Annotated in this window: 107 protein-coding genes; 62 read left to right on the top strand and 45 right to left on the bottom strand. The window is 66.4% G+C overall.

Translation table 11 applies throughout. The features are described 5' to 3' along the window. On the bottom strand, positions 1-727 hold a 727-nt coding region (locus QZ471_RS08240), incomplete at its 3' end, for a histidine kinase dimerization/phospho-acceptor domain-containing protein (RefSeq protein ID WP_363286884.1). Positions 728-1,329: 602 nt separating this feature from the next. On the opposite strand from QZ471_RS08240, the gene QZ471_RS08235 reads away from it, so the two are divergent. The 3 genes from QZ471_RS08235 (at position 1,330) to QZ471_RS08225 (ending at position 2,852) form a co-directional block, all read left to right on the top strand. Continuing rightward, a complete protein-coding gene (locus QZ471_RS08235) occupies positions 1,330-1,827 on the top strand; it encodes a hypothetical protein (RefSeq protein ID WP_295462559.1) in 498 nt (165 codons plus the stop codon). A 39-nt stretch (positions 1,828-1,866) separates the two neighbouring features. Then, entirely contained in the window at positions 1,867-2,280 is a 414-nt protein-coding gene (locus tag QZ471_RS08230) for a hypothetical protein (RefSeq protein ID WP_295462557.1), read from the top strand. Positions 2,281-2,351: 71 nt separating this feature from the next. Continuing rightward, positions 2,352-2,852, top strand: coding sequence for a hypothetical protein (locus QZ471_RS08225; protein ID WP_295462555.1), 501 nt, complete (start codon positions 2,352-2,354; stop codon positions 2,850-2,852). A 62-nt stretch (positions 2,853-2,914) separates the two neighbouring features. Here the strand turns inward: QZ471_RS08225 and QZ471_RS08220 are convergent, their stop codons facing one another. After that, complete coding sequence (locus QZ471_RS08220; RefSeq protein ID WP_295462553.1) at positions 2,915-3,604, bottom strand: YoaK family protein; 690 nt, start codon at positions 3,602-3,604, stop codon at positions 2,915-2,917. Positions 3,605-3,730: 126 nt separating this feature from the next. Here QZ471_RS08220 and QZ471_RS08215 point away from each other — a divergent pair, with 126 nt between their 5' ends. Beyond that, positions 3,731-4,576, top strand: coding sequence for an EamA family transporter (locus QZ471_RS08215; RefSeq protein ID WP_295462551.1), 846 nt, complete (start codon positions 3,731-3,733; stop codon positions 4,574-4,576). A gap of 54 nt (positions 4,577-4,630) precedes the next feature. After that, positions 4,631-5,695 (top strand): zinc ribbon domain-containing protein, encoded by a 1,065-nt coding sequence (locus QZ471_RS08210; RefSeq protein WP_295462549.1) that lies wholly within the window; start codon positions 4,631-4,633, stop codon positions 5,693-5,695. Positions 5,696-5,704: 9 nt separating this feature from the next. Here QZ471_RS08210 and QZ471_RS08205 read toward each other — a convergent pair whose 3' ends face one another. Continuing rightward, the gene (locus QZ471_RS08205; RefSeq protein ID WP_295462547.1) at positions 5,705-6,499 is read right to left on the bottom strand and encodes an OBAP family protein; all 795 of its coding nucleotides are present in this window, start codon (positions 6,497-6,499) and stop codon (positions 5,705-5,707) included. Between the two features lie 229 nt (positions 6,500-6,728). Between QZ471_RS08205 and QZ471_RS08200 the strand changes: the two genes are divergently transcribed. From QZ471_RS08200 to QZ471_RS08180, 5 genes are all read left to right on the top strand, one after another. Beyond that, positions 6,729-7,487: a ParA family protein gene (locus tag QZ471_RS08200; protein WP_295462563.1), complete on the top strand. Its 759-nt coding sequence runs from the start codon at positions 6,729-6,731 to the stop codon at positions 7,485-7,487. 80 nt (positions 7,488-7,567) lie between these two features. Then, positions 7,568-8,260 (top strand): AzlC family ABC transporter permease, encoded by a 693-nt coding sequence (locus tag QZ471_RS08195; RefSeq protein WP_295462545.1) that lies wholly within the window; start codon positions 7,568-7,570, stop codon positions 8,258-8,260. After that, on the top strand, positions 8,257-8,568 hold the full coding sequence (locus QZ471_RS08190; RefSeq protein WP_295462543.1) for an AzlD domain-containing protein: 312 nt from the start codon (positions 8,257-8,259) through the stop codon (positions 8,566-8,568). The genes QZ471_RS08195 and QZ471_RS08190 overlap by 4 nt, the downstream gene beginning before the upstream one ends. A gap of 36 nt (positions 8,569-8,604) precedes the next feature. Continuing rightward, entirely contained in the window at positions 8,605-9,444 is an 840-nt protein-coding gene (locus QZ471_RS08185) for an AraC family transcriptional regulator (protein WP_295462542.1), read from the top strand. 10 nt (positions 9,445-9,454) lie between these two features. Further along, positions 9,455-9,844: a DUF2934 domain-containing protein gene (locus QZ471_RS08180; protein WP_295462540.1), complete on the top strand. Its 390-nt coding sequence runs from the start codon at positions 9,455-9,457 to the stop codon at positions 9,842-9,844. A 13-nt stretch (positions 9,845-9,857) separates the two neighbouring features. Here QZ471_RS08180 and QZ471_RS08175 read toward each other — a convergent pair whose 3' ends face one another. From QZ471_RS08175 to QZ471_RS08165, 3 genes are all read right to left on the bottom strand, one after another. Continuing rightward, a complete protein-coding gene (locus QZ471_RS08175) occupies positions 9,858-11,171 on the bottom strand; it encodes a PAS domain-containing protein (RefSeq protein WP_295462538.1) in 1,314 nt (437 codons plus the stop codon). Between the two features lie 128 nt (positions 11,172-11,299). Then, positions 11,300-12,238 carry a GNAT family N-acetyltransferase gene (locus tag QZ471_RS08170; RefSeq protein WP_295462536.1) on the bottom strand — a complete coding sequence of 313 codons (939 nt, stop codon included), beginning with the start codon at positions 12,236-12,238 and terminating at the stop codon, positions 11,300-11,302. A gap of 69 nt (positions 12,239-12,307) precedes the next feature. Beyond that, a complete protein-coding gene (locus QZ471_RS08165) occupies positions 12,308-13,627 on the bottom strand; it encodes a Na+/H+ antiporter NhaC family protein (protein ID WP_295462534.1) in 1,320 nt (439 codons plus the stop codon). 316 nt (positions 13,628-13,943) lie between these two features. Between QZ471_RS08165 and QZ471_RS08160 the strand changes: the two genes are divergently transcribed. Then, positions 13,944-14,228: a hypothetical protein gene (locus tag QZ471_RS08160; protein ID WP_295462532.1), complete on the top strand. Its 285-nt coding sequence runs from the start codon at positions 13,944-13,946 to the stop codon at positions 14,226-14,228. 585 nt (positions 14,229-14,813) lie between these two features. Here QZ471_RS08160 and QZ471_RS08155 read toward each other — a convergent pair. From QZ471_RS08155 to xylA, 4 genes are all read right to left on the bottom strand, one after another. Continuing rightward, positions 14,814-15,950, bottom strand: coding sequence for a sugar ABC transporter permease (locus tag QZ471_RS08155; protein WP_295462530.1), 1,137 nt, complete (start codon positions 15,948-15,950; stop codon positions 14,814-14,816). Then, a complete protein-coding gene (xylG, locus tag QZ471_RS08150; RefSeq protein WP_295462528.1) occupies positions 15,950-17,506 on the bottom strand; it encodes a D-xylose ABC transporter ATP-binding protein in 1,557 nt (518 codons plus the stop codon). Before xylG ends, QZ471_RS08155 begins: the two co-directional genes overlap by 1 nt. A gap of 63 nt (positions 17,507-17,569) precedes the next feature. Beyond that, entirely contained in the window at positions 17,570-18,571 is a 1,002-nt protein-coding gene (gene xylF / locus QZ471_RS08145) for a D-xylose ABC transporter substrate-binding protein (protein ID WP_059229005.1), read from the bottom strand. Between the two features lie 116 nt (positions 18,572-18,687). Then, positions 18,688-20,004 (bottom strand): xylose isomerase, encoded by a 1,317-nt coding sequence (gene xylA, locus QZ471_RS08140; protein WP_295462525.1) that lies wholly within the window; start codon positions 20,002-20,004, stop codon positions 18,688-18,690. A 185-nt stretch (positions 20,005-20,189) separates the two neighbouring features. Between xylA and QZ471_RS08135 the strand changes: the two genes are divergently transcribed. Then, positions 20,190-21,443 (top strand): DNA-binding transcriptional regulator, encoded by a 1,254-nt coding sequence (locus tag QZ471_RS08135; RefSeq protein WP_295462523.1) that lies wholly within the window; start codon positions 20,190-20,192, stop codon positions 21,441-21,443. Here the strand turns inward: QZ471_RS08135 and QZ471_RS08130 are convergent. Then, a complete protein-coding gene (locus QZ471_RS08130; RefSeq protein ID WP_295462521.1) occupies positions 21,425-21,955 on the bottom strand; it encodes a DNA starvation/stationary phase protection protein in 531 nt (176 codons plus the stop codon). The two genes, QZ471_RS08135 and QZ471_RS08130, sit on opposite strands and share 19 nt — an antisense overlap. 372 nt (positions 21,956-22,327) lie before the next feature. Here QZ471_RS08130 and QZ471_RS08125 point away from each other — a divergent pair, with 372 nt between their 5' ends. From QZ471_RS08125 to QZ471_RS08115, 3 genes are read left to right on the top strand one after another with little or no spacing between them, the layout of a single operon-like run. Continuing rightward, positions 22,328-23,041 carry a hypothetical protein gene (locus tag QZ471_RS08125; RefSeq protein ID WP_295462519.1) on the top strand — a complete coding sequence of 238 codons (714 nt, stop codon included), beginning with the start codon at positions 22,328-22,330 and terminating at the stop codon, positions 23,039-23,041. After that, positions 23,038-23,451 carry a phage holin family protein gene (locus QZ471_RS08120; protein ID WP_295462517.1) on the top strand — a complete coding sequence of 138 codons (414 nt, stop codon included), beginning with the start codon at positions 23,038-23,040 and terminating at the stop codon, positions 23,449-23,451. The genes QZ471_RS08125 and QZ471_RS08120 overlap by 4 nt, the downstream gene beginning before the upstream one ends. Continuing rightward, entirely contained in the window at positions 23,448-24,335 is an 888-nt protein-coding gene (locus tag QZ471_RS08115) for a DUF3618 domain-containing protein (protein WP_295462515.1), read from the top strand. The genes QZ471_RS08120 and QZ471_RS08115 overlap by 4 nt, the downstream gene beginning before the upstream one ends. 179 nt (positions 24,336-24,514) lie before the next feature. On the opposite strand, the gene QZ471_RS08110 is transcribed toward QZ471_RS08115, so the two are convergent. Both QZ471_RS08110 and QZ471_RS08105 read right to left on the bottom strand, forming a co-directional pair. Further along, positions 24,515-24,667, bottom strand: a complete 153-nt coding sequence (locus QZ471_RS08110) for a hypothetical protein (protein ID WP_295462565.1) — start codon at positions 24,665-24,667, stop codon at positions 24,515-24,517. Positions 24,668-24,735: 68 nt separating this feature from the next. Beyond that, positions 24,736-25,716, bottom strand: a complete 981-nt coding sequence (locus tag QZ471_RS08105; protein WP_295462513.1) for an aldo/keto reductase — start codon at positions 25,714-25,716, stop codon at positions 24,736-24,738. A gap of 113 nt (positions 25,717-25,829) precedes the next feature. Here QZ471_RS08105 and QZ471_RS08100 point away from each other — a divergent pair, with 113 nt between their 5' ends. From QZ471_RS08100 to QZ471_RS08080, 5 genes are all read left to right on the top strand, one after another. After that, positions 25,830-26,744, top strand: coding sequence for a LysR family transcriptional regulator (locus tag QZ471_RS08100; RefSeq protein WP_295462511.1), 915 nt, complete (start codon positions 25,830-25,832; stop codon positions 26,742-26,744). Positions 26,745-26,814: 70 nt separating this feature from the next. Further along, entirely contained in the window at positions 26,815-28,548 is a 1,734-nt protein-coding gene (locus QZ471_RS08095; protein WP_295462509.1) for an OPT family oligopeptide transporter, read from the top strand. Between the two features lie 218 nt (positions 28,549-28,766). Beyond that, positions 28,767-30,047 carry an MFS transporter gene (locus tag QZ471_RS08090; RefSeq protein WP_295462507.1) on the top strand — a complete coding sequence of 427 codons (1,281 nt, stop codon included), beginning with the start codon at positions 28,767-28,769 and terminating at the stop codon, positions 30,045-30,047. 136 nt (positions 30,048-30,183) lie between these two features. Beyond that, entirely contained in the window at positions 30,184-31,242 is a 1,059-nt protein-coding gene (locus QZ471_RS08085; protein WP_295462506.1) for a haloacid dehalogenase-like hydrolase, read from the top strand. Between the two features lie 58 nt (positions 31,243-31,300). Further along, on the top strand, positions 31,301-31,825 hold the full coding sequence (locus QZ471_RS08080) for an ACT domain-containing protein (protein WP_295462504.1): 525 nt from the start codon (positions 31,301-31,303) through the stop codon (positions 31,823-31,825). 67 nt (positions 31,826-31,892) lie between these two features. Here the strand turns inward: QZ471_RS08080 and QZ471_RS08075 are convergent, their stop codons facing one another. The 3 genes from QZ471_RS08075 to QZ471_RS08065 form a co-directional block, all read right to left on the bottom strand. Further along, positions 31,893-32,381 (bottom strand): UPF0158 family protein, encoded by a 489-nt coding sequence (locus QZ471_RS08075; RefSeq protein ID WP_295462502.1) that lies wholly within the window; start codon positions 32,379-32,381, stop codon positions 31,893-31,895. A 78-nt stretch (positions 32,382-32,459) separates the two neighbouring features. After that, complete coding sequence (locus QZ471_RS08070) at positions 32,460-33,860, bottom strand: sugar porter family MFS transporter (protein ID WP_295462500.1); 1,401 nt, start codon at positions 33,858-33,860, stop codon at positions 32,460-32,462. 193 nt (positions 33,861-34,053) lie between these two features. Then, on the bottom strand, positions 34,054-35,037 hold the full coding sequence (locus tag QZ471_RS08065) for a LysR family transcriptional regulator (RefSeq protein WP_295462498.1): 984 nt from the start codon (positions 35,035-35,037) through the stop codon (positions 34,054-34,056). 95 nt (positions 35,038-35,132) lie between these two features. Between QZ471_RS08065 and QZ471_RS08060 the strand changes: the two genes are divergently transcribed. The 5 genes from QZ471_RS08060 to QZ471_RS08040 all read left to right on the top strand — a co-directional run bounded on the left by QZ471_RS08060 (position 35,133) and on the right by QZ471_RS08040 (position 39,620). After that, the gene (locus QZ471_RS08060) at positions 35,133-35,771 is read left to right on the top strand and encodes an alanyl-tRNA editing protein (protein WP_295462496.1); all 639 of its coding nucleotides are present in this window, start codon (positions 35,133-35,135) and stop codon (positions 35,769-35,771) included. A 35-nt stretch (positions 35,772-35,806) separates the two neighbouring features. Next, on the top strand, positions 35,807-36,577 hold the full coding sequence (locus QZ471_RS08055; protein ID WP_295462493.1) for a 2OG-Fe(II) oxygenase: 771 nt from the start codon (positions 35,807-35,809) through the stop codon (positions 36,575-36,577). Between the two features lies 1 nt (position 36,578). Next, a complete protein-coding gene (locus tag QZ471_RS08050) occupies positions 36,579-37,220 on the top strand; it encodes a LysE family transporter (protein WP_295462491.1) in 642 nt (213 codons plus the stop codon). 32 nt (positions 37,221-37,252) lie between these two features. Further along, the gene (locus tag QZ471_RS08045; protein ID WP_295462489.1) at positions 37,253-37,582 is read left to right on the top strand and encodes an Arc family DNA-binding protein; all 330 of its coding nucleotides are present in this window, start codon (positions 37,253-37,255) and stop codon (positions 37,580-37,582) included. A gap of 112 nt (positions 37,583-37,694) precedes the next feature. After that, a complete protein-coding gene (locus QZ471_RS08040) occupies positions 37,695-39,620 on the top strand; it encodes a methyl-accepting chemotaxis protein (protein ID WP_295462487.1) in 1,926 nt (641 codons plus the stop codon). 44 nt (positions 39,621-39,664) lie between these two features. Here QZ471_RS08040 and QZ471_RS08035 read toward each other — a convergent pair whose 3' ends face one another. Then, positions 39,665-40,618 (bottom strand): alpha/beta hydrolase, encoded by a 954-nt coding sequence (locus QZ471_RS08035; RefSeq protein ID WP_295462485.1) that lies wholly within the window; start codon positions 40,616-40,618, stop codon positions 39,665-39,667. 115 nt (positions 40,619-40,733) lie between these two features. Then, a complete protein-coding gene (locus QZ471_RS08030; protein ID WP_295462483.1) occupies positions 40,734-41,318 on the bottom strand; it encodes a flavin reductase family protein in 585 nt (194 codons plus the stop codon). Between the two features lie 175 nt (positions 41,319-41,493). Between QZ471_RS08030 and QZ471_RS08025 the strand changes: the two genes are divergently transcribed. Continuing rightward, the gene (locus QZ471_RS08025) at positions 41,494-42,186 is read left to right on the top strand and encodes a hypothetical protein (RefSeq protein ID WP_295462481.1); all 693 of its coding nucleotides are present in this window, start codon (positions 41,494-41,496) and stop codon (positions 42,184-42,186) included. Between the two features lie 4 nt (positions 42,187-42,190). On the opposite strand, the gene QZ471_RS08020 is transcribed toward QZ471_RS08025, so the two are convergent. Continuing rightward, entirely contained in the window at positions 42,191-42,991 is an 801-nt protein-coding gene (locus QZ471_RS08020; protein WP_295462479.1) for a hypothetical protein, read from the bottom strand. A gap of 221 nt (positions 42,992-43,212) precedes the next feature. Here QZ471_RS08020 and rep point away from each other — a divergent pair, with 221 nt between their 5' ends. Beyond that, positions 43,213-45,225 (top strand): DNA helicase Rep, encoded by a 2,013-nt coding sequence (gene rep / locus QZ471_RS08015; protein ID WP_295462477.1) that lies wholly within the window; start codon positions 43,213-43,215, stop codon positions 45,223-45,225. 671 nt (positions 45,226-45,896) lie between these two features. Here the strand turns inward: rep and QZ471_RS08010 are convergent. Next, positions 45,897-48,482 carry a cellulase family glycosylhydrolase gene (locus tag QZ471_RS08010; protein WP_295462475.1) on the bottom strand — a complete coding sequence of 862 codons (2,586 nt, stop codon included), beginning with the start codon at positions 48,480-48,482 and terminating at the stop codon, positions 45,897-45,899. Positions 48,483-48,764: 282 nt separating this feature from the next. Further along, complete coding sequence (locus QZ471_RS08005) at positions 48,765-49,751, bottom strand: glycosyl hydrolase 53 family protein (protein ID WP_295462473.1); 987 nt, start codon at positions 49,749-49,751, stop codon at positions 48,765-48,767. Positions 49,752-49,893: 142 nt separating this feature from the next. Here QZ471_RS08005 and QZ471_RS08000 point away from each other — a divergent pair, with 142 nt between their 5' ends. Further along, on the top strand, positions 49,894-50,445 hold the full coding sequence (locus QZ471_RS08000) for a DinB family protein (protein WP_295462471.1): 552 nt from the start codon (positions 49,894-49,896) through the stop codon (positions 50,443-50,445). A 166-nt stretch (positions 50,446-50,611) separates the two neighbouring features. Here the strand turns inward: QZ471_RS08000 and QZ471_RS07995 are convergent, their stop codons facing one another. The 4 genes from QZ471_RS07995 to dadA all read right to left on the bottom strand — a co-directional run bounded on the left by QZ471_RS07995 (position 50,612) and on the right by dadA (position 54,104). Then, positions 50,612-51,166, bottom strand: coding sequence for a cupin domain-containing protein (locus QZ471_RS07995; RefSeq protein ID WP_059228949.1), 555 nt, complete (start codon positions 51,164-51,166; stop codon positions 50,612-50,614). Between the two features lie 146 nt (positions 51,167-51,312). Then, positions 51,313-52,383, bottom strand: a complete 1,071-nt coding sequence (alr, locus tag QZ471_RS07990; protein WP_295462469.1) for an alanine racemase — start codon at positions 52,381-52,383, stop codon at positions 51,313-51,315. Positions 52,384-52,474: 91 nt separating this feature from the next. Beyond that, positions 52,475-52,831, bottom strand: coding sequence for a RidA family protein (locus QZ471_RS07985; protein WP_058761624.1), 357 nt, complete (start codon positions 52,829-52,831; stop codon positions 52,475-52,477). Then, positions 52,806-54,104 carry a D-amino acid dehydrogenase gene (dadA, locus tag QZ471_RS07980; protein ID WP_295462468.1) on the bottom strand — a complete coding sequence of 433 codons (1,299 nt, stop codon included), beginning with the start codon at positions 54,102-54,104 and terminating at the stop codon, positions 52,806-52,808. The genes QZ471_RS07985 and dadA overlap by 26 nt, the downstream gene beginning before the upstream one ends. Positions 54,105-54,262: 158 nt before the next feature. Here dadA and QZ471_RS07975 point away from each other — a divergent pair, with 158 nt between their 5' ends. The 11 genes from QZ471_RS07975 (at position 54,263) to QZ471_RS07925 (ending at position 64,954) form a co-directional block, all read left to right on the top strand. Beyond that, positions 54,263-54,751 carry an Lrp/AsnC ligand binding domain-containing protein gene (locus QZ471_RS07975; protein WP_058785672.1) on the top strand — a complete coding sequence of 163 codons (489 nt, stop codon included), beginning with the start codon at positions 54,263-54,265 and terminating at the stop codon, positions 54,749-54,751. Between the two features lie 73 nt (positions 54,752-54,824). Next, positions 54,825-55,634, top strand: coding sequence for a class I SAM-dependent methyltransferase (locus QZ471_RS07970; protein WP_295462467.1), 810 nt, complete (start codon positions 54,825-54,827; stop codon positions 55,632-55,634). 35 nt (positions 55,635-55,669) lie between these two features. Beyond that, entirely contained in the window at positions 55,670-56,950 is a 1,281-nt protein-coding gene (locus QZ471_RS07965; protein ID WP_295462466.1) for an FAD-binding oxidoreductase, read from the top strand. Next, the gene (locus QZ471_RS07960; RefSeq protein ID WP_295462465.1) at positions 56,947-58,497 is read left to right on the top strand and encodes a phospholipase D family protein; all 1,551 of its coding nucleotides are present in this window, start codon (positions 56,947-56,949) and stop codon (positions 58,495-58,497) included. Before QZ471_RS07965 ends, QZ471_RS07960 begins: the two co-directional genes overlap by 4 nt. A gap of 355 nt (positions 58,498-58,852) precedes the next feature. Next, positions 58,853-59,902, top strand: a complete 1,050-nt coding sequence (gene bioB, locus QZ471_RS07955; protein WP_058761630.1) for a biotin synthase BioB — start codon at positions 58,853-58,855, stop codon at positions 59,900-59,902. Positions 59,903-60,051: 149 nt separating this feature from the next. Next, positions 60,052-61,227, top strand: a complete 1,176-nt coding sequence (bioF, locus tag QZ471_RS07950; protein WP_295462464.1) for an 8-amino-7-oxononanoate synthase — start codon at positions 60,052-60,054, stop codon at positions 61,225-61,227. Between the two features lie 7 nt (positions 61,228-61,234). Next, positions 61,235-61,960 carry an alpha/beta fold hydrolase gene (locus QZ471_RS07945; RefSeq protein ID WP_295462463.1) on the top strand — a complete coding sequence of 242 codons (726 nt, stop codon included), beginning with the start codon at positions 61,235-61,237 and terminating at the stop codon, positions 61,958-61,960. Continuing rightward, positions 61,953-62,738, top strand: coding sequence for a malonyl-ACP O-methyltransferase BioC (bioC, locus tag QZ471_RS07940; protein WP_295462461.1), 786 nt, complete (start codon positions 61,953-61,955; stop codon positions 62,736-62,738). The genes QZ471_RS07945 and bioC overlap by 8 nt, the downstream gene beginning before the upstream one ends. Positions 62,739-62,743: 5 nt before the next feature. Beyond that, entirely contained in the window at positions 62,744-63,415 is a 672-nt protein-coding gene (bioD, locus tag QZ471_RS07935; protein ID WP_295462460.1) for a dethiobiotin synthase, read from the top strand. A 76-nt stretch (positions 63,416-63,491) separates the two neighbouring features. Continuing rightward, positions 63,492-64,598 carry a hypothetical protein gene (locus QZ471_RS07930; RefSeq protein ID WP_295462459.1) on the top strand — a complete coding sequence of 369 codons (1,107 nt, stop codon included), beginning with the start codon at positions 63,492-63,494 and terminating at the stop codon, positions 64,596-64,598. A gap of 89 nt (positions 64,599-64,687) precedes the next feature. Further along, on the top strand, positions 64,688-64,954 hold the full coding sequence (locus QZ471_RS07925) for a hypothetical protein (protein ID WP_295462458.1): 267 nt from the start codon (positions 64,688-64,690) through the stop codon (positions 64,952-64,954). Positions 64,955-64,999: 45 nt separating this feature from the next. Here QZ471_RS07925 and QZ471_RS07920 read toward each other — a convergent pair whose 3' ends face one another. After that, positions 65,000-67,057, bottom strand: a complete 2,058-nt coding sequence (locus tag QZ471_RS07920) for a methyl-accepting chemotaxis protein (protein WP_295462456.1) — start codon at positions 67,055-67,057, stop codon at positions 65,000-65,002. Positions 67,058-67,242: 185 nt separating this feature from the next. On the opposite strand from QZ471_RS07920, the gene QZ471_RS07915 reads away from it, so the two are divergent. Both QZ471_RS07915 and QZ471_RS07910 read left to right on the top strand, forming a co-directional pair. After that, entirely contained in the window at positions 67,243-67,815 is a 573-nt protein-coding gene (locus QZ471_RS07915; RefSeq protein WP_295462455.1) for a xanthine phosphoribosyltransferase, read from the top strand. 3 nt (positions 67,816-67,818) lie between these two features. Further along, the gene (locus tag QZ471_RS07910; protein ID WP_295462454.1) at positions 67,819-68,223 is read left to right on the top strand and encodes a YkgJ family cysteine cluster protein; all 405 of its coding nucleotides are present in this window, start codon (positions 67,819-67,821) and stop codon (positions 68,221-68,223) included. Between the two features lie 180 nt (positions 68,224-68,403). On the opposite strand, the gene QZ471_RS07905 is transcribed toward QZ471_RS07910, so the two are convergent. Next, positions 68,404-68,718 carry a YkgJ family cysteine cluster protein gene (locus QZ471_RS07905; RefSeq protein WP_295462561.1) on the bottom strand — a complete coding sequence of 105 codons (315 nt, stop codon included), beginning with the start codon at positions 68,716-68,718 and terminating at the stop codon, positions 68,404-68,406. A 130-nt stretch (positions 68,719-68,848) separates the two neighbouring features. Here QZ471_RS07905 and QZ471_RS07900 point away from each other — a divergent pair, with 130 nt between their 5' ends. Then, a complete protein-coding gene (locus QZ471_RS07900) occupies positions 68,849-70,552 on the top strand; it encodes a penicillin-binding protein 2 (RefSeq protein WP_295462453.1) in 1,704 nt (567 codons plus the stop codon). A 62-nt stretch (positions 70,553-70,614) separates the two neighbouring features. Here QZ471_RS07900 and QZ471_RS07895 read toward each other — a convergent pair whose 3' ends face one another. From QZ471_RS07895 to znuA, 4 genes are all read right to left on the bottom strand, one after another. Continuing rightward, a complete protein-coding gene (locus tag QZ471_RS07895) occupies positions 70,615-71,067 on the bottom strand; it encodes a YiiD C-terminal domain-containing protein (RefSeq protein WP_295462451.1) in 453 nt (150 codons plus the stop codon). Positions 71,068-71,128: 61 nt separating this feature from the next. Beyond that, entirely contained in the window at positions 71,129-72,523 is a 1,395-nt protein-coding gene (locus QZ471_RS07890; protein ID WP_295462450.1) for an ATP-binding protein, read from the bottom strand. Further along, positions 72,520-73,197 (bottom strand): response regulator transcription factor, encoded by a 678-nt coding sequence (locus QZ471_RS07885; protein ID WP_007159882.1) that lies wholly within the window; start codon positions 73,195-73,197, stop codon positions 72,520-72,522. The genes QZ471_RS07890 and QZ471_RS07885 overlap by 4 nt, the downstream gene beginning before the upstream one ends. A gap of 502 nt (positions 73,198-73,699) precedes the next feature. Continuing rightward, positions 73,700-74,674, bottom strand: a complete 975-nt coding sequence (znuA, locus tag QZ471_RS07880; RefSeq protein ID WP_295462449.1) for a zinc ABC transporter substrate-binding protein ZnuA — start codon at positions 74,672-74,674, stop codon at positions 73,700-73,702. Positions 74,675-74,739: 65 nt separating this feature from the next. Between znuA and QZ471_RS07875 the strand changes: the two genes are divergently transcribed. Genes QZ471_RS07875 through znuB form a run of 3 tightly spaced genes read left to right on the top strand, consistent with a single transcriptional unit; the run spans position 74,740 to position 76,770 of the window. Beyond that, a complete protein-coding gene (locus tag QZ471_RS07875) occupies positions 74,740-75,225 on the top strand; it encodes a Fur family transcriptional regulator (protein WP_059228910.1) in 486 nt (161 codons plus the stop codon). Then, the gene (znuC, locus tag QZ471_RS07870) at positions 75,222-75,992 is read left to right on the top strand and encodes a zinc ABC transporter ATP-binding protein ZnuC (RefSeq protein WP_295462447.1); all 771 of its coding nucleotides are present in this window, start codon (positions 75,222-75,224) and stop codon (positions 75,990-75,992) included. Before QZ471_RS07875 ends, znuC begins: the two co-directional genes overlap by 4 nt. Further along, positions 75,985-76,770, top strand: coding sequence for a zinc ABC transporter permease subunit ZnuB (gene znuB, locus QZ471_RS07865; RefSeq protein WP_295462446.1), 786 nt, complete (start codon positions 75,985-75,987; stop codon positions 76,768-76,770). The genes znuC and znuB overlap by 8 nt, the downstream gene beginning before the upstream one ends. 53 nt (positions 76,771-76,823) lie before the next feature. On the opposite strand, the gene QZ471_RS07860 is transcribed toward znuB, so the two are convergent. Beyond that, positions 76,824-77,891, bottom strand: a complete 1,068-nt coding sequence (locus tag QZ471_RS07860) for a glycosyltransferase family 1 protein (RefSeq protein ID WP_295462445.1) — start codon at positions 77,889-77,891, stop codon at positions 76,824-76,826. Between the two features lie 362 nt (positions 77,892-78,253). Beyond that, on the bottom strand, positions 78,254-79,204 hold the full coding sequence (locus tag QZ471_RS07855) for an aliphatic sulfonate ABC transporter substrate-binding protein (protein ID WP_295462443.1): 951 nt from the start codon (positions 79,202-79,204) through the stop codon (positions 78,254-78,256). 198 nt (positions 79,205-79,402) lie between these two features. Between QZ471_RS07855 and QZ471_RS07850 the strand changes: the two genes are divergently transcribed. Together QZ471_RS07850 and QZ471_RS07845 are read left to right on the top strand one after the other, a co-directional pair. Beyond that, on the top strand, positions 79,403-79,699 hold the full coding sequence (locus QZ471_RS07850) for a YciI family protein (RefSeq protein WP_295462441.1): 297 nt from the start codon (positions 79,403-79,405) through the stop codon (positions 79,697-79,699). 301 nt (positions 79,700-80,000) lie between these two features. After that, a complete protein-coding gene (locus QZ471_RS07845; RefSeq protein WP_295462439.1) occupies positions 80,001-81,062 on the top strand; it encodes an acyltransferase in 1,062 nt (353 codons plus the stop codon). A 57-nt stretch (positions 81,063-81,119) separates the two neighbouring features. Here the strand turns inward: QZ471_RS07845 and QZ471_RS07840 are convergent, their stop codons facing one another. Beyond that, positions 81,120-82,136 (bottom strand): zinc-dependent alcohol dehydrogenase family protein, encoded by a 1,017-nt coding sequence (locus QZ471_RS07840; protein WP_295462437.1) that lies wholly within the window; start codon positions 82,134-82,136, stop codon positions 81,120-81,122. Positions 82,137-82,285: 149 nt separating this feature from the next. Here QZ471_RS07840 and QZ471_RS07835 point away from each other — a divergent pair, with 149 nt between their 5' ends. The 10 genes from QZ471_RS07835 (at position 82,286) to QZ471_RS07790 (ending at position 95,686) form a co-directional block, all read left to right on the top strand. Further along, positions 82,286-83,206, top strand: a complete 921-nt coding sequence (locus tag QZ471_RS07835) for a LysR family transcriptional regulator (RefSeq protein WP_295462435.1) — start codon at positions 82,286-82,288, stop codon at positions 83,204-83,206. Positions 83,207-83,404: 198 nt separating this feature from the next. Further along, positions 83,405-84,622 carry an efflux RND transporter periplasmic adaptor subunit gene (locus QZ471_RS07830; protein ID WP_295462433.1) on the top strand — a complete coding sequence of 406 codons (1,218 nt, stop codon included), beginning with the start codon at positions 83,405-83,407 and terminating at the stop codon, positions 84,620-84,622. A gap of 141 nt (positions 84,623-84,763) precedes the next feature. Beyond that, entirely contained in the window at positions 84,764-87,940 is a 3,177-nt protein-coding gene (locus QZ471_RS07825) for an efflux RND transporter permease subunit (RefSeq protein WP_295462431.1), read from the top strand. Continuing rightward, positions 87,937-89,370, top strand: coding sequence for a TolC family protein (locus tag QZ471_RS07820; RefSeq protein ID WP_295462429.1), 1,434 nt, complete (start codon positions 87,937-87,939; stop codon positions 89,368-89,370). Before QZ471_RS07825 ends, QZ471_RS07820 begins: the two co-directional genes overlap by 4 nt. Before the next feature lie 433 nt (positions 89,371-89,803). Beyond that, positions 89,804-92,611, top strand: a complete 2,808-nt coding sequence (locus QZ471_RS07815) for a monovalent cation/H+ antiporter subunit A (protein WP_295462427.1) — start codon at positions 89,804-89,806, stop codon at positions 92,609-92,611. A gap of 1 nt (position 92,612) precedes the next feature. Beyond that, entirely contained in the window at positions 92,613-92,942 is a 330-nt protein-coding gene (locus QZ471_RS07810) for a Na+/H+ antiporter subunit C (RefSeq protein ID WP_295462426.1), read from the top strand. Then, positions 92,939-94,438 (top strand): monovalent cation/H+ antiporter subunit D, encoded by a 1,500-nt coding sequence (locus QZ471_RS07805; protein WP_295462425.1) that lies wholly within the window; start codon positions 92,939-92,941, stop codon positions 94,436-94,438. The genes QZ471_RS07810 and QZ471_RS07805 overlap by 4 nt, the downstream gene beginning before the upstream one ends. Then, positions 94,435-94,932: a Na+/H+ antiporter subunit E gene (locus QZ471_RS07800; RefSeq protein WP_295462423.1), complete on the top strand. Its 498-nt coding sequence runs from the start codon at positions 94,435-94,437 to the stop codon at positions 94,930-94,932. Before QZ471_RS07805 ends, QZ471_RS07800 begins: the two co-directional genes overlap by 4 nt. Then, positions 94,917-95,186: a K+/H+ antiporter subunit F gene (locus tag QZ471_RS07795; protein ID WP_295462422.1), complete on the top strand. Its 270-nt coding sequence runs from the start codon at positions 94,917-94,919 to the stop codon at positions 95,184-95,186. The genes QZ471_RS07800 and QZ471_RS07795 overlap by 16 nt, the downstream gene beginning before the upstream one ends. Before the next feature lie 170 nt (positions 95,187-95,356). Further along, a complete protein-coding gene (locus QZ471_RS07790) occupies positions 95,357-95,686 on the top strand; it encodes a Na+/H+ antiporter subunit G (RefSeq protein ID WP_295462421.1) in 330 nt (109 codons plus the stop codon). Positions 95,687-95,716: 30 nt separating this feature from the next. Here the strand turns inward: QZ471_RS07790 and QZ471_RS07785 are convergent, their stop codons facing one another. Next, a complete protein-coding gene (locus QZ471_RS07785) occupies positions 95,717-97,294 on the bottom strand; it encodes an ABC transporter substrate-binding protein (RefSeq protein ID WP_295462420.1) in 1,578 nt (525 codons plus the stop codon). 323 nt (positions 97,295-97,617) lie between these two features. Between QZ471_RS07785 and rpmB the strand changes: the two genes are divergently transcribed. Further along, positions 97,618-97,854, top strand: a complete 237-nt coding sequence (rpmB, locus tag QZ471_RS07780) for a 50S ribosomal protein L28 (protein WP_059228874.1) — start codon at positions 97,618-97,620, stop codon at positions 97,852-97,854. 11 nt (positions 97,855-97,865) lie between these two features. After that, positions 97,866-98,021, top strand: a complete 156-nt coding sequence (gene rpmG, locus QZ471_RS07775; RefSeq protein ID WP_007159904.1) for a 50S ribosomal protein L33 — start codon at positions 97,866-97,868, stop codon at positions 98,019-98,021. A 106-nt stretch (positions 98,022-98,127) separates the two neighbouring features. Here the strand turns inward: rpmG and QZ471_RS07770 are convergent, their stop codons facing one another. The 3 genes from QZ471_RS07770 to QZ471_RS07760 form a co-directional block, all read right to left on the bottom strand. After that, positions 98,128-99,522 carry an aminoacyl-tRNA deacylase and HDOD domain-containing protein gene (locus QZ471_RS07770; protein WP_295462416.1) on the bottom strand — a complete coding sequence of 465 codons (1,395 nt, stop codon included), beginning with the start codon at positions 99,520-99,522 and terminating at the stop codon, positions 98,128-98,130. Positions 99,523-99,597: 75 nt separating this feature from the next. Continuing rightward, positions 99,598-101,673, bottom strand: a complete 2,076-nt coding sequence (gene recG / locus QZ471_RS07765; RefSeq protein WP_295462415.1) for an ATP-dependent DNA helicase RecG — start codon at positions 101,671-101,673, stop codon at positions 99,598-99,600. Further along, positions 101,670-102,602 (bottom strand): hydrogen peroxide-inducible genes activator, encoded by a 933-nt coding sequence (locus QZ471_RS07760; protein WP_059228868.1) that lies wholly within the window; start codon positions 102,600-102,602, stop codon positions 101,670-101,672. The genes recG and QZ471_RS07760 overlap by 4 nt, the downstream gene beginning before the upstream one ends. Before the next feature lie 154 nt (positions 102,603-102,756). Between QZ471_RS07760 and QZ471_RS07755 the strand changes: the two genes are divergently transcribed. Continuing rightward, a complete protein-coding gene (locus QZ471_RS07755; RefSeq protein WP_295462413.1) occupies positions 102,757-103,602 on the top strand; it encodes an NAD-dependent epimerase/dehydratase family protein in 846 nt (281 codons plus the stop codon). Positions 103,603-103,648: 46 nt separating this feature from the next. Here the strand turns inward: QZ471_RS07755 and gltP are convergent, their stop codons facing one another. The 5 genes from gltP to QZ471_RS07730 form a co-directional block, all read right to left on the bottom strand. Next, the gene (gene gltP, locus QZ471_RS07750; RefSeq protein WP_295462412.1) at positions 103,649-105,016 is read right to left on the bottom strand and encodes a glutamate/aspartate:proton symporter GltP; all 1,368 of its coding nucleotides are present in this window, start codon (positions 105,014-105,016) and stop codon (positions 103,649-103,651) included. A gap of 311 nt (positions 105,017-105,327) precedes the next feature. Then, positions 105,328-106,158 (bottom strand): aldo/keto reductase, encoded by an 831-nt coding sequence (locus tag QZ471_RS07745; protein ID WP_295462411.1) that lies wholly within the window; start codon positions 106,156-106,158, stop codon positions 105,328-105,330. A gap of 66 nt (positions 106,159-106,224) precedes the next feature. Next, positions 106,225-106,587, bottom strand: a complete 363-nt coding sequence (locus QZ471_RS07740) for a hypothetical protein (protein WP_295462410.1) — start codon at positions 106,585-106,587, stop codon at positions 106,225-106,227. A gap of 144 nt (positions 106,588-106,731) precedes the next feature. Then, the gene (gene fdhA, locus QZ471_RS07735) at positions 106,732-107,931 is read right to left on the bottom strand and encodes a formaldehyde dehydrogenase, glutathione-independent (protein WP_059228860.1); all 1,200 of its coding nucleotides are present in this window, start codon (positions 107,929-107,931) and stop codon (positions 106,732-106,734) included. A gap of 153 nt (positions 107,932-108,084) precedes the next feature. Continuing rightward, complete coding sequence (locus tag QZ471_RS07730; RefSeq protein ID WP_295462408.1) at positions 108,085-109,398, bottom strand: MFS transporter; 1,314 nt, start codon at positions 109,396-109,398, stop codon at positions 108,085-108,087. A 484-nt stretch (positions 109,399-109,882) separates the two neighbouring features. On the opposite strand from QZ471_RS07730, the gene QZ471_RS07725 reads away from it, so the two are divergent. Continuing rightward, positions 109,883-110,284: an acyl-CoA thioesterase gene (locus tag QZ471_RS07725; protein WP_058761821.1), complete on the top strand. Its 402-nt coding sequence runs from the start codon at positions 109,883-109,885 to the stop codon at positions 110,282-110,284. A 3-nt stretch (positions 110,285-110,287) separates the two neighbouring features. On the opposite strand, the gene QZ471_RS07720 is transcribed toward QZ471_RS07725, so the two are convergent. Beyond that, positions 110,288-111,523: an aldose 1-epimerase family protein gene (locus QZ471_RS07720; RefSeq protein WP_295462407.1), complete on the bottom strand. Its 1,236-nt coding sequence runs from the start codon at positions 111,521-111,523 to the stop codon at positions 110,288-110,290. Between the two features lie 269 nt (positions 111,524-111,792). Between QZ471_RS07720 and QZ471_RS07715 the strand changes: the two genes are divergently transcribed. Then, positions 111,793-112,236 (top strand): hypothetical protein, encoded by a 444-nt coding sequence (locus tag QZ471_RS07715; RefSeq protein WP_295462406.1) that lies wholly within the window; start codon positions 111,793-111,795, stop codon positions 112,234-112,236. 108 nt (positions 112,237-112,344) lie between these two features. Here QZ471_RS07715 and QZ471_RS07710 read toward each other — a convergent pair. Then, a partial coding sequence (locus QZ471_RS07710; protein WP_295462404.1) for a DUF2931 family protein occupies positions 112,345-112,778 on the bottom strand: 434 nt, incomplete at its 5' end.

Genomic DNA, 112,778 nt, shown 5'->3' with positions numbered 1-112,778 from the left:
GACTCTCCAGGGAGCGGTCGACGTTGTCCACCAGTTGCCGCTCCGCCGCGCCCAGGTTGGCATTGCGCAGGCAGGTGGTGAACAGGCCCAGGGCATGGATCGGCTGGCGCAGGTCATGGCTGGCCTGAGCCAGGAAGCGCGACTTGGCCCGTTGCGCGGCCTCGGTTTCGCGCATTGCCCGCTGCAAGCGATCGAGCAGATAGTAGATGTAGCCGGGCACGATCAGGGTGGTGATCAGCAGCGCCAGGGCTACCGCCGGATACTGGCGCAGGAAGGGCATGCCGGCCACCAGGATACCCAGGCAGAGCAAGGCGAAGGCGGTCGCCAGCAGCAGGTAACTACGGCCGAATCTGAGGCCATTGCCCACGGTAATCCAAACCACCACGCCGTGCAGCAGGAGGTAGTTTTCCCCGATGACCAGCGTGGAGAAGGCGATGGTACCGTAGTCGATGACCATGCCGACCAGACGCCGCCAGAAGACGGCACCTGGATGACGACCGATATGGAGCAGCAACCCGGTGGCGATCAACAGGAAGCAGGTGTGGACGACCAGAATGGTCAGCAGCACCTCGAGGCCCACTTTGCCGTTCAGGTACAGCACGACGACATACAGCGTCGCCAAGGTGGCGATGACCAGGCGAATACGCGCCTGACCGCGTTCGGCATCGGCCCATTGCATCGCCGGCAAATCATTGCGCAGGCTCAGGGCGAAGCGCGAATTCAGCATGGACCCAACTCCTGTAGTGCCGAAGACGCGAACATCCTGCTTCGACCGTCGACTGAAAGGCGCCTGGAACACCAGGAACAGTGCGAGCTCACTCTTCTCACGGCTTATAAAAACGCTATCGAGCCTTGATCGAGTCCACGCGGAAGCCTTCCCCGAGTCTGCCCGAAAAACCGCCAAGTCACACCTGTACATCTGTACTAGCCCCGCCCCCTAACAAAACAAAGAGAGGTCGAAAGCAAAGTACCGCGGGAGAATTGAGCTGGTAAGTCGATGCGAACCGAGCAATACCGGACCTATCAAGAAGTTTTCACGATAACCATTAGCGCCAATCCAAACCAACGCCTTGGCAAGACGTTTCCTTGCCTCGCTGGTAACTAGTGCATCTGTACTATTCCTCGCAAAAACCGCCTTTACCTAGACTTTCCCGACCTTGCCGCTCTTGCTCGGCCACATCGGGTGACGGCATGCCGGCGGCATCGCCCGGATATTTCCCGCCAACCATGCATTCAGGGCAGCGGCTCCCAACTCGCGGCCGCTGTCTCTGGCCAGGCCCATTGCCGCTCTGCGGCGCGAAATCAGGATCAATCCTCAAGGGAGCGTCCATGCGCATCTTTCTGCGAAACAGCCTATTTGCCACCCTGTCGGCGTTCATGTTGGTCACGCTCAGCGGCTGCCAGGGCGGCGGTCTTGGCGATATCACCAATCCTATGAGTGGTGGGGGCAAGAAGTATGAAGCGGCCTACCTGAAACAGAATCTGATACCGGGCAAGACGACCAAGGATCAGGTATTGCAAATGTTCGGTACACCACACGATGAGAGCGCATCCTCTTCCAATGGTAGCAACGAGGTGAACTGGATTTACGAAAAGAGCCAGGAACCCAGCTTGGATAAATACCTGAACGTAGCCCAAAAATATGTTTCCACGGATACCTTCTGGAAGATCAATAACGCCAAGGTCGAAGCGAACAAAGGCCAGGACGTCATGAATGACGTCAATACTGTCACCGGGAACAAAAAGACAATGTCGAGTGGCGCGGTGGGCTCTCGCCTGTCGATCTACTTCCAAAACAATGTGGTCGACCACTATTACCTAAACTAAGCAACTTTTCTTGACCCAATAACGGAACCAGAAACAGCAATGACCGCTCAAGGGTTTGCCATGTACAGCCAGTACCTCCTGCTCCTGGTGACTTGTGTCACCGGCTTGACCGCCCTTTCCGCCCAGGCGGAAGACCGGGCCTGCACCCTCGAAGGGAAGGTCAACGCCCAGGGCACCCAGGTGGACACCAAGGACTGCATGGTGGTGAGCGCTGAACTACCCGCTGCCAGGCTCAAGGAGAGCTGCACGGCGCTCGCCCAACTGGCCGCCATGGGCGGTGGCGGACCGGCCAAGATCACCTATAGCGAGAAGTGCCCCGCCACCCCCCAGGCGGTCTGCAAGCACTTCATGGGGCAACCGGTGGATTACTACTACTACCGCCGCGATGCCGAACTGCTGGAGAAGACCCGCAAGGGTTGCGGACAAACGGGTGGCACCTGGTGGACGCCTTAGCGGGCAGAGCTCATCGGCTATCTCCACCGAACAGAAGTCCTCGCGCCCCTCGTCTCGAAAAGGAATCCCTCATGAAAAGATACCTGCCCTTGGCGTTCATCGCCCTGCTGTCGGGCTGCGAAAGCCTGGATAGCGCCATGTCCGCCACCAACAATGCCCTCGGCACCACTGGCGACCTCTTGAACGGCGACCTGAGATCGCTCTCCGCGACCCAGCAGGCCACGCTGTCGGACATCTGGAAGGATTGGCAGCAGAACGAGGTCGCGGCCAAGGACAAATGGAGCCTGAAAAACCTGGCCATTCCAGGCGTCGTGACCCGGGTGACAACCACCGGAGTGATCACCAGCCAGAACAAGATCGTCGTGGTCTTCAACGACCCGACCAACTCCAAGTGCTCTGGTCAGGCCATCACGCGGGATGATCTGCTGGTCAACAAGAAGGCCACCAACAAGCTCAAGAAGGGTGATCGCGTGACCGTCACCGGGGTGCTCAATAGCGATCCTGCCATGTTCACCGACGACCCCGACAAGTGCTGGTTCACCATCGGCAATGCGCAGATCACCGCGAGCTAGCGATCCTGGGCAGGTGCGTCCGCCGCGGATGACGCGCAGCGGCGCGCCTTGCCGCTACCGGCTCAATTCGCCAGATAACGTAACTGCCAACCTCGTGGCACCAGGCGAAACGCCACCGCCAGCACGGCCGCCAGGCCGCTGCTGACGAACAGCGCGGCAAGACCCAGGTGACGCTCCAGCAAGGCCCCCAACACCCCGCCGAGCAGCATGCCGCCCCAGGGCACCAGCTGGCTGCGCCAGCCCGGCCGGCGCTCGCCCAGCAGCCAGCGCCCGAGGCCGCGACCGAAGCGCGACAGGGCGCCGGTCACGTAGGTGAGGCCGATGGGCAGGCCATTCACCTGTTCCACCGCCGCATTCACCATGCCCATGGCGAAGATGGCCAGCAACAACGCAGCCTCCGCGTTCGGCAGCCAGGCGGCCAGGGCCAGCAGCAGTGCCAGGAACGCCAGCAGCAGGCAGGCACGGCGACCACTGAGGCGCTGGAACAGCACCCCACCGGCATTGCCCAGGACGAACACCAGGATGGCCAAGGCCAGCTGAACGGCCGGCCACCACTGGCCATGGCCGAGATCGGCCGCCAGGCGCGTGGTATTGCCGCTCATGAAGGAGACGAAGTTGCCGGTGGCGAGAAAGCCGATGGCGTCGGTCATGCCAGCCAGGATCGACAGCCCGGCGACCAGGGCCAGCCCGACCCTGCCCTGGCGCGCCTCGACCTCGGCGGGTAGCGACGTAGACAGCTGCTGCGACCCCATGAACCCTCCTGGTCTGGGTGACGACAACTGGCATTCTGCGCCGTGCCGCGCCCCGCCGCCAAGCCGATCAACCACCGGGCCGGGAGCTTCTTGCTAGACTCGGGAGCTGACCCCGTCGGAGGCCTCGTGACCACGCCCCTGTTCGCCCTGGTACTGCTCGCCGCCCTGCTGCACGCCGGCTGGAACGCCCTGCTCAAGATCGGCCTCGACCGTTTCCTCACCGCCAGCCTGATCCAGATCGGCGCCGGCAGCGCCGCGCTGCTCGCCCTGCCCTTCGTCGCCGTCCCGCCCGCTGCCGCCTGGCCCTGGATCGCCCTCTCCGCCCTGCTGCACATCGGCTACAACGCCTTTCTCGCCCGCGCCTATCGCTACGGCGACCTCGGCCAGGTCTATCCGCTTTCCCGCGGCAGCGCGCCGTTGTTGGTCAGCGCCGTGGCCTTCTTCGCCCTGGGCGAAGCCCTTTCGCCACCTGCCCTGCTCGGGCTGGGCCTGCTGGTGACGGGGCTGGCGCTGATGGCGCTGCTCGGTGCCCGACGGGGGACGCCACCGAGCCTGGCGCTGCTGGCCTGCGCCTTCACCACCGGGACCTTCATCGCCGGCTATACCCTGGCCGATGCCCTCGGTGCCCGCGCCAGCGGCGATGCCGTGGCCTATGCCCTCTGGCTGTTCGCCGTGAACGGCGCGGTGGCCGCCTTGGTGCTGCGGCTGACTCGTGGCGCCCAGGCCTTCGTCGGCCTCGGTCCGCACTGGCGCGCGGGCCTGGCCGGCGGGGTGATGTCGATGCTGGCATACAGCCTGGTGATCGTCGCCACCACCCAGGCGCCCATCGGCCTGGTCTCGGCGTTGCGCGAGACCAGTGTGCTGTTCGCCCTGCTGATCGGCGTGTTCTGGCTGCGCGAGTCGCTGCCGCTGGGGCGTGTCTGTGCCGGCCTGGCCATCGTCGCCGGGGTGGTGGCGATCAAGTTGGCCTGAGCGGCGCCGGCGCCGACCGGCTAAGCTGAGACCTCTCTCGACCAGGACGGACCCATGGGCAAATCGCTGCGACTCTCGGAAAAGTGGTTCAACCGCGGCCTCTGGCTGCTGGCACTGGTATTCGCCGGCTTCCTTATCGGCCTGGGCGGCACCCTGGTCGGCGACCTGCCCCAGGTGGAGCGCCAGCAGAGCCTGGACGACTTCATGGACCCGGCGGCCACCGCCGCGGCGCGAGATGACCAGCGCCAAGCGAACCGGGCCCGACGCGATGCCCAGGACGCCCTCGACCAGGCCCAGTTGCAGCAGGCCGCAGCGGCGCGCAGCTACCAGGCCAACCGCGAGACCTTCGACAACTGGCTGGCGACCCGCCAGACCACCCAGCGCCCCGAGCAGGACGCCGAGCTGATCGCCCGCAGCCGCGCCCTGGATGAACTCAAGGCCAGCGAGCGCACCGCCGAGCAGCAGGTCGAGCGGCAGCAGCAGTTGCTGCTGAATTCCGAGCAAGGGGCCGAGAGGGCCCAGCGACGCCTGGCGGAGCTGTCGGCGGCAGCCCAGGATGCCTGGCTCGACGCCCGTCGCCAGGCCGAACTGCGCGTCTTCCTCTATCGGCTGGCGCTCACCCTGCCGTTGCTGGCCGTCGCCGCCTGGCTGTTCGTCCGCCAGCGCCAGAGCCCCTGGTGGCCCTTCGTCTGGGGCTTCATCTTCTTCGCGCTGTTCGCCTTCTTCGTCGAGCTGGTGCCCTATCTACCCAGCTACGGTGGCTACGTGCGCTATCTGGTAGGCATCCTGCTGACGGTATTGGGTGGGCGCTACGCCATCCGCGCCCTGCAGGACTATCGCGCCCGCCTGGCGCTAAAGGAAGCCCAGCCGGATACCGTGCGCCGCGAAGAACTGCATTACGACACCGCCCTGGCGCGCCTGGCCAAGGGCGTCTGCCCCGGCTGCGAGCGCCCGGTGGATCTCAAGGACCCGGGGATCGATTTCTGCCCGCATTGCGGCATCGGCCTGCACGACCACTGCGGCACCTGCCAGACGCGCAAGAGCGCCTTCGCCCACTTCTGCCATGCCTGCGGGGCAGCGGCGCGTGGGTCCGAGCGAAGTCCGGCGGGCGCGTCCTGATGGCACCTCTCAGGGCTTGTTCGAACTAGTGTTGACGCCCTTTTCGGTGTGCTCGCCGGCGTGCTTGTGCAACTGGCCGGTGGGGTCCTGCAGCTGGATGACCTGGCCCTGCTGCCAGGCATCGGCGCCGGGGGCCACCGCGGGGGTCGGCAGGTCGGCGCGGGCGGCCTTGGTCTCGGCGCTGGAGATGCCCAGGCGGCGGTCACGCTCGGCGAGCAGCTTGGGATCGAGCTGGCCATCGGCGGTGAAGCCCATCATCAGTTGGGGGACGCCCAGGGGCAGCTCCAGGTCCTGATCGGTATGCCAGGTGTGCCAGGTCTTGCCGTAGGTGTGCACCAGCTTGTCCATCAGCCGGTGCTCGGCCACCTGGGGCACGCCGGGGGCGACCAGCTGGCCGGACTTCACCTCGTGCACATGGCTGTGCCAGAGCGCCTTCTCGGCAGCGGGCAGGGTCTTGAACAGCCGTTCGCTGATGATGTACTCGACGCCCATCAGCTTGGCCTCGGCAACGTTGCCGTCGTAGATCACGCACTGGTACATCTCTTCGCCCAGCACGCTGCAATAGTGGTGGGCTTCCATCTGGCTCTTGGGGTGGCCGTTGTAGAAGTGGAAGCCGTCCAGGTAGGTGTTGAGGGCGGCGATGGGTGGCTTGCGCTGCAGCACATCGGCGCCGGCTTCGAGAACGCGGGTGTCGGTCTGGGCGGGCGCGCCCGGCACCGGTACCGGCGACCGGGTGTCGCTTGCGGCCTCGGCCAGGGGGGCGCAGGCGAGCAGTAGCAGAACGGGGAGCCGGGAGGCGGTCATAGCGGATTCTCGCAAGGGACTTGCCGAGTTCGAAGGCCGGCCGAGCGCCAAGGTTCCACCGCTGCGCTAGGCTCGTCATACAGCTGTCATGCAAAGGCCATAAATTCGTCATCATCCGGCCGCGGTGTTTCGGTATAAGCAAAGCGGTCGCTCGGGCCTCGCGCCTCTGGCTTTCCATTTCTGTCGGGACGACTCCATGAACGCACACAGCTCCCCTTCCGGTCAGGCCCTGCGCCGGGTGGTCTTCAACAAGAAGGGCGGCGTCGGCAAGTCCAGCATCGCCTGCAACCTGGCGGCAATCAGCGCCCACGAGGGCTATCGCACCCTGCTGGTGGACCTCGATCCCCAGGCCAACTCCAGCCAGTACCTCACCGGCCAGGTGGGTGACGACCTGCCGCACGGCATCGCCGACTTCTTCAAGCAGACCCTGAGCGGCGGCAAGAAGGCCCAGGCCAACATCCATGCCACCGCCTGGCCGAACCTGGACCTGATCGCCGCCTCCGGCGAGCTGACCGAGCTGCAGTTCAAGCTCGAGTCCAAGTACAAGATCCAGAAGCTGGCCAAGTACCTCGACAAGCTCGGCGAGGACTATGACCGCATCTACCTGGACACCCCGCCGGCGCTGAATTTCTACAGCATCTCGGCGCTGATCGCCGCCGACCGCTGCCTGATCCCCTTCGACTGCGATGTCTTCGCCCAGCAGGCGCTGTACGACCTGATCGAGGAGCTGGAAGAGATCCGCGAGGATTACAACGAAAACCTCGCGGTCGAGGGCATCGTCATCAACCAGTACCACGCCCAAGCCAGCACCCCACGCCAGCTGATCGAGGAACTCCAGGCCCGCGACCTGCCAGTGCTGGCGGCGCCGCTGATGGCCTCGGTGAAGATGCGCGAATCCCACCAGCAGCATCGCCCGCTGATCCATCTGGACCCGAGCCACAAGCTGACCAAGCAGTACCTGGAACTCTTCGCCCTGCTGGAAGGCTGAAGCGCCAGCGCAAGAACGTTCAAGACGACCGCGACGCGACTCGGCATCCTGGGCCTCCCCCGTCACCCGGAGCCCTGCCGATGCCCCCTTCCCGTCGCCGCGCCTTCGCCCAGGGCGCCTGGCAGATCATGCCGTTGTCGCTGGCCTGCGCACCCTGGGGCATCCTGGTCGGTGCCCTGGCCATCGAGACCGGACTCAGCGTGCTGGAAGGCCAGGCCTTTTCCCTGCTGGTGTTCGCCGGCGCGGCGCAACTGGTGGCCCTGGGCATGCTCAAGGCCGGTGCGGGCCTCGCCGCCATCCTGCTGACCACTCTGCTGCTCACCTCCCAGCACCTGCTCTATGGCCTGCACATGAGACGCGTGCTGGCACCGCAGCCGCTGCCCTGGCGGCTGGGCTTCGGCTTTCTGCTCACCGACGAATTCTTCGCCCTGACCCACGCCGAACAACCGGCGGGCTTCGACCGCTGGCGCGCCCTGGGCATGGGCCTGAGTTTCTATCTGCTGTGGAATCTCTTCACCCTGGCCGGCCTGCTGCTGGGGCGGGTACTGCCGAACCTGGGCGCCCTGGGTCTGGACTTCTCCATCGCCGCCACCTTCATCGCCCTGGTGGTGCCCCTGGTGCGCGACCTAGCCACCGTCGCCTGCGTGGTCACGGCGCTGCTGGTCTCGGTCTGGCTGCATCAGCTGCAGTGGCAGGGTGCCCTGGTGCTGGGGGGGCTGGCGGGGATGAGCGTGGGCTTCGTCATACGGCGGCTGCGGGAGTCCTACGCATGATCCTCGCCACCCTGCTCGGCATGGCCGCTCTGGTCTTCTTCAACCGCTATCTGTTCCTCGAACCACGGCTGCCGCTGCGCCTGGGCCGCCACCTGCGCACCTTCCTGGAATTTGCCGTGCCGGGGATGCTCACCGCCATCTGCGGGCCCATCTTGATCTCGGGCGAGGCTTCGCTGGCTGCAACCTTGCTCAGTCCCTATCTGCTGGCCGGCCTGGCGGCGGTCGGGCTGATGCTCTGGACCCGGCGGGTGCTGACCACGGTGATCCTCAGCATGGGGGTGTTCTACCTGCTACGCTGGCTCCTCTAGCCCGACAGCAGAATCCGCCGGGGCCACGAGAGAGCCATGAACGGACTACAAGAAAACGCCCGCCTCTGGTCCGCCCGCGGGCTGGGTGGCGTCGAGTTGCTGCACGCCCAGTACCGGCGGCAGCGCTTCGCGCCCCACGTGCACGAGGGCTTTGTGTTCACCGTGATCGAGCGCGGCGCCCAGCGTTTTCGTCATCGTGGCGCCGAGCACCTGGCCGCGGCGGGCAGCATGGTACTGATCAACCCGGACGAGTTGCATACCGGCGCTACGGCGGTGGAAGAAGGCTGGCAGTACCGCGGTTTCTATCCGACGCTGGCGCAACTGGCACCGGTCTTCGCCGAGTTGGGGCGACCATTGCTGGGTACCCCGGCCTTCGCCACCAGCGTGCTGCAGGATCCCCAGGTGAGCGCCGCCTTTGGCCAGCTGCATCGGCTGGCCGACCAGGGCGCCGAAGCCTTGGAACAACAGACCGCCTGGCGTGAAGCACTACTGCTGCTGTTCGGCCGTCACGCCCGCCTGGGTGCCATCCCGGAGCCAGGTCGCGAACCCCTGGCCGTGCAGCGCGCCCGGGAATTGCTCGGTCAGCAGTTGCAGCAACCACCCAGTCTCGAAGCGCTGGCCCAGGCGGTAGGGCTGTCGCCCTTTCATTTCCTGCGGGTGTTCCGCCGTGCGACCGGCCTGCCGCCCCATGCCTGGCTCAAGCAGCAACGCCTGACCCGCGCCCAGGGCCTGTTGCGCGCCGGCTGGGCGCCGCTGGAGGTGGCCCTGCAGCTGGGCTTCGCCGACCAGAGCCATCTCACTCGTCAGTTCAAACAGGCCTATGGCGTGGCACCCGGTGCCTATAGGCGGGCCTGGCACGGTGAGGTCGCCAGGTAGAGGGTGACGAATGGTCAGCGCCGCTATAGCGGCAGGCCAGAGCGGAACAAGCGGCAAGACCGGTCCAGCCCCCAGCGACGGGCTCGAAACTTTTCGGCGCTGCCATGGGCCTAGTCAGGATGAGCGCCGGCACTCGCGGCCGCGCTCCCCTGCCCTTCTGCCAGAGGTCACCGCCACGAGTCTCGAAGAACGCATCCGCCAACGCGCCTATGAAATCTGGGAACGCGAGGGGCGGCCGCACGGCCAGGATTTCGAACACTGGTTTCGCGCCAATCGCGAGCTGGAAGACCAGTCCGACGACAACCTGACCCAGGTCGGCGGTATCCAGAGCAGTGTCGCCCCGCCGGCACCCAAGCCGCGCAGCCGCTCGCGCAAGAAAGCGACTGCCGACAACGCCTGAGGCTGGCGCGTCGCTATTTGCGGATCATGTTGGCCGCGCGCTGGGTGGCCTCGGAGGTATGGGTCGCCAGCTTGCGCACCTCGTCCGCCACCACGGCGAAGCCCCGTCCCGCCTCGCCGGCCCGGGCGGCCTCGATGGCGGCGTTGAGGGCCAGCAGGTTGGTCTGGGCGGCGATGCCCTGGATGGAACTGACGATCTCGGTAACCTTGTGCAGGTTCTCCTCCATGGCGCGGTGCTGGCTTTCCTGAGCCTCGCGCAGGGACTCCTGCTCATGCAGGGCATGGACATCGGCCAGGGCGCCCACGACCCGTAGCGGGGTGCCGTCGGCGGTGCGGCGGGTCTGGCCGCGGGCGCGGAACCAGCGGACCTCGTTGTTCTTCAGCACCAGGCGATAGGTGATGTCGAAGCCGGTGCGGCCGCTGCGATCGTTGATGTGCGAACCGAAGGCCTCCAGCACGCGCTCGCGATCTTCCGGATAGAGCCGTGAGGCCCAGCTGTCCAGCACGTCGGGAAATTCCTGGATGGTCTCGTAGCCGAGCAGGCGGCGGAATTGCGGCGACCACCAGAAGGGGTTCTTGGGATTGAGCGGATCGCCGGCGATCACTTCCATGTCCCACAGGCCATCGTTGAGCATCTCCCGCGCCAGTTCGAAACGGGTCAGGGTGACGTCCAGCTCCTGGTCGCGCAGGCGCTGGTCATGGATGTCGCGCAGCGAGCCGGCGACCCGTACCGGTACGCCGCGCTCATCGCGCAGCGTCGCACCGGTAGCCCGCACCCAACGATACTCACCGGACTTCAGGGCGATCCGGTATTGCACGTCGAAGGGCGTCTGGCCGGTGCGATCCTTCATATGGGCGGCGAAGGCATCCAGCACCCAGGCGCTGTCCTCGGGATGCAGGCGCTTGGCCCAGCTGCCGAGTTCACTGGGGAAGTCGCTTTCGTCGCGGAAGCCGAGCATGGCGCGGAATTGATCCGACCACCAGAAGGCGTTGCGCGGATTGACCGGATCGCCGGCCACCACTTCCATGTCCCAGAGGCCTTCACTGGAGCCCTGGCTGACCAGCTCGAAACGCGTCCCGAGCCGCTTGGCCAGGGACTCGCTCTCGGCCATACGCGACGTCAGGGCGGCATTGTCCTGACTCAGGTTCTGGATCTGCTGCTGCAATTCGCGCTGCTGCAACAGCAGTGCCTGGAGACCGGTGGCCAGGCGCGCCAGCGTGCGATCGCCCTGGAAGCTACCGACCTCGACAAGGGGGGTGGCGGTCTCGGTCGCGGCAGCCAGGGTGTCCAATGCACGCATGATCGAGTAGTGCTTGAGCAGGGCCATGATGGGCTCCTCAGGAGGGATTAGCCGCGGCAGCGCTGCGCGCGGTCCGGCTCTCCATATCGGCGGCGCCGCTTCGCTCTTTAGCCCGCCCTAGAGCCTTTTTTCACAGTCGCGACGAGCTGCTGCGATCAGCGCCAGTCATCCAGCAGCCAGACGTCGGGACGGTCGTAGTGCCCCTCGCCCCGGTGCAGGGTGATACCGAGGATCTCGCTGCGAAAACCCTGGGCCAGCAGCCACTGGTAGGCACCCAGGCGGGCGGTGTTGACCCCGGCCAGCAGTCGCTGCTGGCCGCACGCCCGGGCCAGGCCATCACAGGCGGCGATGAGCCGGGCGAAGCGGGTCTCGGCGTCCGGGCCCGGACGCACGGCGGCGCACTTGACGTAACAGACGCCCGCGCCCGCCTCGCTGCGCGGACCGAAGTGGCAGACGGCGAAGCCAGCGAGGCGACCGTCGTCGCCGTGGAGGAACAGGCTGTCGCCCAGATCCTGGTCGCGCACCGCGCTCACCTCGGCGGAGACGTCCAGTCCCGGCGCATTGGCGGCGCCCAACTCGGCACAGGCCGCCAGCAGGCCCGCTGGATCGGTGGCCTGGGAAAAGCGCAGCGCCGTGGTTGCGACCGGCTCACCCAGTGCGCGCCCCATCACTGCCGTCAGGGTCCGGGGCCAGAAGTCGAAGCCCTGGTAGAGCCCGAGGTGGCGTGGGCTGTCGGGAAAGGTGAAGAGCCCAGCGTGCTCCAGCTGCCAGGCATCCAGCTGCTCGACCGCGGCGCCCATCAGCGCCTTGGCGACCTTGGCATCCCAGTAATCGGGATGCACCGCCAGCGGCCCGAGGATGCCGTGGCGGCCCCAGCGGGTGACGCACACCGCGCCGACCAGGCGCGTCCCGTCCAGTGCCTTGAACCAGGCGGTGTGGGGCGCGACGAAGCGACTGCGCACATAGTCGCGGTCGTTCCAGAACTCCCCCGGTTCGGCGGCGCCCATCCAGGTGGCAAAGGCCAGGCGGACCACCTCGGTGGCAGCGGGCAGGTCGGCGGCGGTGAGGGGTTCGATACGGATGGATACGGGCATGGGCGACTCCTGGGCGATAGGCCTTGGACCCGCCTGGCCGCCGCTTTGCACTCGGGCAGCAACCGCTGGTTACAGCAGCAGCACCGCCGCCCAACCGAACAACAGCATCGGCAGGCTGAAGTGCAGGAAGGACGGCACCACGGTGTCCCAGATATGGCTGTGCTGGCCGTCCACGTTGAGGCCGGAGGTAGGCCCCAAGGTGGAATCCGAGGCCGGCGAACCGGAGTCGCCCAAGGCACCGGCGGTGCCGATCAGGCAGACGATGGCCAGCGGCGAGAAGCCCAGGTGCAGGCACAGCGGGCCGAGGATGGCGGCGAGGATGGGCACGCTGGAAAAGGACGAGCCGATGCCCAGGGTCACCATCATGCCCAGCAGCAGGAGCAGCAACGCGCCCAGTGCGCGGTTGTCGCCGATCAGGCCGGCGGCGGTGGCGGCCAGGTCCTTGATCTGGCCGGTGGCGGTCAGCACCTCGGCGAAGCCACCGGCGGTGAGCATGATGAAGCCGATCACCGCCATCATCTTCGCGCCCTCGCTGAACAGGTCGTCCGCTTCGCGCCAGCGCACCACCCCGGTAGCGGTGAAGACCACGAAGCCGACCAGGGCGCCGAGGATCATGGAATCCAGCCAGAGCTGCACGCCGAAGGCGGCGACCACGGCGATCAGCGCCACCGCCAGGGTCCGGCGGTTGTAGGGCCGGTCGGCCCGCTCGGTGCGTGCCACCAGGCTGAGGTCGTAGCGGCGCGGCCGGCGATAGCTGACGAACACCGCCAGCAGCAGGCCGACCACCATGCCGAGCGCCGGCAGCAGCATGGCGCGACTGGGATCGACGCCGCTGACGTCCACCCCGGCGCGGGACACGCTGGCCAGGAGGATGTCGTGCAGATAGAGGCTGCCGAAGCCCACTGGCAGGAACATGTAGGGGGCGATCAGGCCGAAGGTCATGACGCAGGACAGCCGCCGGCGATCCAGCTCCAGGCGCGTCAGCACATAGAGCAGCGGCGGCACCAGCAGCGGGATGAAGGCGATGTGGATGGGCAGGATGTTCTGCGAGGCGATGGACACCGCCAGCAGCAGGCCGAGCAACGCCCAGCGCAGCGAGCGTCCGCCCTGGGCCGCCTGCCGCTCCATCAGCGCCAGGGCGCGATCGGCCAGCATATGGGCCAGGCCCGACTGACTGATGGCCACGGCGAAAGCCCCCAACAGCGCGTAGGACAGCGCCACCTTGGCACCATTGCCCAGGCCGGCGTTGAAGGCCAGCAGGGTGCCTTCCAATCCCAGTCCGCCGACCAGCCCACCGGCCACCGCGCCGGCGATCATCGCCACCACCACGTGTACCCGGGCGAGACTCAGCACCAGCATGAGTCCTACCGCCACCACCACCGCATTCATCGCCGACTCCGTACCGCCAAAAGGGCGCGCACTCTGCCGCAGCCTGGCGTGGACGTCAAAGGCGGGGGATGGATGGCTGCGGGCGCGGCTTATCCACAGTCGGGACGCCACGATCCGGGTGGAAAACCCGGCCGACACCGGCGCTCGACCAGGGCTGGGATCGCCGGGGTGCGCCGTCATTCGCGCCAGCATCGGCAGCCAATCATGCTTTCATATGATGAAACCCCGCGCACAAATCCCTCTGGAATGAACCTTTGCGCCAAGGGAGAGGTCTGACCCGGACGCTTTCCACGGTCACGACAAGGACGATCTGCCCATGCAAAACGCTATTGATGCGCTGATTGACGCCTTCAGCCCCCACTCCTGCCTGGCCGTTCCGCGCCGCGCCGACCGCACCTTGCTGTTCACCATCAACGATACCGTCCGAGCGGCTACGGTGACCAAGGCCATTCCCTTCTGCAATCTGGAATGCACCACCTCCCTGGCCACCGTGATCCAGGACCTGCAGCGCGATCTCGACCGCGCCGTCGGCACCCTCAGCCCCGAAAGCCTGGCCGACCTACGCCAGCGCGGACCGCGGGTGCAAAGGTTCGAGACCTGAGGTGATGGTAGGGAGGTAGAAAAGCGGCGCGGTTTTCCACACGGCGGGACGTGCTAATCGCGGCCATTGCGGTCCGCAGAGGCGGCCGCTTCCAAGGCTGCCTTTTGATCGCGGCCATGGGCCGCTCCTACAGGGGGCGAGACTTTTGTAGGAGCGGCCCGTGGTCGCGATTGACCGGGCCCCCTCACCCCAACCCTCTCCCCGAGGGAGAGGGGGTGTCAGGAGCAGTGGATAGGTTCGTGACTGGGATGCCGTCCCCTCAGCGCCGGCTGGTGCGGGTACTGACGTCGACCCAGCCGCCGTAGCCTGGATGACGGCGCAGCCTCATCCGGGATGGGCGCGGCGAACAGATGGACAACACGTCGCAGGTTTCCACGCGACGGGACGCGCCATGGCGGTCCGCCGCTGCGGCCGCTTCCAAGGCTACCTTTTGATCGCGGCCATGGGCCGCTCCTACGGTTACCTCTGAGTCTGTAGGAGCGGCCCATGGCCGCGATTGACCGGGCCCCCTCACCCCAGCCCTCTCCCCGAGGGAGAGGGGGTGTCAGGAGCAGTGGATAGGTCCGTGGCTGGGATGCCGTCCCCTCAGCGCCGGCTGGTGCGGGTACTGACGTCGACCCAGACGGCCAGGACCAGAATCCCGCCCTTGACGATCATCTGCCAGTAGCTGTCCACGTCGAGCATGGACATGCCGTTGTCCAGACTGGCGATCACCAAGGCGCCGAGCAGGGCGCCGTAGACGGTACCCGAGCCGCCGCGCATGGAGGTGCCGCCGATGAAGCAGGCGGCGATGGCGTCCAGTTCGCCCATGGTGCCGGCCGAGGGCGAACCGGCGGCCAGGCGGGCTGTGTTGACCAGGCCGGCCAGGGCGCACATCACGCCCATGAGGCCGAAGATGCCGAGCTTGATCGCCTGGACGTTGATGCCCGACAGCCGCGTGGCTTCCAGGTTGCTGCCCACCGCATAGATGCGCCGACCGAACACCGTCTGGCTGGTGATGTAGCTGAACACCCCGAGCAGCACCAGCAGGATCAGCACGGGCACCGGGATGCCGTCGTAGCGGTTGAGGGTCTGGATGAAGGCCACCAGCACCACGCCGATCACCACCACCCGCAGCACATCGCGCCACAGCGGCGCGAGGGTGAGGCCCAGGGTCTTGCGCTTGCTGCGCTGGCGCCAGGTGAGCACCACGGCCACGGCGAACAGCAGCACGCCCAGGGCGCTGCCCACGGCCGGCGGCAGGTAGCCCTGGCCGAGGTAGACCAGTTCCGGCGATACCGGGGCGACGGTGACGCCGCCGGTAAGGCCGAGCAGCACGCCGCGAAAGGCCAGCATGCCGCCGAGGCCGACGATAAAGGACGGTATCCCGCGATAGGCACTCAGGTAGCCGTTGATCAGACCGATCAGCAGGCCACCGGCGGCCACCGCCAGCAGGGTGATCGGCAGGGGCACGTGGTAGGTGACGTCGAGTATCGCCGCCACCCCGCCGAGCAGGCCGAGTTGCGAGCCCACCGAGAGGTCGATCTCGCCGGCGATGATCACCAGCACCATGCCGCAGGCGAGGATGCCGGTGATGGACATCTGCCGCAGCAGATTGGAGAGGTTGCGCGGGGTGACGAAGCCGCCCTCGGTCTGCCAACTGAAGAACAGCCAGATCAGGGCCACGGCGATCAGCAGGGCGAGCATCTTGTAACGGGTGAACAGCTGTTTCACGGCGTGCATCAGAAGTGCTCCCGGGCTTGGGCGACCGCCCGTTCGGTGGTGCCCAGGGCCGCGGCCAGTACCCGCTCCTGGGTGAGGTTCTCATTGGGGAAATCGCCGCGCAGCCGGCCTTCGCCGAGCACCAGCACCCGGTCGGAGACACCGAGCACCTCGGCCAGCTCCGAGGAGACCATGACGATGGCCACGCCCTCCGCCGCGAGCAGGCCGATCAGCCGGTAGATCTCGAACTTGGCGCCGACGTCGACGCCGCGGGTGGGCTCGTCGAGGATCAGCACCTTGGGCCGCGCCAGCAGCATCTTGGAGAGCACCGCCTTCTGCTGATTGCCGCCGGAGAGGCCGGTGATGGGCAGGAAGGGGCTGCTGGTCTTGAGTTGCAGCCGGGCGATCTCGGTGTCGATGCAGGACAGCTCCGCCTCGCTGTCGATACGACTCAGGTGGGCGAATCGGTCCAGCACCGTGAGGGTGATGTTCGAACCTACGCCGAGGTCGGGAATGATGCCCTGGCGCTTGCGATCCTCCGGCACCAGGCAGAGGCCGGCGCGAATGGATTTCAGCGGGGTGCGGGTGTCGATGCGTTGGCCGTTGAGCCAAACCTCGCCTTCGTAGCGGCCGTCGTAGGCACCGAAGATGGCCGAGACCAGTTCGGTGCGCCCGGCGCCCACCAGCCCGGCGATGCCGAGGATCTCGCCGGCGCGCACGGCGAAGGAGACGTCGTCGACCCTCTTGCGCTGGGGATTGTCGACGTCCAGGCAGGTGAAGTGGCGCGCCTCGAAGATCACCTCGCCGATCTCGTGGGGGATCTGCGGGTAGAGGTTGGTCATGGCGCGACCGACCATCTGGGTGATGATGCGGTCGATGTCCATCTCGGCCATGGGCGTGGTGGCGATGTGCTTGCCGTCGCGGATCACCGTGATGGTGTCGCAGATGGCCGCCACCTCGTCGAGCTTGTGCGAGATGTAGACGCAGGCGACGCCCTGCGCCTTGAGGTCGCGGATGATGTCCAGCAGCACGGCGATCTCGGAGGTGGTGAGCGCCGAGGTCGGTTCGTCGAGGATCAGCAGCCGGGCGTTCTTGTTCAGCGCCTTGGCGATCTCCACCAGTTGCTGCAGACCGCCGCCATACTGGGACACCGGCAGGGCCACGTTCATGTCCGGCACCTTGAGCCGGCGCATCAGTTCGGCAGAGCGCTGCAGCATGGTGGGATAGTCCAGCCGCCCGCCGAAGCGGCGCGGCTCGTGGCCCATGAAGATGTTCTCGGCCACGGACAGATCGGGCACCAGGGTCAGCTCCTGGTGGATGATGACGATGCCGGCCGCCTCGGACTCGGCGATGGAATGGGCTTCCAGGGGGCGCCCGTCCCAGCGGATCTCGCCTTCCCAGGTGCCATGGGGATAGACCGCCGAGAGCACCTTCATCAGGGTGGACTTGCCGGCACCGTTCTCGCCGCACAGTCCTACGCATTCGCCGGGACGCACCTTGAGATCGATGCCGTCCAGCGCCCGCACCCCGCCGAAGCTCTTGGCGATGCCGTGCATTTCCAGCAGATAGTCGGCCATGGCCGCTCCTCGCCCAGGGGCCGCCCGACGCCAGGCGTCAGGCGACCAGCCGGTGGCCAGTGGTTATTTGCCGTCGATCTGGGCCTGGGTGTAGAAGCCGTCCTTGACCAGCAGGTCGACGTTGGCCTTGGTCAGCTCGGTGGGCGTGAGCAGCAGGGTGTCGACCTTCTTGGTGCCGTTGTCGTAGCTGGAGTTGAAAGCCGGCTTCTCGTTGCGCACCAGTTGCACCGACAGCTTGGCCGCCTCGGAGGCGATCAGCTTGAGCGGCTTGTAGACAGTCATGGTCTGGGTGCCGGCGATCACCCGCTTGATGGCGGCGAGGTCGGCGTCCTGGCCGGACACGGCCACCTTGCCGGCCAGCTTCTGCGCGGCCAGGGCCTGGATGGCGCCGCCGGCGGTGGCGTCGTTGGAGGCGACGATGCCGTCGATCTTGTTGTCGTTGGCGGTCAGGGCGTTCTCGACGATGGCCAGGGCCTCGGTCGGGTTCCACTCCTTGACCCACTGCTGGCCGACGATCTTGACGTCGCCCTTGTCGATGGCCGGCTGCAGGACCTTCATCTGGCCCTGACGGAGGATCTTGGCGTTGTTGTCGGTGGGCGCGCCGCCGAGCAGGAAGAAGTTGCCCTTGGGCTGGGCCTTGAGCACGCCACCGGCCTGCATCTCGCCGACCTTCTCGTTATCGAAGGAGATGTAGGCGTCGATATCGGCATTGAGGATCAGGCGGTCATAGGAGATCACCTTGACCCCGGCCTTCTTGGCCTCGGCCACCACGTTGTTCAGCACCGTGGCGTTGAAGGGCACGATGACGATGGCATCCACGCCGCGGGAGATCAGGTTCTCGATCTGCGACAGCTGGCGCTGCTCGTTGGCGTCGGCGGATTGCACATAGACCTTGGCGCCGAGTTGCTCGGCGGCGGCGACGAAGTAGTCGCGGTCGCGGGCCCAGCGCTCCAGGCGCAGGTCATCGATGGAGAAACCGATCTTGGGGTGCTGGGCGTCGGCCTGGGCGAAACCGGTGGTGCAGAGGGCGAGCAGCCCCGCGAGCAGGGTGGTCTTGAAGTTCATGGTGGCGTCCTTGGTTATTGTTGTTGTGGAGCGGTCGAACGGCTCTGAGTGTAACGATTCAGCTAGGTTGCACAAGCGGGTCGGCGCGGCTTTTTCTGCCGACCCGCTCGCGCTCTTCAGCGATACAGGTAACGGTTGACGATACCCTCCAGCAATTCCTGGCGGCCGCTCACCGGCTGGGGTGCCAGACCCTGAGTGAAGGTGTGTTCGGCGAGTTGCGCAAGGTTCAGTTCACCCCCGAGGATGCGCTGGCCGAGGGATTGGTCCCAGCCGGCGTAGCGCTCGGCCTTGAACTTGCCCAGCGGATCGTCCTGCAACAGCGCCGCGGCGCGCTCCAGGGACAGCGCCAGGGTGTCCATGGCCGCCACGTGGCCGTGGAACAGGTCGACATCGTCCAGGCTCTGGCGCCGCACCTTGGCGTCGAAGTTGAAACCGCCGCGGGTGAAGCCACCGCCCTTGAGGATCTCGTAGATCGCCAGGGTCATTTCCTCGACGCTGTTGGGGAACTGGTCGGTGTCCCAGCCGTTCTGCGGATCGCCGCGGTTGGCGTCGATGCTGCCGAACACGCCCAGGGCCACGGCGCTGGCGATCTCGTGCTGGAAGCTGTGGCCGGCCAGGGTGGCGTGGTTGGCCTCGATGTTGACCTTGATCTCCTTCTCCAGCCCGAATTGCTGCAGGAAGCCGAAGACGGTGGCCACGTCGTAGTCGTACTGGTGCTTGGTGGGCTCCTGGGGCTTGGGCTCGATCAGCAGATCGCCCTGGAAGCCGAGGCGGTGCTTGTGTTCCACCACCATCTGCATGAAGCGGCCGAGTTGCTCGCGCTCGCGCTTGAGATCGGTGTTGAGCAGGGTCTCGTAGCCTTCGCGACCGCCCCAGAGCACGTAGTTCTCACCGCCCAGGCGATGGGTGGCGTTCATCGCCGTACAGACCTGGGTGGCGGCGCAGGCGAAGATCTCGGGATTGGGATTGGTGGCGGCGCCCGCGGCGTAGCGCGGGTGGCTGAAGCAGTTGGCGGTGCCCCACAGCAGCTTGAGGCCGGTCTCGCTCTGGTGGCGCTCCAGCTCGTCGATCAGGCGGGCGAAGTTCTCGCGGTACTCGGTGAAGCTGGCGCCCTCGGGGGCGACATCGGTGTCGTGGAAGCAGTAGTAGTCCACGCCCAGCTTGCTGAAGAATTCGAAGGCGGCGGCCGCCTTGGCGCGGGCCTGCTCCAGCGGGGCGCCAGCGGCGTGCCAGGGGCGCTGGAAGGTGCCCTGGCCAAAGACATCGCTGCCCGGCCAGACGAAGGTGTGCCAGTAGCAGACCGCCATGCGCAGGTGCTCGCGCATGGGCTTGCCCATGACCAGGCGGTCGGCCTCGTAGTGGCGGAAGGCAAGCGGGGAATCGCTGTCGGGACCGGCGTAGCGGACCTTCTCGACATTGGGGAAATAAGCCATGACGTTGTCCTTGTTCTTATCTGTCGCACCCGGCACGGCGTACCGGCTTGTCTCGATGGTAGCGCTGCCACCTGGGCTGCCTATTGTGAAAATCACCAGAGCCGAGTGCGATTTTGCCGCTTGAGGGCCGCTCGCCCGGGTCGTAGTCTGATGACCCACCCCGCGTCTCCCGCCGGAAGCCCGCCATGCCCAGCCAGCCGCCCGTCCACCGCGTCGCTCTGCTGTTCAACGGCAGCAAGATCTACGACCGCGGCATCCTCGCCGGCATCGGCAACTACCTGAGCGGTACCCGGGCGCGCTGGGATCTGTTCCTCGAAGAAGACTTTCTCTGCCGGCTCAAGGGCATCGAGCGCTGGCAGGGCGACGGCATCATCGCCGACTTCGACGACCCCGCCGTGAGCGCCGCCCTGGCCGACAGCAGGCTGCCGGTGGTGGCGGTAGGCGGTTCCTATGCCGAGGCGCGCGACTATCCGCCCGGCATTCCTTACGTGGCCACGGACAACGCCGCCCTGGTACGCCTGGCCTACGACCACCTGATCGAATCCGGGCTGACCCGCTTCGCCTGCTTCAGCCTGCCCGCCGCCGACACCAATCGCTGGGCCGGCGAGCGCGAGGCAGCCTTCGCCGCCCTGCTCCACCGCGATGGCCTGCCGGTGGAGATCTATCGCGGCCTGGAGACCAGCGCGCCGCTGTGGGATACCGCCGTGGAACAGCTGATCGCCTGGCTGCAGGAGCTGCCCAAGCCGATAGGCATCCTCGCCGTCACCGACGCCCGGGCGCGGCAGTTGCTGCAGGCCTGCCTCACGGCGAACATCCCGGTGCCGGAACAGGTGGCGCTGGTGGGCATCGACAACGATCCCCTGGCGCGCACCCTGACCCGGGTGCCCCTGACCTCGGTGATCCAGGGCACCGAAGCCATCGGCCGCGAGGCGGCGCGCCTGCTGCACCAGCGGCTGCACGGCGTCGAGCTGGGGGCGCCGCGGGTGCTGATCCCGCCGGAGGGCATCAACGTCCAGGCCTCCAGTCGCCACCAGGCAGTGCGCCACCCGCAGGTGATGCGTGCCCTGCACTTCATCCGCCAGTACGCCTGCCAGGGCATCAAGACCGACCAGGTGGCCAGTTACGTCGGCATCTCCCGCTCGGCCCTGGAGACGTCCTTTCGCCGCGAACTCGGGCGTAGCGTTCACGACGAGATCCTCGGCTTCAAGCTGGCCGCCGCGGCCGTCGCCCTACAGGAAGAAGCACCGAGCCTGACGGAGATCGCTCGGCGTTGCGGCTTCACCTCGGCGCAGTACCTGCACGCGGTATTCCGCCGCGAATTCGGCTGCACCCCGCGCCAGTACCAACAGCGACCACGCGCCCTGGCAAGCGCCCATGAAAAAGCCCGTCCGGAGACGGGCTTTCCAGGAGCTCCGGCGGCTTATTTGCCGACGGTCTGACCCAGGAACCAGGCGCGTTCTTCGGCCTGGTCGATCCACTCTTCCAGCAGGCTGGTGGTGGAGACGTCGTTGGCGTCGTCGGTCAGGGTGTGGGTGGTACGCATGTAGGCGGCCAGCGACTGGTTGTCGTCATGCAGCTCGGTGAGCATCTGGTCGGCCGACAGGTCGGTGGCATCGCTGCTGGCCAGGCGCTTGAGCTGCACCATCTGCTCCAGGGAGCGTACGGTGGGCTCGCCGATCTTGCGAGCGCGCTCGGCGATCAGGTCGGTGATGCCGTACAGCTGGGTAGCCTGCTCTTCCAGCAGCAGATGGTAGTCGCGGAAATGCGAGCCTTTCATGTGCCAGTGGTAGTTCTTGGTCTTGATGTACAGCGCGAAGACATCGGACAGCAGCACAGCAAGGGCTTCGCCTACCGCCTTCTGATTCTGCAGGGTGGCGTCTTCGCCCTGGTGGGCCTTCTGCTTGACGCTGGAAACGGTCTTCAGTTCTTGCTTGGCATTGGCAACGGCCATGAGAAATCTCCTGTCATCGGACGTGAGTTGAAGAGGTAGGTCCGCACTCGGCGAACGTCAACGTCTGCATGAATCGACCGCATCGGGCGAAAAAACGTTCATCGAATTTCCATATCGCCACCATGGGCAAGACGAATGGTTGCCGGCATTGCGACTGCGTTTCATTGCCTGCGCCAGAGGCCTCGGCACTGGTTCGCCGCTGCGCTCGTCAGCAGCCCTGTAGGTAAAGCCGTTTGTCAGCTCCGCCGTCAAAGCGACGCTCTGGCCGAACTGCCGTTCGCTTGCCCCGGTCACCTTAGAGGCAAGGCACGTGAACGGTCGCCGCGAGCTCTCCGCCGGCCATTACCAGGTTCTGCACACAGGTACACGAGTATGACGACTCCCCTCGAGACAGCTCAGGGACACCCTTCGCAGGCCAAGGACGGTTCCACGGCAGAGGCTCATCTGCATGACCTGAAAGAGGTCGCCCAGGACGCGGTGCAAGACGCCAAGCAAGGAGGGGCCGCGCATTTCGAACACTACCGGGACACCGCGGCCGATCAGCTTGGCGCCATCGCCCAGAGTGCCCAGGCGGCTGCCAACGAACTGGAAGACAAGGACACCCTGGGCCTGGCGCACTATGTCAACGACATGGCCCAGAGCCTGACCGGACTGGCCGAAGACCTGCGGGGCAAGAGCGCCGAGCAGTTGCTGCACCAGGCCGGCACCCTGGCACGGGAGAATCCGGCGCTGTTCCTGACCGGCAGCATCGCCATCGGCTTTGGCCTGTCGCGCTTTCTCAAGGCCTCCAGCCAACCGCGCACCGACAGCACCGACCGTGGCCACGGCGCGGAGGAGATGCCCACCCTGACCACACCCTCGGTAGCGGCGGAAAACGAGCTGGTGGAGCCGGCGGCCGGCGCCGACGTCATCCACACCGGCAACATCCCCAAGGGCCCCGACCTCCACACGCCGACCACCACCCGTGGCGGTGACCCCATCGGCAGTGCAGCGATCAATCCCGCCCGCAGTGACAGCAACCTGACCACCGGCAGCGCGGCCAGCCACCTGGACCGCCCCAGCCTGAGCGGAGGTACCCGGCCATGATCAATAAGAATCCCACCCCGCGCTCCACCGAGGGCGACACCTCGGTCGTCGGCCTGGTCAAGCAGCTGGTCCATGAAGTCCCAGCGCTGTTCACCAAGGAACTGGCACTGGCCAAGGCCGAACTGGGCGAGTCCCTGCGCACCACCAAGGCCGGCGTCGCCGGGGTCGCCGCAGGCGCCATCGTGCTGCTGGCCGGTTTCATCGTGCTGCTCATGGGCGTCGTCTATTTTCTCTCGCAGTACCTCACGCCCTGGGCCGCCGCCCTGCTGGTGGGCGCCGTGGTCATGGTGATCGGTTTAATCATGCTGCAGTCGGGCAAGAAGCAATTCGAACCGGCCCATTTCAGTCCTGATCGCACCGTCAACAGTCTGCAGAAGGACAAGGACGCCGTACGGAGGGCCGCACAATGAGCATCACCGACCAGATCGACCTGGAATCCCGCAAGAATCCCGACGAGCTCGAACGCGAGATCGACCAGAAGCGCGAGCGTATCGAAGACCTGGTAGGGGCCCTGGAAAGCCGGCTGTCACCGGGCCAGCTGTTCGATCAGGCGCTGGCCTACACCAAGGGGCACGGTGGGGAATTCGCCCACAACCTGGGCAATACCCTCAAGGCCAATCCGGTACCGGCGGTGCTGACCTCGGTGGGTCTGCTCTGGTTGGCTCTGGGCCAGAATCGCACGCCGGCTCCGGCCACCGCGGGCAGCCCGCTCAAGGACAAGCTATCTGGCGCGCTGGACTCGGTCGCCAATGGCGCAGGCCATACCCGCGATTCCCTGAATCGTGGCAGTCATGACGTACGTGACAAGGTGACCGGCCTGGGTGAGAGCGTGTCGGCCAAGGCCTCCGAGACCGGGGAGCGGCTGAGCGATACCGCTGCCCAGGCCAAGGACAACTTGGCGGACCAGGCGCACCAGCTCAAGGGCAGCTTCGACACCCTGCTGCGCGAACAGCCGCTGGTGGTAGGTGCCCTGGGCATCGCTCTGGGTGCCTTGCTGGGTGCTGCGCTGCCGCGAACGGAGACCGAGGACCGTACCCTGGGTAAACACAGCGACAAGCTGACCACCAAGGCGAAAGAGCTGGCCAACAGTGGTTACGAGCAGGTCAAGGCGGCGGGCCGCGACGTGGCGGATGGCACCCGCCAGGCCAGTCACGCGGGTGGCGGCCAGGCCAAGGCCGGCACCGCGCCCAACACGCTCGGCAACGATCCCGATGCCGGAGTCGAATCCATGGCCGGCTCGCCGAGACGGGCACCGGCAGAACCCTGGGGGCAACCCAGGCCACCACCGGCATGAATGTCGGACGAACCGCAGCCAACGGCAACACCCCTGGCGCGGTAGGCGACGAGAGTGGCGTAGCGGCCCCGCGCAGCTTCTAGAAGGGCAAGACTGCGGGGGGCAGCAGCTGCCCCCCGCAGAAACGCCAAAGGCGCAGCAGTCCGGACCGCTGCGCCTTTTTAGTGACTACCTATGCCTCAGTAACCCGGATCGGGATTTTCCTTGGGCTGCTCGGGTCGCTTGGGATTGTCCGGACGCGGTGCTTCGCCGCCCTGGTTGAGTTCCTTGTGGGTCTCACCGACCTTGCCGGCGTTTTCCGGCTGGTGGTCGAGATCGTCGCGCTTGGCCATGATCCTCACCTCTTGTGGCTGAGTACGTTAGGCAACAAGGCGGGGCCAGGGTGCCCCGCCTGGCGGGATCAACGCAGGGGTGGCGCCATGAACTCCGGCCCCACCGGCTCCTTGACGTGTTCGGTCAGAATGGCGTCGATGGCCGCCAGGTCGTCGCTGGACAGCCGCCAGCCGAAGGCCTCGTCCAGCCCCTGCAATTGCTCGGGCTTGCGCGCACCCCAGAGGGCGATGGTCGGCCCCTGGTCGAGGATCCAGCGGATCGCCAGGGCCAGCACCGACTTGTCGTGACGCTCGCGGGCAAAGGCGGTCAAGGCCTCCACCGCTGCCAGGTACTGGGCGAAACGCGGCGCCTGAAACTTGGGGTCACCCTGGCGCAGGTCGTCGCCGTCGAAGCGGGTATCCGCATTCATGCGCCCGGACAGCAGGCCGCGGCACAGCGCGCCATAGGCCAGTACCACCAGGCCGTGGCGCTTGGCATAGGGCAGCACGTCGGCCTCGATGGCACGCTCGAACAGGTTGTAGGGCGGCTGCACGGTGGACGGGTTGGCGAACTGGCGGAAGGCCTCCAATTGCTCGGGCGAGTAGTTGCTCACCCCGATGGCGAGGATCTTGCCCTCCTGCCGCAGGCGCTCCAGTTCACGGGCGGTTTCTTCGTGAGGTACCTGGGGATCGGGCCAGTGCACCTGGTAGAGGTCAATGCGGTCAGTGCGCAGGCGGCGCAGGGAATCCTCCACCTCCTGGCGAATACGGGCCGCGCTGGCGTTGCGGCGTACCTCTTCGTTGGGCCATTCCAGGGCGACCTTGGTGGCGATCACCGCCTGGTCGCGGACGCCTTCCAGGGCCTTGCCGACGATTTCCTCGGAGCGGCCGAAGCCATACACCGGGGCGGTGTCTATGAGGTTGATGCCACCCTGTACGGCGCCGCGGATGGTGTCGATGGAACGGGCTTCGTCGGTGCCGCCCCACATCCAGCCGCCGATGGCCCAGGTGCCGAGGGCGATGCGGGAAACGGGGGTATCGATACCGGGGATACGGAGGGTTTCAGTCATGCAATTCTCCAGGCGAGGACGCCGGTCGGAAGGGATCAACCTTGTGAGGCTAATTCAAAAGGCGTTGAATAGGGCTCAACGAACTCTTGACCCTTATCGCGCGAGGCTTGTGCATGCCGACCCTCAATCGCGGCGAATTGGCCGACCTCAATGTCTTCGTCGCGCTGGTCCGCCGCCGCAGCTTCCGCCAGGCCGCCATCGAGCTGGGCGTTACCACCTCGGCGCTGAGCCATGCCCTGCGCCAGCTGGAGACGCGCCTGGGGGTCAAGCTGCTCAATCGCACCAGTCGTTCGGTGGTGCCCACCCTGGCCGGCGCGGCCTTGGCGGAGAAACTCGAAAAAGGCTTCGCCCTCATCGGCGAGGCCCTGGGCGAGCTGGACCAGCACCGCGACGCCCCGGTCGGCCGGCTGCGCCTGAGCGTGCCACGCGATGCGGCGCGGCTGCTGCTGACCCCGACCCTGCCGCGGCTGTTGGCGGCCTATCCGCAGTTGCAGCTGGACATCAGCGTCGAGGATCGACCGGTGGACATCGTCGCCGACGGCCTGGACGCCGGCATCCGCTATGGCGATACCGTGCCCCAGGACATGGTCGCCCTGCCGCTGACCGACGAGTTGCGCTGGGTGGTGGTGGGCGCCCCCGCCTACCTGGCCCGTCACGGCCGACCGCAGCAACCCGAGGATCTCGCCGGGCATCGCTGCGTGCGCCTGCGGCTGGGCAACGGCGCCCTCTATCGCTGGGAGCTGGGCAGCGGTGCCGCGACGCGGGTGATCGACGTGCCCGGCCCACTCACCCTCAATGAGACCGAGACGTCGATCCAGGCCGCCCTCGATGGCCTGGCCCTGGCCTATTGCCTGGAATGGCGGGTGGCCGAGGAGCTGCGTGACGGCCGCCTGGAGCTGGTGCTGCCGGACTGGGCCTCCCCCGGTGCGCCGCTGTGCATCTACTACCCGAGTCGACGCCAACCGCCGCCAGGGCTGCGGCAACTGATCGAGGCACTGCGCCAGACCTGGACCGAGCGGCACTCCTGAGCCGCCGAACCAACCGGCGCCTGGAGGGGTCCCCTGACGACGCCATGATCGCCCGACCCAGGAGGCCCGCTTGCCCGCAGCCAACGCCGTCGCATCCGACCTGCCGCTGCCCGTGGAGCGCGAACTCAGCCCGCGGGCGCTGTTCACCGGCGCGCTGCTGGGCACCCTGCTGACTCCGGCCAACGTCTATGCCGGCCTCAAGATCGGCTGGTCGTTCAACATGTCGATCATCGCCCTGCTGGTGAGCTACGGCCTTTGGCACCGCCTCGGGCGACGGCTGCGCCAACCGGGCTGGACGCTGCACGAGAGCAACATCAACCAGACCGTGGCCTCGGCGGCGGCCAGCATCGTCTCCGGTGGCCTGGTGGCACCCATCCCGGCCTACAGTCTGCTGACCGGGCAGGCATTGCCCACGCTGCCGCTGATGGGTTGGGTGTTCGCGGTGAGCTTTCTCGGCATCTGGGTGGCCTGGTACCTGCGCCCGCTGTTGCTGGCCGATGCCAGCCTGAAATTCCCCGAGGGCCTGGCCACCCTGGAAGCCCTGCGCCAGGTCTATGCCAGCGGCGCCGAGGCCCTGGTACGGCTGCGGGTGCTGCTGGGCGCCCTGGTGCTGTCGGCAACGGTCAAGCTGGTGGATACCTTCGCCTGGGCCCTGCCACGGACGGCGCCCTCGCCCGCCCTGGAGCGGCTGACGTTCAGTTTCGATCCCTCCCTGCTGCTGCTCGGCTTCGGCGGCATCATCGGCCTGCGGGTCGGCCTCTCGTTGCTGCTCGGTACCCTGCTGGCCTGGGCGGGCCTGGCGCCCTGGTTGCTGGCCAGTGGCGTGGCCGAGCTGCCGGCGGAGGCCAGCGGTCCGCAATATGCCTTCCTGGTGCAATGGCTGCTCTGGCCAGGGGTGAGCCTGATGGTCAGCGCCACCCTGGCCTCCCTGGCGGTACGTCTGGCCACCCTGCCGCGCGGTGAGCGGCAGCGTTCGGGCTGGCGGCGGCCACGTGGCTGGCCCCTGGCGCTGCTGCTGCTCGCGAGTCTGCTGGTGGTGGCACTGCAGGTCCGGTTGTTCGGCATCGATCCCTGGCTGGCGCTGCTTGCCCTGCCCCTGGCGCTGTTTCTCGCCGCCATGGCCGCCCGGGTGGTGGGCGCCACCGGCATTCCGCCGATCGGCGCCATCGGCCAGCTCTCGCAACTGACCTTCGGCCTGGCCGCGCCGGGGCAGGTCAACATCAATCTGATGGGCGCCAACACCGCCGGCGGCGCGGCCGGCCAGAGCACCGACCTGATGAACGACTTCAAGGTTGGCAAGGCCATCGGCGCCACCCCGGCCAAGCAGGTGGTGGCCCAGTGTCTGGGCATCGCCCTGGGCGCGGTCACCGGGGTGCTCACCTACCGCCTGCTGATCCCCGATCCCCAGGCGCTGCTGCTCAGCGCCGCCTGGCCGGCACCGGCGGTGGCCCAATGGAAGGCGGTGGCGGAAACCCTGACCCAGGGCCTGGGCGCACTGGACGCGGCGATGCGCCTGGGCATCCTCCTCGGCGCCCTGGCCGGTCTGCTGCTGGGCCTGGCCGAAGCCCTGCTACCCGCCCGCCACGCACACTGGCTGCCCAGTTCGGCAGCCCTGGGCCTGGCCTTCATTCTGCCGGCCTCGGTATCGCTGATGATGACTCTGGGCGCCCTGCTCACCGCTCTGGTGCGTTGGCGGGCAGCGGGCCTGGCCGAGCGCTTCGCCCTGGCCGCCGCAGCCGGCCTCATCGCTGGCGAAAGCCTGGCGGGTGTCGGCGCGGCGTTCTGGCAGATGCTCGCAACCTGAACTGCGACATCGTGTCAACTGGACAATAATTTCCAGACGTAATGTCGCGAACCTTTCACCAACCTTTCAAATAGAGGAAATTAGCGGGTTCCGGTCGGATTCAGCTTGCCAGCGCGCTTTTGCAACACATAAGGTTACAAACAGTGCGACCCACCCCCAGAGGTTCGGGCGCCTCGCGCGAGCTGTCTCCATAACAAACCCAATCCGAGCTAGCAGTCATGGCCACCACGTCGAAAGCCAAATCCGTATTCCGCGTCGTCAGCGGAAACTTCCTCGAAATGTACGACTTCATGGTGTATGGCTTCTACGCTACCGCCATCGCCAAGACGTTCTTCCCCGGCGACAACGAAATCGCCTCCCTGATGCTGTCGCTGGCCACCTTCGGCGCCGGCTTCCTGATGCGTCCGCTGGGTGCCATCTTCCTCGGTGCCTACATCGACAAGCATGGCCGTCGTCATGGCCTGATCGTGACCCTGGCGCTGATGGCCCTGGGTACCCTGCTGATCGCCGTGGTGCCTGGCTATGCCACCCTGGGCGTCGCTGCGCCACTGCTGGTGCTGCTCGGCCGCCTGCTGCAAGGCTTCTCCGCCGGTGTCGAGCTGGGCGGCGTGTCCGTCTACCTGTCGGAGATCGCCACGCCCGGTCGCAAGGGCTTCTTCGTTTCCTGGCAGTCCGCCAGCCAACAGGTGGCGGTGGTCTTCGCCGGCGTGCTGGGCGCCCTGCTCAACCACTGGCTGTCGCCCGCCGAGATGGGTGAATGGGGCTGGCGCATCCCCTTCCTGATCGGCTGCCTGATCGTGCCCTTCCTGTTCATCATCCGTCGTTCCCTGGAAGAGAGCCCGGAGTTCGAGGCACGCAAGCATCGTCCGACCTTCGGCGAAACCATGACCTCCATCGGCCAGAACTTCGGCGTGGTGCTGGCGGGTGTGGCCATGGTCTCCATGACCACCGCTTCCTTCTACCTGATCACCGCCTACACTCCGACCTTCGGCAGGCACGAGCTGCACCTGACCGATCTGGACAGCCTGATCGTCACCGCCTGTGTGGGCATCTCCAACTTCATCTGGCTGCCGGTGATGGGCGCCCTGAGCGATCGTGTCGGCCGTCGCCCGCTGCTGATCTTCGCCACCGTGCTGGCCATCGTCACCGCCTACCCGGCGATGATCTGGCTGACCAACGCCCCGGGCTTCTCCCGTCTGCTGATGGTCGAGCTGTGGCTGTCCTTCCTCTATGGCACCTACAACGGCGGCATGGTGGTGGCCCTGACCGAGGTGATGCCGGCCCATGTGCGTACCACCGGTTTCTCCCTGGCCTACAGCCTGGCCACCGCGACCTTCGGCGGCTTCACCCCGATGGTCTGCACCTGGCTGATCCAGGAGACCGGCAACAAGGCCGCTCCCGGCATGTGGTTGACCGTGGCCGCCGTGCTCGGCCTGGTCGCGACCCTGACCCTGTTCAAGGGCAACACCGAGCCGCGCTTCAAGACCGCCACCGCCTGATAGGCTTGTCGCAGAGCGGCAGGTGATGCCGCTCTTGCGCCTACCCAGGTCGCTCCGTGCATCGAACTGTCATGACCTTTTGTTATGGTCTAGACCAGATGACCGCATACCGCGGTCGCCGTGCCGGAGTCCGCCGATGCTCACCCTTCCCCGCCTTCTCGCCGGCTTGGCCGGTGGTCTGCTCAGCCTCACCGCTGCCGCCACCGAGCTGACCCACTGGCCCGCCGAGGCCGCCCGCCAGCTCGACGCCCTGATCGCCGCCAACGCCAACAAAGGCAACTACGCGGTGTTCGACATGGACAACACCAGCTATCGCTACGACCTGGAAGAGTCCCTGCTGCCCTTCCTGGAAATGAAGGGCGTGCTGACCCGCGACACCCTCGACCCCTCGCTCAAGCTGATCCCCTTCAAGGACGTCGGCGGCCACAAGGAAAGCCTCAACAGCTACTACTACCGGCTGTGCGAGATCGACGACCTGGTCTGCTATCCCTGGGTCGCCCAGGTGTTCTCCGGCTTCACCCTGCAGCAGCTCAAGGGCTACGTCGACGAGCTGATGGCCTACGACAAGCCGATCCCCGCCACCTACTACGGCAAGGACGACAAGGTCGAGACGGTGCAGATCAATCCGCCCAAGCCCTTCACCGGCCAGCAGGAGCTCTATCACAAGCTGATGGAGAACGGCATCGAGGTCTATGTGATCAGCGCCGCCCACGAGGAACTGGTACGCATGGTGGCGTCCGATCCCCGCTATGGCTACGGCGTGAAGCCGGAGAACGTCATCGGCGTCACCACTCTGCTCAAGGACCCCGCCACCGGCGCCCTGACCACCGCCCGCAAGCAGATCGCCGAAGGCAAGTACGATCCCCAGGCAAACCTGAAACTGCAGGTCACCCCCTACCTGTGGACCCCGGCCACCTGGTTCGCCGGCAAGTACGCGGCCATCCTCACCTACATAGATCCCTGGAAGAAACCCATCCTGGTGGCCGGTGACACCCCGGTCAGCGACGGCCCCATGCTGTTCCAGGGCGTGGACGGCAGCAAGGGCGGTGTCCACCTGTGGGTCGACCGCAAGCCCAAGTACCGCACCCAGATCGAGGCGATGATGAAGAGCAACGCCGAGGGCCAGGCCAAGAACGGTGTGGCAGTGAACGCGGACAAGAACTGGGTGATCGTCAAACCCGAGGACATCCAGTAGGCCAGCACTCCAGGGCGGGCTAGACTCGGGGTTCTCTCTGACTGCCCTGGAGCCCGCCATGGAACACCTGGTCCTGACCGTCATCGCCCCCGATCGCCCTGGTCTGGTGGAAGCCCTGGCCGACTGCGTGGCCGCCCAGGGCGGCAACTGGCTGGAAAGTCGCATGGCCCACCTGGCCGGCCAGTTCGCCGGCATCCTCTCGGTGGAAGTGGAGCCGGAGTTGCGCAATGGCCTGGTGGAAGCACTGCAACAGCTGGCCATCCCAGGGCTGCGCATCCTGGTGGGCGAACCGGGCCAACCGGCTCCGGTGGGCGCGCCGCTGGTCCAGCTCGAACTGCTGGGCAACGACCGCGTCGGCATCGTCCGCGACATCACCCGGGCGCTGCACCAGGTCGGCGTCAACGTCGAACGGCTATCCACCGAAACGCGTCCGGCGCCCATGAGCAGCGAGCTGCTATTCCATGCCACCGCCCTGCTCGCGCTACCGGCCGACCTCGAACTGGAAGCCCTCCAGGCCCACCTGGAAACCCTCACCGACGACCTGATGGTGGAGCTGAAGCTCTATCGGCACGGGCACGACTAGGGCTGCACGGGCCTCTGGGCGACGATCTATAAAGGCGCGCCTCGGTGATCTCACACCGGGGTGCGGCTCAGCGCCCCTGCCCCTTCTCCAACCGTCGCCTGATCCCCTCCGGTACATCATCCGGCAGCGGCATACGCCCGTCCGCCGGCAGGGCTTCCAGGCCGGCCTCGTCCAGCAGCGCGAGCAACTCTTCCTTGAGCCGATTCAGCGCGAAGGCCTCCCAGGCCTCGCGTACCGAGGGGAAAAGGTCCAGTTCGTAGTCGAAGGTACGGAGCGGTCGCCGGCTTTCCAGAGCGGCACGCAGCAGCGGCTGGGCGTGGGGATGGCGCAGCTGGTGCAGGAAGGCCTCGCGCAGTTCCAGGCGATCCTCCTGGGTCAGGCGCGGTAGCGGCAGGTAGCGTTCGGGATCTTCCAATTCCTCGCGTTCTTCCAGACTGAGGTCGTCCGGATCGAGCAGGCGCAGGGCGCCGCTGTCGAGATCGAGGAAGTGGGTACCTCGCTCCCGGCTGTCGAGGGCGGCAGCCAGCAGATCGAGGTCGAGGGTCAGGGGGCGCATGGCAGGACTCCGGCACAGGCGAACAGGAGCGAAGATCTATCTCCGCTCCTGTTGCGACCCTAGCACCGGAGCTGGCGTTCAGCCCTTCCGCTGATAGGGAAAGAAGCGCCGCTCGCGCAGGTCGTGCTCGATCTGCTCCAGGCTCTTGCCCTTGGTTTCCGGCACCAGGCGCCAGATGAACAGCAGCGCCACCAGGGAAATCCCGGCATAGAGCCAGAAGGTGTGGGCGGCGCCCAGCTGGGTCACCAGGCTCAGGGTGGTGAGGGTCACTAGTAGGTCGAAGCCCCAGTGGCTGAAGGCGCCGACGCTGGCACCCTTGCCGCGCACGAACAGCGGATAGACCTCGGCGTTGATCAGCCAGATGCAGACGCCGAAACCGCCGCAGTTGAGCATCAGGTAGGCGGCCAGACAGGCCACCACCGTCCAGCGCTCGACCTCGGTCTGGGGACCGGCGCCCTGGAACAGATAGCCCATGATCGCCAGGGCGATGATGGAGCCGGGAATCAGCGTCAGCAGGTAGCGACGGCGACCTATGCGATCCACCAGGAAGCTGCCGACCACGGTCATGATCACCACCAGGATGGTGCTGCAACCGGTGGCCAGCACCGCGGTCTGGTCGGAGAAGCCGGCCTGGGTGAGGATGGTCGGGGCGTAGTAGATCAGGGCGTTGTTGCCGGTGATCTGCGAGAACATGGCGATCCCCGCGCCCACCAGCAGGGCTGGCCGTACCCAGGGCGAGAACAGGTCGCTCCAGCTGCCTTCCGGCGCGTTGCTCACGGTCTTGATCTCGGTCAGCTCGGCCTGGGCCGCGGCAGCGCCGCCGCGTACCCGCTCCAGCACCGCCAGGGCGTCTTTTTCGCGGCCCTTGACCAGTAGCCAGCGCGGGCTTTCCGGCAGCACCGCCATGCCGGCCAGCAGGATCAGCGCCGGCACCAGGCCGAGGCCGAACATCCAGCGCCAGTGCTCGTCCAGGGCGAAGCCGGTGAAATAGGCCACGGTGATGCCGAACACCACCATGAACTGGAACAGCACCACCAGCTTGCCGCGATGCTCCGGCGGCGCCACCTCGGCGATGTACACCGGGATGATCTGGGTGGAGCTACCAGCCGACAGGCCGAGCAGGAAGCGCGACAGGATCAGCAGGGTGACGTTGGGCGACAGCGCCGAGAGCACCGAGCCCAGGGCGAACACCAGGGCTACGCCGATGATGGTCTTGCGCCGGCCGAGACGGTCGGAGATCGGGCCGGTGCCGAGGCAACCGAACAGGGCGCCGAAGATGATGGCACCGGTCACCAGTTGCTTGACGGTGTCGTCCATGGCGAATTCCCGGCCGAGACCGAGCAGGGCGACGCCGATGATGCCGGTGTCGTAGCCGAACAGCAGACCGCCCAGGGCGGCGATCACAGCGATGAGCACGACCAGCCCCTTGCGCGGGGTGGCCGCCACGGGTACGGCGAGCGAGGGTGAGGAAGCGAGCATGGGGAAATCCTTTCTTGTTCTGCCAGGGCCAGGATCGCGGTGGCGACCTGCACGACCCGCGCTGGCGGGCGTGGTGAGCATGGCGCAAGAAAAACCGCCGCAAGCGGGTGAAAGAAACGTTAGGTGAATCGTTTCACCTAATAGGCTGCGTCGTCACAGAAGTTGTGAAAAGTCTCACGAAAAGCCGGAATGACTAGCTGCCTATGGTGAGCTCCTGAAAGCGCTGCTCGGGCAAGGCGGCCGCACCGCGCCCCTGGCGTAACGCCTGGTCGCTCAGCCGTTCGACGAGAAAGTCGATGAACACCTTGAGCTTGGGCGGCAGATGGCGGGTCGCCGGATAGAGCAGCCAGGCGCCACCATAGTAGTGCGGCAGGAAGGTCCAGTCCGGCAGCACCTGGACGATCTCGCCCCGGGCCAACGCGGCCTGGGCGGTGAAGAATGGCAGGCTGCCGATGCCGATATGGCTCAGCACCGCATCCAGCCGCACCCCGGTGTGGTTGGCGGCGTAGCGCCCGCGGACGTTGACGTGGACCACCTTGGCGCCCTGGCGGAATTTCCAGCGTGAATCGGCCGGCTCCTCGCCCAGGTAGATGCAGCTGTGCTGGGCCAGGTCGCGCGGGTGCGCCGGGCTGCCGTGCTCGGCCAGGTACTGCGGCGTGGCGCAAAGTTGATGCTCGATGGTGAGCAACTGGCGTCCGACCAGCCCGGGCGGCGGGCGGTCGGTGATGCGGATGGCCAGGTCGACATTGTCGTCGATCAGGTCGACATAGCGATCCTCCAGCATCAGTTGCACGTCCACCGCCGGATAGCGGCGCAGGAAGTCGGCCATGTGCGGATGGATCACCGTGCTGCCCACCGCCTTGGGCACCGACAGCCGCACGATGCCGGCCGGCGCCTGGTTGAACTGGCCACTGACCTCCAGCACCGCCCGGGCGGCGCCGACCATGTCACTGCAGCGCCGATAGACCTCCTCCCCCGCCTCCGACAGCCGCAGCTTGCGCGTGCTGCGATTGAGCAAGCGGGTGCCCAGGGCCTTCTCCAAGCGCGCCACGCTGCGGCTGGTGGACGAAGGCGTCAGCCCCAGCTGTCGGGCCGCGGCGGAGAAGCTGCCGCTTTCCACCACCCGCACGAAGATGGCCATTTCGCTGAGCAGCGGCAGGGGAAGACTTATGCTCACAGCGCAAAATTCCTTTGGAGGGAGGGTGGATTATCACCTTATCGAGCGCTCTTTAGAATGAGGTCGTTTCTCGTTTTCCAAGAGTAGTAAGACGAATGACCGAGCGCCTGTATTTCCTGAGCGACAGCCTGATCGCCGAGGTCGAGGTCCTTGCCTGTACCGCCACGGCGGAGGGGTATGCCGTCGAGTTGCGTGCCACGCCCTTCCATCCCCAGGGCGGTGGCCAACCCAGCGATACCGGCTGGATCGGCACGGCCGAGGTCCAGCGCGTGGTGCAGGACGGCGAACGCATCCTCCACCAGGTCAACCGCCCGTTGCAGCCGGGCCGGGTATTGGCCCGGGTCGATGAGCAGCGGCGCCGCCTGCACGCGCGGCTGCACTCGGCCGGCCATCTGATCGGCCACATCGGCGAGACCCATGGCTGGCAGCCGGTCAAGGCCCATCACTGGCCGGGCGAAGGCAAGATCGAATTCGTGCCGGGTCTGGAGCCCCGCCCGCTGGACGGAGCGGCCCTGCAGGCGCACTTCGATGCCCTGGTGGAGGCGGACCTGCCGCTGCACAGCGAGGTCGACGCCGCTGGCCAGCGCCAGGTGCGCTTCGGCGAAGACGTCGCGCGCTACGCCTGCGGCGGTACCCATGTGCGTTCCACGCGCACCGTCGGTCAGTTGAGCGTGCTCGGACTCAAGGAAAAGAAGGGGCGCCTGCTGGTGAGCTACGACATGGCGGGCGCCTGATCACCCGCCTCCCTCACCCGCAGAAAGGAAGCGCCATGCTGCTCGAACTCGACGCTCTCGACACCGAGAGTCTGAACCGTCTCGCCGATGAACGCCTGCTGGCCGTGCGTATCCGGCGTTTCGTCCCCCGCCCCCTGGCCGACGACCTGGGCAAACAGATCCTCGGCAACGGCTTCGCCACCTACGCCAACGCGCCCAGCATCGGGCGCATCGGTATGGCGTTCTACGAGGCGGAAAACCAGCGGGCGCAGATGGACGACTACTTCGCCAGCGTTGCCCATAACCTGGAGGAGCTGCGCCGCCGCTGCCGCCCCTATCTCAATCCCATCGACCTGGTGCGCTGCGTCCTCGACGAGGTCTGGCCGGCCGGTGCCCGCCTGCAAACGCTCTGGGGCCGCAAGATGTACGTGGGGCTCTCGCGGGTGGTGAAGCCGGGTGTGCGCTTTCTCGCCCACCACGACATCTTCGCCAAGGACGCCCCCGGTAGCGCCGAGGCCGAAAGCGTGGTGACCCAGCTGGCCTGCAACGTCTACCTGACCATGCCCAGCCAGGGCGGTGAATTGCAGCTCTGGGCCAAGGAGCTGGCGCCGGACGACTTCGACGCCCTGCGCGGCGACAGCTACGGCATCGAGCCCGACCTGCTCGGTCCGCCGAGCCTGACCATCCGCCCGGAACCGGGCGATCTGATCCTGTTCAATTCCCGGCGCATGCACGCCGTGACGCCCGGCAACGACCAGCCGCGCCTGTCACTGTCGTGCTTCGTCGGCTATCGCGGGGCGGCCGAGCCCCTGACGTACTGGAGCTGACATGTCCCCTTACCTGAGCGAATTCCTCGCCCTGGCGACCATCCATTTCCTCGCCGTCCTGGCCCCCGGGCCGGACTTCGCCGTCACCGTGCGCCAGAGCGTGAGGTTCGGCCGGCTGGTCGGCCTCTGCACCGCCCTGGGCATCGGTGCCGGCATCTCGGTGCACGTGCTCTATACCCTGCTCGGCATCGGCGCCCTGATGCACGCCACGCCCTGGCTGCTGGACGCCGCCAAGGTGCTCGGCGGTGCCTACATCCTCTGGCTGGGTTTCAACCTCATCCGCAGCAAACCCACCGCCGCGCCGCTGGACGACAGCCAGTGGCAGGCCGCCGATCTGGAGCACCAGTCCCCGGCCAAGGCCTTCCTCACCGGCTTCCTGACCAATGCCACCAATCCCAAGGCCACGCTGTTCTTCCTGGCCATCTTCACCACCGTGGTCAGTGGCAGTACGCCGCTGGCCGTGCAGGGCCTGTACGGCCTGTGGATGTGCGCGGTCAACGCCGGCTGGTTCGCCCTGGTCAGCCTGCTGTTCTCCAGCGCTCGCGTGCGCCAAACCTTCCTGCGCCTGGGCCACTGGTTCGAAAGAACCATGGGCCTGGTGCTGGTTTTCTTCGCCGGTCGACTGCTGTTGTCGGCGCTTTGACGTCAGCCACCCCTTGTCTTTGGAGGTTCGCCATGCCTTACGTCCACCGCGCTCCCGCTGGAATCCCCACGGAAAAGTTCGTCGTCCGCCTGCCCGATGGCATGCGCGAACGCATCGCCGCCGTGGCCCGCACCCATCGCCACAGCATGAACACCGAGATCGTCGCCTGGCTGGAACGCAGTCTGGTGCAGGACGGGGTCCTGGAGCAGAGCGAGTCCCACCAGGACGACGATCTGCTCAGCGGCAACGAGCAGTTGCTGCTGCACCGCTTCCGCCAGCTCAACGAGCGCCAGCAGAATGCGCTGATCTCGGTGCTGGAGCTGGAACTGCCGGTGCCTCTGGCCAGCCAGGAAACCGCCTGATCGACCGTCGGCCCCTGCAGGGGCCGAACGTCCGCTCCGGCCGCGTACCCCTATCAAGAACGCGGCCGAGCGTCCGATACAGTGACATTCCCGAATCCCTTCAGGTGTCACGATGTCCGCCCACAACGCCTCCTGGCTGAACAACCTCGGTATTTCCAAGAAGCTGGCGCTGGGCTTCGGCGCCCTGCTGGTCATGGTGCTGGTGGTGGCCCTGTTCGGCTATCTCACCGCCAATACGCTGCTCGAGCGCATCAACAAGACGCGCTACAGCGGCGAACTCAAGGCGGACATTCTCAACATCAGGGTCGACGAAAAGGCCTATCTGCTCGATCCCAGCGCGGTCAACGTCAAGCAGCAGCAGGATGACATGGCCGAGGTGGCGGAAGACCTCGCCCACGGCCTCACCCTGCTGTCGAACCCGACCAACCGCGCCATCCTCGCCAGCGTCCAACAGGAGCTCAAGGTCTACCAAGAGCGTTTCGCCGCCCTGCAAAGGGCCAAGCAGACCAGCAGCGAGGCCCAGACCGAACTGGCCCGGGTCTCTGACAATGTCACCAAGACCTTCGACGAGTTGTTCGAGCTCGTCTTCACCCCTGGCGGCGACTACAGCGTCGCCGACCTAAAGGCCGTGGCCCAGATGAAGACGCAGATGGTCGGCATCCGCCTGGCGATCCGGCGTTTCCTCGGCGCTCCCGACGACGGCAAGTCCCAGGCGGCGCTCAAGGCCATCGACGAGTTGCTCAAGACCGTGGCCGATGCCCAGGCGCAGATCGACGGCGACACCGCCGCGCGGCTCTACAGCGCCACCCAGGACGTCACCCGCTATCGCGCCTTCGTCGAATCCATCATCGCCCAGAACCGCCAGGCCGATGCGGCCGTGGCCAGCTTGCAGGAGCAGGGCAAGAAACTCTTGCAGTTGCTCGACCAACTGGGCGCCGGCCAGCTCAAGTCCGCTGCCGCCGAGCGGGACTCGGCGTTGCTGCAACTCGCCCTGAGCATCCTCGTCGCCCTGCTGATCGGGATCGCCGCCGCCTGGCTCATCACCCGGCAGATCACCCAGCCGTTGGCGACCGCCATGGCCATGCTCAAGCGGGTGGCCGCCGGCGATCTCACCCAGCGCAGCGAGGTGAGCCGGCGCGACGAGCTGGGCGAACTGCAACGCACCACCCAGGCCATGGCCGACGACCTGCGCCAGCTGGTCGGTGGCATCGCCGCCGGCGTGGGCCAGCTCAGCAGCGCGGCCGACGAACTGTCCGCCTTCGGCGTGCAGACCAGCCGCGGCGTCACCCAGCAGCGTGATGAGATGCACCAGGTGGCCACCGCCATGAACGAGATGGCCGCCACGGTGCACAACGTGGCACAGAACACCTCCACCGCCTCGAGCGCCGCCCACAACGCCGACGCCATGGCTCGCGAGGGCAGCCGCACGGTCAAGCGGGCCGCCCAGGAGATCACCCTGGCCGCCGAGGAGGTCCAGGGCCTGGGCGCCGCCATGGAGCAGCTGGACGCCGCCAGCGGCCGCATCGGCAGCGTCATCGACGTGATCAAGGCCATCGCCGAGCAGACCAACCTGCTGGCCCTCAACGCCGCCATCGAAGCCGCCCGCGCAGGCGAGCAGGGCCGCGGCTTCGCCGTGGTGGCCGACGAGGTCCGCTCCCTCGCCCAGCGTACCCAGGAGTCCACCCAGGAGATCGGTGAACTCATCACCGCCCTGCAGCAGGGCACCACGACGGCCAGCGAGCGGATGCAGGCCAGCCGCGAGCGCACCCTGGGCACCGTGACCCTGGCCCAGGACGCCGAGCGCGCCCTGGACGCCATCTACCAGACGGTGGCGGAGATCCAGAACCTCAACCAGCAGATCGCCACCGCCGTGGAAGAACAGAGCCTGGTGGCCGAGGAGATCAACGGCAACGTGGTCAAGGTCAGCGGCCTGGCCGAGCAGTCCGCCACCGCCAACGCCCATGCCGCCGCCTCGGTCAACGAACTGGCCCGCCTGGGCGGCGATCTCCAGCGGATGGTGGCGCGCTTCCGCGTCTGAGCATGCGGACCAGGCCACGGCGCCCTGGGCGCGGTGGCCATCACTCAGGGCTGCAAGCGCCTGGCCAGCTCCGGGTCCAGCCCGGCGAGGAAGGCATCCACGGCACGGGTATAGGCACCTTCCTGGCCGAGCTGCTCGTTGATCTCGCTGTGCTTGAGCGGCAACGGCAGGACACTGGCGCGCCCGCCGAGCGCCTGGGCACTCTGGGCGAAGCCGTCGGCCTGCGGGCAGGCATCGCGGCGCCGGCTGGAGCAGACCAGTAGCAGCGGTCGCACCCCGGCCTGCAGCTGCGCCTGGGGCGAGGTGCGCCGCCAGAACGCCGGGTCCTGGCCGAAGGCCTGGTCGTAGAGCGGCAGGTGGCGATCCTGCATCAGCGCCGGGACGTCGAAGACGGCACTGTCCAGGATCACGCTGCCCAGTGGCGGCGCCAGGCCGGGGGCAGGCGCGGCGGCCAGCAGCGCGATCAATTGGCCACCCGCCGAATGCCCCATCAGCACGAAGCGGCGCGGATCGCCGCCCCAGCGCGGGGCCTCGCGCTGGGCGAAGGCCAGGGCGGCCGCGACGTCGGCGGCCTGGCTGAGGACGTCCGCCTCCGGCAGCAGTCGATAGTTCACCGAGACGAAGACGATCCCCCGGGGTCCCCAGTGGTCGAGCTTGTTCTGCACCACCCGCGGCATCGTCTTGTCGCCGGTACGCCAGGCCCCACCATGCACCATGAACACCACCGGGGCGCCGCTCAGGCCGGGCTGGGCATAGACATCCAGCCGCTGTCGACGATCGGCGCCATAGGCCTGGTCGGACCACACCTTGATCCCGGCCGGTACCTGCAGCCGGGCAGAGCCGGCGTTCTCTTCCAGGTCGTCCACGTCGGCGCGCTCCGCGCGTTCCGCCCGCTGGGTCTGCACCCAGTCGCGCAAGGGGCCGCCGAATACCGCCGCACTCGCCCCCAGGCCGAGTGCGCCGGCTGCGACCAACGCCAGCAGTCGTGAAGTACCCATACCAGAGCCCTCCCGGCCAAAAGCTCTGCTTTACGCCGGAAACCCGCGGCTGTCAGGCCGGCGGACGATCAAGGGCAGGCGGGAGGCGACGACCGTAGACGCCCGGCGTCCGGCTTCACGCCAGCGGCTGAAGCATCCGCCCCTGGATGCCGTCGCCAATCACCAGGAAGTGCCCGCCCGCCACATGGTGCAGGGTGCGCAGCCCGTCCTGGCCGGCGAAGTCCCAGTGGCCGTCGCGAAACACCCGGGTATCGGCCTGGGCGGCGACCACCTCGCCGAGGAAGAGATCGTAGCCCTGCTGGTTGTGCGCCTCGGGCAGCAGCCGGCACTCCAGCCAGGCCACGCAGCCGGCGATCCGCGGGGCGCTGACCTGCTCCCCAGCCAGGGTCTCGATGCCGTAGGCGGCGAACTTGTCCAGCTCGCGGCCGGTGGTGTTGCCCACCGTCTGCACCAGATCCACCTGGGCTGCGCAGGGCACATTGAGCACGAAGCTGCCCTCGGCTTCCAGCAGCTCGCGGGTCCAGGTCTGCTTGTCCAGCACCACCGCCACCTTGCAGGGCTCGAAGTCCACCGCCATGGCCCAGGCCGCCGCCATGACGTTGCGCCGGCTGCCATGGGCGGCGCTGACCAGCACGGTGGGGCCGTGGTTGAGCAGGCGATAGGCCTTGGCCAGGGGGACGGGGGCGAGGGTCGAATTCATGGGCTGACTCCAGCGGGAAAGCCCCAGGGTAGCGCAGCGGGCACCGTTCGGCGCCAAGTGGGCAAAAAGTTGCCATTTTCGTCGCAAGGCGCCAAACGCTCCGGCTCATCCAGGGTCTATCGGCCACTCCCCGCTGTCCGGGACCGACAAGAAACTCGTGTTAAGGATGACCCCCATGCCCTCTCGCCTGGCCCTTCCCGCCCTGCTGCTGTCCGCCTGCTGCCTCGCCGTACCGCTGGCCCAGGCCCAAAAAGCCAGTCCGCCGGCCACCAGCACGGCTCCCCAGCCGCTGCTCTCCAGCTCGATCAACGACTTCACCAACGAGGATTGGGATCGCGGCGTACTACGCCGGGTAGCCGGCGTCACCATTCCCGCCACGCCGGCCAACGTCGAGGGCTTCATCAGCGGCCGCCAGGCGCAACTGGGCGATGGCCAGTGGCGCGCCATCACCGACGTCCAACGGGTGGGCAACAACCTTGCGGTGTTCGTCGAGGGCGAACCACTGGACGCCGAGACCGTAGGTTATCCGCGGCGCCTGGCGGTGGACGACGCCCCCGGTACCGGGCGCCATCTGCAGCGACTGCCGGGGCGCTTCAACACCCCGATCAACGACTTCACCAACCAGGACTGGCTCAAGGGCATCTATCGCAAGGCCGCCGGGGTCTCCATCCCGGTCACCGAGCGCAACCGCGAGGAGTTCAAGAGCGGGGCCATCGTCCGCCTGGCCGATGGCCAGGACTATGCCGTCACCTACGTCAACGAATTCGGTCGCAGCATGGCGGTGTTCCTCGACAGCCCGGCCCTGCCCGGCGAGAAGTACGGCTATCCGCGCCAGCTGACCTTCGTCGCGCCGCCACCCAAGCCGTGACCGGTCAACGCTGATTGACGGTCATGCTGTTGCCGTTGCCGTTCTGGGTCAAAAAGGCCGTGTTGGCGTCGCGCTGGGTCAGCGCGACCTGGTTGGCGTTGCCATTCTGGTAGACATAGGCGGCCGGGTACAGGATGCCGTCCGGCCCGGCCGGCGTCCAAACACCCTGGCCAGTCTGCTCGATGGTGACCAGGTTGTTGTCGCCGATCTGCTGCGCCCCCGCGCTGAGGAGCTCGCCGTCCTGGCTGATGTCGATGCGGTTATCGTTGCCGCGGCTCGCGTTGCTGATGTTGTTGCGGCGGCCCGAGACCGACAGGGTCTGGACGTTACGATCGCCATCCTGGCTCACATTGATCGCCGAGGAGCCGCGCTGGGTGACGGTCAGCTGGTTGTCGTTGCCGATCTGGATGAGACCGGCCGACACATACTCGCCGCTCGGGCCGCCCGTCTGTTCCAGCGTCGCGCTATTGCCGTTGCCGACCTGGGAAAGTTGTCCGTCGAAATCGAGAGAGCCCTGCTGGGAGATCCGGGCGGTATTGAGTGCCCCCTCCTGCCGGATGACCGCCAGCGAATCGCGGTTCATCTGATAGAGGACGGCCTGGTTGTCGGACCCCTGCTGCTCGATCCAGGCAGCGCTCTGCGTGGCCTCCTGGGTGATCGAGGCGCTCAGGCGATCGCCATTCTGAGTGACGCGTCCGTCGTTCGCATCGCCCGTTTGCCTCAGCTCCGTGGTATTGGCGGCGGCCAGGGCCAGGCCGGAGCAACCGAACAGGGTGGAAAGCAACAGCACGCGGGATAGGGACATGGTGGGTATCTCATCCAAGGAAGGCAGAAGTTTTCGGGACGACCGCCGGGCCGCCCAGCACGGCTGAAGTCTAGCGAGGCTCGTCGATAACGCTCTCGCTCGATCGGTCCCTTTTGCAGCCGGCAGGGCATTAATCCTCCGTGGTTGGCAGCGGCTCGCGCTCCCCGTCCCCGGGCCGTGACTGCTAGAATTCACCGCCCAGCGTCACCCCTCGGTCCGCCATGTCCAAGCTCAATCCCCGCCAGGCCGAAGCCGTGGCCTACATCAGCGGCCCCCTGCTGGTGCTGGCCGGCGCCGGCTCCGGCAAGACCAGCGTCATCACCCGCAAGATCGCCTACCTGGTGCAGCAGTGCGGCATCCGCGCCCAGTACATCTGCGCCGTGACCTTCACCAACAAGGCGGCGCGGGAGATGAAGGCGCGGGTGGCCAGCCTGCTCAAGGCCGGCGAAGGCCGCGGCCTGACCGTCTCCACCTTCCACAACCTCGGGCTGAACATCATCCGCCGCGAGTACGGGCACCTGGGCTACAAGCCGGGCTTCTCCATCTTCGACGAGGGCGACATCAAGGCGCTGCTCACCGACATCATGCAGAAGGAGTACCAGGGCGACGACGGCCTGGACGAGATCAAGAACTACATCGGCAACTGGAAGAACGACCTCATCCTGCCGGAAGAAGCCCTGGAAAAGGCGCGCACGCCCAAGGAGCAGACCGCCGCGGTGGTCTACCTGCACTACCAGCGCACCCTCAAGGCCTACAACGCGGTCGACTTCGACGATCTCATCTTCCTGCCGGTGAAGCTGTTCCAGGATCACCCCGAGGTGTTGGAACGCTGGCGCAATCGCATCCGCTACATGCTGGTGGACGAATATCAGGACACCAACACCAGCCAGTACCTGCTGGTAAAGATGCTGGTGCAGGAGCGCGCCCAGTTCACCGTGGTGGGCGACGACGACCAGTCGATCTACGCCTGGCGCGGCGCGCGACCGGAAAACCTGATGCAGCTCAAGGACGACTTCCCTTCGCTGAAGGTGGTGATGCTGGAGCAGAACTACCGCTCCACCAGCCGCATCCTCAAGTGCGCCAACGTGCTCATCGCCAACAATCCCCATGTGTTCGAGAAGCAGCTGTGGAGCGAGATGGGCCACGGCGATCCGATCCGGGTGCTGCGCTGCAAGAACGAGGACGGCGAGGCCGAGCGCATCGCCCTGGAGATCCTCACCCTGCACCTCAAGACCCAGCGGCCCTACGCGGACTTCGCCATCCTCTATCGCGGCAACCACCAGGCCAAGCTGATGGAGCTCAAGCTCCAGCACCACCAGATCCCCTACCGGCTCTCCGGCGGCACCAGCTTCTTCGCCCGCCAGGAGGTCAAGGACGTGATGTCCTACCTGCGCCTGCTGGTCAATCCGGACGACGACAATGCCTTCCTGCGGGTGATCAACGTACCGCGCCGGGAGATCGGCTCCACCACCCTGGAAAAGCTGGGCAACTATGCCGGCAGCCGCGACCTCTCCATGTACGCCGCCGCCGACGAGATCGGCCTCGGCGAACACTTGGACGCCCGCTTCACCGAGCGCCTGGCACGCTTCAAGCGCTGGATGGACGGGGTGCGCCGGAATTGCGCCGGCGAGGATCCCATCGGCGCCCTGCGCAGCATGGTGATGGATATCGACTACGAGAACTGGATCCGCCAGAACGCCAGCTCCGACAAGGTCGCCGACTTCCGCATGGGTAACGTCTGGTTCCTGCTGGATGCGCTGAAAAACATCCTGGAAAAAGACGAAGACGGCGAGATGACCATCGAGGACGCCATCGCCAAGCTGGTCCTGCGCGACATGCTCGAACGCCAGCAGGAGGAAGAGGAAGGCGCCGACGGGGTGCAGATGATGACCCTGCACGCCTCCAAGGGCCTGGAATTCCCCTATGTGTTCATCATGGGCATGGAGGAAGAGATCCTGCCGCACCGCTCCAGCATCGAGGCCGACACCATCGAGGAAGAGCGCCGCCTGGCCTACGTGGGCATCACCCGCGCGCGCCAGACCCTGGCCTTCACCTACGCCACCCGGCGCAAGCAGTACGGCGAGCTGATCGACTGCACCCCCAGCCGCTTCCTCGATGAACTACCGCCCGAGGACCTGCAGTGGGAAGGCCTGGAGGAAGCCCCCCAGGAACAGAAGGCCGCCCGTGGCAACGACGCCCTGGCGGCGATGCGGGCGATGCTGAAGAAGGGGTGAGGACCACTGCCGGCGTTACCCTCACCCCAACCCTCTCCCGGAGGGAGAGGGGGCCAGCGCGTGCCGCCGCGAGCCGAGGCATTTAGCCTCAGACTTAGCCATGAGCCCCTGGCTAGACCAGAGCACGCGACCAACCCACTCACACGGAGCAGTCCCCTATCCCTCCGGGAGAGGGCTAGGGTTAGGGCCCGCCCCGCTCCAATCCCTCCAAAACGACACCGCCCCCACGCCAGACAAGCCGTGGAGGCGGTGCGGGCGATGTTGAAGAAGGGGGTGAGGGCCGCTGCCGGCGATCACCCTCACCCCAACCCTCTCCCTGAGGGAGAGGGGGCCAGCGCGTAGCACAGCGAGCCAAGGCATTTAGCCTTAGGCTTAGGCAAGAGCCCCTGGCTAGACCAAGGCATGCGACCAACCCACTCATACGGATCAGCCCCCTCTCCCTCCAGGAGAGGGGGCTAGCGCGTACCACCGCGAGCCAAGGCATTTAGCCTTAGGCTTAGTCATGAGCCCCTGGCTAGACCATGGCACGCGACCAAACCACTCACACCGATCAGTCCCCTCTCCCTCCGGGAGAGGGTTAGGGTGAGGGCCGCCCCACGCCGATCGCCCAAAACAACACCGCCCCCACGCCAGGCAGGCCGTGGGGGCGGTGCGATCGACGCCGGAATCTCTTACTTGGCGAAGCTGGTCACCATCTCGAAGATCGGCTTGGGCCGCTTGAGGTCATACATCATCCCGAAGTGCTGCTCGTGGACCACCGGGTTGTTCGGCTCATCGAGCAGTTCGTAGACGTTGATCTCGGCCACCACGTCTCGGTAGCTGGTGTTGAGCACCGTGAGCATCTGCTTGACGCTGTCGTAGCAGGCCTGATCGCCGGCGCGACCGCCGTCGGTGTTGCCCTGGTAGACGTTGCCGCAGTTCATCTCGTTGAAGAACACCTTGGTGTTGTACTTGGTGGCCATGGCGCGCATCTGACCCAGGTACATGTCCATCCAATAGCCCTTGTCGTCGAAGTAGGGGTAGTAGTGGAAGCTCACGTAGTCGAAGTTGAAGCCCGACGCCTTGGCCTGGTCGAGGAACCACATGGCGCCATTGCGATCACCCGGGCAGCGCGCGGTGCTGCTCTTGTCGTCCGAGTTGCACGCCATGACGTTGATGGTGGTCTTGAGATTGGCGCCCAGTTCGTCCGAGGCCTGCTTGATGCCGCGGTAGATGCCGACCAGCACGTTGATGCGGTCCTGGGCGCCGGTCTTGGTGTAGTCCTGCTCGTTGCCGATCTCCCAGATCTTGATGTCGTTGGCGTAGCGCTTGGCCAGGGTATAGGCCTGGGCCTGGGTCAGCTTGTGGGTGATCACCGGCCGCAGGGTGATCTTGTACTGGCGCGCCAGGGCTACCAGCCGATCCAGGCGGTCGAAGTTGGTCACCAGGTACTCGCCGGAGCGATAGGTCCGCAGGTTGCGTGCGGCCAGGAGTTGCAGGCGGGCTTCCATCTCCGAATCTGGATAGGCATCGCTGTTGTCGTGCCCCACCACCCCCAGCGGGATGTTGGCATAGCCGGTCAGCGGCGCCGAGGAGACGGTACTGGTGGGAGCCGGCTGGACCGCGTTCTGCACCGGTTGGGTGGTGGTCGAACCGCCTTGGGCCAGGGCCGTATTCACCTTTTGGTCGAAGACGGTCTTGTCGTCGCCCAGGCTGCTGCGCATGACCTCCAGCGGCAGGTTGGCACGCGAAGTGACACCATTGGCCAGACGGCTGGTCCAGTAGGCGCTGCCACTGCTGTCGGCGCTGCGGCCATAGAGGGTCTGGTAGACCTTGTTGACCAGAGCCGCGCCGCTCAGGGAGCCGTAGAGCGCGGTGGATTCGCTATTGGCGGCGAAGGTGGCCGCCAGTTGCTCGACACTCAGGTCACTGGCCAGGCGCGAGGCCCAATAGTTCAGGCCACCGGCATCGGCCGCCCGACCGTAATAGGCCAGGTAGAGCTGCTCGACGGTGGTCAGCTTGGACGAGGTCGTGGCGTTGGCAGCGGTTCCGGTGGTAGCCGTGGTGCCGCCCGTGCTCGCGCCGGTCCCCGTGGTGCCCGCGGTAGTGCCGGTACCGGTGGTAGGCGTGGCGCCGGTCGTGGTGCCGGCATTGCCGGTAGCAGCAGTGGCGCCCGTACCGCCGGTGGTGCCTGCAGTCGCGCCGCCGGTGGCGGTCTCGGTCTTGACCGGCGTGGTGACGGCTGGCGTCACCTGGGGGCCGATGCCGCTGCAGCTGTCCTTGTCCAGGTACTTGGCGAGCACCGCCCACTGCGGTCGGTCCTTGCCGTTGATGGGCTCGACCGCCTGGTTGTAGCTCGCCCAGCCGGGGCCGGCGGCCCAGTAGGTGGCCGGGATGCAGTTCTGCTTCAGGTAGGCCAGCATGTTGTCGAGAATGGGCAACCAGCGCGCATCCGTGTCAGGTACGCCGAAGCCGCCGATGAAGCCGCGCTTGTTGTTGGCCTTGAGCCAGGTGACGAAGGGCTTGAGGCGGTCGACGCCATAGCTGGGCGCCAGGGTCGCGACGTTCAGGGTGGTGTCGAAGAAGGCCTGGGCCATGAAGATCAGATTGTTGGCCGGGTCGGTCAGCTTGAGCAGGCCGTCGTTCCACTGCGGCCAGCGGCTGGTGTCGGCCCAGCCGTTGCCCTCGATGAAGATCGGATGGGTGGAGTCCGCCACGCGCACGCCGTTGATGCCGTACTGGGCAGCGGTCGGCCAGTTGCTCACGGCGTCGTGGGGCTCGTTCATGATGTCGTAGCCATAGAGCGCCGGATGGGTGCCCCAACGTTGCGCCACCCGCGTCATGAGGTTCTGGAAGGCCTCGTAGGGCACTTCACCCGCGCCGATGACCTTGCCCTGGTAGCGGGCGTAGTTGTGCAGATCGAGGATGACCTTGACGCCGTACTTCTGGGCGTAGCCCAGGGTGCGATCGATCAGGGCCGCGTAGGTGGGATCGAGATTGACCCCCATGGACGGTTGCAGACGCTCCCAGAGGATGGGGAAGCGCACCAGCTTCACGCCCTTGGCGCTCCACTGCTGGAAATGGCTCTCGGCCGGGAAGATGTAATTGCGGTCGTTGACGCCGGGCAGTATTTGGGCGGCGAAGGTCGCGCCGGAGAAGTTGAGGCCGACCAGGTCGACGGCCTGGGCCGAGGTGGCGAGCGAAGCGGTAGTAAGCAAAGCAGGGAGCAGCAGCGCCTGACGCGGCAGGCGACGCGAGATAGAGCGAAGGATAGTCATTGAAGCGGAACCAGATAGGCCCGAGGTGCGCGATTCGATCCGTGCATCCCACCTCGGTACAGCAGGAAAACTGCCAGGGAAGATCGTTTACCCGGCACCCGCGGAGACTAGTGCAAGCGCTGGACCAAGAAAAACCGGTGCCATCACAAAGCGCAGTAAACGTTAGGTTTTTCCAGATGTACGGCGCTGATGATGGCACCTTCGCTACCGTTGGTCGGTGACTGGCTGGTCAGGCGATGGTCCATCCCAAGCAAAAAGTCAGACTTGTCCGCTTTCTGACGCCTAGGGCGACCCGGCATAACGACGCACCAGCGCCATCACAGGCTTGGGTCGCTGCAGGTCGTACAGCAGCCCGAAGTGCCGCTCGTGGAGCACCGGATGGGTGGGCTCGTCGAGCAATTCGTAGAGATTGATCTCGCGTACGACGTCGCGGTAACGGCCATTGAGCTCGGACAGCAGCTGTTCGAGGCTGTCGTAGCAACCAAGGTCGCCCGGTCGACCGCCATCGGTGGTGCCGTTGTAGATCTCGCCGCAGTTGGCCTCGTTGAAGAACACCTGGGTGCGGTACTTCTCCGCCATGGCGCGCATCTGGCCCAGGTAGAGATCCATCCAGCGCCCGCGGTCGTGGTAGTGCGGGTAGTAGTGGAAGCTGATGAAGTCGAAATCGAAGCCGGCGGCCTTGGCCTGCTCGAGAAACCACAGGGAGCCCGATCGTTCGCCGGGGCAGCGCGCCTTGGGGCCGGTGTCGTAGGGATTGCAGGCCATGACGTTGATGGTGGTTTGCAGATTCGCGCCCAGTTCGTCGGAGGCGCGGCGGATGCCACGGTAGATGTCCACCAGGCGACTGATGCGGATGCCGGCGCCGACGCGCGAATGATCCTGTTCGTTGCCGATTTCCCAGATCTTGATGTCGCCGGCGTAACGCTTGGCCAGGGCGTAGGCCTGGGCCTGGGTCAGCTGCTGGGTGATCACCGGCCGCAGGGTGATGTGGTATTGCCGGGCCAGGGCGACCAGGCGATCCATACGCGGCAGGTCCAGCAGCAGGAACTCGCCGGAGCGATAGCTGCGCAGGTTGTAGCGGTCGAGCAATTGCAGCCGCTGTTCCATCTGGGCATCGGGATAGGCAGCATTGTTGTCGTGCCCCACCACGCCCAGGGGAATGTAATCCAGCGCCGGCAGGGTCACGGACTCGGCGGCCGACGCCGTGCCGACCAGGAACAGCACCAATGCCAGCCCCAGGCCGTACCCTCGCGAACCCTGTCGCATCATGCGCTTCCTTGCCGGTGAGAGATCCAGCGCGAGCATGGCAAAGCGCTGTCAGGGCCTCAATGCCGCAGGTTCCCAGCTGCGACCTCCGGCACAAGGCAGCAGGTTACAGTAGGTGTCCGTGCGCCCTGTCGAGAAACCAGCCATGACCACTTCCCTGCTGCTGGCCCAGGCCTGCAACAATCGCTGGTCCAATCATCGCCTGCTCGCCGCCTGCGCCACGCTGTCGCCCGCTGCCCTGCACGCGCCGCAACCCGCGGCCTTCTTCGGTTCGCTCTGGGCCCTGCTCACCCACCTGCTGGATGTCGACCGTTTCTATCTCGATGCCCTGCACGACCAGCCCCGCCCCTACCGTGATGAAGACTGGCCGGACCTGGCCACGCTGACGGCAGCCCAGGTCGCCAGCGACCAGCGCCTGATCGCCCTGAGCCGCAGCCTCGCTCCCGAGCAGTTGCTCCAGCTCATCACCCTCCCCCGCGCCAGCGGCCCGGTACGGGAACAGCGGCTGCGCACCCTGCAGCATCTCTTCGTGCACCAACTGCATCACCGTGGCCAGGCCCACGCCCTGCTGCTGGCCAGTGGCGTGGCCCCGCCGCAACTGGACGAATTCTTCCTCGCCCAGGACGAGCCGCTGCGCCGAGCGGAGCTGGCGGCGTTGGGCATCGATGAGGGGGAATTGTGGGGGACTACCTTGTAGGAGCGGCCCATGGCCGCGATACGGCGGCGCCGATGCAGCCGATCCCCCGCTCGGACAGCCCCCTCTCCCTCCGGGAGAGGGTTGGGGTGAGGGCCCCCTTGGCACCGACTTCAACGTGGAAACGGCTGCGCCGTTTCCCACCCCACGGCCATCATGATGCGGGCGCTTAGAAATTCGCCGGTGTGGTCGCGCTGATCAGCCGGGCGGGGGCCTCGAAGGGATTGCGGAAGCGGTGCGGGCGACTGCTTTCGAAGTAGTAGCTGTCGCCGGGTTCGAGGATGTGCACCTCACCGCCCACGGTCAGCTCCAGGCGGCCCTCCACCACCAGGCCGGCTTCCTCGCCCTCGTGGGCGTACATCTCTTCGCCGGTGTCGGCGCCCGGGGGATAGGTCTCGTCGAGAAAGGCCAGGGCCCGGCTGGGATGGGCGCGGCCGACCAGGCGCATGCGCACGGTCTGGGCCCCACTGGCGATATCGATGAGTTCGTCGGCGCGATAGACCACCTGGGTCGGGGCGTCCTGCTCCAGGTCCAGGGAGAAGAACTCGACCAGGGACATGGGAATGCCGGCCAACACCTTCTTCAGCGAGCTGATGGAGGGGCTGACACTGTTCTTCTCGATCATCGAGATGGTGCTGTTGGTTACCCCGGCGCGCTTGGCGAGTTCGCGCTGGGACAGGCCCTTGAGGGTGCGGATGGTTTGCAGGCGGGCACCGACGTCCAAGGTGGTGAACTCTCCTCGACAGGGCGGACGAACCGCAGGCTAGCGCCACGAAGGCAGGTGTTCGGCATCATGGCAACGCTGTTCGAGATTTACAACACGTAGCGCGCGGGGCAGTACCTCACCACCGACCGCGAACGGTCGTCGCCTCAGCCCTGGTAGTGGCGCGGCACCCGCTTGAGGTTGCACAGCAACTGGTAGGGGATGGTGTCGCAGCGCTCGGCCAGGTCCGCCACCGACACCTGGCGGCCCCAGAACTCCACTTCGCTGCCCACCCCGGCCTGGGGATGATCGGTGAGGTCGACGGTGAGCATGTCCATGGACACGCGGCCGATCAGCTGGCCGGGGCGACCGTCGATGGCCACCGGGGTACCATTGGGCGCATGGCGCGGATAGCCGTCGGCATAGCCCAGGGCGACCACCCCGACCCGGGTCGGCCCGGCGGTGACGAAACGCGCGCCATAGCCCACCGGCTCGCCGGCCGCCAGTTCGCGCACGGCGATCACCCGCGAGGTCAGGGTCATCACCGGCTGCAGCCGCTCGGCGGCGGCCTGGGGCGCGGTGAAGGGCGAGACGCCATAGAGCATCAGCCCCGGCCGCACCCAGTCGCCGGCTGCCTGGGGCCAACCCAGGGTCGCCGGCGAGTTGCGCAGGCTGGTAGGACCCGGCAGACCTTCGGTGGCGGCGCGGAAGGTGGCGATCTGCGCCGTTGTGGCCGGGCTGTCCGGCTCGTCGGCGCGGGCGAAGTGGGTCATCTTGACGATGCCGCTGACCTTGCCGCTGGCCAGCAGTTGTTTGTAAGCAGCCGCGTAATCCTGGGGAAAGAAGCCGACCCGGTGCATGCCGGAATCCAGCTTCAACCAGACCTGCAGCGGCCGCGCCAGGGCGGTCCGTTCCACGGCCTCCAGTTGCCAGTCGGCATGGATCACGGTCCAGAGGTCATGCTCGACGAGCAGCGGCAATTCGTCGGCGGTAAAGAAGCCTTCCAGCAACAGGATGGGCGCGCGGATACCCGCGGCGCGCAACTCCAGCGCCTCCTCGATACAGGCCACGGCGAAGCCATCGGTCTCACCCGCCAGGGCACTGGCCACCGCTACCGCGCCATGGCCATAGGCATCGGCCTTGATCACCGCCAGGGCCCGGGCGTCGGAAAGCTCCCGCGCCAGGCGGTAGTTGTGGCGCAGGGCGGCGAGGTCGATGAGGGCGCGGGCGGGACGCATGGGGAGGTCTCGGCAATAGAAGAGTGAGGGATGGGAGGGCGTAAAACACCCTCACCCTAGCCCTCTCCCGGAGGGAGAGGGGATAAAGACGCTACGCCTTGACGGCGGCGATGACGTTCATCTCCACCAGGATATCCGGCTTGGCCAGCTTGGCTTCCACGGTGGTGCGACCCGGGGTGGCGCCCTGGGCGACCCACTCGTCCCAGGCGCGGTTCATACCCTCGAAATGCAGGGCGATGTCGCGCAGGAAGATGGTCACCACCAGGATGTGCTGCTTGTCGCTGCCGGCCTCGGCGAGGAATTTGTCGACGTTGGCCAGGGTTTCGCGGGTCTGCTGATAGATGTCGCCGGAAAAGTCGTCGGCCAGTTGGCCGGCCAGGTAGACGGTGCCGTTGTGGATGTTGATTTCGCTGAGGCGACGATCAGTGTGCAGACGCTGTACGGGCATTGCGCGGGGACTCCTGGATGGCGGAATAACGGGAGATGTCGAGACCCTCGGCGCTGATCTGCGGCCGCTTGCGCCCGATCAGATCGGCCAGCAGGCGACCGGAGCCACAGGCCATGGTCCAGCCCAGCGTCCCGTGCCCGGTGTTGAGGAACAGGTTGCGATAGCGGGTGGCGCCGACGATGGGGGTCCCGTCCGGGGTGGTGGGTCGCAAGCCGGTCCAGAAACTGGCCCGGGCGAGGTCGCCGCCGCGAGGATAGAGATCCCCGGTGATCATTTCCAGGGTCGCCCGGCGACGCGGATCCAGGCTGAGGTCGAAGCCGCAGATCTCGGCCATGCCACCGACGCGGATGCGGTCGTCGAAGCGGGTGATGGCGACCTTGTAGGTCTCGTCGAGGATGGTCGAGGTCGGCGCCATGGCGGCATCGACGATGGGCACCGTCAGCGAGTAGCCCTTGAGCGGATAGACCGGCGCGCGGATACCCAGGGGCGCCAGCAATTGCGGCGAATAGCTGCCCAGGGCCAGGACATAGTGATCGGCGGTGAGCAGCTCACCGTCGACCTTCACGCCGTCGATACGATCGCCACTGGCACTGAGTTGCTCGATCTGGGCGCCGAAGCGGAATTCCACACCCAGGCGGCGAGCTTCCTCGGCCAGGCGATTGGTGAACAGGAAGCAGTCGCCGGTCTGGTCGTTGGGCAGGCGCAGGCCGCCGGCCAGCTTGTGCTTGACCGCTGCCAATGCCGGTTCGACCCGGGCCACGCCGTCGCGGTCGAGCAGCTCGAAGGGCACGCCGGAACGCTCCAGCACGGCGATATCTTTCGCCGCGGCGTCCACCTGCTGCTGGGTGCGGAAGATCTGGGTGGTGCCCAACTGGCGGCCCTCGTAGGCGATGCCGGTCTCCTGGCGCAACTCGTCGAGACAGTCGCGGCTGTATTCGGACAGCCGCACCATGCGCTCCTTGTTCACCGCATAACGCGCGGCGGTGCAGTTGCGCAGCATCTGCGCCATCCACAGGTACTGGTTGACATCGCCGGTCAGGCGAATGGCCAGGGGCGCGTGCTTCTGGAACAGCCACTTCAGCGCCTTGAGCGGCACGCCGGGCGCGGCCCAGGGCGAGGCATAGCCAGGGGATACCTGACCGGCATTGGCATGGCTGGTCTCCAGGGCAGGACCGGCCTGGCGATCGACCACGACCACCTCGAAACCCTGACGGGCCAGATAGTAGGCGCTGGTCGTGCCGATGACGCCGCTACCCAAAACCAGTACACGCATCGCTAGCTCCTGGCCGGCGAGAGGATTTCGCCGGCTTTCGTCGGAATGAAGGCAGATACGGCAAGTATAGAAAGCCGCACGCAGTGCTAATCACTGAAGAATTGCCTATATTCGGAGTAATTTTCCGGTAAAGCCCCCTTTGGCAGAGACCCCCCGCGATGCGTACCCATCACCAGGCCAGACGCGAGCTGGACAAGATCGACCGCAACATCCTACGCATCCTCCAGGAAGACGGGCGCATCTCCTTCACCGAGCTGGGCGAGCGAGTGGGCCTGTCCACCACGCCCTGCACCGAGCGGGTCCGCCGGCTGGAGCGCGAAGGCATCATCCAGGGCTACAACGCGCGCCTGAATCCCCAGCACCTCAAGGCCGGTCTGCTGGTGTTCGTCGAACTGAGCCTGGACTACAAGTCCGGCGATACCTTCGAGGAATTCCGCCGCGCCGTGCTCAAGCTGCCCCAGGTGCTGGAATGCCATCTGGTCTCCGGTGAATTCGACTACTTGGTCAAGGCGCGCATCTCCGAGATGGCCTCCTATCGCAAGCTGCTGGGCGACATCCTGCTCAAGCTGCCTCATGTGCGCGAATCCAAGAGCTACATCGTGATGGAAGAGATCAAGGAGACCCTGAGTCTGCCGGTACCGGATTAGCGCTCGCCTGGCGATTCCGCCGCCGGACGTCTAGGCTGCGATCTTTCGCCTGATCGCCAAGGAGGCCCGTGCCATGGATCCACGCCAGCGTCAGCTCATCACCGCCGCCAATCGCCAGGCTTGGGAGGTGTCGGCTCCGCTCCACGGGCAAGGAGAGGAGTGGGAGTGCCTGTTGGCTCAGGCCGGTCGACCCAGCTTCTCAGTGCTGGATGCCTGCCTGACACGAACCCTCACCGAGCTGGACATCCGCGACCTGAGTTGCGCCCAGGTCGGCTGCAACAATGCCCGCGAATTGCTCTCCCTGGCCGCGCTGGGCGGGCAGCCTGCCCTGGGTATCGACCAGTCGCCGGCCTTCCTTGCTCAAGGCCAGCAACTGGCCGCGGCGGCAGGCCTGGCGCCCCGGCTGGTGGCCGCCGACATCTATGCCCTTCCCGAGGGCCTAGGCCAGCACGATCTGGTGCTGATCACCATCGGCGTGCTGGGCTGGATGCCGGACCTGCCGGCCTTCTTCGCCGCAGTGCACGGCCTACTGGCGCCGGGCGGGCATCTGGTGATCTACGAGACCCATCCCTTTCTGGAGGTCTTCGAGCCCCATGCGGACCAGCCCCTGCTGCCCCACTACAGCTATTTCCGCCGCGAGCCCCTGGTCCTCAACGACCTGATTGCCTACGACGGCCAGGATCATGGCCAAGGCGCGTCCAGCTACTGGCATATCCATACCCTGGGCGCCATCGTCAGTGCGTGCCTGCAAGCGGGTCTGCTTCTGCAACGCCTGGAAGAGCACCCGCACTCCAATCGGGAAGTCGACTACGACCTCTACCAAAACCAGGCCGCCCAGTTGCCGATGAGTTTCACCTTGGTAGCCAGACGCCCCGCGGCTTAGGATTGCGCCTTCGCCCAGGTCAGCCAGACGCCGCCATGCAGCCCCACGCACCGTCCTACTACGCCGCCACCGCCAATCTGGAATTGAATTTCCCGCCCCTGGAGGGCGAGGTCCAGGCCGATGTCTGCGTGGTCGGCGGCGGTTTCTCCGGGCTAAATACCGCCCTGGAACTGGCCGAGCGGGGTGCCCGGGTGGTGCTGCTGGAAGCCCGCCGCATCGGCTGGGGCGCCAGCGGCCGCAACGGCGGCCAGCTGATCCGCGGCGTCGGCCATGACGTCGAGCAATTCGAACCGGTCATCGGTGCCGAGGGCGTCCTTGAACTCAAGCGGCTGGGCTTCGTGGCGGTGGATCTGGTCCGCCAGCGCATCGCCCGGCACGACATCCAGTGCGATCTCACCTGGGGCTTCGCCGACCTAGCCAACAAGCCGCGCCACTGGCGGCACCTGCAGGAAGAGCACGCCGCGCTCCAGGCCCTGGGCTATCCCCATCCGCTGCGCCTGGTGCCCAAGGCGCAACTGGCCGAGGTGGTGGGCTCCGAGCGCTATCAGGGCGCCCTGGTGGATGAGGGCTCCGGCCATCTGCATCCGCTCAACCTGGCCCTGGGCGAGGCCGCCGCGGCCGAGGCGCTGGGCGTACAACTCTTTGAAGACAGCCCCGTCACCCGCCTGGAATACGGCCCCAAGGTGCGCGTCCATACCGCCCGTGGCCGGGTGAGCGCCGATACCCTGGTGCTCTGCTGCAACGCCTACATCGACGACCTGCAACCCGAGCTCTCTGCCCAGGTCCTGCCCGCCGGCAGCTATGTGATCGCCACCGAACCGCTGTCCGCCGAACGCGCCGCGCGGCTGCTGCCGGGCAACCGGGCGGTCTGCGACCAGAACGTGGCGGTGGACTATTTCCGCCTCTCCACCGACCGGCGCCTGCTGTTCGGTGGCGCCTGCCACTACTCCGGGCGCGATCCCAGGGACATCGCCGGCTACATGAGACCCAAGATGCTGGAGGTCTTCCCGGAGCTGGCCGATGTGCGGGTGGACTATGCCTGGGGCGGCATGATCGGCATCGGTGCCAACCGCCTGCCGCAGATCGGCCGGTTGCGCGAGCATCCCAACGTCTTCCATGCCCAGGCCTATGCGGGTCATGGGGTCAACGCCACCCACCTGGCCGGTCACCTGCTGGCGGAGGCGATCCTGGCCCAGTCGGCCGGTTTCGACCTCTTCGCCCAGGTGCACCATGCGCGCTTCCCTGGCGGTCGCCATCTGCGCTCGCCGCTGCTGGCCCTGGGCATGCTCTGGTATCGCCTCAAGGACGCGCTGTGATCCGCCTGCTCGTCCCCCTGCTGCTGGCACTGCTGGCCGGTTGCGCCACGCCCATCCCGCGCCACGCCTCCCAGGTGCTGCCCGCCGCCGGCACCGTCCTGGACAGCCAGGTGCGCACCGCCGGCGCCACTCACCCGGGCCTGTCGGGCCTGCGTCTGCTGGAAACCAGCACCGACGCCTTCACCGCTCGCGCCGAGCTGATCCGCAAGGCCCAGCGCAGCCTGGACATCCAGTACTACATCGTCCACGACGGCCTGACCACGCGGCTGCTGGTCAACGAACTGCTCAAGGCGGCGGATCGCGGCGTGCGCATCCGCTTCCTCATCGACGACACCAGCAGCGACGGCAACGACTACCAGATCGCCGTGCTGGCGGCCCATCCCAATGTGCAGATCCGCGTCTTCAATCCGCTGCACCTGGGCCGCAGCACCGGCCCGACCCGGGCCCTGGGGCGGCTGGTGGATCTCAACCACCAGCACAGACGCATGCACAACAAGCTGTGGCTGGCCGACGACAGCGTGGCCATCGTCGGTGGCCGCAACCTGGGTGATGAATACTTCGACGCGCGCCCGGAGATGAACTTCACCGACCTCGACCTGCTTGCCGCCGGACCGGTGGCGCGCCAGCTGGGGACCAGCTTCGACCAGTATTGGAACAGCCCCCTGAGCCAGCCGGCCCGCCGACTGCGCTGGTTCGCCCCTTCGGCCGGCGCCCTGGTGCGGCTGCGCGAGCGCCTGCACGATTATCTCGACAGCCAACGCACCCAGGACCTGGCGCTCTACAACCGCCTGCGCCGCTACGCCACCGCGCCCCAGCTCGATGGCTGGCTGCAGGAGCTGACCTGGGCCCACGCCCAGGCGCTCTGGGATGCGCCGCGCAAGGTCTTGGCCGATGACGAGCCGGACTGGCAACTGCTGCTCACCCGCCAGCTGCAACCGACCCTGGACGGCGCCCAGCACGAACTCCTGCTGGTTTCCTCCTACTTCGTGCCCATGGACCAGGGGGTCGCCTACCTGGGTGGCCTGGCCGCCCGGGGGGTCGATGTCCGGGTGCTGACCAACGCCCTGGAAGCCACCGACGTGCCGGCGGTGCACGCCGGCTACGCGCCCTATCGCGCGGCGCTGCTGGCCCGGGGGGTCAAGCTCTATGAGCTGCGCGCCCGCCCGGACCAGAAGAGATCCGCCCTGCCCTACAGCTTTGGCGAGTCCGAATCCAGCCTGCACAGCAAGGCCATGGCCATCGACGGGCGCTGGTCCTTCATCGGCTCCTTCAACTTCGATCCGCGCTCGGTACTGTGGAACACCGAGGTCGGCATCCTGGTGGATAGCCCCGTGCTCACCGGCCGCCTGCGCCAACTGATGTTGCAGGGCATGGACCCCAGCGTCTCCTACCAGGTGCAGCGCATCGAGGACCACGGCCGGGTGCGGTTGGAGTGGGTCAGCGAACGCAACGGCCAACCCCGGGTGCTGCACCACGAACCCGGCAGCGCCTGGCGCCGCTTCAACGCCTGGGTGGTCAAGGCGGTGGGGTTGGAGCGGATGCTCTGACGTAGGTTGGGCTGAGCATAGCGAAGCCAAGCAGGTCCCTACTGTCTTTATCGCGGCCATGCCGGTGCGCCGTAGCGACCGCTCCTACGGGATATCCGGCTGCTGGAGGAGCAACTATCTTTATCGCGGCCATGGGCCGCTCCTACAAAGCAGAGCCCCTTGTAGGAGCGGCCCATGGCCGCGATTGCCTTTAGACCGACGAACTCGATCCGCACCACACCCCGCCAATCTCCCTGCAAAAAATCCGGCAATTGGTCGTTTTTTGAACAGTAGTCGACCAGGGCTTCGGCTAAGGTCGACCGCATTCATCGGCCCCGCTCCGGCACCCGGCCGTCCCCTGCATCGAGGATCTCCCATGAGCGCTACCGCCCTGCGTCACGACTGGACTCTCGCCGAAGTCCGCGCCCTGTTCCAGCAGCCCTTCAACGACCTGCTGTTCCAGGCCCAGAGCGTGCATCGCCAGCACTTCGATCCCAATCGCGTACAGGTCTCCACCCTGCTGTCGATCAAGACCGGCGCCTGCCCGGAAGACTGCAAGTACTGCCCCCAGTCCGGCCACTACAACACCGGCCTGGAAAAGGAAAAGCTGATGGAGGTGCAGAAGGTGCTGGAGGCGGCCGCCGAGGCCAAGGCCATCGGCTCCACCCGCTTCTGCATGGGCGCCGCCTGGAAGCATCCGTCCGCCAAGGACATGCCTTACGTCCTGCAGATGGTGCAGGGCGTCAAGGCCCTGGGCCTGGAGACCTGCATGACCCTCGGCCGCCTGGACCAGGAGCAGACCCGCGCCCTGGCCGACGCCGGCCTGGACTACTACAACCACAACCTGGACACCTCGCCGGAGTTCTACGGCAACATCATCACCACCCGCACCTACGGCGAGCGCCTGCAGACCCTGGCCTACGTCCGCGAAGCCGGGATGAAGATCTGTTCCGGCGGCATCCTCGGCATGGGCGAATCGGTGGACGACCGCGCCGGCCTGCTGATCCAGCTGGCCAACCTGCCCGAGCACCCCGAGTCGGTGCCGATCAACATGCTGGTCAAGGTCCAGGGCACCCCGCTGGCCGAGGAAAAGGACGTCGATCCCTTCGACTTCATCCGCACCCTGGCGGTGGCGCGCATCCTCATGCCCAAGTCCCATGTGCGCCTGTCCGCCGGTCGCGAGCAGATGAACGAGCAGATGCAGTCCCTGGCCTTCCTGGCCGGCGCCAACTCCATCTTCTATGGCGAGAAGCTGCTGACCACCGGCAACCCCCAGGCCGACAAGGACATGCAGCTGTTCGCCCGCCTCGGCATCCAGCCTGAAGCCCGCGAAGAACACGCCGACGAGGTGCACCAGGCCGCCATCGAGCAGGCCCTGGTGGAACAGCGCAACAGCGAACTCTTCTACGACGCCGCCACCGCCTGACCCACTCCCCGCCCCGCTCTTCCCCCTCTCCCCCTGGGAGAGGGCCGGGGTGAGCGAACACCCTGCAGCCAACCCGCGCTCCAGACCACCCCCTCTCCCCTCGGGAGAGGGCTGGGGTGAGGGGTCTTCCAACGCTACCGAGACTCCCCATGGCCTTCGACCTCGCCGCCCGCCTGGCCCAGCGTCACGCCGAGCACCTCTATCGGCGCCGCCCGTTGCTGGAAGCGCCCCAGGGCCCCGAGGTGGTGGTGGATGGCGAAGCCCTGCTGGCCTTCTGCAGCAACGACTACCTGGGCCTGGCCAATCACCCCCAGGTGATCGCCGCCCTGCGCGATGGCGCCGAGCGCTGGGGCGTGGGCGGGGGTGCCTCGCACCTGGTGATCGGCCACAGCGGCCCCCACCACCAGGTGGAAGAAGCCCTGGCCGACCTCACCGGCCGGCCGCGCGCCCTGCTGTTCTCCACCGGCTACATGGCCAACCTGGCAGCGGTCACCGCCCTGGTCGGGCGTGGCGACACGGTGCTGGAAGACCGCCTCAACCACGCCTCCCTGCTCGACGCCGGTCTGCTTAGCGGCGCGCGCTTCGGCCGCTATCTGCACAACGATCCCGCCAGCCTCGCCACGCGCCTCGCCAAGGCCGAGGGCGATACCCTGGTGGTCACCGATGGCGTCTTCAGCATGGACGGCGATCTCGCCGATTTGCCCGAGCTCTGCCAGGTCGCCCAACGCCATGGCGCCTGGACACTGGTGGACGACGCCCATGGCATCGGCACTCTGGGTGCCAGCGGCGGCGGCATCGTCGAACACTTCGGCCTGGACCAGCACCAGGTCCCGGTGCTGGTCGGCACCCTGGGCAAGGCCTGCGGCACCGCCGGGGCCTTCGTCGCCGGCAGCGAGGAACTGATCGAGACGCTGATCCAGTTCGCCCGCCCCTACATCTACACCACCAGCCAGCCGCCGGCAGTGGCCTGCGCCACCCTCGCCGCCCTGCAGCTCGTCCGCGAGGAGGGCTGGCGCCGTGAGCTTCTGCACACTTTGATCCAGAGATTCCGCAGGGGCGCGACGGCCCTCGGCCTGGACCTTATGCTCAGCGCCACGCCGATCCAGCCGATCCTGGTCGGCGACAGCGCGCGCGCTCTCGCACTCTCCGCCGCCCTGCGTCGGCGCGGAATTCTGGTCACCGCCATCCGCCCGCCCACCGTACCGGCCGGCAGCGCTCGCCTGCGGGTGACCCTGACGGCGGCCCATCGCGAAGCGCACGTGGACCTCTTGCTCGACGCCCTGGCCCAGGCCATGGCCGAATTACCGCCCGACGCGGATAAGTGACCGACCGATGCGCGATACCCTGATCTTGCTGCCCGGCTGGGGCCTGGGCAGTGCCCCGCTGGAGCCCCTGCGTGACGAACTCGTCGAGCAGGCCCCCTTTCTCGATGTCCTGATCGAGCCGCTGCCGGCGCTGGCCGACACCCAGGACTGGTTCACCGACCTGGAAGCCCGCATCGCCGAGGGCGTCTGGCTGGCCGGCTGGTCGCTGGGCGGCATGCTCGCCAGCGAATTCACCCTGCGCCGCCCGGAAGGCGTGCACGGCCTGATCACCCTCGCCAGCAATGCCTGCTTCGTCGCCCGCGCCGGCTGGCAGACCGCCATGGCGCGTAGTGTCTTCACCGATTTCTTCGAAGCCTGCTCGCTGGACGCCGACCAGACCCTCAGGCGCTTCACCCTGCTGGTAGCCCAGGGCGCCCGCGACAGCCGCACCCTCGCCCGCCAGTTGCAGGTCACCCTGCCCGAGGTCGACCCAGAGGTGGTCCTGGCCGGCCTGGAATTGCTGGCCCGGCTGGACACCCGCGCCGCCCTGCAGGCCTTCACTGGTCCCCAACTGCACCTGTTCGGCGCCCACGACGCCCTGGTCCCGGCCAGCGCCGCCCAGGCCCTGCGCGACGAGCTGCCTAACGCCCAGGTCGAGGTGCTGGAGCACGCCAGTCATGGCCTGCCCCTGGAACGCCCGGACGAGGTGGCCACCCGTATCCGTGAATTCATCTATGCAGGGCGCGATGGCTGACGTATTGCCCGACAAGCGCCAGGTGGCGCTGTCCTTTTCCCGCGCCGCCGCGCAGTACGATGGCGCAGCCTTGCTGCAACGCCGGGTCGCCGACCGTCTCCTGGCGCAGTTGCCCCCCTTGAATCCGCAACGCTGGCTGGACCTGGGCAGCGGCACCGGCTATTGCAGCCGCGCCCTGGCCCAGCGCCATCCAGGGGCCGAAGGCCTGGCCCTGGACCTGGCGCCCGGCATGCTCCGCCATGCCCGTGCCCAGGGTGCCGGCGCCCGGCACTACCTGACCGCCGACGCCGAACGCCTGCCGCTGCGCGCGGACAGCTGCGATCTGATCCTCTCCAGCCTGGCCCTGCAGTGGTGCCCGGACCTGCCCAGGGTGCTCGCCGAGGCCCGCCGCATCCTGCGCCCGGGTGGCGTGCTGGCCTTCAGCAGCCTGGTCGAGGGTACCCTCGACGAATTGCGCCGGAGCTGGGCCCAGGTGGACGATCAGGTCCACGTCAATCGCTTCCGTCCCCAAATCGCCTATGCCGAGGCCGCCGCGGCCAGCGGACTGGAGACGCTGGCCCTGGAGGTCGCGCCCGAGCGGCTGCACTTCCCGGACCTGCGCGCCCTCACCCAGCACCTCAAGGCCATCGGCGCCCACAACCTCAATCAGGGTCGCCCCCAGGGCCTCACCGGACGCCAGCGGCTGGCGGCCTTTACCCAGGCCTACGAAAGCCGGCGCGAGCCCGTCGGGCTGCCCGCCACCTACCAGGTGATCCACGTCCTGCTGCGCAAGGAATGAACCCCATGCACTCCTATTTCGTCACCGGTACCGACACCGAGATCGGCAAGACCACCATCGCCGCCGGCCTGCTGCACCGGGCGCGCCAGCAAGGCCTCACCACCGCCGGGGTCAAGCCGGTGGCCTCCGGCTGCGAACGCACCGCCGCAGGCCTGCGCAACGGCGACGCCCTGGCCCTGCTCGGCGAGACCTCGCTGCCGCTCAACTACGCCGACATCAACCCCATCGCCCTGGAACCCGCCATCGCCCCGCACCTGGCGGCCCGCGAAGCCGGCATCGACCTCAGCGTCGCCGCCCTGGCCGCCCCGGTGCGGCGGATTCTCGCCCTGGGCGCCGACTTCACCCTGGTGGAAGGCGCCGGCGGCTGGCGCGTGCCCCTGGCCGGGCGCGAATCCCTGTCCGATCTGGCTCGCGAGCTGGGTCTGCCAGTGATCCTGGTGGTGGGTGTGCGCCTGGGCTGCATCAACCACGCCCTGCTCAGTGCCGAGGCCATCCTCGCCGACGGCCTGCCGCTGGCCGGTTGGGTGGCCAACCTGGTGGCTCCGGCCACCCTGCGCCTGGACGACAACCTCGCCACCCTGCACGAGCGCCTGCCCGCGCCCTGCCTGGGCACGGTGCCGCACCTGGCTGAGGCCAGCCCGGCCGCGGTCGCCGCGCACCTGCGTCTACCTGGCTGATATCAGTCTTTCGGGCGATGGCCGCTCGGCCTGACCGGCGGCAGACTGCCCTGTCTGCCGCCGCCGGATAGTCATCGTGCCTACCCCCAAGTTCCTGACCTGCCTAGGCCTGCTCGGCCTGACCAGCACCGCCTGGGCCTTGGATAACCAGACCCTCGTGGATCAGCGCGGCGACCGGTTGGGCGCATTCCTGACCCAGGACGCCACCGCTCGCCAGGGCACCCTGGAAGTGATCCAGCGCGGTCGTGCCAGCCAGGCCTATCTGACCCAAAGCGATTCCCAGGGTGACCGCACCCGCGTCGAGCAGGGTGGCGTGGGCAATTTCACTAATGTCACCCAGGCCGCCGGCGGCGCGCGCGAGGTCGCCATCGACCAGCGCGAGGCCAGCCAGAGCCACGCCTATGTCTATCAGGGCCATGGCCAGCGCAACCAGGTGGAAATCGTTCAGAACGGCCTGCAGAGCGAAGCCCTGGTACGCCAGGGTGGCGATGACCAGCGCCTGCGCATCGAGCAACAGGGCGCGCGCAACGAGCTGAATCTGTTCCAGGACGGTCGCGACAGCGCCGCGCGACTCAGGCAGGTAGGCGAGGATCACGTTCAGGACGTACTGAGCCTGGGCGTACGCAACGAGGTGGAGCTGCTGCAAGGCGGCGCTGCCAACCGGGCAGTGGTCGAGCAACGCGGCGAGGACAACCGGGCAGGCGCTCGCCAGGGCGCGCGGCAACAGGACGTCCAGCTGACCCAGATTGGCAATCGCAACCAGGCGGCGGTGCAGCAGAACGGCCTCGACACCAGCCCCCAGAGCGTCAGCGCGCGACAGCTCGGTGACGACAATACCGTTCAGGTAAGCGTGACTGGCAATGGCAACCGCCTCGATCTGCAACAGCAGGGTAATCGCAACAGCGCCGGCGTCTTGATCGGCGGTGACGACTCCCGCCTGACCCTGGCTTCCCAAGGCAACGATAACGAGATCAGTGCGGTCTGGGTGGGCGACAACGTCGAACTCGGCGTCGAGCAACTCGGCGATGGCAACGCCTTCCAGGCTGCGCTGGTCAGCGCTGCGCGCGTCGAGGTCAGCCAGCAGGGCGTGGGCCAGTACGCCGTCGTCAGCCAACTGAGCGAAGGCAATGGCCTGAGTCTGCGCCAGAGCGGCCAGGGCAACCGGGCGACGATCCAGCAATAGCAGGACACAGGCGGTCACGGAGAGCGCTGGTTTGTTGGCGTCAAAGCTGCTCTAATAGCCCTCTGACATCACCGTCGAGGACATCGTCCATGAACGTGACATCAAGCAACTCGCTCTACGGCGGCCTGCAGGCCTACCAGAACGGCGCCCGCCAGGTCGACAAGGCCGGCACCGCCATCGCCTCCCAGACGGCACGCAACCAGGAACAGTCCCTGGGCGCGACCACCAACAGCCAGGCCGATCTGGCCAGTCAGCTGGTCAATCTGGATGTCGGCAAGTACCAGGCATTGGCTGGCAGCAAGGTCATGCAGACCGCTCAGGAAACCCTCGGGGCCCTGATCGATACCAAGGCCTGACCGCACGATCCTCGACGAGGGGCGCCCAGGCGCCCCTTTTTCATATCAGCCCAAACGGAACCTCGTGGTATTGGCCACGAGATTACGGCTGCCCTCGCCCAGGCCGACCGCAGTGGTCTGCACGGTGCGCGCATTGTTCAGCAGGTCCGCGGCGGCCGCATCGATCTGCTGGATGTTGCCGCTGACCTCATCGGCGGTGGCTGCCTGTTCCTCGGCTGCCGTGGCGATCTGCACCAGGGTGTCCGACACCCCCTGCACCGATTCGGCGATGTCTTCCAGGCGCCGCCCCAGGCCGGTGACCGACTGGGCGTCGCTGGCGGCCTGACCGCAGGCCTCCTGCATCAGGGACACGGCTTGGGCGACGGTGGTGCTCAGGCTGCCGACGGTGCCGGCGATCTGCGCCGTGGACGCCTGGGTGCGTTGCGACAGCGAGCGCACCTCATCGGCCACCACCGCGAAGCCGCGCCCCTGCTCACCCGCCCGCGCCGCCTCGATGGCGGCGTTGAGCGCCAGCAGGTTGGTCTGCTCGGCGATGCCGCGAATCACATCCACCACCTGCTGGATCTGTCCGGCCTGGGTGCTGACCTCGGCCATGGCCTCGGCGGTATCGCTCAGGCGCTGGTTAAGCCGCTGGATGCTGCTGGTGGTCACGCGGCTGTCGTCCTGACTGGCCTGGGCGATCTCGCGCATCTGCGTGGCGCGACCGGCCGCCTGCTCGCAACTCTCCGCCACGCCCTGGGCGGTAGCGGCCAGTTCGGTCGCCGCGGTGGCGATCTGGGTGATCTGCGTACGCTGGGCCTCCACCGCGCCCAGGGCTGACTCGGCCTGCTGACCCAGTTCTTCGGAAGCGCGACCGACCTGCCGGCTCTCCCGTTCGACGTCTTGCAGACTGCCCCGCAACTGGACCACGGCCAGATCCAGGGCACGGCCGATTTCGGCCAGCTCGTCCTGGCCGGTGATCTTCGCGGTGCGGGTCAGATCGCCGTCACGCAGGCCTTCGGCCAGGGTGGTGATGCCGCGGGCACTGCCGCGAATGGCGGCCTGCATGCACAGCAGCAGATAGCAGGTCACGATCAGCAGCAGACCGAAACCGGCGGCGATGATACTGAAATTGCGTACCGCCTCGGTGCCGTAATACTGCAGGCGTCCATCCAGGCTCTGCAGGGTCTGCTGGCGGAAGGTTTGCAAGCCTTGCAGAACGCCGTCGATGGAAGCTTCGAACTGTTCCGGCTTGAAGGTGATCTGCGCGCCGAACAGGCCTTCGTCGAGACTCTTCAGGCTGGCATCCAATTGCCCCAACACCTGCTGGTACTCGGTCCGCCAATTGGCCATGGCGGGCGGCAGCTTGTCGCTGAGCAGCGTCGCGACCTTGACCAGACTGTCGCGCGAATCGCCGACGCGGGCGCGCAGGTCACGCAGTTGCAGGCGACTCTGCAGGCTGAATTGCCCGGCCACCACGGAGGTCTGGCCGATACTGCCCAGTCGTCCGAGGCGCTCGGTCAGATCGACCGCCTGGGTCGTACCTATCTGCATCAGCAGATAGGTTTCCAGCCAGGGATCGAGGATCAGGCCGCTGCTGAGGGCGATCTCTTCGCGCAGGGACTGGACGGCCACGAGGGCGTTGGTCAGTCGGTCGTAGCCATCCGGCCACCAGCCCAGAGCGCGCAGGTCCTCGACCCCCAAGCCCTTAAGGGCCTCTTGCAGCACCTGCAGCCGCTCGCTCACCCCGGCGCCGAGATTCTCCGCCGCGACCTGTTGCTGCAGCGCGGCCAGGCGGTCCTGGCGATTGGCGATGCGTTGCTCCATGGCCGCGATGGCGGCCTGCACGGCCGGCGTCGGTTCGCGCGTGACATCGATGGCCTTCCAGCGCGCGGTCAGGTTGCGCTGGGCGATGATCCCGGCTTCCAAGGTATCCAGCCGTTGTAGCAGGCGCACACCGCTGCGCTCGCCACTGACGGTCGCCAGCTTGGCCTGGAAATCCGCACCGAGCAGCCAAAGGCTGATGCCGATGGGCAGCAGGAACAAGACGAACAGCAACGCGAACTTGCGGGCGAAGCCGAAACGGCTCAACACCCGAATCCCTGGTGACAACAAAACACCCATGACCGACCGCTCCTGTGTTCATTACGCCTGAACATCGCCGGCTGCCCGCTGCGGGTGCCTATAGGACGATTTGTCGGCAAACTAACGACTTTCTTGATGGATAGGGCACAATCGCCGCCCTTCCCGTTTCCCTCGACCCGGTCCCGCCTGCCAGGACCGGGCTTTGCCGTTAAAGGACCGCCCGCGTGGACCGCCTCAAAGCCAAGATCCGTACCGAAGGCCAAGTACTCTCCGAGCAGGTGCTCAAGGTCGATGCCTTCCTCAACCACCAGATCGATCCGGCGCTCATGCAAGCCATCGGCCAGGAATTCGCTCGCCGCTTCGCCGATGCCGGCATCACCAAGATCGTGACCATCGAGGCCTCGGGCATCGCCCCGGCGGTGATGACCGGACTGGAGCTGGGCGTGCCGGTGATCTTCGCCCGCAAGCACCAGTCGCTCACACTGACCGACAATCTACTGGTGGCCAGTGTCTATTCCTTTACCAAGCAAACGGAGAGCACCATAGCCGTCTCGACCATGCATCTGTCGTCCGACGACCGGGTGCTGATCATCGACGACTTCCTCGCCAACGGTAAGGCGGCCAAGGCGCTGATCTCCATCATCGGCCAGGCCGGTGCCCAGGTCGTGGGGTTGGGTATCGTCATCGAGAAGTCCTTCCAGGCCGGCCGTGCCGAACTCGACGCCCAGGGCTACCGGGTCGAATCCCTGGCCCGCGTCGCCTCCCTGGCCGACGGCCAGGTCACCTTCGCCGAGTAGATCATGGCCCAAGTACTGCGCATTCTCGGAGCGGATCTCGATCGCACCGAAACCTGGATCCGCTACGACAAGGCCATGTGTCTGGACTGCGTCTCCAGTTGCTGCACCCTGCCGGTGGAAGCACGGCTGTCCGACCTGATCCGCATGGGCGTGGTGGACGAGTTCGAGAAGGGCGAGCCGCTCAAGGACATTGCCAAGCGGCTAAAGAAGGACGGCATCGTCGAGCGCCTCAACGCCAAGACCGGGCTGTTCACCCTGGTACGGCTGTCCAACAACGACTGCCTCTATCTGCACCCGAAGACCCGGCTGTGCACCATTTACGACCAGCGCCCGGAAACCTGCCGCAACCATCCCAGGGTGGGACCGCGGCCGGGGTATTGCGCCTACAAGCCGCAGAAGCTGCGCTAGGCCCTGATCGTGGCCATGGCGATCAGCCGATGCGGCCGCTCCTATGAGATTCAGGTGCTGTGCTGATCGCGGCCATGCCGGTGCGCCGTAGCGACCGCTCCTACAAAAGCATCACCCCTGTAGGAGCGGCCCATGGCCGCGATAGGACATCCAGGTGTCTTAGCCTTTCAAGCGGATCGCTCAAAACTCACCGGTTTCCATCGCCCGCGCCATATCGGCCCGCTCTTCCAGGCATTCTGGGCCGGCCATGTCGAAGATCCGGCAGACCCAGGGGCGTACCTCGTAGATGCTGCAATTCATCTGCTCGCGATCCAGGGCCGCGCACCAGCCGTCGTCGAGGCGCTTCATGCGGGTACCGGTCCAGTCTTCCTCGATGTAGCGGGCAGGCACGCCGGCATCGTCGAACAGCAGCACCTCCTGGCGGCAGCACCAGGCCTGGCAGCTGTCGCAGGTCACGGCGGGAGTTGTGAGATCGTGCAGGGGGATGTCGCTCATGTGCGCAGTGTAACGCGCCATGTCGCCGAGCGGTTTCCGGGCGATGGCCGGAGCAGTTACCATGCGCGCTTCCGAATGGTTGTAACCAGTTGTGACCATGCCCAAGCCTTCCTCTCGCGCAGGAGCCGCCATGACGGCCGCACCCCGCTATCGCTTCTATGTCGTGGTCATCGTGCTGGTCCTGCTGACCTGCGTGGTCGCCGGGCGCATCACCTACCTCAAGTTGTTCGACGCCGAATTCCTTGGTGACCAGGGCGACCGCCGCTCGGTGCGCCACATTCCCATCCCGGTCACCCGCGGCATGATCACCGACCGCAACGGCGCACCCCTGGCGGTCTCCACCGAGGTGGTGACCATCTGGTGCAACCCGGCGGAGATGCAAGACAGCGCCGACCAGCTGGGCCGTCTGGCCCAGGCCATCCACAAGCCCGAAGCCGAACTGCGCAACCTCATCCTCGGCCACCCGGAAAAGCACTTCCTCTACCTGGCCCGTGCCCTGTCGCCCATCGACGGCGAGAACATCATGGCCCTGGGCGTGCCCGGCGTGCGCCAGATCAAGGAGTACAAGCGCTACTACCCCAGTTCCGACCTGGTGGCCCAGGTGATCGGCATGGTCAACATCGACGGCCATGGCCAGGAGGGCCTGGAGCTGGGCTTCGAAGACTGGCTGGCCGGCCGCGGCGGCGTGCGCGAGGTGCTGATCAACCCGCGCGGCTCGGTGGTGAAGAACCTGCGCGTGGTGCGCCAGCCGCAGCCGAGCAAGGACGTGGCGCTGTCCATCGACCTGCGCCTGCAGTTCATCGCCTATCGGGCGCTGCAGTCAGCGGTGGAGAAGTTCGGCGCCCAGTCCGGCTCCGCCGTGCTGGTCGATCCCAAGACCGGGCAGATCCTGGCGATGACCAACTTCCCCTCCTACAACCCCAACAACCGGGCGACGCTGCAGATCCCCAACATGCGCAACCGCACCCTGACCGACGCCTTCGAGCCCGGTTCGGTGATCAAGCCGTTCAGCATGTCGGTGGCCCTGGCCTCGGGCAAGTTCAACGAGAACAGCACCGTGGACGTGGCGCCCGGCTGGATGACCATCGACGGCCATACCATCCACGACGTGGCCAAGCGCGGCATCCTGACCATGACCGGGGTGCTGCTCAACTCCTCCAACATCGGCATGAGCAAGGTGGCCCTGCAGATCGGCCCGCTGCCGATCTACGAGCAGCTCAGCCGCGTCGGCTTCGGCAACCCCATGGAACTGGGCTTCCCCGGCGAGAACGCCGGTTATCTGCCCGGCCATACCAAGTGGTCGCAGATCGCCACCGCCAGTATGTCCTTCGGCTACAGCCTGGCGGTCAACGTCGCCGAGCTAGCCCAGGCCTACTCGGTGATCGCCAACGACGGCAAGCTCACCCCCCTGACCCTGCTCAAGGACCAGAAACAGCAGAGCATCCAGGCCATGGACCCGACCATCGCCCGGCGTATCCGCGCCATGCTCAACCATGTGGTGGAAGACGACGGCGGCGTGATCCGCGCCCGGGTGCCCGGCTACCACGTGGCGGGCAAGTCCGGTACCGCGCGCAAGGCCGGGGCCGGCAGCTACACCGAGCACGCCTATCGCTCGCTGTTCGTCGGCATGGCGCCGGCGGCCGATCCCAAGCTGGTGCTGGCGGTGATGCTGGATACGCCGACCAAGGAAGGCTACTTCGGCGGCCTGGTCTCGGCGCCGACCTTCAGCGAGATCATGTCCGGTGCGCTGCGCGCCCTGGCCGTGCCGCCGGACAACCTGCCCAAGACCGACACCGCCCAGCAGGCGCCCGCCGAGTCCCACTCCCACGGCTAGCGAATCTGCCGGCATGAAAAAGGGCGACCCCGGGGTCGCCCTTTTTCATGCCGCGGCCGCTTTCAACGGTGCAGCACGTACTGGCCACTGAAGCGTACGCCATCCTCGCCACTCTCGGTGACGATACGCGATTGCAGGGTGATGCGCGCCCGACCGCGACGGCGGAAGGTGGTCTCGAAGCGCTCCCAGGCGCGTTCCTCGGCCGGCTCGCCATAGGCCAGGGCGTCGGCGGTGATTGGTCGCGGATAGCTGATCTGGCCTTCCTGGATGAGGATGTGCCCTTCCTCGATGCCCGCCTCGCGCAATCTCAGGTACAGCCAGCCCCAGCCAGCCAGTACGGCGACGCAGTAGAGGCTGCCGCCGAACATGGTGCTGGCATGGTTGATGTTGGCGTCCAGCGGCGCGTGCAGCTGCAGGCGATGCTCGCTCCAGTCGCGGACTTCCAGGCCCAGGGCCTTGGTGATGGGAATATCGTGGTGCAGCAGGGATTCGAGGTGACGGCAGTCGCGGCTCATGCCGGGGTCCTTACAGACAAAATTTCACTATCGGGAGCAGACGCCAGTCATGACCCATGGGTCACGTCCTGGCGCCATTGTGCACCAAGGAAGGCCGCTCCGGGGAAATGGCGGCGGGCAGGCGGAAGCGGAAGCGCGCCCCGCCCAGGCTCGATTCGTCGATGGTCAGACTGCTGCGGTAACCTTCGAGGATGTCCTGCACCACGGCGAGGCCGATGCCCTGTCCGGGGTGCCGACTGTCCATACGCATGCCGCGGCGCAGCACGCTTTCGCGGCGTTCGGCCGGGATGCCCGGGCCATCGTCCTCGATGTCGAGGATCCAGTGCTCGGTGTGGCGCCGGGCGCTGACCCGCACCTGGGTCAGGCAGAGGCGATAGGCGTTCTCCAGCAGGTTGCCGAACACCTCGAGCATGGCCGCTTCCTCGGCCTGGACGCGCAGGTTGGGCGGCAGCTCAAGCTCGGCCTGGACGCGCTTCTCGGCATAGACCTTGTCCAGGGTGCTGAACAGCGATTCCAGCAGCGGCGCCAGCTCCAGCGGCCGACTGAGCACCGCGCCGCCCTGGCGGGTGGCCCGCTGCAGCTGGTACATCACCTGCTGGTTCATGCGCTCGATCTGGGTCTGCAGGGTGCCGACCTCCTGGTCCAGCTGCGGTCGCCGACGCAACTCCTCGGTCACCCCCTGCAACACCGCCAGGGGCGTCTTCAGACTGTGGGCCAGGTCACCGAGCGTGTCCCGGTAGCGCTCGCGCTGCAGGCGCTCGTGGTCGAGCAGCCGGTTGAGCGAGCGGATCAGGCGGCTGATCTCACTGGGTACGTTCTTCTCGTCGAGCAGGTCGCGCTGGTCGGTTTCCACCGCGTCGAGTTGCTGGCTGAGGCGCCGCAGGGGGCGCAGGCTCCATTGCATGACCAGCGCCAGCAGCAGCAACAGGGCGCCCAGCACCCCTACCAGCCAGAGGATCACCTGGTGCAGGAAGGTGGCGCGCAACCGCTCGTATTCCTCGGCCGGCTGCATGGTGACCACGCTGAAGCCCGCCACCGGCGGATTGCCCAGCAGCACCTCGCGGTCGAAGACAAAGAAGCCCTGTCCCTTGTCATCGGTGGCCTTGACCAGCTTGACGCCGCCGCCGTCGAAGGTGGGCTTGTAATTGGGGCGCTCCTTGATCGCCGAGCGCGAGCGCCAGAGCAGGCGGCCGTTCTGATCGTAGACATAGCCGAGGATCGGCGAACCGGGTCGATCGAAGACCTCCTCGGCGATCATCTCCGGCATCGCCAGGCGGCCGTCGATGGCCCGGGCCGCACCGATCAGGGTGTTGGCGTTGGCTTCCAGGCGCGCGGCGACGAAGTTCTCCACGGTGCGATCGAAGGCATTGCGGATCGCCGGCACGATCAACGCCAGGCAGACGATCACCAGCAGCGCCGCGCTGAGCAGCAACCGCACGCGAAAGGAACGGATCACTGACAGCGCTCGGTGAACAGGTAGCCGCGGCCCCGGACCGTTTCGATGGGTTGCATCTGGCAGCTGGCCTCCAGCTTGCGCCGCAGGCGGCCCACCAATACCTCGATGACGTTGCTGTCGTGCTCGCCGTCATCGTCGTAGAGCTGCTCCATGAGCCGCTCCTTGGTGATTACCTGCTGGTGATTGCGCATCAGGTATTCCAGCAGGCGGTACTCGTAGGCGGTAAGCTGCAGCGGCTGTTCTTCGTTGAAGGCCTGCTGGCGACCCAGGTCCAGCTTGAGCGAACCGGCGCGAATGCTGGGCTGGACGAAGCCCGCCGAACGGCGCAGCAGTACGTTGAGACGCGCCTCCAGCTCTTCGAACTGGAAGGGCTTGACCACGTAGTCGTCCGCACCGGCACCGAGACCCTCGACCTTGTCCTGCCAGCTGCCGCGGGCGGTGAGGATGAGGATCGGCAGGGTGGCGCCCTGGTTGCGCAGCTGGCGGATCAGATCGAGCCCGCTCATGCCCGGCAGACCCAGGTCGATGATGGCGAGGTCATGATGGAATTCGCGGGCGCTGTAGAGCGCTTCCTCCGCATCGGCCACGGCATTGACGACATGACCGGCTTCACCCAGACGCACCTTGAGGTGGTGGCGCAGCAGGTTTTCGTCTTCGACGACGAGGATCTTCATGCAGACTCCTGAACAGCTAACGAGACTCTCTGTGGCTGCGACCGCATGTAGCTCACGCTTCGCGCAGTAGCGCCCGGGTACCAATTATGGCGCCTGAGGCGGGCGGACGGCGAGAGCGGGGAATGCATGGATGGGGTCACTCACTTTATTCCAGGCAAAAAAAACCTCTCCAGTTGGAGAGGTAAGGAGCACTTCATGGGGATCGGAAACTGCCGTTGGGGGACGGCTACAGGGGACCAGAGCTGACTTGGTGACCCTGCAATGGAGTTACAAGGATGAACATCGCCAGGTCGGGTCGAAGTGTCCGGACGATCTGCCTTAGCGGGAGCTGCGCTAGGGTGAACATATCCGGGCGACCTCGGCGTTGCTGATCTGACAGTTGCAGATTAGGCCAATGGCCCTGAACGCTCCCTGAACTCGTCCTGAACGCTAGCTGAACGGCGGCGAAGTGGCGCGAAGGCGACGAAAAGGCGGGTTTAGTCGATCCGTCGCCCAGGGCGTTTCAAGGCAGCTTGCCCAGGCAGCCACCGAGGCTGTCGGCCACGTTCTGCAGGAGCTGGGCATAGCCGCCGGCGTTGGCCGGGATGCGCGCACCCAGCGGGTCCAGCTCCACCAGGGTCACCGGCAGGCCGCTGCTCAGGGTGGTGGCGATCTTCGGTTGCAGCGGCGGCTCGGTGAAGACGCAGGTGGGTCCGGCAGCCTTGAGTTCGTCACGCATGGCCGCCACGTGGCGCGCCCCGGGCTGGACGTCGGCACCCAAGGCGAAGACGCCGCGATGGCCCAGGCCATAGGCTTCCTCGAAATAATCGAAGGCCTCGTGGAAGACGAAGTAGGGCTTGCCGGCCAGGGGTGCCAGTTGGGCGCGCAGGGCCTGGTCCTTGGCGTCCAGTCCACTTTCGAAAGCCTTGAGGTTGCTGGCGTAGCGACTGGCGTTGGCCGGATCGGCCTGGCTCAGGTCGGCAGCCAGGCGGGTGGCGATTACCCGGGCGTTGGCCGGGCTCAGCCAGAGGTGGGCGTCCAGGCTGCCCGGACGATGATCGTGGTCGTGGGCGTATTCGGGCTCGCTGCCCTGGTCATCACCGTGCGCATGATCGTGCTCTTCGCCGTGATCGTCGTCATGGGCGTCCGCATGCTCCTCGCCGAAGCGCCGCAGGTGCAGGCCCGGCAGGTCCTGAATGGCCACGCTGGGGCCCTGGCGCTCCTTGAGCACGGCCGGCAGGAAGGTCTCCAGATCCGGACCGATCCAATAGACGAGATTGGCTTCGCGCACCTGGCGCAGGTCAGAGGGGCGCAGGGCGTAGTGGTGCGGCGAGGCGCCCGGCGGCAAGAGGACGGCAGGCTGGCCGGCACCGTCCTGGATGGCCGCGGCGATCAGTTGCAGGGGCTTGATGCTGGTCAGTACCTTCACCTCGGCCTGGGCGGGCAGCAGGGTGCAGGTGAGCAACAGGGAGGCGACGAGGGGTAGGAGGCGCGGCACGTGAAAATCCCGATTCTTAAGAGAGGTGCAATATAATAACGTCCTGGCTTCCAAGGTACCGCTCCATGTCCGATGCTCCCCTGGCCTTTCGGCCCCACGATCATTCCCGCTGCGTCGCCCACGCGCTGGCCGAGGCGGATCACCTCTGCAGTCGCGCCGGCGTGCGCCTCACCGACCTGCGCAAGCGGGTGCTGGAACTGGTCTGGCAGAGCCACAAGCCGCTCGGTGCCTACGACATCCTGGCGGTGCTCAGCGAACAGGACGGCCGCCGCGCGGCGCCGCCCACCGTCTATCGGGCGTTGGATTTCTTGGTCGAGAACGGTCTGGTGCACCGCATCGCCTCGCTCAACGCCTTCGTGGGTTGCAACCATCCCGGCGAGGCCCACCAGGGCCAATTCCTGATCTGCCGCAGTTGCCAGGTGAGCATCGAGCTGGAGCAACCGGCCGTGCACCAGGCCATCCTCGACGGCGCCAGTGCCGTGGGCTTCCAGGTGGAAGGCCAGACCGTGGAAGTGGTCGGTCAGTGCGCCGCCTGCCGGAAGCAGGCATGAGCGAGGCGCTGATCCGGCTGCAGGAGGTCGGCGTGACCTTCGCCGGGCAGCCGGTGCTCGACCAGGTCAGCCTGACCCTTGACCCCGGCCGCATCGTCACCCTCATCGGCCCCAACGGCGCCGGCAAGACCACCCTGGTGCGCAGCGTGCTCGGCCTGCTCACGCCCGATCGCGGCAGCGTCTGGCGCCGCCCGCGACTGCGCATCGGCTACATGCCGCAGAAGCTGCAGGTGGACGCCACCCTGCCGCTGTCGGTGCTGCGCTTCCTGCGCCTGGTGCCGGGGGTGAATCGCGCCAGTGCCCTGGCCGCCCTGGGCGAAGTGGGCGCTGAAGGCGTCATCGACAGCCCCCTGCAGAGCATTTCCGGCGGCGAGCTGCAGCGGGTGCTGCTGGCCCGCGCCCTGCTCCGCCAGCCCGAGCTGCTGGTGCTCGACGAACCCGTACAGGGTGTCGACATCAATGGCCAGAGTGAGCTGTACCGGCTGATCGGCCAGTTGCGCGAGCGTCACGGCTGCGGCGTGCTGATGGTTTCCCATGACCTGCACCTGGTGATGGGCGCCACCGACCAGGTGATCTGCCTGAATCGCCACATCTGCTGCTCCGGTCATCCCGAGCAGGTCAGCGGCGATCCGGCCTATCAGGCGCTGTTCGGCCAGAGTGCGCGCAACCTCGCCGTCTACCACCATCATCACGATCACGCTCACGACCTGCATGGCAGCGTAGTCAAGACCCCGCATGTCCATGGAGCCCACTGCAAGCATGGCTGATTTCCTGCTGTATGCCCTGCTCGCCGGTCTCGCCCTCGCCCTCGTCGCCGGTCCCCTCGGCTCCTTCGTGGTCTGGCGGCGCATGGCCTATTTCGGCGACACCCTGTCCCACGCCGCCCTGCTCGGCGTGGCGCTGGGCTTCCTGCTCGATGTCAGCCCGACCCTGACCGTCACCGTCGGCTGCCTGGCGCTGGCCGTGCTGCTGGTGGTGCTACAGCGCCGCCGGGGACTGGCCGCCGACACCCTGCTGGGCATCCTCGCCCACAGCACCCTGTCACTGGGCTTGGTAGCGCTGTCGTTCATGCACGAGGTGCGGATCGACCTGATGAGCTATCTGTTCGGCGATCTGCTCGCGGTCGGCCCCAGCGATCTGCGCTGGATCCTCGGCGGTAGCGCCCTGGTGCTGGCGGCCCTGGCCTGGCTGTGGCGGCCGCTGCTGGCCATCACCGTGCACGAGGAGCTGGCCCAGGTCGAAGGCCTGCCAGTGACCTGGATCCGCCTGGCGCTGATGCTGCTGGTGGCCATCGTCATCGCCGTGGCCATGAAGATCGTCGGGGTGCTGCTGATCACCTCGCTGCTGATCATCCCCGCCGCCACCGCCCAGCGCCACGCCCGCAGCCCGGAGCAGATGGCCTGTGGCGCCAGCCTGCTGGGCATGGCCGCGGTGTGCCTGGGCCTGACGCTGTCCTGGTACCAGGACACCCCGGCCGGCCCCTCGGTGGTGGTAGCCGCGGCCGGGATGTTCCTGTTGGGCTATGTGCTGCCGCGGCGTGCCTAGTGCGGAAGCTGCTATTGAGGAAAAGCACAAGCCGAGAACGAAATCGCCTCCACTCAAGGATGAGTGAGAGCCCCTTGGAGCTCCAAGGCGCTCAACAGCGATTTGGCCGACTGATCCCAGGTCGGCAGCTCTACCTGGTCCGAGGTTGGTATGGCACCCTCCCTTCTGCGCTCAAGCCATACCAGGACTTCCTGAGCCAGCTCGACATCAGAAATATCGTTCTTCAGGTAATAGGCTCCATTTCCACAAACCTCCCTGAATACCGGGATATCACGGGCGATGATGGGTAGGCCTACGACAGCGGCTTCGATGTTGGGCATGCCAAAGCCTTCAGCCTCGGAAAGAGACAATAACGCGTCTGCTTCACGATAGACATGGGCAAGCTCATTATCAGGCAGATTCTCCAGGAAATGCAGAGAACTACCGAATAGTCGATGCTGCGTCATAGAAGAAACCACAGTTTCCGAAGCCCATCCGCACTTACCCACTATGACCAGCTTTAAGCGATGTCCTTGACCCCACAACAGGTCAAATGCTTTCAATGCCAACGCATGAGCCTTTCTCGGTTCAACCGTACCCACCATGACAAACACAGGAGAACCATCGAAAATACCCGCCACCTGTTCGGATGCTTTCTCGGGCTCGGGAATATGCCCGGTCCCGAGGCGGAATGTCTTCAGGATCGGTCGCCTGACACCTTCGCTCTCGGCGATCCAAGAAGCGACATCCCGCATCGTCGCCGCAGAAATGCAAATCAGTGACTGGGAAAGCTCGCATGCAGCCTTGAGCCAAAGAGTAAATTGCAGAATGAAATCCTCATCGTCGAACCAGCCATCCTTGAAGTTGAAATATTGAGGCCTGGTCAGTGGCAAGATATCGTAAATAACGAAATGTATCGAAACGCCCTTCTGCTTATAGCCTCTTAAAACCGCTATCGTTGCCTCGCTTATCTTATAGTTCAAATCGACACTCAAAAATATGTCGCCAGCCTTCGGCCGAATGGGTTCACCCTTTGCCCCTGCACGAAAAAACCCGTCGTCGTAGGATGCCGGAAAAAAATCCCCAGATAAGATATCAGCCACCACAGGGATGAGGGATAAATCGCAGAGCAGGCGCTGCAAGGCAGCGTAGGTTTCCCTTATGACTCTCTGTATTCCGGTACCTCTGTCAAGTCGAGATATTTCCGTAACGTCATAGAACAGGACCCTTCTAGAACTCAATTAACTTGCCTCTTATAGACTCAATAGCATTCAAAACAGGAATGGATCTTTCAACCTACTGACCCAGTGCCAAAGCCACGAGCGCCGCGCCATTTCATCTGGGAAAAGTACCACTTTTCAGCCCTGACAACAGCACAGGCGCACCAAACTTGAAGGCCATGACGAAACCCACTTCGATACCTATCTCATGATTGACTGGCGCGGTTATAAGGAGCTCATGGAAGCGAAGCTTTCAATATGACAGTTCAGAGATGGTGCATATCCTAGGGCGCCTTCCAGACCGCCTGGCTGACGTCCACCTTGCGCGGAATCAGCCCTTGGTCATAGAAGATGTCGGCGGTCTTTTGCTGGGTAGCGATGATCGCGGGCGTCAACGGGGTCACGCCATAACCGGTCCGCGCTTGCCAGGTGGTGATCACCGGCTCCGGCAGGCCGATCTGCTGCGCCAGGATGCGACTCACCTCCGGCTTGTGGCTGTTGGCCCAGGCCCCGGCCTTGGCCAGTTCCGCCAACAGCAGCTGGATCACCTGGGGATGGGCCTCGGCATAGCGGCGCGATCCCTCATAGAAGCTATTGGCATGCAGCAGTCCCTTGTAGTCGGCCAGCACCCGCACCGGTTGGCTCTGCTGGATGGCCGCCAGATAGGGATCCCAGATCGACCAGGCATCCACCGAGCCGTTGGCGAAGGCGGCGCGGGCGTCGGCGGGCGCCAGATAGACCGGCTGGATGTCCTTGAGCGTGAGACCCGCTTTGTTCAGGGCGGCGACCAATAGGAAGTTGGCGCTCGACCCCTTCTGCACCGCTACCTTCTTGCCCTTGAGCTCGCCAACCGCGTGGATCGAGGAGCCATTCGGCACCACGATGGCCTCGACCGCCTCGCTGGCCGGCTCGGCGCCCAGGTAGACCAGATCGATCCCGGCGGCCTGGGCAAAGATCGGCGGCGGCGAACCGGTGTAGCCGACGTCGACGCTGCCGGCGTTGAGCGCTTCCAGGAGTTGCGGTCCGGCCTGGAATTCACGCCAGGTCACCTGGTAGCCCTTGGCACCCAGGGCCTGTTCCAGGGTCCCTTGGGCCTTGAGAACGGCCAGTAGACCGCCGCCTTTCTGATAGCCGATGCGCAACTGCTGCTCGGCTGCCCGCACCGGTGCCAATACCCCGAGGGCGACGGCCAACACCACGAAAACCCGGGCGAGAAGCCCGAAGGACAGCAGCATGAGAACCTCCTTATATTCCATTAAAGAAGGCCAGAATGGATCTTTTATAAAGAAATGTTTAATACGTTTCTCTGCTATGGCTATGCCCGGGCGATAGCGGCGGTCAGTCGTCGAACCTGCGATTGACGCTGTACCCAGGATCGCGCCACCCTGCGCGGGCGGCGGCCACCGGGGCCACCGCCCCTATCGGAGCCTGCCATGCCTTTTCTGATCGAGACCTTCGACAAGCCGGACAGCCTGGCCCTGCGCCAGCAGCATCGCCCGGCCCACCTGGACTTTCTCCGTGAGCATGCCGCCGCCCTGCTGGCCTGCGGCGCCAAGCTCAGTGACGACGGCGAGACCGCCAGCGGCAGCGTCTACATCGTCGACGTGGAAACCCGTGCCGAAGCCGAAGCCTTCCTGGCCCAGGACCCCTTCAGCCAGGTCGGCCTGCCTGCCGAGGTACGCATTACCCGCTGGCGCAAGGCTGTCCTCGACGGCAAGGCCTTCGTCTGAGTATCCGGCGGCCCCGGCCGCCATCCCCCGCCCCTCCTTTGGCTTAAGAAATCCTTAAAACTGGCACAATGCCAGCTTAATCACCGGCATTCGCCGGCGTTGTCAGTTCACACTTTCGGGAATCGCTTCACGGAAAAGTGATGCAGCGCAAGAAAACCCGGGCTTTTCCGGTCCGTCCTGCAAGTAGAGGAGCGAACTAGCCTAAGCTCAGCGGGCTCAGATGAACGATGCGCCGACATTCGTTCCCCATCGCTCGATTGAGGCAACGCTGTCTCGCCTTAGCTAGTACAGAGGACTCAGCATGACCAAGACCACGCCCGAGAAGGATCTGCGAATAGAGACCATTCGCGGACTGGCGCTGTTTCTGATGGTAGCGGGCCATGTCATCGGCAGCTCGTCCACCCTGGGCATGAAGGTGCCCGACGACTCCGTGCTGCGCTACCTCTACGATTCGCTCGTCTATATCCGGATGCCGCTGTTCACCGCCATCTCCGGCTATGTCTACGCCCTCCGCCCGGTGAATACCGGCAGCGATCTGTCGCGCTTCTACCAGGGTAAGTTCAAGCGCATCGGCATTCCGCTGCTAGTGGTCTCGACGCTGTTCTTCGCCCTGCAGATGGCCGTGCCCAATACCAACTACAAGCCGCAGCTGACCGATATCTTCAGCATCTACTTCTTCAGCTACGCGCACTTCTGGTTCCTGCAGTCGATCTTCTGCATCTTCGTGGTGATCGCCCTGCTGGAGAAAGCCGGCCTGCTGCTGACCCTGCGCAATTATGGCCTGGTGTTCGCCGTGGCCTTGGCGGCGTCCTTCGTCTGGGAGAGCTTCCCGGACCTGTTCAGCCTCAACAAGGCCGTGCAGCTGTTCCCTTTCTTCCTCCTCGGCCTGGGCCTCTATCGCTTCGGCGACCAGCTCATCACCCGGCGTAACGTCACGGCCATGGCCGTGGCCCTGACGATCCTGGTCGGCATCGACCAGGCGTACCTGTTCGAGCTGGTCGACCTGGACGAGGCCGACATGGCCGTAGTCGGTACCGCTCTGGGCCTGGCCGCCATCAGCCTGCTGATCGCGCGCCGCTTCTACTTCAAGCCGCTGGCCTGGCTGGGTTATTTCTCCTTCGAGATCTATCTGTTCCACGTCTTCGGTACCGCCGGCGCGCGCATCGTGCTGAACAAGGTGCAGGTACACGACGTCTGGGTGGTCTTCACCGTCAGCATGGTCATGGGCCTGTTCCTGCCGGTAGCCCTCAAGGTGGTACTGGAGCGAATCAGCCCACTGCACTTCCTCAGCGTGGCCTTCTTTGGCGCCAAGACGCGGGTGAACCGTGCCAATCCGCCGTTGCAGAAGAAAGCTACCGCCTAAGTTTCGACGCCCATAAAAAACCCACGCCAAGGCGTGGGTTTTTCATGCCTGCCAGGTTCAGTCGACGCTGATGACCACCCGACCCCGCGTAGGGCACTGCTCCATGCAGCGGTGGGCCTCGACGTACTGGTCGAAGGGGAACACCTGTTTGATCTGCGCCTTGAGCAAGCGATCGCGGGTCAGTTGATCGATGTGTTGCAGGGCCTCGCGAACCGCGGCGCAGTCCGCTTCCAGACCCATCTCCGGCTGCCCGGTGAAGTCCTGTACGCAGTGGATATAGAGCTTGAATTTCTTCTTGAAGGCCGCGCAGGCCGGCAGCGGGGTCTGGTTGCCACCGTTGAGGCCGTAGAGCAGCAGCCGGCCACGGGGTGCCATGGCCTCGCCGAGCAGCGCCAGTTGCGGACCGCCCAGGGCATCCAGGGCGACGTGTACGCCGACGCCGTCGGTGATGCTGGCGATACGGCTGACCAGATCCTCCTCCTCGGCGGCGATGACCTTGTCGGCCCCCAACTCGCGCAGGTAGTCGCGGTCGGCGGCATCGTGGGTACTGGCGATGACCCGGGCGCCCAGGGCCTTGGCCAGCTGGATGGAGACCGGCCCGCAGCAGCGACTGGCATCGGTGATCAGCACCCATTCGCCCGGTTGCAGCCGGGCCTGGTGCATCAGCGCGGTATAGACGGTGAGCAGCGGATTGTAGTGCACCGCGGCTTCCACCGGGGTGAGCACCTCCGGGTAGCGCACCAGGGAAGTGGCCGGATAAACCAGCTCGTCGCCGTAGGCCGGATAGCGATTGATGTCGTGCCCGAGGAAACTGGCTACGCGGTCGCCCACGGCGAATTCCGTGACCCCCTCGCCCAGGGCGGCGACCACCCCAGCCAATTCGCAGCCAAGACCCGCCGGCGGATTGGCTTGCTCGGGGGCGAGGTTCTGCCGCCAGAGCACGTCGTACCAGCTCACGCCGATGGCCTCTACCTGCACCAACACCTCACCGGGTCCAGCCACAGGGGTGGGCCGGTCGATGCAGCTGAGCACCTCCGGCGGGCCGAACTCGGTGAACTGGATCAGGCGGGACATGGGACTACCTCGCGTTGATGCCGACCCCGGAACGGTTGCCGAGGCGGACTGCTATGACTAGGACTCTAACCAGCCTTCCCTTAGGATTCTATGCATCCCCATCGATAATGGACATCGGGGGTATCGATCCACTCCCTACCGGGGCCTGAATGAACCGTACCGATCTGCGCCGCGTCGACCTCAATCTGCTCATCGTGTTCGAGACCCTGATGCTCGAGCGCAGCGTCACCCGCGCCGCGGAAAAGCTGTTTCTCGGCCAGCCGGCCATCAGCGCCGCCCTGGCGCGGCTGCGCACCCTGTTCGACGATCCGCTGTTCGTTCGCACCGGGCGCAGCATGGAGCCTACGCCGCGGGCTCTGGAGATCGCCGCCCTGCTGTCACCGGCCCTGGACCAGATTTCCAGCGCGGTGAGCCGGACCCAGAGTTTCGAGCCGGCCAGCGCCGACCGGGTGTTTCGCGTCGGCCTGTCCGATGACGTCGAATTCGCCCTGCTGCCGCCCTTGCTGCGGCGCATCCGCATCGAGGCGCCGGGCACCACCCTGGTGGTGCGACGAATGAACTACCTGACCGCCGCCGGCATGCTGGCCTCCGGCGAGATCACCGTGGCGGTGGGCTATACCGAGGAATTGCCGGCCAACGCCAAGCGCCGGCCGGTGCGCCGCTTCGGCTTCAAGGTCTTGCGTGCCGACAGCAAGCCTGGCCGCCTGACCCTGGATGAATACTGCGCCCGGCCCCATGCCCTGGTGTCCTACGCTGGCGACCTCACCGGCTATGTCGACGAATTGCTCGACAAGCTCGGCCGCCAACGCCGAGTGGTGCTGGCGGTACCCCAGTTCAACGGCCTGGGCTCGCTGCTGGCGGAAACCGACCTGCTGGTGATGGTGCCGGACTACACCGCGCGACTGCTGGCCAGCACCGGAGGCCTAAGATACGAAGACCCGCCTGCGGAGCTGCACGACGGCGGCCACGAGCTGCCCATGGCCTGGAGCGGCGCCCAGGACCACGATCCCGGCGAGCGCTGGTTGAGGTCGCGCATCCAGATGTTCATTGGCGATCCGGACAGTCTTTAAGACGGCGCCGTCATCCTTACTTTTCGTGGAAGGGCTCAACCTCGGCCCTTTCCGACCTTCTCTATCATCGCCAGCGATACCTACAGCAAAAGCATCATCGCCATCGATAAATAAGTTCGAGCCCTTCGATTCGTCGCTGCCCGCGCGCGGCGGCAGACTCGCCTCCCTGACCTCTCTCCAACTCGGGCGGACTCGAACATGGATCTCTTCGCGAAAACCCTTGGCCCCCTGGCCCTGACTTCAACCCTGTTCCTCGCCGCCTGCGGCGATTCCCATCCCCAGGCCAGTGCCGCCCCGCCGGCGCCCAAGGTGAGCGCCGCCGAGGTGCTGCGCCAGCCGGTGGTGGAATGGGACGAGGTGACCGGCCGCCTGGAAGCACCGGAATCCGTGGTGGTCCGCCCCCGCGTCTCCGGCTACGTCGACCGCGTGCTCTTCCACGAGGGTACCCGGGTCAAGCGCGGCGACCTGCTGCTGCAGATCGATCCGCGCCCCTTCCAGGCCGAGGTCAAGCGCCTCGAAGCCGGCTTGCAGCAGGCTCGCGCCAATGCCAACCGGACCGCCGACGAAGCCGCCCGCGGCGAGCGCCTGCGCAGCAGCAATGCCATCTCCGCGGAGATCGTCGAGGCCCGGCGCAGCGCTGCCCAGGAAGCCAAGGCCAGCGTCGCCGCAGCCCAGGCGCAACTCGATGCCGCGCGCCTGAATCTGGGCTTCACCGAGGTCCGCGCCGCCATCGACGGTCGCGTCGGCCGCGCCGAGGTGACCGCCGGCAACCTGGTCAACGCCGGAGAAACGCGCCTCACCACCCTGGTCTCCACCGACAAGGTCTATGCCTACTTCGATGCCGACGAGCGCGTCTTCCTCAAGCAGCAGGCCCTGGCCCGCCAGGGGCAGCGCGGCGCGGCCAGCCCGGTCTATATGGCGCTGTCCAACGAGGACGACTTCTCCCACGAAGGCCACATGGACTTCATGGACAACCAGCTCGATCCGCGTACCGGCACCATCCACGGCCGCGCCGTGTTCGACAACGCCGACGGTCGCTTCACCCCGGGGCTCTACGCCCGGCTGCGGCTGGTGGGCAGCGGCACCTACGAAGGCACCCTGATCCAGGACGCCGCCGTGGGTACCGACCTGGGCAAGAAATTCGTGCTGGTGGTGGACGGCCAGAACAAGGCCGCCTATCGCACCGTCGACCTGGGCCCGCGCCTCGAAGGCCTGCGCATCGTGCGCAAGGGGCTGGAAGCCGGCGATCGCATCGTGGTCAACGGCCTGCAGCGGGTGCGCCCGGGCATGACCGTCGATGCCCAGTCGGTGCCCATGGCCGATGCCACCACCCTGGCCGCGCTCAAGCGCCAGCGCGACGCGGTATTGGCCAGCCTGCCGGCACCGACCCAGCCGCTCAAGGTGGGTAGTCGCTAGGCCTTCGTTTCACCCCTGATCTTCACGCCCGTCGGCAGCCCTTATCGCGGTCATGGACCGCTCCTACTGTAGGAGCGGTCCATGACCGCGATGGAGACGCCGGCTGCGCCTCTGCACGCCTTTCGCTCAAGGACCGCTCCGATGAACTTCTCCCAGTTCTTCATCCGCCGGCCGATCTTCGCCGCCGTGCTCTCGCTGATCATCCTGATCGGCGGGGCCATCTCGCTGTTCCAGTTGCCGATCAGCGAATACCCCGAGGTGGTGCCGCCCACCGTGGTGGTGCGCGCCACCTTCCCCGGCGCCAACCCCAAGGTGATCGGCGAGACCGTCGCTGCGCCCCTGGAGCAGGCCATGAACGGCGTGGAGCACATGCTCTACCTGTCGTCCCAGTCCACCGCCGACGGCAAGCTGACCCTGACCATCACCTTCGCCCTGGGCACCGACCTGGATACCGCCCAGGTGCAGGTGCAGAACCGCGTCACCCGCACCCTGCCCAAGCTGCCGGAAGAGGTGCAGCGCCTTGGCGTGACCGCCGACAAGGCCTCGCCGGACCTGGCGATGGTGGTGCACCTCACCTCGCCGGACCAGCGCTACGACATGCTCTATCTGTCCAACTACGCCCTGATCAACGTCAAGGACGAGCTGGCGCGGCTGGACGGCGTGGGCGATGTCCAACTGTTCGGCATGGGCGACTATTCCCTGCGCGTCTGGCTCGATCCGGACAAGGTGGCCTCGCGCGGCCTGACCGCCAGCGACGTGGTCGCCGCCATCCGCGAGCAGAACCGCCAGGTCGCGGCCGGCGCCCTGGGCGCGCCGCCGGCACCGGGCAGCACCAGCTTCCAACTGGCCATCAACACCCAGGGTCGCCTGGTGGACGAGGAAGAATTCGCCAACATCATCGTGCGCGCCGGCCCTGACGGCCAAATCACCCGGCTGCGCGACATCGCCCGCATCGAACTGGGCTCCAACCAGTACGCCCTGAGATCCCTGCTGAACAACCAGCCGGCGGTGGCCATCCCGATCTTCCAACGCCCCGGCAGCAACGCCATCGACCTGTCCAACCAGGTGCGCGCCAAGATGGCCGAGCTCAAGCAGAGCTTCCCCCAGGGCATGGACTACGAGATCGTCTACGACCCGACCATCTTCGTGCGCGGCTCCATTGAGGCCGTGGTGCACACCCTGTTCGAAGCCATCGTCCTGGTGGTGCTGGTGGTGATCCTGTTCCTGCAGACCTGGCGCGCCTCCATCATTCCCCTGGTGGCGGTGCCGGTGTCGCTGATCGGCACCTTCGCGGTGATGCACGCCTTCGGCTTCTCGCTCAATGCGCTGTCCCTGTTCGGCCTGGTGCTGGCCATCGGCATCGTGGTGGACGACGCCATCGTGGTGGTGGAAAACGTCGAGCGGAACATCGGTCTGGGCCTCGACCCGGTGGCGGCCACCCGCCGCGCCATGGGCGAGGTGACCGGTCCGATCATCGCCACCGCCCTGGTGCTCTGCGCGGTGTTCGTCCCCACCGCTTTCATCTCCGGTCTTACCGGGCAGTTCTATCGCCAGTTCGCCCTGACCATCGCCATCTCCACGGTGATCTCGGCCTTCAACTCCCTGACCCTGTCGCCGGCCCTGGCCGCGGTGCTGCTCAAGGGCCACGACGCGCCCAAGGACCGTTTCTCGCGGCTGCTCGACCGGCTGTTCGGCGGCTGGCTGTTCGCCCCCTTCAACCGCTTCTTCGAAAAGGCCAGCCACGGCTACGTGGGCACCGTGCGCCGCGTGCTGCGCGGCGGTTCCATCGTGCTGGTGCTCTATGTGGTGCTGCTCGGCCTGACCGGCCTGGGCCTGATCAAGACCCCCACCGGCTTCGTGCCGCCGCAGGACAAGCAATACCTGGTGGCCTTCGCCCAGTTGCCCGACGCCGCCACCCTGGATCGCAGCGAGGAGGTCATCCGCCGCATGTCGGCCATCGCCCTCAAGCACCCGGGCGTGGAAAGCACCGTGGCCTTCCCCGGCCTGTCCATCAACGGCTTCACCAACAGCCCTAACAGCGGCATCGTCTTCGTGACCCTGAAACCCTTCGAGGAGCGGCGTGACCCCTCGCTGTCGGCCGGTGCCATCGCCGCCCAGTTGAACGGTGAATTCGCCGCCATCCAGGAATCCATCATTGCCATCTTCCCGCCGCCACCGGTGCAGGGGCTGGGCAGCATCGGCGGCTTCCGCCTGCAGGTGGAGGACCGCGGCAACCTGGGCTACGAGGAACTCTATGCCCAGACCCAGAGCGTGCTGGCCAAGGCGCGGCAGCTGCCGGAACTGGCGCCGGAGTCGCTCTTCACCAGCTACCAGGTCAACGTGCCGCAGATCAATGCCCACATCGACCGCGAAAAGGCCAAGACCCTCGGGGTGCCCATCGATGCCATCTTCGATACCCTGCAGGCCTACCTGGGCTCGACCTACGCCAACGACTTCAATCGCTTCGGCCGCACCTTCCAGGTCAACGTCCAGGCCGACCAGCGCTTCCGCCTGGAGCCCGAGCAGATCGGCCAGCTCAAGGTGCGCAACGACCGCGGCGAGATGGTGCCCCTGTCCACCTTCGTCAAGATCAGCGACAGCGCCGGCCCCGACCGGGTGATGCACTACAACGGTTTCCTCACCGCCGAGATCAACGGCGCACCGGCGCCGGGCTACAGCTCCGGCCAGGCCCAGGCGGCCATCGAGCGACTGCTCAAGCAGGAGCTGCCCAACGGCATGACCTTCGAATGGACCGAGCTGACCTACCAGCAGATCCTCTCCGGCAATACCGCCCTGCTGGTGTTCCCGCTCTGCGTGCTGCTGGCCTTCCTGGTGCTGGCCGCCCAGTACGAGAGTTGGAGCCTGCCGCTGGCGGTGATCCTGATCGTGCCCATGACCCTGCTCTCGGCCATCACCGGGGTGATCCTGGACGGCAGTGACAACAACATCTTCACCCAGATCGGCCTGATCGTACTGGTGGGCCTGGCGTGCAAGAACGCCATCCTCATCGTCGAGTTCGCCAAGGACCAGCAGGCCATAGGCAAGGACCGCGTCGCCGCGGTACTGGAGGCCTGCCGCCTGCGGCTGCGGCCCATCCTGATGACCAGCTTCGCCTTCATCATGGGCGTGGTGCCCCTGGTGACCTCCACCGGTGCCGGCGCCGAGATGCGCCACGCCATGGGCGTCGCGGTGTTCTCCGGGATGCTCGGGGTGACCTTCTTCGGTCTGCTGCTCACACCGCTGTTCTACACCCTGGTACGCGCCTTCGTGGAGCGTCGCCAGGCCCGTTCGGCTCTCACCCAGGAGGCCCAGGCATGAAGGTCTTCGCTCCCCTGCTGCTGGCGCTGGCGGTCTCCGCCTGCGCCGTCGGTCCGCACTACCAGGCACCGCAGCCGGCGCCTGCCCAGCTCAAGGCCAGCCAGCAGCCCAGCGCCTACGACCAGGGCCGCTTCGAGGCACTCTGGTGGCGCCAGTTCGAGGACCCGACACTCAACGCCCTGGTGGCCAGCAGCCTGGACGGCAACCGCGAATTGCGCGCCGCCTTCGCCCGGCTGCGCGCCGCCCGCGCCCTGCGCGACGACGACGCCAACGACCTTTATCCGACGGTCACCAGCCGCGCCAGCAGCCAGCTCGGCAAGGCCCAGCAACCCGGCTTCACCGAAGAGCGGGTCAACAGCGACCGCTACGACCTGGGCCTGGACATGGCCTGGGAAATCGATCTGTTCGGTCGGGTTCGCCATGCCCTGGAAGCCAGCGACGCCCGCGCCGAAGCCGCGGCGTCCGACCTCGCCGCCCTCCAGGTCAGCCTGATCGCCGAGCTGGTGGACGCCTATGGCGACCTGCGCGGTGCCCAGCTGCGCGAACGCATCGCCCGCGACAACCTCGGCAACCAGCGCGAGGCCCGGCGCCTGACCGTGACCTTGAGGGACGAGGGCATGGGCAGCGACCTGGACGTGCAGCGCAGCGAAGCGCGGCTGGCGGCCACCGAAGCCAGCCTGCCGGAATTCCAGGCCCAGGCCACCCGCGCCCGCAATCGCATCGCCACCCTGCTCGGCGAGCGACCGGACGCCCTGAGCGTGGATCTCTCGCCCAAGGCCCTGCCGGCTATCGCCAAGCGCCTGCCCATCGGCGATCCCGGCGAATTGCTGCGCCGCCGTCCGGACGTGGCCGCCGCCGAACGCCGGCTGGCCGCCGCCACCGCCGACGTTGGCGTGGCCACCGCCGATCTCTTCCCGCGGGTCAGCCTCTCGGGCTTTCTCGGCTTCACCGCCGGGCGTGGCTCGCAGATCGGCAGCAGTGCCGCCCGTGCCTGGGGACTCGGCCCGAGCATCACCTGGCCGGCCTTCGACCTGGGCAGCGTCCGCGCCCGCTTGCGCGGCGCTCGCGCCGGTTCCGACGAGGCCCTGGCCAACTACGAGCAGCAGGTGCTGACCGCGCTGGAAGAGAGCGCCAATGCCTTCAGCGACTACGGCCGCCGCCAGGAACGCCTGCAGGCGCTGATCCGCCAGTCGGTGGCCAGCCGCGCCGCCGCCGACCAGGCCGAGATCCGCTACCGCGAAGGGGGTACCGACTTCCTGGTGCTGCTCGACGCCCAGCGCGAACGCCTGGCCGCCGAGGACCAGCAGGCCCAGGGCGAGATCGAGCTCTATCGCGGCATCGTCGCCCTCTACAAGGCCCTGGGTGGCGGCTGGGACGTGCAACCCACGCGTCTCGCCCAGGGCAACGCTTCCCCCGCGCCGGCGCTCTGAGCGCCAGCGTTTACCCCCGGCACGCGTTTCTTGCTCCTTTGGCGTGTCGGGGTTTTTTCTTCCCCGCACCCGGCGCCTGTCCAGGACGGCGCGCCGGGTGCTGCCTTCTTGTATTCCCTTGAGCAAACGCCCGTTCCAGAGGTCTCAGTGAGGTCAGGAACGCCCCTGCCGCCGGCCGGGACGGTCCTGGCGTTCGCCGGTGCCCTGTTTCCTAATATTTTGTAAGGGAGACAGGCCTAGGAATTCGTGGTCTCTCTTTTATTATCACCTTAGGTTATTAAACCGCCGGTTCTTGTACGAAACTCAGAGATCGCTTCGCGCGCCTCCTGCCGTCCCGGCAAGCGTCCCGGCGCGGGGATCGAATGCCGCTCGAGGCCTCTAGGGAGCCCCATCTACCAACCGCCGTGAGGCGGCTCAGCTAAAGGATGCAGGCATGGTATTGGCGCTGATCATCGCGTTACCCTTCCTGGGAACACTGCTGTCGCTGGCGACCGATCGCTTCGGCCGGCGTGCCTGCGCCCTGGGCACTGCCTTGGCCCCCGCCCTGGCCCTGGTCCTGCTGGCCACACAACTGCCGGCGGTCCTGGACGGCGCCGTGCTGCTGCACCGGGTCGACTGGTTGCCGGCGCTGGGGCTGAATCTCAGCCTGCGCCTGGACGGCCTGGGGCTGATGTTCGCGCTGATGATCCTGGTCATCGGCCTGCTGGTAATCCTCTATGCCACCTATTACCTGAGCAAGGATGAAAAGGTCGGGCGCTTCTTCGCCTACCTGCTGCTGTTCATGGGTGCCATGCTGGGCGTGGTGCTGGCGGAAAACCTGCTGCTGCTAATGGTGTTCTGGGAGCTGACCAGCCTGTCGTCCTTCCTGCTGATCGGCTTTTGGAGCCACAGCAGGGAAGCCCGTCAGGGCGCGCGCATGGCCCTGACCGTCACCGGCGGCGGCGGCCTGGCCCTGCTCGCCGGCATCCTGCTGATCGGCCATATCGTCGGCAGCTTCGAGCTGAGCGACGTCCTCGCCGCCGGCCCGCTGATCACCGGCCATGCCCTCTATCCGCTGGCGCTGATCCTGGTGCTGCTGGGCGTCTTCACCAAGTCCGCGCAATTTCCCTTCCACTTCTGGCTGCCCCAGGCCATGGCCGCGCCAACCCCGGTTTCGGCCTATCTGCACTCGGCGACCATGGTCAAGGCCGGGGTCTTCCTGCTGGCGCGACTCTATCCGGCGCTGGCCGATTCGGAGTGGTGGTTCTACATCGTCACCCTCACCGGCCTCACCACCCTGGTGGTGGGCGCCATCCTGGCCCTGTTCCAGCACGACCTCAAAGGCCTGCTGGCCTACTCCACCATCAGTCACCTCGGCCTGATCACCCTGCTGTTCGGCCTCGACACCCAGCTCTCCACCGTGGCGGCGGTGTTCCACATCCTCAACCACGCCACCTTCAAGGCCTCGCTGTTCATGGCCGCCGGCATCATCGACCACGAGACCGGCAGCCGCGACATGCGCCGTCTGGCCGGCCTCTGGCGCTACATGCCGCATACCGCGGTGCTGGCCATGGTCGCCGCCGCCGCCATGGGCGGGGTGCCGCTGCTCAACGGCTTCCTGAGCAAGGAGATGTTCTTCAACGAGACCCTCAACCACGGCCTGTTCGGCAGCTTCAGCTGGATAGTGCCGGCAGTGGCGGTGCTCTACGGAGTCTTCTCGGTGGCCTATTCGCTGCGCTTCATCCACGACGTCTTCTTCAACGGCGAGCCGCGCGACCTGCCCCACTACCCGCCCCACGAACCGCCGCGCTACATGAAGATCCCGGTGGAGATCCTGGTGCTGCTGTGCCTGCTGGTAGGCGTGGTGCCGGGCTACACCGTGGCGCCGCTGCTGGCCGTCGGCGCCAGCGCCGCCCTCGGCGGCAGCCTGCCCGACTACAGCCTGGCCATCTGGCACGGCTTCAATACCGCCCTGGTGATGAGCATCCTGGCCATGGTCGGCGGGGTGCTGGTCTATGCCTGCCGCCAGCCGCTGTTCCGCCGGCAGGCAGGGCTGCCCGACGTCGATGCCCGGCTGGTCTTCGAGCACGGCCTGAATCGCCTGATCGGCTTTGCCCAGCGCCTCACCGGGCGCCTGGAAAGCGGCTCGCTGCAGGGCTACATCGCCCTGATGCTGTCGGCCACCCTGGTGCTGCTGGTGGCGGCGCTGTCCGGCCTGGACAGCCTCCACGGCCCGGTCGCCCTGTCGCCCTTCGATCCGCTCACCGCCCTGGGGCTGGGCATCCTCATGCTGACCGCGGTGCTGACGGTGTTCTTCCACCGCAATCGCCTCAAGGCGCTGATGACCCTGAGCACCGTGGGCCTGATCGTGTCCCTGCTGTTCGCCCGCTATTCGGCGCCGGACCTGGCGCTGACCCAGCTGTCGGTGGAGGTGGTGACCATCATCCTGCTGGTGCTGGCGCTGTTCTTCATGCCCGATCGTACCCCTATCGAATCCAGCAGCCTGCGCGGCCTGCGCGACGTCCTGCTGGCCGGCGGCCTGGGCCTGCTGGTGGCCTTGCTGGCCTACGCCGTGCTGACCCGCCCCTACGAGGGCATCGGCGACTTCTTCCTGGCCAACTCGGTGTCCGGCGGCGGTGGCTACAACGTGGTCAACGTCATCCTGGTGGATTTCCGCGGCTTCGACACCCTTGGCGAGATCACCGTGCTGGCCATCGCCGCAGCGGGCGTCTACGGCCTGCTCAAGCATCTGCACCTGCCGCATCCGCTGGTGGATCCCAAGGGCACCCCCTGGTCCCGCGATAGCCATCCGATGATCCTCAACAACGTGGCGCGGGTCCTGCTGCCGCTGGCGCTGCTGGTGTCGGCCTTCATCTTCGTCCGTGGCCACAACCTGCCCGGCGGCGGTTTCATCGCCGGCCTGATCACCGCCATCGCCTTGATCCTGCAGTACGTGGCCCACGGCGTGACCTGGACCCAGCGCCGCCTGCCGATCAGCTACCACGCCATCTGTGGCCTCGGCGTGCTGATCGCCGCCCTCACCGGCCTGGGCTCGTGGTTCTTCGGCTACCCCTTCCTCACCACCGCCTTCGACTACTTCGCCATCCCGCTGATCGGCAAGACCGAGCTGGCCACCGCCCTGATCTTCGATCTCGGCGTCTACCTCGCCGTCGTCGGCGCCACCCTGCTGATCCTCTCCAACCTCGGCCACGTCAGCCGGGACGAGACGGACAAGGACGGCTCCAACCAGGAGGTGCTCTGACATGGAAATCCTGTTCTGCGCGGCCCTCGGCGTGCTCACCGCCAGCGGCGTCTACCTGCTGCTCAGGGCGCGCCTCTATCCGGTGGTGCTCGGCCTCACCCTACTCTCCTACGCGGTCAACCTCTTCCTGTTCGCCATGGGCCGCCTGCGCACCGGCGTGCCGGCAGTGATCGGCCAGGCCGCCGAGCAGGCCGATCCGGTACCCCAGGCATTGGTGCTCACCGCCATCGTCATCGGCTTCGCCATGACCGCCTTCGTGATCGCCCTGTCGCTGCGCGCCCTGGGCGAGCTGCGCACCGATCACGTGGACGGCGAGGAGCCACGCCGATGAAGCACCTGATCATCCTGCCGATCCTGGTGCCGCTGTTCATGGGCGCCTTCCTGCTGATGCGCCCGCGGCTGTCCGCCACCACGGCACGCTGGCTGTCGCTGCTGGCCACCTGGACCCTGCTGCCGCTGGCGCTGCTGCTCCTGCAGCGGGCCAACGGCGGCCAGCTGGAGGTCTATGCCCTGGGCGACTGGCCGGCGCCCTTCGGCATCGTCCTGCTGCTGGACCGCCTGGCCGCGCTGATGCTGGTCACCGTGGCGGTCCTTGCCGCCTGCGCGGCGCTCTACGCCTGCCGCGGCGACGACGAACGCGGCCCGGATTTCCATGCGCTGTTCCAATTCCAGCTGCTGGGCATCAACGGCGCCTTCCTCACCGGCGATCTGTTCAACCTCTTCGTCTTCTTCGAGATCCTGCTGATCGCTTCCTACGCCCTGCTGGTGCACGGCGCCGGCCCCGCTCGGGTCCGCGCCGGCCTGCACTACGTGGTGCTCAACCTGGTGGGCTCGGCGTTGTTCCTGATCGGCATCGGCCTGCTCTACGGTCTGCTCGGCACCCTGAACCTGGCCGACCTGGGGCTGAGGGTCGCCAACGCCGATCCCGCACAGGCACCGCTGCTGGCCGCCGCGGGCTTCCTGCTGCTGGTGGTGTTCGGTCTCAAGGGCGCCATCCTGCCGCTGTACTTCTGGCTGCCCAGCGCCTACTCGGCAGCCAGTGCGCCGGTCGCTGCCCTGTTCGCCATCATGACCAAGGTCGGACTCTACGCCATCGTCCGCGTCTTCCTGCTGGTGTTCGGCGCTGCCGCCGGGCCGCTGGCCCACTACGTCCTGCCCTGGCTCTGGCCGCTGGCGGCCGTCACCCTGGCTGCCGGGGTGTTCGGCGCCCTGGCCGCTCACCACCTCAAGGCGCTGCTCGGCTACCTGGTGGTCATCTCGGTGGGCCTGCTGCTCAGCGGCGTCGCCCTGGGTAGCGTCGCGGGCCTGGCCGGGGCGCTGTTCTACCTGGTGCACAGCACCTGGATCGCCGGCGCCCTGTTCCTGCTGGCGGACCTCATCACCCAGCAGCGCGGTCCCCAGGGCGATACCCTCAACAGTGGTCCGCAGCTGGCCCATCCACGGCTGCTCGGCGGGCTGTTCTTCCTCGGTGCGGTATCCGTGGCCGGTCTGCCGCCCTTCCCCGGCTTTCTCGGCAAGGTGATGCTACTGCAGGCCACCGGCACCGCCTGGCCGGCGCTGATCATCTGGCCGGTGGTGCTGCTCGGCGGGCTGGGCATGATCATCGCCCTGTCCCGCGCCGGGACCACGCTGTTCTGGCGCAGCAACAGCGCGGCCCTGGACGTGCGCCTCGATCCCATCCAGCTCGCCGCCGTGCTCGGCCTGCTGCTGGGTAGTCCGCTGCTCATGACGCTGGCGGCGCCGCTGCACGGCTATGCCCTGGAGACCGCCCGGCAACTGCTGGACGTCGCGCCCTACTTCGACATCGTCCGGGGGGTTGGCCCATGAAGCGCTGGCTGCCACATCCGCTGCTCACCCTGCTCCTGACCCTGACCTGGCTGCTGCTCAACAACACCCTGAGCCTCGGCCAGGCGCTGCTGGGCCTGCTGCTCGGCTGGGGCATCCCGCTGCTGTGCCAGGACTTCCTGCTGCGCGCCCCCCGGCTGCGCCGTCCAGGTCTATTGCTGCGCTACATGCTCATGGTGGTGTACGACATCATCGTCGCCAACCTGCACGTCGCCCGCTTGGTGCTGGGGCGTACCGAGGCGCTCAAGCCCGCCTTCATCGAGGTTCCCATCGACATCGAGGACGAATTCCTCCTCACCCTGCTGGCCTGCGTGGTGTCCCTCACCCCCGGTACCGTGTCGTCCGGCCTCAGCGGCGATCGCAAGACCCTGCTGCTGCACGGCCTGGACGTCGCCGACAAGGAGGCGGTGATCCACCAGGTCAAGACTCGCTATGAAGCCCCGCTCAAGGAGATCTTCGAATGCTCACCTACGTGACCCTGCTGTGCATGGGAATGATGGGCGTGGCCGCCGTGCTCAACGTCTATCGCCTGGTGAAGGGCCCCGACATCCCGGATCGGGTACTGGCCCTGGATACCCTTTACATCAACGTGCTGGCGCTGATCGTGCTGTTCGGCATCTGGCTGGCTACCGACGTCTTCTTCGAGGCGGCGCTGCTGATCGCCGTGACCGGCTTCGTCGGCACCGTGGCGCTGGGCAAGCATATGCTGCACGGCGAAATCATCGACTGAGAACCTATCCCTGATCAGCTGCGCGTCGGCCAAGCTGCATTGAAAAGACTTTCGGAATGCTCATTTACCATTCGTAAACTCGGGCGCGAGTCCGATCCGCTTCCTCAAGTCTTTCGCCTTGCTTGGCTCTAGCTCGCAAGATCATGAACAGCTTCTAGAGAGGAACACCCATGCCCTTCTGGCTCGAACTTCTGATCTGCGCCCTGCTGCTCATCGGCAGCAGCTTCGCCCTCATCGGCGCCATCGGCCTGTACCGGCTACCGGACTTCTTCATGCGCCTGCACGGTCCGACCAAGGCCACCACCCTGGGCGTGGGCGCCACCATCATCGCCTCCATGCTGTTCTTCAGCGTCCAGGGCGATGGCCTCAGCCTGCACGAGCTGCTGATCGCCCTGTTCCTGTTCATTACCGCGCCAGTGAGCGCCCACATGATGGCGCGCGCCGCCATCCAGCAGAAGGTCAAGCTGGTGGAGCGTACCGACGGCCAGCCCTGGCGCTAGCGCCCCCTGGAAGAGGCGCCGACCCGAGCCTCAACGTCCGCCACTGACCTGGCTGAAATCCTGGCGACCGAAGGGATTGGGCTGGTAGCCCTCGACGCCGCTCTTGGCCAGCACCGTCACCGTCGGGTGCGCCAGCGGCAGCCACAGCGCCTGGTCGTGGATGATGCGCTGCGCCTGGTGATAGACCGTGGCCCGGGCCATCTGGTCGGACAGGGTCTTGCCCTTGGCGATGGCGCCATCGAGGGTCTTGTCGCAGTAGCGGGCGAAGTTGAGACCCGACTGCACCGAGGCACAGGAGAATTGCGGGGTCAGGAAGTTGTCCGGATCGCCGTTGTCGCCGGCCCAGCCCATGAACAGCAGGTCATGCTCGCCGGTCTTGGCGCGGCGGATCAGCTCGCCCCACTCGATCACCTGGATCTGGGCGTCGACGCCGATCTTCTTCAGGTCCGCCTGCAGCATCTGGGCGCCCAGTTGTGGATTGGGGTTGAGCAGGCTGCCGCTGGGCCGCGTCCAGATGGTGGTCTTGAAGCCGTCCTTCAGGCCCGCCTGGGCCAGCAGTGCCTTTGCTTTGGCCGGGTCGTAGGGATAGGCCGGCACGTCCTTGGCATAGCCCCAGGTGGTGGGCGGATAGACGTTGTCGGCGGCCACCGCGGTGTCCTGGAACACCGCCTTGAGGTAGCTCTGCTTGTCGAAGGCCAGGTTGATGGCCTGGCGCACCTTGATGTTGTCCAGTGGCGGGTGGGTAGTGTTGATGCCGACGAAGGCGGTCATAAAGGCCGGCGTCTGCAGTACCTGCAGGCTCTTGTCCTCGCGGGCGCTCTGCAGGTCCTGGGGTTTGGGCGACAGGGCGATCTGGCACTCGCCGCGCTTGAGGCGCTGCAGGCGCACCGCCGAATCCGGGGTGATGGCGTAGATCAGGCCGTCGAGCTTGGGCTTGCCGCCGAAGTAGTCCGGATTGGCCGCGTAACGCACCACGGCATCCTTCTGGTAGCGCTTGAAGACGAAGGGGCCTGTGCCCACAGGCTCGTCGTTGAGCTGAGCGGTCTTGCCGGCCTTGAGCAACTGCTCGGCGTACTCGGCGGAATAGATGGAGGCGAAGCCCATGCTCAGGGTCGGCAGGAAGGTGGCGTCCGGGGTGTTGAGCACGATGCGCACGCCCAGGTCGCCGGTCTTCTCCACACTCTTGATCAGCTTGGGCCACTGCATCGACTGGGCATGGGGATAGCCGCTCTTGGCCACCGCATGCCAGGGATGATTCTTGTCCAGCATGCGTTGGAAGCTAAACACCACGTCATCGGCATTCAGGGTGCGACTCGGGGTGAAGTAGTCGGTGTGGTGGAACTTCACGTCCGGGCGCAGGGCGAAATCGTAGGTCAGTCCATCACTGGACACCGTCCAACTCTGCGCCAGGCTCGGCACCAGCTTGCCTTCGTCGGCGGCGTATTCCACCAGGCGATTCATCAGCACGTCGGCCGAGGCGTTGGTGGTGGTCAGCGAGTTGTACTGCACCACGTCGAAACCGTCCGGACTCGCTTCGGTACAGACGCTGAGCGTGGCGGCCTGGGCCAGCAGGGGCGCGAAGAGCAGAGGCAGGGCAGCAAAGCGCATGGACGTTTCCTTGTGAACCTGGGGTGGGCAGACATTCGGCTGAGTCTTAAACTAGACCACCCGTCCGTCCGTCACAATGCTTCCGACCGACGAACGGTCCACATCCCGGCGCCTATCGCGCAAGCTGCTGTTTCCAGGCATTTCATCCGTCGCCCTGCCTTGTGGTGGCGCAGCGCTTCTGGTATAAAACAGCGCTCTTTTTTCGGGGTATGGCCGCTTCCGGCCCCCGGCTTTGGCCGGCTCTCCCCGTCAAAACAGGAATCAATACAGTACAAGCGGCCAACCCATGCCGGGTTTGGCATGAGGTTTATGAGGGCTGAGCCATGTCGAGAGTTTGCCAAGTAACCGGTAAGGGTCCGATTACTGGGAATAACATTTCCCACGCTAACAACAAAACCCGTCGTCGTTTCCTGCCGAATCTGCAGCATCACCGTTTCTGGGTAGAATCCGAGAAGCGCTTCGTGCGTCTGCGCGTTTCTGCCAAGGGCATGCGTATCATCGACAAGCGCGGTATCGAAACCGTCCTGTCCGAGCTGCGTAGCCGCGGCGAAAAATTCTAAGGGGATTCGTCATGCGTGAATTGATCCGTTTGATTTCCAGTGCCGGTACCGGTCACTTCTACACCACTGACAAGAACAAGCGCACCAAGCCCGAAAAGATCGAGATCAAGAAGTTCGATCCGGTCGTGCGCAAGCATGTCATGTACAAGGAAGGCAAGATCAAGTAATTGATCGCCCCTTGACGAAAAACCCGCCTCGGCGGGTTTTTTGTTGTCCGGCATTCGGCCAGCCACAAGCGCCCGGCCCCCTCTGGACCAGGCGCTCAGGCGGTCATCACTTGAACTGGCCGGTCAGTTCGCGCAGGGCGGCTTCAGCGCCGAGGATCTTCTGCATGCACTCCCGGGCCTTGGCCGGATCGATGTTGAGGCGGGCATAGAGGTCGTCGGGGATCGGCTGGGCCGGGTCGTTGCCGATGCCCTCGCGACGCAGCAACTGCACGGCGAGGAAGATCAGATTCGGATAGACGGCCTGGGCACCGCGATAGTCCGGATCGCCCTGGAAACGCAGGGCGCTCACCACTTCTTCGGGCATTTCCCAGCAACGCATCAGGGCCGCGCCGATCTGTTCGCGAGTGATACCCAGCAGGTGGTGCTCGATCACCTGGTGATCCAGCTGGCGGTTGGCCTCCAGATGGCGGCAGATCAGCGAGAAGTGCGGCGGGAAGACATGGGCCAGCACCAGGTAGCCGAAGTTGTGCAGCAAGCCACCAAGATAGGCCAGGCCCATCTCCGGGCGCTCGGCGCGGGGCATGGCGCGCGCCAGGCCCTCGATCAGGGCGGCGGTGTAGATGGCCTGCTTCCAGTAGGGCGTTTCCTGCTGCGGCTGGTCGCTGGGCAGGCTGAGGGTCTTGCCCAGAGCCAGGCCGAGCGCCAGGTTGATCACCAGGTCGAAGCCCAGTACCCGCACGATGGCGTCTTCCACCGAACGGATCTTGCCGGGCGCGGCGTAGTAGGGCGACGCCGCCCAGCTGATCACCTGGGCCGCCAAGGCCGGATCGGTCTCCACCACGTTGGCCAGGTCGTCCACCGTGGCGTCGGGATCGACCCGCAGCTTGATAACCTTTTCGGCGGTCTTCGACAGCGGCGGAATCTCCAGGGTCTCTTCCAGACGCTGGCGGATGCGGCGCGCGGTGAAGGCCGTGGCGGCATGCAGGATTTCCGCCTCGTCGCGCTCGGGATGACGCAGGTTCGGCTGGATGCCGGCGACCGGGATGCCGAAGCGACCGGCGGTCGCCTGGCTCAGCAGCCGGCGATAGTCGGTAGTCTCCACCTCCAGTAGCAGCGCGCGCTCGCCGGATTCCAGCAGCAATTGCGGCGTGTCCAGCAGGCGTTCATCGAAGAGGCAGGGCGAATTGGTCAGCGAGGGCAGCCCCGGCAGCACGTCCAGCTCGTAGCGCTCCAATGTCCGCATCAGGCGCTCCGGCGCCACCACTTCGAGCTGGCGACCGGTGAACTCCACCAGGCGCCGCAGATCCAGCACCTGATCCTGGGGCAGCAACACCAGCAACATGCCGACGCTGTCGCTTAGCAACACCGTATGCACCCGGTTCGCCTGCAACTGGGTAGTCGCCGCCGGGAGCGGACGGTAGGGCAATCCCAACTGGGTGAGCAACTGCTGGATCGAAGGGGGGACTTCCGGAAGGGGCGAAGCGAGCGCTACATCGGTCATGGCATTTTTATCCTCACGTACGCCCGTGAGTATAACCATTCGGCTCCGCAGGTATCGCCGTCTGTATAGGTCTTGTCAAACCTGACCGTATTGCTGCCCGTGGCGCAGCCAGCGCTCCAGCAGCGGCCCGGCATGGCTCGGCCAGCGCGTCAGCAGTTCCTGAGCGGCATCGCGCACGGCCGGCAGCCAATGGGCATCGCGCATCAGATCGGCCACCTTGAACTGCAGCAGCCCGGTCTGGCGGGTACCGAGCATCTCGCCGGGACCGCGCAGCTCCAGGTCTTTCTCGGCGATGATGAAGCCGTCGTTGGTCTCGCGCATGATGGCCAGGCGCTCGCGGCCGATCTGCGACAGCGGCGGATGGAACAGCAACACGCAGTGGCTGACCGCACTGCCTCGCCCGACCCGACCGCGCAGCTGGTGCAGTTGGGCCAGGCCCAGGCGCTCCGGATTCTCGATGATCATCAAGCTGGCGTTGGGCACGTCCACCCCCACCTCGATCACCGTGGTGGCCACCAGCAGTTGCAGATGGCCGGCCTTGAACTCGGCCATCACCGCGGCCTTCTCCGCCGGCTTCATGCGGCCGTGGATCAGGCCCACGCGCAACTCGGCCAGGGCCAGTTGCAATTCCTCGTAGGTGGTCTCGGCGGCCTGGCAGGTGAGTTCCTCGGATTCCTCGATCAGGGTGCAGACCCAATAGGCCTGGCGCCCTTCGTGGCAGGCGGCGCGCACCCGCTCCACCACTTCCTCGCGGCGGCTATCGGTGACGCTCACGGTGTTGACCGGTGTCCGCCCCGGCGGCAGTTCGTCGAGCACCGAGGTGTCCAGATCGGCATAGGCGCTCATGGCCAGGGTGCGCGGAATGGGGGTGGCGGTCATGATCAACTGGTGCGGCGCCAGGCGGCCGTCAACCCCCTTCTGGCGCAGGGCCAGGCGCTGCTGCACACCGAAGCGATGCTGTTCGTCGATCACCACCAATGCCAAACGGGCGAAGCGCACCTCGTCCTGGAATAGCGCATGGGTGCCCACCACCATGGGCGCGCCGGCGGCGATGCGCTCCAGGGACGCGGCGCGGGCCTTGCCCTTGAGTTTGCCGGCCAGCCAGGCCACCTCGATGTCCAGGGCGGCGAACCAGCGCTGGAAGTTGAGGAAGTGCTGCTCGGCGAGGATCTCGGTAGGCGCCATCAGCGCCACCTGGTAGCCGGCCTCGATGGCCTGCAGGGCGGCCAGGGCGGCGACCACCGTCTTGCCCGCGCCCACGTCGCCCTGTACCAGCCGCAGCATGGGCTCGGACTGGGCCAGGTCGAAGGCGATCTCGCGGCCGACGCGCTGCTGGGCGCCGGTGGGGGTGAAGCCCAGGTTGGCCAGGTAGCGACCGGGCAGGCGCTGGGCGGCCGGCAGGGGTACGGCACGTTGGGCGCGCAGAGTCTCGCGCAGCCGCTGCAGGGACAGCTGATGGGTCAGCAACTCTTCGAAGACCAGCCGCTCCTGGGCCCAGTGGCGGCCCTCGGCCAGCTCTTCCAGGTCCGCATCCGGCGGCGGTCGGTGCAGGTAGCGCAGGGCATCGGCCAGGGGCCCCAGGCGATAGTGCTCGGCCATCTCCGGTGGCAGCCAGTCAGGCAGCGAGGTCGGCCCCAGGCGCTCCAGCGCCTGGGCGCTGAGCTGGCGCAGGCGCAGCTGGGTGAGGCCTTCGGTGGTCGGGTAGATGGGCGTCAGCGTCTGCTCGACCGGCGCCGGGGCGCTCTCGTCCTGGGCCCGGTATTCCGGGTGGTAGATCTCCAGCCCCGAGGCGCCCGGGCGGACCTCGCCATAGCAGCGCAGCAGGGTGCCGCGCTTGAGGCCGTCCTTCTGCGCCTGGCTGAAGTGGAAGAATCTCAGCGACAGGGTGCCGCTGCCGTCCTGCAGGCGCACCAGCAGGCTGCGGCGGCGACCCATGATCACCTCGGCGGAAGCGACCATCCCCTCCACCACGGCGTCCTGGCCAGGCCTCAGGGCGCCGATGGGCACGATGCGGGTGCGATCCTGGTAGCGCAGCGGCAGGTGGAAGAGCACGTCCTGCAGGGTTTCCAGGCCGACCCGCGCGAGCTTTTCCTGCAGCGCCGCGCCTACCCCCTTGAGGGCGGTGACCGGCGTGGCGGCCAGTTCACTCATGCAGGCTGTACGACGCCCTTGGCCTCGGGCCGCGCCACCGAGCACAGTCGCACCGAATCGGCCAGCACCTCGATGGCCTTGGGCCGCGGGAAGCTGGCGCGCCAGGCGATGGCCACGGTGCGATAGGGCACCGGCCGCTCGAAGGGGCGCACCTCGATGATCCCCGGCGCATAGTGATGACTCTCCACCGCCGAGAACGGCAGCACCGAGACGCCCAGGCCCGAGGCCACCATGTGGCGAATGGTTTCCAGGGACGAGGATTCCACCGTGGAGTTCTTGTTCTCCTCGTGCTTGCGCACCGTCGGGCAGGCTTCCAGCACCTGGTCGCGGAAGCAGTGACCCTCGCCGAGCAGCAACAGGCTCTTGTCACTGAGCTGGTTCTGCGGGATGGCCTTGAGCTGGGTCCAGGGATGTCGCGCCGGCATCATCACGTAGAAGGGTTCGTCGTACAGCGGCAGAGTCAGGACGTCCGGCTCGCTGAACGGCAGAGCCAGGATGACGGCGTCCAGTTCACCCGTGCGCAGCTTGTCGCGCAGCAGATGGGTGAAGTTTTCCTCGATGTACAACGGCATCTCCGGCGCTACCCGGTTGAGTTGCGGGATGAGATGCGGGAAGAGATAGGGCCCGATGGTATAGATGGCGCCGATCTTCAGCGGAGCGCTGAGTTGGTTCTTGCCGGCCTGGGCCAGCTCGCGAATGCCCTGAGCCTGCTCCAGCACCTTTTGCGCCTGGGCGACAATGCCTTCGCCGGTGGGGGTCAGGCGCACGGCACTCTTGCTGCGCTCGAAGATCAGAATGCCCAGCTCGTCCTCGAGCTTCTTGACGCCGACCGACAGCGTCGGCTGGCTGACGTGGCAACGCTCGGCGGCTCGGCCAAAGTGCTGTTCCTGGGCGAGCGTGACGATATAGCGCAGTTCAGTCAGGGTCATAGTCAAATTCCATGGGTTGCCCGCCAATCTTAGCGGCTGTCTCTATCAACGGCCAAGCGCGACGGATGCGCACTTGAGCCAGCAGGTTGGACCCCAGGGGTGCTCAGGCTACCCTGGCCGTCTGTCCAGGCCTTTTCCAAAGAAGGAAACACCGATGAGCACCATCCTGATCGCCGGCTGCGGCGACGTCGGCAGCCGCCTTGGCTTGCAACTGATCGCCCAGGGCCACCGGGTCTTCGGTCTCAGACGCAACGTTGCCGCCCTCCCCGCCGAGCTGCTGCCGGTCGCGGGCGATCTCGCCGACACCGTGCCGCCGGCCGCCTGGCCAAGGGAACCCCTCGACCAGGTGGTCTATGCCACTGCCGCCACCGACCACGACGAAGCCGGCTACCGTGCCGCCTACGTCGACGGCCTGCACCACCTGCTGGGCTGGCTGAGCACCTGCGGACAGCGGCCACAGCGGCTGCTGTTCGTTTCCAGCAGCGGCGTCTATGCCCAGCAGGACGGCGCCTGGATCGACGAGACCGCCCCGGCCGAACCCACACGCTTTTCCGGGCGCCTCCTGCGCGAGGCGGAAGACCTGGCGCTGGGCAGTGGCATTCCCGCCACGGTGGTACGCCTGACCGGGATCTACGGCCCCGGACGCGAGGCGCTGCTGCGCCAGGTCCGGGCCGGCGCGCGGGTCACTCGCGAGCCGCCGCTGTATGGCAATCGCATCCATGTCGAGGACGCTGCCGGCCTGCTGGCGCTGTTGCTGCAGCGGGATCGCGAAGGCGTCGCCCTGGATGAGTTCTACCTGGGGGTGGACGACGATCCGGCGCCGTTGGACGAGGTGGTCGACTGGCTGCGCGCCCGCCTCGGCATCGGCTTCTGGTCGGACGAGGCCGAACTACGCCGCGCCGGCAGCAAGAGATGCCGCAACGCTCGCGCCCGGGCGCTGGGCTGGGAACCGCGCTACCCCAGCTATCGCGAGGGCTACGCGGCGATTCTCGAAGACTGAAATGAAGAAGCCCGGCGCAAGGCCGGGCTTCTTTCAGGACGAGCGTTTAACGCGAGAGATCCAGGCCGTCACGCGGCGTCTCGGCCTGAGCGACCTTGGGCGCCTCTTGCGGCACGGCGTCGCTCTTCAGGTGCGGCAGCGCGGCCCAGTAGGCGGCGCCCTTCTCGGCGTCATAGAGGCCTTCCCACTTGGCGATGACCAGCGCGGCCAGGGCGTTGCCGATCACGTTCAGGGCGGTGCGCGCCATGTCCATGATGCGATCCACGCCGGCGATGAAGGCCAGGCCTTCCAGCGGAATGCCGACGCTGCCCAGGGTGGCCAGCAGTACCACGAAGGAGACGCCCGGCACGCCGGCGATGCCCTTGGAGGTGACCATCAGGGTCAGCACCAGCAGCAGCTGCTGGCTCAGCGACAGGTCGATGCCATAGAGCTGGGCGATGAACAGCGCCGCGATGCTCTGGTAGAGGGTGGAACCGTCCAGGTTGAAGGAATAGCCGGTGGGTACCACGAAGCTGGTGATGGACTTAGGCGCGCCATAGGCCTCCATCTTCTCGATGATACGCGGCAGCACGGTTTCCGAACTGGCAGTGGAATAGGCCAGGATCAGTTCGTCCTTGAGGATGCGGATGATGCGGAAGATCGAGAAGCCGAACAGCTTGGCCACCAGGCCCAGCACGCCGAGGGCGAAGAAGCCGACGGCGACGTAGACCAGCACCACCAGCTTGGCCAGCGGCAGCAGGGAGGCGAAGCCGAAGTTGGCCACGGTCACCGCGATCAGGGCGAAGACGCCGATGGGGGCGTAGTTCATGATCATGTGGGTGACCTTGAACATGGCCTCGGAGATGCCCTGGAACACCCGCACCACCGGCTCGCGGGTGGCTTCCGGCAGGGCGCCCAGGCCCAGGCCGAACATCACGGCGAAGAAGATGATCGGCAGCATCTCGCCACGGGCGACGGCAGCGAAGACGTTGGACGGGATCAGGTTGAGGATGGTCGCGATGAAGGCATGGTCATGCTGCACTTCCGCGGTGGTCTTCTGGTACTGGGAGATGTCGGTGGTGCCCAGGGTGCTCATGTCGATGCCGGCACCGGGCTGGACGCTGTCGGCGAAGAACAGGCCGACGACGATGGCCAGGGTGGTGACGATCTCGAAGTAGAGGATGGTCTTCAGCCCGATACGACCCAGTTTCTTGGAGTCGCCGACGCCGGCGATGCCGACCACCAGGGTGGCGATGACGATGGGCACCACGATCATCTTGATCAGCCGGATGAAGATGTCACCCGCCGGTTTGAGAACGTTCGAGATCCACCAGGCCTTCTCGGCACTGAAGTGGTTGAGCAGTGCGCCGACGGCGATCCCCAGCACGAGGCCGATGAGGATCTGCCAGGCGAGGCTGAGCTTGGGCTTGGTCATGTACCGACACCTTTGTTCTAGTTGCTTGAGTTCGGGACGAACGTCACCAGGCCGGTACGAGATGCGCGAGGCGCATGCGATGCCAGCGGAAGGTCTGCGTTCAGGCTGCGGAAACGGCGCTCGAAAAGGACGAGGAGCGCCAAAGCGCCACACCTTTTGCCAGAGCGTTACCGGACGTGTCTAATGCCGCTGTCGCCTGCCCTATGCCGATCCGGCATGAGGCGTCCCGAAAGGGCCGCGCAGCATACAGGCACTGGCGCCTTGCGCGCCAGGCATACGGAGGCGCCGCTCATCGCGGCGCCCCTTGAACCTCAACCATTGAAGGTGGCGGGATCGGGACCGAGGCGCTTGTCCTCGTTGAGTCCGGCGATCTGCCGCAGGTCGTCGTCGTCCAGGGCGAAGTCGAAGATCTGCATGTTTTCTTCGATGCGCTTGGGCGTCTTGGACTTGGGGAAGATGATGTTGCCGAGCTGGATGTGCCAGCGCAGCACCACCTGAGCCGGCGTCTTGCCATGCTTGGCCGCCAGGCGCTGCAACACCGGGCTGCCCAGCAACTCGCCACCCTGGGCCAACGGACTCCAGGCTTCGGTGGCGATGCCCTTGTAGGTATTGAAGTCGCGCAGCTCCTGCTGCTGCAGCAGCGGATGGCACTCGATCTGGTTCACCACCGGCACCACGCCAGTCTCGGTGAGCAGGGTCTCGATGTCGGCCTGGCGGAAGTTGGACACGCCGATGGACTTCACGCGGCCCTGGTTGCGCAGCTCGATCAGCGCCTTCCAGCTGTCGAGGAACAGCCCCTTCTCCGGCAGCGGCCAGTGGATCAGATAGAGATCGACATACTCCAGGCCCAGCTTGGCCAGGCTGGTGTCGAAGGCGCGCAGGGCACTGTCGTAGCCCTGATCGGCGTTCCACAGCTTGGTGGTGACGAACAGCTCGTCACGCGGCAGGCCAGCCTGGGCGATGGCCTTGCCGACACCCTCCTCGTTGCCGTAGATGGCGGCGGTATCGATGTGGCGATAGCCCAGGTCGAGGGCGGCCTTGACCACCTGGGCGGTCTCTTCGGCAGGGGTCTGCCAGACGCCGAGGCCGAATTGCGGAATGTGGTGACCGTCGTTGAGCTGGAGACGGGTGATGGCGGACATGCGTCGCTCCTCTGGGATGAATGGCTGTCAGAGGTGTGACTGGCGGCGCTGGCGTTTTGCTCCCGATCAGTCCAGCCGCATGGCCTCGGGGACGTTGTAGCTCTCCACCCAGCCCAACAGGGTACGGCCATCCTGCTGCACCTCGATGCGCTTCCAGCGCTGGAAGGAACGGGTCTCGATCACCCGCACCTGGGTGTCGCCGTCCAGGCGCACCAGGGTATTGCGCGCCCGCTCGCGACTACGGTCGTAGACGAAAGGCCATTTGAGGACATTCACCGGACCGCGCAGCAACCAGCCCTGCCCTTCTTCGGCGAAGCGAAAGGACACACCTCCCTCGGCACGGGCGGCGGTACTACCCAGCAATAGAAAGAGCGTTACCAGCAGCGCGGGGACGATACGGGAGACGGTGGAAAGGGCTTTCGGGATCATGCGGGCCTCGTTCGACACACCGGGGGGAAGGCAGCACCTGGTTGGCGCTGCCGAGGTAGACACTCCGGCACGGCAAACGACTGCACGCTTCGCCCGAAAACTGCCAAATAGCCAGCATTCCGGGCGAAACGTTTAGCTCGCCACTCAGGCGGCGCTGAACAGCCGGTGCGGGTCGATGACGAATTTCTTCGGGACGCCCGAATCGAATTCGCTGTAACCACGCGGGGCCTCGTCCAGGGTGATCACCTGCACCCCGACGATGTCGGCGATCTTGATGCGATCCCACATGATCGCCTGCATCAGCTGGCGGTTGTACTTCATCACCGGGGTCTGGCCGGTGTGGAAGCTGTGGGACTTGGCCCAGCCCAGGCCGAAGCGGATGCTCAGGGCACCCTGCTTGGCGGCGGCGTCGACAGCGCCCGGATCGTCGGTGACGTAGAGACCGGGAATGCCGATCTTGCCGGCGACACGGACGATGCCCATCAGCGAGTTCAGCACCGTGGCCGGGGCTTCGCTCTTGGCGCCTTCGTGGCCATGGCCACGGGCTTCGAAGCCGACGGCGTCGACCGCGCAATCCACCTCCGGAGTGCCCAGCAGGGCAGCGATCTGCTCGTGCAACGGGGTGTCCTGGGACAGGTCGGCGATCTCGAAGCCCTGGGCCTTGGCATGGGCCAGGCGGACCGGATTGACGTCGCCGACGATGACCACGGCAGCACCCAGCAGGCGGGCCGACGCTGCGGCGGCCAGGCCGACCGGACCGGCACCGGCCACGTAGACGCTGGTGCCCGGGCCAACGCCAGCGGTGACGGCGCCGTGGTAGCCGGTGGGCAGGATGTCGGACAGGCAGGTCAGATCACGGATCTTCTCCATGGCCGCGTCGCGATTGGGCAGCTTCAGCAGGTTGAAGTCGGCGTAGGGGACCAGCACGTATTCGGCCTGGCCACCGACCCAGCCGCCCATGTCGACGTAGCCATAGGCACCGCCGGCGCGGGAGGGGTTGACGGTGAGGCAGACGCCGGTGTCCTGCTCCTTGCAGGTCCGGCAGCGACCGCAGGCGACGTTGAAGGGGACGGAAACCAGGTCACCGACCTTGAGGGTCTCGACGTCACGGCCCGCCTCGATCACCTCGCCGGTGATCTCGTGGCCGAGCACCAGCCCCTCGGGCGCGGTGGTCCGGCCGCGCACCATGTGCTGGTCGGAGCCGCAGATGTTGGTGGAGACCACGCGCAGGATGACGCCGTGGTCGATACGCTTGCCTTGCGGGGTTTCCATCTTGGGATAGGGGATGGTCTGCACCTCGACCTTGCCCGCGCCCAGATAGACGACGCCACGATTACCGGACATGTTGCACCTCGCTCTTGTTGTTGGACTGGCTCTAGCGGTTCGAGCCTAGTCCTCGCGAGGCGGAACGTCTGTGGGGATGGCGTTTTTGGCGATGCCGAGGTCGCCCTGGCCGGTTTGCCCACGCCGCCACGACCGGCGGCGTAGGCATCGCGATCAGGCAGTGGCGAGCGCGGCGGCGCGGCGCTCGCGACCGAGCAGATAGAAGCCGATACCGACCCCCAGCAGGGCCAGGCCCGTGACGTACCAGGCCGGGCCCAGCGGATGCTGCTTGAGCATCAGGGTGACGACCATGGGCGTCAGGCCGCCGAAGATGGCGTAGGCGACATTGTAGGAGAACGACAGGCCGGAGAAGCGCACCTTGGGCGGGAAGGCCAGCACCATCACCCGCGGCACCCCACCGATCACACCCACGGCGGCCCCGGCGAAGGCATAGAGCGGGAACAGCCACTCCGGATGGGTCTTGAGACCGGCATAGAGCGCCCAACTGGCCACCGCCAGGATCAGCCCGCCGACGATGAACACCGGGCCACTGCCGAAGCGATCGGACAGGGCGCCGGAGAGGATGCAGCCGAGGGTCAGGAAGACGATCGCCAGGCTGTTGGCCTTGAGCGCCAGGGCGGCGGAGAAGCCATACTGGGTCTGCAGCAGGGTCGGGGTCATGAGGATGACCACGACGATGCCGGCGGTGAGCATCCAGGTCAGCAGCATGGACAGCACCACGCTGCCGGGGTGGTCACGCAACACGGCCTTGAGCGGCACTTCCTCGGCCAGGGACTTGTGGATCGCCAACTCGGCAAACACCGGCGTCTCGTGCAGCCAGCGGCGCAGGTAGACCGAGAACAGGCCGAAGATGCCGCCGACCAGGAAGGGCAGGCGCCAGGCGTAGTCGGCCACTTCCAGCGGGGTGAAGACGGTGTTGATCAGGGTCGCCATCAAGGAGCCGAGCAGGATGCCGAAGGTGAGGCCGGCGGTGAGGGTGCCGCAGGCATAGCCGACGTGCTTGCCGGGCACATGCTCGGAGACGAACACCCAGGCGCCAGGGACCTCACCACCGATGGCCGCGCCCTGGATGATGCGCAGCACCAGCAGCAGGATGGGTGCCGCTACGCCAATCTGGGCGTAGGTCGGCATCAGGCCCATGCCCAGGGTGGGCAGGGCCATCATGAAGATGCTCAGGGTGAACATCTTTTTGCGGCCGAGCAGGTCGCCGAAGTGGGCCATGACGATACCGCCCAGGGGGCGCGCCAGGTAGCCGGCGGCGAAGATGCCGAAGGTCTGCAGCTGCCGCAGCCATTCGGGCATGTCGGTGGGGAAGAACAGTTTCCCCACCACGGCGGCGAAGAAGACGAAGATGACGAAGTCGTAGAACTCCAGGGCGCCACCCAGGGCGGACAGCGACAAGGTCTTGTAGTCGCTACGGCCCAGGGGGCGCGACGTGAGGGGCGCGGCGGTGGATTGCAGTTTCATCGAGGATCCCGGACAGAAAAGGAGCGCAAAGGGAATTCGGCCTCTGGCATCCCTCCGGGTGTAGCGGACAAGACGCGGCCCCGAGTGACGTTCCGCCTGGGACGGATGGGGTGAGGATCGGGCGGGCCGCCGGATGGGCGCCGGACCTGCACCACACCGCACGAGCCCTTGTGGAGCCGCGCGGCAGCAAGTCTGACCGATCGTTACCTGATCACCGGATGTGCCCGACCCTCTGGATTGCCTGGCCGGGCGCAGACGCCACGATAGCAAATCTGCAAGGAATTTCCGCTATAGATTCAGCTGGCATTCAGCGGTCATCTGCCGAGATATTGCTCCCTCGCTCGCGCCGAAAGCGGTCGAGCGGCTCTGCCACAGGCGTTATACTTTAGCCTCCTAACGATCCCCGCCGCAGGGATTGGCAGCATTCTTGCGTATGGATGCTGAACGTTACCTACCTATCCGGGCTCCCGAGGGCCCTGTCATGATCGAAGAGCTCGAACAAGAAGATCCCATCCCCCAGGGCGACCTGGCCATGCAGATCACCGCCCTGCCCCGCGAGACCAACGGTTTCGGCGACATCTACGGCGGTTGGCTGGTGGCCCAGATGGACCTGGCCGGCAGCGCCATGGCCAGTCGGCTGGCCGCTGGCCGCGTCGCGACCGTGGCCATCGACCGTATGGCCTTCATGACGCCGGTGCCCGTGGGCGCACAGCTCTCCTTCTATACCAACACCTTGGAGATCGGCCGTAGTTCCATCCAGATCCTCATCGAGGTCTGGAGCGACGATCCGCTGTCCAGCGAGTGGCGCAAGGTGACCGAGGCGGTGTTCGTCTTCGTCGCCATCGATGGCAGCGGCCGCACCCGCCCGGTGCCGGCGCGGCGCTAGTCGCTACCTGGCGGCCCCGCTTTCTCTGACCTGGGGTTCCTGGGCCAGCGGCGTTTCCCGCACCCTCATGGGGCGTCCCTGCTGGATTTTCTCGACCTGGCCGAGTGCCTGCTGGACCGCCGCGGCGCTGGGTAGCAGGCGATATTCCAGGGTGAAGTCGCGGCTGCCCCCGGCCTCGATACGCGGCACCAGCCCGAGGGCCCGCTGCAGACTGCGGTTGTAGGAGAAGCTGGTGCCCGGCTCCAGCCCGGTGACATAGCCTTGGTCCTTGCCATCGGTGTTCTTCCATAGCGTGAAGACCGGCAGCTCGTGCACGTTGAAGGCCAGGGCCACGCCCTGGTGGGCACTGTGATCGTGCAGCACCGCCAGGCTGCGCCCCTGGTCGTCGCCGTAGGGATAGAGGTTATAGACCGTCTCGCCATAACCCGGCGTGGGCCCACGGTAGGTCTGCCAGTCGCCCAGCTCCTGGCGCGCCCGCGCATCGAAGGGTGATACCTCCCGCACCGGCGCCGCGAAACGGCTGCCCTCGCCGAGCAGCGGCGGGCCGAAGTTGCTGTGGTAGAGCACCTGGTATTCGGCGGCACGGTCGCCCTGATTGGTCAGGCGGTCGTGCAGGGTGAAGCTGCTGGCGCCGGCCTGGGTGACCAGCTCGGTGTCGATGCGGAAATTGGCCTGTTTGAAGGCCTCCTCGTGGAGCACGCCCTTGAGGCTGATGCGATGGGGCGGCTGCTCGTCGATGGTCAGCACCACCTGGCTCGCCGGCAGGTAGCTGGCCCGACCGTGCAAGGTCAGCAACTGCCCCTTGTCCAGCCCGGGGTGGCCGACCCACTCGAAACCGGCGCGGGCCACCAGTTCGTTGAAGCCCTCCAGCCAGCCCAGGCCGCCGCGGCTCTCCAGGTTGACGAAGGCTGGATTGACCACCTCGCGCACCGGCGAATCCCAGCCCAGCCGCAGGGTGCCGGCCTGGGCGCGCAGGACATTCATGCCGCGGGTGGCGACCACGGTGAGTTGCAGGGCACCGGTATCTATCTCGATCAGCACCGAGCCTTCCTGGCGTCCGCCGCTCAGGCGGTGCATCCCGACGGTGAAGGCCAAGCCGTCCCGCAGGCCCAGGCGATCACTGCTGATGCTCCAGTTCTGCACCGGCTTGTCCGGGGCGATGAGGGTGTATTCCCAGGCCTGGGCGGCAGGCAGGACGCCGGCCAGGAGGCAGCCGAACAGCAGACGAGCCTGGATCATGGAGTCCCCTTGCCGATGCACACGACCGACGCGCGAGCGTGCCGGTAAACCCCAGTCTAGACCAGTGCGGACGTCCTGGCAGCGTGGCGGGCATTCTTCCGCGATACCAGGCAGAAACCCGCTGAGACTGGCCGAAGCGGTAAGGGTTTCTTCAACGAAATCAAAGGAATGGGTAAAGACAACCTTTACCCTTCAAACGACCGTTCGGTACTTGCCAGGGCAGGGATTTTTGCCGAGGATCGGCTCGTCTCTACCACGGAGTGGACTCCATGAAACCTTCAGCCCTGTTCTTGTTGCTGGCCCTGGTGGGCGTTGCCCCGGCCTATGCGGGCAATACCGAAGCCGGACTCGGCGGCGCCGTGGGCGGCGTGCTCGGTACCCTGGTCGGCCAGCAGGTCGGCGGCAGCACCGGCGCGGCCATCGGGGCCGGCGTGGGTGGTGCAGCAGGTGGTGTACTGGGCGCAGACCGTCGCAATCGCACCGAGGCCGCCATCGGCGGTGGCCTGGGCGCCGCGGGCGGCAACGTGATCGGCAATCGCGTCGGTGGCAGCACTGGTGGCCTGGTCGGCGCCGCCCTGGGTGGCGGCGCCGGTAGCGCCCTGGGCAACAACCTCGGCGACAGCGGCCGGCACGACGACGACCGCCGCTACTACCGCGACCACCCCGGCAAGGGCTGGAAGCATGCCAAGCATCGTCATCATCGTCATCGCTGAGGGATAGGCAAAAAAACGCCCGGCACTGCCGGGCGTTTTCGTTTCCGGAGCAGGGCCGCCTACGGCGGCGACTTGGTAGGAGATCAAGAGCCAGCAGGCGCCAATTCCTCAAGGGCCTACGGTGGTGTAGGGAATAGGCGCCCACCAGCTACCGTAGGGCACGCCGTACTTGTCGACATAGCTTTTGACCACCGGCGACAGTGGCCGGTACTTACCGTTGGACTTGCCGCCATAGGGGCCCTTGGGCTCGATCTCGGCTTGCAGGGTCAGGACTTCGATGGGGTCGAGGCAGGGTCCTTTTATCCATACCTTGACGACGCCGCCCGGTGCTAAGCCGATGGTGAGGGACTCGCGGTAATCGAATGTACGACCGCTGGGACACTTGGCGGGGAGGCGTTCGACCATCTTCTCCCGCGCCCAATCGGGAATGGTGAAGAGCGCATGATAGGTCTGGGGCTCGACCATCGATTGCCAGCGCAACGAAACCACATAGGGTAGGTCGAGACCGGTCAGGTAGCGGCCTTTACCCGACCCGATTCTTT

Source organism: uncultured Pseudomonas sp. (assembly GCF_913774235.1).
In the GTDB taxonomy this organism is placed as follows: Bacteria; Pseudomonadota; Gammaproteobacteria; order Pseudomonadales; family Pseudomonadaceae; genus Chryseomonas.
The sequence above is the reverse complement of the archived record's forward strand: the minus strand, read 5'-3'. Positions and strand labels throughout refer to the sequence as shown.

Bases quoted from the DNA above. Each gene is read 5' to 3' on its own strand.
- QZ471_RS07970 (WP_295462467.1), top strand. From the start codon at position 54,825: ATGGATCCACGCCAGCGTCAGCTCATCACCGCCGCCAATCGCCAGGCT.
- dadA (WP_295462468.1), bottom strand. From the start codon at position 54,104: ATGCGTGTACTGGTTTTGGGTAGCGGCGTCATCGGCACGACCAGCGCC.
- QZ471_RS07850 (WP_295462441.1), top strand. From the start codon at position 79,403: ATGCCTTTTCTGATCGAGACCTTCGACAAGCCGGACAGCCTGGCCCTG.
- QZ471_RS07810 (WP_295462426.1), top strand. From the start codon at position 92,613: ATGGAAATCCTGTTCTGCGCGGCCCTCGGCGTGCTCACCGCCAGCGGC.
- QZ471_RS07745 (WP_295462411.1), bottom strand. From the start codon at position 106,158: ATGTCCGCCATCACCCGTCTCCAGCTCAACGACGGTCACCACATTCCG.
- QZ471_RS07805 (WP_295462425.1), top strand. From the start codon at position 92,939: ATGAAGCACCTGATCATCCTGCCGATCCTGGTGCCGCTGTTCATGGGC.
- QZ471_RS07895 (WP_295462451.1), bottom strand. From the start codon at position 71,067: ATGAGCCGCGACTGCCGTCACCTCGAATCCCTGCTGCACCACGATATT.
- QZ471_RS08030 (WP_295462483.1), bottom strand. From the start codon at position 41,318: ATGAATTCGACCCTCGCCCCCGTCCCCCTGGCCAAGGCCTATCGCCTG.
- QZ471_RS08135 (WP_295462523.1), top strand. From the start codon at position 20,190: ATGCCCAGCCAGCCGCCCGTCCACCGCGTCGCTCTGCTGTTCAACGGC.
- rpmB (WP_059228874.1), top strand. From the start codon at position 97,618: ATGTCGAGAGTTTGCCAAGTAACCGGTAAGGGTCCGATTACTGGGAAT.
- QZ471_RS07885 (WP_007159882.1), bottom strand. From the start codon at position 73,197: ATGAAGATCCTCGTCGTCGAAGACGAAAACCTGCTGCGCCACCACCTC.
- QZ471_RS07905 (WP_295462561.1), bottom strand. From the start codon at position 68,718: ATGAGCGACATCCCCCTGCACGATCTCACAACTCCCGCCGTGACCTGC.
- QZ471_RS07900 (WP_295462453.1), top strand. From the start codon at position 68,849: ATGACGGCCGCACCCCGCTATCGCTTCTATGTCGTGGTCATCGTGCTG.
- QZ471_RS07840 (WP_295462437.1), bottom strand. From the start codon at position 82,136: ATGTCCCGCCTGATCCAGTTCACCGAGTTCGGCCCGCCGGAGGTGCTC.
- QZ471_RS08025 (WP_295462481.1), top strand. From the start codon at position 41,494: ATGCCCTCTCGCCTGGCCCTTCCCGCCCTGCTGCTGTCCGCCTGCTGC.
- QZ471_RS07800 (WP_295462423.1), top strand. From the start codon at position 94,435: ATGAAGCGCTGGCTGCCACATCCGCTGCTCACCCTGCTCCTGACCCTG.
- QZ471_RS07855 (WP_295462443.1), bottom strand. From the start codon at position 79,204: ATGCTGCTGTCCTTCGGGCTTCTCGCCCGGGTTTTCGTGGTGTTGGCC.
- QZ471_RS08235 (WP_295462559.1), top strand. From the start codon at position 1,330: ATGCGCATCTTTCTGCGAAACAGCCTATTTGCCACCCTGTCGGCGTTC.
- recG (WP_295462415.1), bottom strand. From the start codon at position 101,673: ATGAGTGAACTGGCCGCCACGCCGGTCACCGCCCTCAAGGGGGTAGGC.
- QZ471_RS07715 (WP_295462406.1), top strand. From the start codon at position 111,793: ATGAAACCTTCAGCCCTGTTCTTGTTGCTGGCCCTGGTGGGCGTTGCC.
- znuB (WP_295462446.1), top strand. From the start codon at position 75,985: ATGGCTGATTTCCTGCTGTATGCCCTGCTCGCCGGTCTCGCCCTCGCC.
- QZ471_RS08035 (WP_295462485.1), bottom strand. From the start codon at position 40,618: ATGGGTACTTCACGACTGCTGGCGTTGGTCGCAGCCGGCGCACTCGGC.
- QZ471_RS07845 (WP_295462439.1), top strand. From the start codon at position 80,001: ATGACCAAGACCACGCCCGAGAAGGATCTGCGAATAGAGACCATTCGC.
- QZ471_RS07795 (WP_295462422.1), top strand. From the start codon at position 94,917: ATGCTCACCTACGTGACCCTGCTGTGCATGGGAATGATGGGCGTGGCC.
- QZ471_RS08080 (WP_295462504.1), top strand. From the start codon at position 31,301: ATGGAACACCTGGTCCTGACCGTCATCGCCCCCGATCGCCCTGGTCTG.
- QZ471_RS08165 (WP_295462534.1), bottom strand. From the start codon at position 13,627: ATGAATGCGGTGGTGGTGGCGGTAGGACTCATGCTGGTGCTGAGTCTC.
- QZ471_RS07730 (WP_295462408.1), bottom strand. From the start codon at position 109,398: ATGAAACTGCAATCCACCGCCGCGCCCCTCACGTCGCGCCCCCTGGGC.
- QZ471_RS08000 (WP_295462471.1), top strand. From the start codon at position 49,894: ATGACCACTTCCCTGCTGCTGGCCCAGGCCTGCAACAATCGCTGGTCC.
- QZ471_RS07975 (WP_058785672.1), top strand. From the start codon at position 54,263: ATGCGTACCCATCACCAGGCCAGACGCGAGCTGGACAAGATCGACCGC.
- QZ471_RS07910 (WP_295462454.1), top strand. From the start codon at position 67,819: ATGGCCCAAGTACTGCGCATTCTCGGAGCGGATCTCGATCGCACCGAA.
- xylF (WP_059229005.1), bottom strand. From the start codon at position 18,571: ATGAACTTCAAGACCACCCTGCTCGCGGGGCTGCTCGCCCTCTGCACC.
- QZ471_RS08075 (WP_295462502.1), bottom strand. From the start codon at position 32,381: ATGCGCCCCCTGACCCTCGACCTCGATCTGCTGGCTGCCGCCCTCGAC.
- QZ471_RS08175 (WP_295462538.1), bottom strand. From the start codon at position 11,171: ATGGCCCTGCTCAAGCACTACTCGATCATGCGTGCATTGGACACCCTG.
- gltP (WP_295462412.1), bottom strand. From the start codon at position 105,016: ATGACCAAGCCCAAGCTCAGCCTCGCCTGGCAGATCCTCATCGGCCTC.
- QZ471_RS08225 (WP_295462555.1), top strand. From the start codon at position 2,352: ATGAAAAGATACCTGCCCTTGGCGTTCATCGCCCTGCTGTCGGGCTGC.
- QZ471_RS07945 (WP_295462463.1), top strand. From the start codon at position 61,235: ATGCGCGATACCCTGATCTTGCTGCCCGGCTGGGGCCTGGGCAGTGCC.
- QZ471_RS07985 (WP_058761624.1), bottom strand. From the start codon at position 52,831: ATGCCCGTACAGCGTCTGCACACTGATCGTCGCCTCAGCGAAATCAAC.
- QZ471_RS08210 (WP_295462549.1), top strand. From the start codon at position 4,631: ATGGGCAAATCGCTGCGACTCTCGGAAAAGTGGTTCAACCGCGGCCTC.
- QZ471_RS08055 (WP_295462493.1), top strand. From the start codon at position 35,807: ATGCTGCTCGAACTCGACGCTCTCGACACCGAGAGTCTGAACCGTCTC.
- QZ471_RS08105 (WP_295462513.1), bottom strand. From the start codon at position 25,716: ATGACTGAAACCCTCCGTATCCCCGGTATCGATACCCCCGTTTCCCGC.
- QZ471_RS07815 (WP_295462427.1), top strand. From the start codon at position 89,804: ATGGTATTGGCGCTGATCATCGCGTTACCCTTCCTGGGAACACTGCTG.
- alr (WP_295462469.1), bottom strand. From the start codon at position 52,383: ATGCGTCCCGCCCGCGCCCTCATCGACCTCGCCGCCCTGCGCCACAAC.
- QZ471_RS08040 (WP_295462487.1), top strand. From the start codon at position 37,695: ATGTCCGCCCACAACGCCTCCTGGCTGAACAACCTCGGTATTTCCAAG.
- QZ471_RS07790 (WP_295462421.1), top strand. From the start codon at position 95,357: ATGCCCTTCTGGCTCGAACTTCTGATCTGCGCCCTGCTGCTCATCGGC.
- QZ471_RS08170 (WP_295462536.1), bottom strand. From the start codon at position 12,238: ATGCCCGTATCCATCCGTATCGAACCCCTCACCGCCGCCGACCTGCCC.
- QZ471_RS08020 (WP_295462479.1), bottom strand. From the start codon at position 42,991: ATGTCCCTATCCCGCGTGCTGTTGCTTTCCACCCTGTTCGGTTGCTCC.
- QZ471_RS08220 (WP_295462553.1), bottom strand. From the start codon at position 3,604: ATGGGGTCGCAGCAGCTGTCTACGTCGCTACCCGCCGAGGTCGAGGCG.
- QZ471_RS08110 (WP_295462565.1), bottom strand. From the start codon at position 24,667: ATGGCCAAGCGCGACGATCTCGACCACCAGCCGGAAAACGCCGGCAAG.
- bioB (WP_058761630.1), top strand. From the start codon at position 58,853: ATGAGCGCTACCGCCCTGCGTCACGACTGGACTCTCGCCGAAGTCCGC.
- bioC (WP_295462461.1), top strand. From the start codon at position 61,953: ATGGCTGACGTATTGCCCGACAAGCGCCAGGTGGCGCTGTCCTTTTCC.
- QZ471_RS07830 (WP_295462433.1), top strand. From the start codon at position 83,405: ATGGATCTCTTCGCGAAAACCCTTGGCCCCCTGGCCCTGACTTCAACC.
- QZ471_RS08115 (WP_295462515.1), top strand. From the start codon at position 23,448: ATGAGCATCACCGACCAGATCGACCTGGAATCCCGCAAGAATCCCGAC.
- QZ471_RS08120 (WP_295462517.1), top strand. From the start codon at position 23,038: ATGATCAATAAGAATCCCACCCCGCGCTCCACCGAGGGCGACACCTCG.
- QZ471_RS07760 (WP_059228868.1), bottom strand. From the start codon at position 102,602: ATGACCCTGACTGAACTGCGCTATATCGTCACGCTCGCCCAGGAACAG.
- QZ471_RS07740 (WP_295462410.1), bottom strand. From the start codon at position 106,587: ATGATCCCGAAAGCCCTTTCCACCGTCTCCCGTATCGTCCCCGCGCTG.
- rep (WP_295462477.1), top strand. From the start codon at position 43,213: ATGTCCAAGCTCAATCCCCGCCAGGCCGAAGCCGTGGCCTACATCAGC.
- QZ471_RS08050 (WP_295462491.1), top strand. From the start codon at position 36,579: ATGTCCCCTTACCTGAGCGAATTCCTCGCCCTGGCGACCATCCATTTC.
- QZ471_RS07920 (WP_295462456.1), bottom strand. From the start codon at position 67,057: ATGGGTGTTTTGTTGTCACCAGGGATTCGGGTGTTGAGCCGTTTCGGC.
- QZ471_RS07820 (WP_295462429.1), top strand. From the start codon at position 87,937: ATGAAGGTCTTCGCTCCCCTGCTGCTGGCGCTGGCGGTCTCCGCCTGC.
- bioF (WP_295462464.1), top strand. From the start codon at position 60,052: ATGGCCTTCGACCTCGCCGCCCGCCTGGCCCAGCGTCACGCCGAGCAC.
- QZ471_RS07785 (WP_295462420.1), bottom strand. From the start codon at position 97,294: ATGCGCTTTGCTGCCCTGCCTCTGCTCTTCGCGCCCCTGCTGGCCCAG.
- QZ471_RS07965 (WP_295462466.1), top strand. From the start codon at position 55,670: ATGCAGCCCCACGCACCGTCCTACTACGCCGCCACCGCCAATCTGGAA.
- QZ471_RS07770 (WP_295462416.1), bottom strand. From the start codon at position 99,522: ATGACCGATGTAGCGCTCGCTTCGCCCCTTCCGGAAGTCCCCCCTTCG.
- xylG (WP_295462528.1), bottom strand. From the start codon at position 17,506: ATGGCCGACTATCTGCTGGAAATGCACGGCATCGCCAAGAGCTTCGGC.
- QZ471_RS07825 (WP_295462431.1), top strand. From the start codon at position 84,764: ATGAACTTCTCCCAGTTCTTCATCCGCCGGCCGATCTTCGCCGCCGTG.
- QZ471_RS08195 (WP_295462545.1), top strand. From the start codon at position 7,568: ATGCCCCCTTCCCGTCGCCGCGCCTTCGCCCAGGGCGCCTGGCAGATC.
- QZ471_RS08070 (WP_295462500.1), bottom strand. From the start codon at position 33,860: ATGCTCGCTTCCTCACCCTCGCTCGCCGTACCCGTGGCGGCCACCCCG.
- QZ471_RS07835 (WP_295462435.1), top strand. From the start codon at position 82,286: ATGAACCGTACCGATCTGCGCCGCGTCGACCTCAATCTGCTCATCGTG.
- QZ471_RS08060 (WP_295462496.1), top strand. From the start codon at position 35,133: ATGACCGAGCGCCTGTATTTCCTGAGCGACAGCCTGATCGCCGAGGTC.
- QZ471_RS08190 (WP_295462543.1), top strand. From the start codon at position 8,257: ATGATCCTCGCCACCCTGCTCGGCATGGCCGCTCTGGTCTTCTTCAAC.
- QZ471_RS07720 (WP_295462407.1), bottom strand. From the start codon at position 111,523: ATGATCCAGGCTCGTCTGCTGTTCGGCTGCCTCCTGGCCGGCGTCCTG.
- QZ471_RS08160 (WP_295462532.1), top strand. From the start codon at position 13,944: ATGCAAAACGCTATTGATGCGCTGATTGACGCCTTCAGCCCCCACTCC.
- QZ471_RS07755 (WP_295462413.1), top strand. From the start codon at position 102,757: ATGAGCACCATCCTGATCGCCGGCTGCGGCGACGTCGGCAGCCGCCTT.
- znuC (WP_295462447.1), top strand. From the start codon at position 75,222: ATGAGCGAGGCGCTGATCCGGCTGCAGGAGGTCGGCGTGACCTTCGCC.
- QZ471_RS08155 (WP_295462530.1), bottom strand. From the start codon at position 15,950: ATGCACGCCGTGAAACAGCTGTTCACCCGTTACAAGATGCTCGCCCTG.
- QZ471_RS08185 (WP_295462542.1), top strand. From the start codon at position 8,605: ATGAACGGACTACAAGAAAACGCCCGCCTCTGGTCCGCCCGCGGGCTG.
- QZ471_RS08180 (WP_295462540.1), top strand. From the start codon at position 9,455: ATGGTCAGCGCCGCTATAGCGGCAGGCCAGAGCGGAACAAGCGGCAAG.
- QZ471_RS08205 (WP_295462547.1), bottom strand. From the start codon at position 6,499: ATGACCGCCTCCCGGCTCCCCGTTCTGCTACTGCTCGCCTGCGCCCCC.
- QZ471_RS08125 (WP_295462519.1), top strand. From the start codon at position 22,328: ATGACGACTCCCCTCGAGACAGCTCAGGGACACCCTTCGCAGGCCAAG.
- QZ471_RS08045 (WP_295462489.1), top strand. From the start codon at position 37,253: ATGCCTTACGTCCACCGCGCTCCCGCTGGAATCCCCACGGAAAAGTTC.
- rpmG (WP_007159904.1), top strand. From the start codon at position 97,866: ATGCGTGAATTGATCCGTTTGATTTCCAGTGCCGGTACCGGTCACTTC.
- QZ471_RS08005 (WP_295462473.1), bottom strand. From the start codon at position 49,751: ATGATGCGACAGGGTTCGCGAGGGTACGGCCTGGGGCTGGCATTGGTG.
- QZ471_RS08230 (WP_295462557.1), top strand. From the start codon at position 1,867: ATGACCGCTCAAGGGTTTGCCATGTACAGCCAGTACCTCCTGCTCCTG.
- fdhA (WP_059228860.1), bottom strand. From the start codon at position 107,931: ATGTCCGGTAATCGTGGCGTCGTCTATCTGGGCGCGGGCAAGGTCGAG.
- QZ471_RS07875 (WP_059228910.1), top strand. From the start codon at position 74,740: ATGTCCGATGCTCCCCTGGCCTTTCGGCCCCACGATCATTCCCGCTGC.
- QZ471_RS08010 (WP_295462475.1), bottom strand. From the start codon at position 48,482: ATGACTATCCTTCGCTCTATCTCGCGTCGCCTGCCGCGTCAGGCGCTG.
- bioD (WP_295462460.1), top strand. From the start codon at position 62,744: ATGCACTCCTATTTCGTCACCGGTACCGACACCGAGATCGGCAAGACC.
- QZ471_RS08085 (WP_295462506.1), top strand. From the start codon at position 30,184: ATGCTCACCCTTCCCCGCCTTCTCGCCGGCTTGGCCGGTGGTCTGCTC.
- QZ471_RS08100 (WP_295462511.1), top strand. From the start codon at position 25,830: ATGCCGACCCTCAATCGCGGCGAATTGGCCGACCTCAATGTCTTCGTC.
- QZ471_RS07925 (WP_295462458.1), top strand. From the start codon at position 64,688: ATGAACGTGACATCAAGCAACTCGCTCTACGGCGGCCTGCAGGCCTAC.
- xylA (WP_295462525.1), bottom strand. From the start codon at position 20,004: ATGGCTTATTTCCCCAATGTCGAGAAGGTCCGCTACGCCGGTCCCGAC.
- QZ471_RS08130 (WP_295462521.1), bottom strand. From the start codon at position 21,955: ATGGCCGTTGCCAATGCCAAGCAAGAACTGAAGACCGTTTCCAGCGTC.
- QZ471_RS08090 (WP_295462507.1), top strand. From the start codon at position 28,767: ATGGCCACCACGTCGAAAGCCAAATCCGTATTCCGCGTCGTCAGCGGA.